The 113332-nt window shown below is 58.1% G+C and carries 112 protein-coding genes and 3 tRNA genes (2 of these 115 cut by a window edge); 47 read left to right on the top strand and 68 right to left on the bottom strand.

What is annotated here, in order from left to right:
* On the top strand, positions 1-104 hold the 3' portion of the coding sequence (locus ACR0DT_RS07090) for an OmpW/AlkL family protein (RefSeq protein WP_480710033.1). 499 nt of this gene lie to the left of the window's left edge; the window shows 104 of its 603 coding nt (coding positions 500-603); its start codon lies off the left edge, out of view; the stop codon is at positions 102-104.
* 45 nt (positions 105-149) lie between these two features.
* On the opposite strand, the gene ACR0DT_RS07095 is transcribed toward ACR0DT_RS07090, so the two are convergent.
* The 3 genes from ACR0DT_RS07095 to ACR0DT_RS07105 all read right to left on the bottom strand — a co-directional run bounded on the left by ACR0DT_RS07095 (position 150) and on the right by ACR0DT_RS07105 (position 4136).
* Positions 150-1313, bottom strand: coding sequence for an isovaleryl-CoA dehydrogenase (locus tag ACR0DT_RS07095; protein ID WP_480710034.1), 1164 nt, complete (start codon positions 1311-1313; stop codon positions 150-152).
* A 921-nt stretch (positions 1314-2234) separates the two neighbouring features.
* Positions 2235-3425, bottom strand: coding sequence for a DegT/DnrJ/EryC1/StrS family aminotransferase (locus tag ACR0DT_RS07100; protein WP_480710035.1), 1191 nt, complete (start codon positions 3423-3425; stop codon positions 2235-2237).
* 39 nt (positions 3426-3464) lie between these two features.
* Complete coding sequence (locus ACR0DT_RS07105) at positions 3465-4136, bottom strand: HAD-IA family hydrolase (protein ID WP_480710036.1); 672 nt, start codon at positions 4134-4136, stop codon at positions 3465-3467.
* A gap of 134 nt (positions 4137-4270) precedes the next feature.
* Between ACR0DT_RS07105 and glmU the strand changes: the two genes are divergently transcribed.
* From glmU to ACR0DT_RS07120, 3 genes are read left to right on the top strand one after another with little or no spacing between them, the layout of a single operon-like run.
* Positions 4271-5623 (top strand): bifunctional UDP-N-acetylglucosamine diphosphorylase/glucosamine-1-phosphate N-acetyltransferase GlmU, encoded by a 1353-nt coding sequence (gene glmU, locus ACR0DT_RS07110; RefSeq protein WP_480710037.1) that lies wholly within the window; start codon positions 4271-4273, stop codon positions 5621-5623.
* Between the two features lie 3 nt (positions 5624-5626).
* The gene (gene glmS, locus ACR0DT_RS07115; protein WP_480710038.1) at positions 5627-7447 is read left to right on the top strand and encodes a glutamine--fructose-6-phosphate transaminase (isomerizing); all 1821 of its coding nucleotides are present in this window, start codon (positions 5627-5629) and stop codon (positions 7445-7447) included.
* 48 nt (positions 7448-7495) lie between these two features.
* Positions 7496-8182, top strand: coding sequence for a DNA alkylation repair protein (locus tag ACR0DT_RS07120; protein WP_480710039.1), 687 nt, complete (start codon positions 7496-7498; stop codon positions 8180-8182).
* Here ACR0DT_RS07120 and ACR0DT_RS07125 read toward each other — a convergent pair.
* Positions 8170-8601, bottom strand: a complete 432-nt coding sequence (locus tag ACR0DT_RS07125; protein WP_480710040.1) for a hypothetical protein — start codon at positions 8599-8601, stop codon at positions 8170-8172. The genes ACR0DT_RS07120 and ACR0DT_RS07125 overlap by 13 nt on opposite strands.
* A 90-nt stretch (positions 8602-8691) precedes the next feature.
* On the opposite strand from ACR0DT_RS07125, the gene moaA reads away from it, so the two are divergent.
* A complete protein-coding gene (gene moaA / locus ACR0DT_RS07130) occupies positions 8692-9699 on the top strand; it encodes a GTP 3',8-cyclase MoaA (RefSeq protein ID WP_480710041.1) in 1008 nt (335 codons plus the stop codon).
* A gap of 1 nt (position 9700) precedes the next feature.
* Positions 9701-11023 (top strand): 3-deoxy-D-manno-octulosonic acid transferase, encoded by a 1323-nt coding sequence (locus ACR0DT_RS07135; RefSeq protein ID WP_480710042.1) that lies wholly within the window; start codon positions 9701-9703, stop codon positions 11021-11023.
* Positions 11024-11074: 51 nt separating this feature from the next.
* On the opposite strand, the gene ACR0DT_RS07140 is transcribed toward ACR0DT_RS07135, so the two are convergent.
* The 7 genes from ACR0DT_RS07140 to ACR0DT_RS07170 form a co-directional block, all read right to left on the bottom strand.
* Positions 11075-12238 (bottom strand): M20 aminoacylase family protein, encoded by a 1164-nt coding sequence (locus ACR0DT_RS07140; protein WP_480710043.1) that lies wholly within the window; start codon positions 12236-12238, stop codon positions 11075-11077.
* Positions 12239-12295: 57 nt separating this feature from the next.
* The gene (locus tag ACR0DT_RS07145; RefSeq protein WP_480710044.1) at positions 12296-13438 is read right to left on the bottom strand and encodes an MFS transporter; all 1143 of its coding nucleotides are present in this window, start codon (positions 13436-13438) and stop codon (positions 12296-12298) included.
* 62 nt (positions 13439-13500) lie between these two features.
* On the bottom strand, positions 13501-14778 hold the full coding sequence (locus tag ACR0DT_RS07150; protein WP_480710045.1) for a DUF3422 family protein: 1278 nt from the start codon (positions 14776-14778) through the stop codon (positions 13501-13503).
* A 107-nt stretch (positions 14779-14885) separates the two neighbouring features.
* On the bottom strand, positions 14886-15242 hold the full coding sequence (locus tag ACR0DT_RS07155) for a VOC family protein (RefSeq protein ID WP_480710046.1): 357 nt from the start codon (positions 15240-15242) through the stop codon (positions 14886-14888).
* A 156-nt stretch (positions 15243-15398) separates the two neighbouring features.
* The gene (locus tag ACR0DT_RS07160; RefSeq protein ID WP_480710047.1) at positions 15399-16853 is read right to left on the bottom strand and encodes an NAD(P)(+) transhydrogenase (Re/Si-specific) subunit beta; all 1455 of its coding nucleotides are present in this window, start codon (positions 16851-16853) and stop codon (positions 15399-15401) included.
* A 13-nt stretch (positions 16854-16866) separates the two neighbouring features.
* On the bottom strand, positions 16867-18438 hold the full coding sequence (locus ACR0DT_RS07165; protein ID WP_480710048.1) for a Re/Si-specific NAD(P)(+) transhydrogenase subunit alpha: 1572 nt from the start codon (positions 18436-18438) through the stop codon (positions 16867-16869).
* A 129-nt stretch (positions 18439-18567) separates the two neighbouring features.
* Positions 18568-19017, bottom strand: a complete 450-nt coding sequence (locus ACR0DT_RS07170; protein WP_480710049.1) for a methyltransferase family protein — start codon at positions 19015-19017, stop codon at positions 18568-18570.
* Positions 19018-19183: 166 nt separating this feature from the next.
* Between ACR0DT_RS07170 and kynU the strand changes: the two genes are divergently transcribed.
* Positions 19184-20377, top strand: coding sequence for a kynureninase (gene kynU / locus ACR0DT_RS07175; protein WP_480710050.1), 1194 nt, complete (start codon positions 19184-19186; stop codon positions 20375-20377).
* On the opposite strand, the gene ACR0DT_RS07180 is transcribed toward kynU, so the two are convergent.
* Positions 20370-20948, bottom strand: coding sequence for a TetR/AcrR family transcriptional regulator (locus ACR0DT_RS07180; protein WP_480710051.1), 579 nt, complete (start codon positions 20946-20948; stop codon positions 20370-20372). The two genes, kynU and ACR0DT_RS07180, sit on opposite strands and share 8 nt — an antisense overlap.
* Positions 20949-21047: 99 nt before the next feature.
* Here ACR0DT_RS07180 and ACR0DT_RS07185 point away from each other — a divergent pair, with 99 nt between their 5' ends.
* Complete coding sequence (locus tag ACR0DT_RS07185) at positions 21048-21512, top strand: (2Fe-2S)-binding protein (protein WP_480710052.1); 465 nt, start codon at positions 21048-21050, stop codon at positions 21510-21512.
* A gap of 3 nt (positions 21513-21515) precedes the next feature.
* Positions 21516-23756: a xanthine dehydrogenase family protein molybdopterin-binding subunit gene (locus ACR0DT_RS07190; RefSeq protein ID WP_480710053.1), complete on the top strand. Its 2241-nt coding sequence runs from the start codon at positions 21516-21518 to the stop codon at positions 23754-23756.
* Between the two features lie 46 nt (positions 23757-23802).
* Here the strand turns inward: ACR0DT_RS07190 and ACR0DT_RS07195 are convergent, their stop codons facing one another.
* The 3 genes from ACR0DT_RS07195 to ACR0DT_RS07205 all read right to left on the bottom strand — a co-directional run bounded on the left by ACR0DT_RS07195 (position 23803) and on the right by ACR0DT_RS07205 (position 27386).
* The gene (locus tag ACR0DT_RS07195; RefSeq protein WP_480710054.1) at positions 23803-24582 is read right to left on the bottom strand and encodes a gamma-glutamyl-gamma-aminobutyrate hydrolase family protein; all 780 of its coding nucleotides are present in this window, start codon (positions 24580-24582) and stop codon (positions 23803-23805) included.
* 220 nt (positions 24583-24802) lie between these two features.
* Positions 24803-25228, bottom strand: coding sequence for a GlcG/HbpS family heme-binding protein (locus ACR0DT_RS07200; protein WP_480710055.1), 426 nt, complete (start codon positions 25226-25228; stop codon positions 24803-24805).
* Between the two features lie 25 nt (positions 25229-25253).
* Positions 25254-27386, bottom strand: coding sequence for a malate synthase G (locus ACR0DT_RS07205; protein WP_480710056.1), 2133 nt, complete (start codon positions 27384-27386; stop codon positions 25254-25256).
* 207 nt (positions 27387-27593) lie between these two features.
* On the opposite strand from ACR0DT_RS07205, the gene pepN reads away from it, so the two are divergent.
* From pepN to ACR0DT_RS07230, 5 genes are all read left to right on the top strand, one after another.
* The gene (gene pepN, locus ACR0DT_RS07210) at positions 27594-30146 is read left to right on the top strand and encodes an aminopeptidase N (RefSeq protein WP_480710057.1); all 2553 of its coding nucleotides are present in this window, start codon (positions 27594-27596) and stop codon (positions 30144-30146) included.
* The gene (locus ACR0DT_RS07215; protein WP_480710058.1) at positions 30143-30571 is read left to right on the top strand and encodes a hypothetical protein; all 429 of its coding nucleotides are present in this window, start codon (positions 30143-30145) and stop codon (positions 30569-30571) included. The genes pepN and ACR0DT_RS07215 overlap by 4 nt, the downstream gene beginning before the upstream one ends.
* 131 nt (positions 30572-30702) lie before the next feature.
* The gene (locus ACR0DT_RS07220) at positions 30703-31962 is read left to right on the top strand and encodes a hypothetical protein (RefSeq protein WP_480710059.1); all 1260 of its coding nucleotides are present in this window, start codon (positions 30703-30705) and stop codon (positions 31960-31962) included.
* Positions 31963-32032: 70 nt separating this feature from the next.
* On the top strand, positions 32033-33544 hold the full coding sequence (gatB, locus tag ACR0DT_RS07225) for an Asp-tRNA(Asn)/Glu-tRNA(Gln) amidotransferase subunit GatB (protein ID WP_480710060.1): 1512 nt from the start codon (positions 32033-32035) through the stop codon (positions 33542-33544).
* 140 nt (positions 33545-33684) lie between these two features.
* Positions 33685-34083, top strand: coding sequence for a DUF4177 domain-containing protein (locus ACR0DT_RS07230; protein ID WP_480710061.1), 399 nt, complete (start codon positions 33685-33687; stop codon positions 34081-34083).
* 7 nt (positions 34084-34090) lie between these two features.
* Here ACR0DT_RS07230 and ACR0DT_RS07235 read toward each other — a convergent pair whose 3' ends face one another.
* Positions 34091-34426 carry a hypothetical protein gene (locus ACR0DT_RS07235; RefSeq protein WP_480710062.1) on the bottom strand — a complete coding sequence of 112 codons (336 nt, stop codon included), beginning with the start codon at positions 34424-34426 and terminating at the stop codon, positions 34091-34093.
* Between the two features lie 78 nt (positions 34427-34504).
* Positions 34505-34759 carry a BolA family protein gene (locus tag ACR0DT_RS07240; RefSeq protein WP_480710063.1) on the bottom strand — a complete coding sequence of 85 codons (255 nt, stop codon included), beginning with the start codon at positions 34757-34759 and terminating at the stop codon, positions 34505-34507.
* Between the two features lie 108 nt (positions 34760-34867).
* Here ACR0DT_RS07240 and ACR0DT_RS07245 point away from each other — a divergent pair, with 108 nt between their 5' ends.
* Complete coding sequence (locus ACR0DT_RS07245; protein WP_170348074.1) at positions 34868-35491, top strand: J domain-containing protein; 624 nt, start codon at positions 34868-34870, stop codon at positions 35489-35491.
* A 6-nt stretch (positions 35492-35497) separates the two neighbouring features.
* Here ACR0DT_RS07245 and ACR0DT_RS07250 read toward each other — a convergent pair whose 3' ends face one another.
* Complete coding sequence (locus ACR0DT_RS07250) at positions 35498-36385, bottom strand: Hint domain-containing protein (protein ID WP_480710064.1); 888 nt, start codon at positions 36383-36385, stop codon at positions 35498-35500.
* A gap of 391 nt (positions 36386-36776) precedes the next feature.
* Between ACR0DT_RS07250 and cobS the strand changes: the two genes are divergently transcribed.
* From cobS to ACR0DT_RS07290, 8 genes are all read left to right on the top strand, one after another.
* Positions 36777-37763 (top strand): cobaltochelatase subunit CobS, encoded by a 987-nt coding sequence (gene cobS / locus ACR0DT_RS07255; protein WP_480710065.1) that lies wholly within the window; start codon positions 36777-36779, stop codon positions 37761-37763.
* Between the two features lie 241 nt (positions 37764-38004).
* Positions 38005-38580 carry a hypothetical protein gene (locus ACR0DT_RS07260; protein WP_480710066.1) on the top strand — a complete coding sequence of 192 codons (576 nt, stop codon included), beginning with the start codon at positions 38005-38007 and terminating at the stop codon, positions 38578-38580.
* A gap of 60 nt (positions 38581-38640) precedes the next feature.
* Entirely contained in the window at positions 38641-40518 is a 1878-nt protein-coding gene (gene cobT / locus ACR0DT_RS07265; RefSeq protein WP_480710067.1) for a cobaltochelatase subunit CobT, read from the top strand.
* 74 nt (positions 40519-40592) lie between these two features.
* On the top strand, positions 40593-42374 hold the full coding sequence (locus ACR0DT_RS07270) for an aminopeptidase P family protein (protein WP_480710068.1): 1782 nt from the start codon (positions 40593-40595) through the stop codon (positions 42372-42374).
* Between the two features lie 60 nt (positions 42375-42434).
* On the top strand, positions 42435-42776 hold the full coding sequence (locus ACR0DT_RS07275; protein WP_480710069.1) for a DUF427 domain-containing protein: 342 nt from the start codon (positions 42435-42437) through the stop codon (positions 42774-42776).
* Between the two features lie 85 nt (positions 42777-42861).
* Positions 42862-43038 carry a hypothetical protein gene (locus tag ACR0DT_RS07280; protein WP_480710070.1) on the top strand — a complete coding sequence of 59 codons (177 nt, stop codon included), beginning with the start codon at positions 42862-42864 and terminating at the stop codon, positions 43036-43038.
* A gap of 123 nt (positions 43039-43161) precedes the next feature.
* Positions 43162-43611 carry a hypothetical protein gene (locus ACR0DT_RS07285; protein ID WP_480710071.1) on the top strand — a complete coding sequence of 150 codons (450 nt, stop codon included), beginning with the start codon at positions 43162-43164 and terminating at the stop codon, positions 43609-43611.
* 154 nt (positions 43612-43765) lie between these two features.
* A complete protein-coding gene (locus ACR0DT_RS07290) occupies positions 43766-45130 on the top strand; it encodes a DUF3179 domain-containing protein (protein WP_480710072.1) in 1365 nt (454 codons plus the stop codon).
* Here ACR0DT_RS07290 and ACR0DT_RS07295 read toward each other — a convergent pair.
* The 17 genes from ACR0DT_RS07295 to ACR0DT_RS07375 form a co-directional block, all read right to left on the bottom strand.
* Positions 45127-46812 (bottom strand): chloride channel protein, encoded by a 1686-nt coding sequence (locus tag ACR0DT_RS07295; RefSeq protein WP_480710073.1) that lies wholly within the window; start codon positions 46810-46812, stop codon positions 45127-45129. The genes ACR0DT_RS07290 and ACR0DT_RS07295 overlap by 4 nt on opposite strands.
* A 100-nt stretch (positions 46813-46912) precedes the next feature.
* Positions 46913-48562 (bottom strand): DNA repair protein RecN, encoded by a 1650-nt coding sequence (gene recN / locus ACR0DT_RS07300; protein WP_480710074.1) that lies wholly within the window; start codon positions 48560-48562, stop codon positions 46913-46915.
* 35 nt (positions 48563-48597) lie between these two features.
* Entirely contained in the window at positions 48598-49440 is an 843-nt protein-coding gene (locus ACR0DT_RS07305; protein ID WP_480710075.1) for an outer membrane protein assembly factor BamD, read from the bottom strand.
* A gap of 127 nt (positions 49441-49567) precedes the next feature.
* Entirely contained in the window at positions 49568-50488 is a 921-nt protein-coding gene (gene lpxC / locus ACR0DT_RS07310; RefSeq protein ID WP_480710076.1) for a UDP-3-O-acyl-N-acetylglucosamine deacetylase, read from the bottom strand.
* Positions 50489-50701: 213 nt separating this feature from the next.
* Entirely contained in the window at positions 50702-52324 is a 1623-nt protein-coding gene (ftsZ, locus tag ACR0DT_RS07315; RefSeq protein ID WP_480710077.1) for a cell division protein FtsZ, read from the bottom strand.
* Positions 52325-52674: 350 nt separating this feature from the next.
* Positions 52675-53091 (bottom strand): hypothetical protein, encoded by a 417-nt coding sequence (locus ACR0DT_RS07320; RefSeq protein WP_480710078.1) that lies wholly within the window; start codon positions 53089-53091, stop codon positions 52675-52677.
* Positions 53078-54412: a cell division protein FtsA gene (gene ftsA / locus ACR0DT_RS07325; RefSeq protein ID WP_480710281.1), complete on the bottom strand. Its 1335-nt coding sequence runs from the start codon at positions 54410-54412 to the stop codon at positions 53078-53080. Before ftsA ends, ACR0DT_RS07320 begins: the two co-directional genes overlap by 14 nt.
* An 8-nt stretch (positions 54413-54420) precedes the next feature.
* Complete coding sequence (locus ACR0DT_RS07330; RefSeq protein WP_480710079.1) at positions 54421-55422, bottom strand: cell division protein FtsQ/DivIB; 1002 nt, start codon at positions 55420-55422, stop codon at positions 54421-54423.
* The gene (locus ACR0DT_RS07335) at positions 55410-56333 is read right to left on the bottom strand and encodes a D-alanine--D-alanine ligase (protein ID WP_480710080.1); all 924 of its coding nucleotides are present in this window, start codon (positions 56331-56333) and stop codon (positions 55410-55412) included. Before ACR0DT_RS07335 ends, ACR0DT_RS07330 begins: the two co-directional genes overlap by 13 nt.
* Before the next feature lie 101 nt (positions 56334-56434).
* Positions 56435-57364, bottom strand: a complete 930-nt coding sequence (gene murB / locus ACR0DT_RS07340) for a UDP-N-acetylmuramate dehydrogenase (protein WP_480710081.1) — start codon at positions 57362-57364, stop codon at positions 56435-56437.
* 53 nt (positions 57365-57417) lie between these two features.
* Positions 57418-57708: a hypothetical protein gene (locus ACR0DT_RS07345; protein ID WP_480710082.1), complete on the bottom strand. Its 291-nt coding sequence runs from the start codon at positions 57706-57708 to the stop codon at positions 57418-57420.
* Positions 57705-57959, bottom strand: coding sequence for a DUF2484 family protein (locus ACR0DT_RS07350; RefSeq protein ID WP_480710083.1), 255 nt, complete (start codon positions 57957-57959; stop codon positions 57705-57707). Before ACR0DT_RS07350 ends, ACR0DT_RS07345 begins: the two co-directional genes overlap by 4 nt.
* Positions 57956-58204 carry a DUF2484 family protein gene (locus ACR0DT_RS07355; RefSeq protein ID WP_480710084.1) on the bottom strand — a complete coding sequence of 83 codons (249 nt, stop codon included), beginning with the start codon at positions 58202-58204 and terminating at the stop codon, positions 57956-57958. The genes ACR0DT_RS07350 and ACR0DT_RS07355 overlap by 4 nt, the downstream gene beginning before the upstream one ends.
* Before the next feature lie 75 nt (positions 58205-58279).
* On the bottom strand, positions 58280-59689 hold the full coding sequence (murC, locus tag ACR0DT_RS07360) for a UDP-N-acetylmuramate--L-alanine ligase (protein WP_480710085.1): 1410 nt from the start codon (positions 59687-59689) through the stop codon (positions 58280-58282).
* Positions 59686-60783: a UDP-N-acetylglucosamine--N-acetylmuramyl-(pentapeptide) pyrophosphoryl-undecaprenol N-acetylglucosamine transferase gene (locus ACR0DT_RS07365; protein ID WP_480710086.1), complete on the bottom strand. Its 1098-nt coding sequence runs from the start codon at positions 60781-60783 to the stop codon at positions 59686-59688. The genes murC and ACR0DT_RS07365 overlap by 4 nt, the downstream gene beginning before the upstream one ends.
* Positions 60783-61946 carry a putative lipid II flippase FtsW gene (gene ftsW, locus ACR0DT_RS07370; RefSeq protein ID WP_480710087.1) on the bottom strand — a complete coding sequence of 388 codons (1164 nt, stop codon included), beginning with the start codon at positions 61944-61946 and terminating at the stop codon, positions 60783-60785. Before ftsW ends, ACR0DT_RS07365 begins: the two co-directional genes overlap by 1 nt.
* 200 nt (positions 61947-62146) lie before the next feature.
* Positions 62147-62482, bottom strand: a complete 336-nt coding sequence (locus ACR0DT_RS07375; RefSeq protein WP_480710088.1) for a cupin domain-containing protein — start codon at positions 62480-62482, stop codon at positions 62147-62149.
* A 182-nt stretch (positions 62483-62664) separates the two neighbouring features.
* Between ACR0DT_RS07375 and ACR0DT_RS07380 the strand changes: the two genes are divergently transcribed.
* The gene (locus ACR0DT_RS07380; protein WP_480710089.1) at positions 62665-63843 is read left to right on the top strand and encodes a BaiN/RdsA family NAD(P)/FAD-dependent oxidoreductase; all 1179 of its coding nucleotides are present in this window, start codon (positions 62665-62667) and stop codon (positions 63841-63843) included.
* Here the strand turns inward: ACR0DT_RS07380 and ACR0DT_RS07385 are convergent.
* From ACR0DT_RS07385 to mraZ, 9 genes are all read right to left on the bottom strand, one after another.
* Positions 63840-64214, bottom strand: a complete 375-nt coding sequence (locus ACR0DT_RS07385) for a glycine zipper family protein (protein ID WP_480710090.1) — start codon at positions 64212-64214, stop codon at positions 63840-63842. The genes ACR0DT_RS07380 and ACR0DT_RS07385 overlap by 4 nt on opposite strands.
* Positions 64215-64319: 105 nt before the next feature.
* On the bottom strand, positions 64320-65720 hold the full coding sequence (gene murD / locus ACR0DT_RS07390) for a UDP-N-acetylmuramoyl-L-alanine--D-glutamate ligase (protein WP_480710091.1): 1401 nt from the start codon (positions 65718-65720) through the stop codon (positions 64320-64322).
* Positions 65721-65870: 150 nt separating this feature from the next.
* Positions 65871-66953 (bottom strand): phospho-N-acetylmuramoyl-pentapeptide-transferase, encoded by a 1083-nt coding sequence (mraY, locus tag ACR0DT_RS07395; RefSeq protein ID WP_480710092.1) that lies wholly within the window; start codon positions 66951-66953, stop codon positions 65871-65873.
* Positions 66954-66977: 24 nt separating this feature from the next.
* On the bottom strand, positions 66978-68372 hold the full coding sequence (locus tag ACR0DT_RS07400; protein ID WP_480710093.1) for a UDP-N-acetylmuramoyl-tripeptide--D-alanyl-D-alanine ligase: 1395 nt from the start codon (positions 68370-68372) through the stop codon (positions 66978-66980).
* The gene (locus ACR0DT_RS07405; protein WP_480710094.1) at positions 68369-69850 is read right to left on the bottom strand and encodes a UDP-N-acetylmuramoyl-L-alanyl-D-glutamate--2,6-diaminopimelate ligase; all 1482 of its coding nucleotides are present in this window, start codon (positions 69848-69850) and stop codon (positions 68369-68371) included. The genes ACR0DT_RS07400 and ACR0DT_RS07405 overlap by 4 nt, the downstream gene beginning before the upstream one ends.
* 21 nt (positions 69851-69871) lie before the next feature.
* A complete protein-coding gene (locus ACR0DT_RS07410) occupies positions 69872-71659 on the bottom strand; it encodes a peptidoglycan D,D-transpeptidase FtsI family protein (RefSeq protein WP_480710095.1) in 1788 nt (595 codons plus the stop codon).
* Positions 71656-72024, bottom strand: coding sequence for a cell division protein FtsL (ftsL, locus tag ACR0DT_RS07415; protein WP_480710096.1), 369 nt, complete (start codon positions 72022-72024; stop codon positions 71656-71658). Before ftsL ends, ACR0DT_RS07410 begins: the two co-directional genes overlap by 4 nt.
* Positions 72021-73013, bottom strand: coding sequence for a 16S rRNA (cytosine(1402)-N(4))-methyltransferase RsmH (rsmH, locus tag ACR0DT_RS07420; protein WP_480710282.1), 993 nt, complete (start codon positions 73011-73013; stop codon positions 72021-72023). The genes ftsL and rsmH overlap by 4 nt, the downstream gene beginning before the upstream one ends.
* A gap of 4 nt (positions 73014-73017) precedes the next feature.
* Positions 73018-73521 (bottom strand): division/cell wall cluster transcriptional repressor MraZ, encoded by a 504-nt coding sequence (mraZ, locus tag ACR0DT_RS07425; RefSeq protein WP_480710097.1) that lies wholly within the window; start codon positions 73519-73521, stop codon positions 73018-73020.
* A 908-nt stretch (positions 73522-74429) separates the two neighbouring features.
* On the opposite strand from mraZ, the gene ACR0DT_RS07430 reads away from it, so the two are divergent.
* Positions 74430-74654, top strand: coding sequence for a DUF1127 domain-containing protein (locus ACR0DT_RS07430; RefSeq protein WP_480710098.1), 225 nt, complete (start codon positions 74430-74432; stop codon positions 74652-74654).
* A gap of 54 nt (positions 74655-74708) precedes the next feature.
* Here ACR0DT_RS07430 and ACR0DT_RS07435 read toward each other — a convergent pair whose 3' ends face one another.
* Both ACR0DT_RS07435 and ACR0DT_RS07440 read right to left on the bottom strand, forming a co-directional pair.
* Positions 74709-74984: a hypothetical protein gene (locus ACR0DT_RS07435; RefSeq protein ID WP_480710099.1), complete on the bottom strand. Its 276-nt coding sequence runs from the start codon at positions 74982-74984 to the stop codon at positions 74709-74711.
* Between the two features lie 72 nt (positions 74985-75056).
* Positions 75057-77453 carry an ATP-dependent helicase gene (locus ACR0DT_RS07440; protein WP_480710100.1) on the bottom strand — a complete coding sequence of 799 codons (2397 nt, stop codon included), beginning with the start codon at positions 77451-77453 and terminating at the stop codon, positions 75057-75059.
* 140 nt (positions 77454-77593) lie between these two features.
* On the opposite strand from ACR0DT_RS07440, the gene ACR0DT_RS07445 reads away from it, so the two are divergent.
* The 4 genes from ACR0DT_RS07445 (at position 77594) to ACR0DT_RS07460 (ending at position 84548) form a co-directional block, all read left to right on the top strand.
* On the top strand, positions 77594-79330 hold the full coding sequence (locus tag ACR0DT_RS07445; protein WP_480710101.1) for a sensor domain-containing diguanylate cyclase: 1737 nt from the start codon (positions 77594-77596) through the stop codon (positions 79328-79330).
* 39 nt (positions 79331-79369) lie between these two features.
* Positions 79370-80506 (top strand): alpha-hydroxy acid oxidase, encoded by a 1137-nt coding sequence (locus tag ACR0DT_RS07450; RefSeq protein WP_480710102.1) that lies wholly within the window; start codon positions 79370-79372, stop codon positions 80504-80506.
* A gap of 146 nt (positions 80507-80652) precedes the next feature.
* Positions 80653-84090, top strand: a complete 3438-nt coding sequence (locus tag ACR0DT_RS07455) for a pyruvate carboxylase (RefSeq protein WP_480710103.1) — start codon at positions 80653-80655, stop codon at positions 84088-84090.
* A 74-nt stretch (positions 84091-84164) separates the two neighbouring features.
* Positions 84165-84548, top strand: coding sequence for an MAPEG family protein (locus ACR0DT_RS07460; RefSeq protein ID WP_480710104.1), 384 nt, complete (start codon positions 84165-84167; stop codon positions 84546-84548).
* A gap of 15 nt (positions 84549-84563) precedes the next feature.
* On the opposite strand, the gene ACR0DT_RS07465 is transcribed toward ACR0DT_RS07460, so the two are convergent.
* On the bottom strand, positions 84564-84716 hold the full coding sequence (locus tag ACR0DT_RS07465; RefSeq protein ID WP_480710105.1) for a hypothetical protein: 153 nt from the start codon (positions 84714-84716) through the stop codon (positions 84564-84566).
* Between the two features lie 147 nt (positions 84717-84863).
* Between ACR0DT_RS07465 and ACR0DT_RS07470 the strand changes: the two genes are divergently transcribed.
* Together ACR0DT_RS07470 and ACR0DT_RS07475 are read left to right on the top strand one after the other, a co-directional pair.
* Positions 84864-84938 (top strand) — tRNA-Gly (locus ACR0DT_RS07470).
* A gap of 34 nt (positions 84939-84972) precedes the next feature.
* A tRNA-Gly gene (locus ACR0DT_RS07475) sits at positions 84973-85047 on the top strand.
* Between the two features lie 268 nt (positions 85048-85315).
* On the opposite strand, the gene ACR0DT_RS07480 is transcribed toward ACR0DT_RS07475, so the two are convergent.
* Positions 85316-85555: an Lrp/AsnC family transcriptional regulator gene (locus ACR0DT_RS07480; protein WP_170331970.1), complete on the bottom strand. Its 240-nt coding sequence runs from the start codon at positions 85553-85555 to the stop codon at positions 85316-85318.
* A gap of 153 nt (positions 85556-85708) precedes the next feature.
* Between ACR0DT_RS07480 and hisB the strand changes: the two genes are divergently transcribed.
* Together hisB and hisH are read left to right on the top strand one after the other, a co-directional pair.
* The gene (hisB, locus tag ACR0DT_RS07485) at positions 85709-86296 is read left to right on the top strand and encodes an imidazoleglycerol-phosphate dehydratase HisB (protein ID WP_480710106.1); all 588 of its coding nucleotides are present in this window, start codon (positions 85709-85711) and stop codon (positions 86294-86296) included.
* Entirely contained in the window at positions 86297-86935 is a 639-nt protein-coding gene (hisH, locus tag ACR0DT_RS07490) for an imidazole glycerol phosphate synthase subunit HisH (protein ID WP_480710107.1), read from the top strand.
* A 4-nt stretch (positions 86936-86939) separates the two neighbouring features.
* On the opposite strand, the gene ACR0DT_RS07495 is transcribed toward hisH, so the two are convergent.
* The gene (locus ACR0DT_RS07495) at positions 86940-87341 is read right to left on the bottom strand and encodes a DUF2147 domain-containing protein (RefSeq protein WP_480710108.1); all 402 of its coding nucleotides are present in this window, start codon (positions 87339-87341) and stop codon (positions 86940-86942) included.
* 134 nt (positions 87342-87475) lie between these two features.
* Here ACR0DT_RS07495 and hisA point away from each other — a divergent pair, with 134 nt between their 5' ends.
* Positions 87476-88198 (top strand): 1-(5-phosphoribosyl)-5-[(5-phosphoribosylamino)methylideneamino]imidazole-4-carboxamide isomerase, encoded by a 723-nt coding sequence (gene hisA / locus ACR0DT_RS07500; protein ID WP_480710109.1) that lies wholly within the window; start codon positions 87476-87478, stop codon positions 88196-88198.
* A gap of 70 nt (positions 88199-88268) precedes the next feature.
* Here hisA and ACR0DT_RS07505 read toward each other — a convergent pair whose 3' ends face one another.
* Complete coding sequence (locus ACR0DT_RS07505) at positions 88269-88715, bottom strand: DUF302 domain-containing protein (RefSeq protein ID WP_480710110.1); 447 nt, start codon at positions 88713-88715, stop codon at positions 88269-88271.
* Between the two features lie 118 nt (positions 88716-88833).
* On the opposite strand from ACR0DT_RS07505, the gene hisF reads away from it, so the two are divergent.
* From hisF to ACR0DT_RS07520, 3 genes are all read left to right on the top strand, one after another.
* On the top strand, positions 88834-89595 hold the full coding sequence (gene hisF, locus ACR0DT_RS07510; RefSeq protein ID WP_480710111.1) for an imidazole glycerol phosphate synthase subunit HisF: 762 nt from the start codon (positions 88834-88836) through the stop codon (positions 89593-89595).
* Complete coding sequence (locus ACR0DT_RS07515; protein ID WP_480710112.1) at positions 89592-89909, top strand: phosphoribosyl-ATP diphosphatase; 318 nt, start codon at positions 89592-89594, stop codon at positions 89907-89909. Before hisF ends, ACR0DT_RS07515 begins: the two co-directional genes overlap by 4 nt.
* 73 nt (positions 89910-89982) lie before the next feature.
* On the top strand, positions 89983-90549 hold the full coding sequence (locus tag ACR0DT_RS07520) for a hypothetical protein (RefSeq protein WP_480710113.1): 567 nt from the start codon (positions 89983-89985) through the stop codon (positions 90547-90549).
* Here the strand turns inward: ACR0DT_RS07520 and ACR0DT_RS07525 are convergent.
* The 4 genes from ACR0DT_RS07525 to rlmB all read right to left on the bottom strand — a co-directional run bounded on the left by ACR0DT_RS07525 (position 90546) and on the right by rlmB (position 92841).
* A complete protein-coding gene (locus tag ACR0DT_RS07525) occupies positions 90546-91016 on the bottom strand; it encodes a CoA-binding protein (RefSeq protein WP_480710114.1) in 471 nt (156 codons plus the stop codon). The genes ACR0DT_RS07520 and ACR0DT_RS07525 overlap by 4 nt on opposite strands.
* A 197-nt stretch (positions 91017-91213) precedes the next feature.
* Complete coding sequence (locus tag ACR0DT_RS07530; protein WP_480710115.1) at positions 91214-91666, bottom strand: YHS domain-containing (seleno)protein; 453 nt, start codon at positions 91664-91666, stop codon at positions 91214-91216.
* A 106-nt stretch (positions 91667-91772) separates the two neighbouring features.
* Positions 91773-92054 (bottom strand): hypothetical protein, encoded by a 282-nt coding sequence (locus tag ACR0DT_RS07535; RefSeq protein ID WP_480710283.1) that lies wholly within the window; start codon positions 92052-92054, stop codon positions 91773-91775.
* 13 nt (positions 92055-92067) lie between these two features.
* On the bottom strand, positions 92068-92841 hold the full coding sequence (gene rlmB, locus ACR0DT_RS07540) for a 23S rRNA (guanosine(2251)-2'-O)-methyltransferase RlmB (RefSeq protein WP_480710116.1): 774 nt from the start codon (positions 92839-92841) through the stop codon (positions 92068-92070).
* 116 nt (positions 92842-92957) lie between these two features.
* Between rlmB and ACR0DT_RS07545 the strand changes: the two genes are divergently transcribed.
* A tRNA-Tyr gene (locus ACR0DT_RS07545) sits at positions 92958-93041 on the top strand.
* 34 nt (positions 93042-93075) lie between these two features.
* Here ACR0DT_RS07545 and ACR0DT_RS07550 read toward each other — a convergent pair.
* From ACR0DT_RS07550 to ACR0DT_RS07565, 4 genes are all read right to left on the bottom strand, one after another.
* Positions 93076-94194 (bottom strand): alanine racemase, encoded by a 1119-nt coding sequence (locus ACR0DT_RS07550; RefSeq protein WP_480710117.1) that lies wholly within the window; start codon positions 94192-94194, stop codon positions 93076-93078.
* Complete coding sequence (locus tag ACR0DT_RS07555) at positions 94191-95438, bottom strand: D-arabinono-1,4-lactone oxidase (RefSeq protein ID WP_480710118.1); 1248 nt, start codon at positions 95436-95438, stop codon at positions 94191-94193. The genes ACR0DT_RS07550 and ACR0DT_RS07555 overlap by 4 nt, the downstream gene beginning before the upstream one ends.
* An 87-nt stretch (positions 95439-95525) precedes the next feature.
* Positions 95526-96047 carry a DUF2478 domain-containing protein gene (locus ACR0DT_RS07560; RefSeq protein WP_480710119.1) on the bottom strand — a complete coding sequence of 174 codons (522 nt, stop codon included), beginning with the start codon at positions 96045-96047 and terminating at the stop codon, positions 95526-95528.
* Between the two features lie 72 nt (positions 96048-96119).
* The gene (locus ACR0DT_RS07565) at positions 96120-96785 is read right to left on the bottom strand and encodes an NnrU family protein (protein ID WP_480710120.1); all 666 of its coding nucleotides are present in this window, start codon (positions 96783-96785) and stop codon (positions 96120-96122) included.
* Between the two features lie 157 nt (positions 96786-96942).
* Here ACR0DT_RS07565 and ACR0DT_RS07570 point away from each other — a divergent pair, with 157 nt between their 5' ends.
* The gene (locus ACR0DT_RS07570) at positions 96943-97605 is read left to right on the top strand and encodes a DNA-3-methyladenine glycosylase I (RefSeq protein ID WP_480710121.1); all 663 of its coding nucleotides are present in this window, start codon (positions 96943-96945) and stop codon (positions 97603-97605) included.
* Between the two features lie 40 nt (positions 97606-97645).
* Positions 97646-98332: a hypothetical protein gene (locus ACR0DT_RS07575; RefSeq protein ID WP_480710122.1), complete on the top strand. Its 687-nt coding sequence runs from the start codon at positions 97646-97648 to the stop codon at positions 98330-98332.
* Between the two features lie 3 nt (positions 98333-98335).
* Here the strand turns inward: ACR0DT_RS07575 and ACR0DT_RS07580 are convergent, their stop codons facing one another.
* Positions 98336-98740, bottom strand: coding sequence for a c-type cytochrome (locus tag ACR0DT_RS07580; RefSeq protein WP_480710123.1), 405 nt, complete (start codon positions 98738-98740; stop codon positions 98336-98338).
* Positions 98741-98832: 92 nt separating this feature from the next.
* Here ACR0DT_RS07580 and ACR0DT_RS07585 point away from each other — a divergent pair, with 92 nt between their 5' ends.
* The gene (locus ACR0DT_RS07585) at positions 98833-99270 is read left to right on the top strand and encodes a DMT family transporter (protein WP_480710124.1); all 438 of its coding nucleotides are present in this window, start codon (positions 98833-98835) and stop codon (positions 99268-99270) included.
* Here the strand turns inward: ACR0DT_RS07585 and ACR0DT_RS07590 are convergent.
* Together ACR0DT_RS07590 and ACR0DT_RS07595 are read right to left on the bottom strand one after the other, a co-directional pair.
* Positions 99254-99940, bottom strand: a complete 687-nt coding sequence (locus tag ACR0DT_RS07590; protein WP_480710125.1) for an ABC transporter ATP-binding protein — start codon at positions 99938-99940, stop codon at positions 99254-99256. The genes ACR0DT_RS07585 and ACR0DT_RS07590 overlap by 17 nt on opposite strands.
* A complete protein-coding gene (locus ACR0DT_RS07595) occupies positions 99933-101228 on the bottom strand; it encodes a lipoprotein-releasing ABC transporter permease subunit (RefSeq protein ID WP_480710126.1) in 1296 nt (431 codons plus the stop codon). Before ACR0DT_RS07595 ends, ACR0DT_RS07590 begins: the two co-directional genes overlap by 8 nt.
* 380 nt (positions 101229-101608) lie before the next feature.
* Here ACR0DT_RS07595 and ACR0DT_RS07600 point away from each other — a divergent pair, with 380 nt between their 5' ends.
* On the top strand, positions 101609-101968 hold the full coding sequence (locus ACR0DT_RS07600) for a hypothetical protein (RefSeq protein WP_480710127.1): 360 nt from the start codon (positions 101609-101611) through the stop codon (positions 101966-101968).
* On the opposite strand, the gene ACR0DT_RS07605 is transcribed toward ACR0DT_RS07600, so the two are convergent.
* Both ACR0DT_RS07605 and proS read right to left on the bottom strand, forming a co-directional pair.
* On the bottom strand, positions 101965-102876 hold the full coding sequence (locus ACR0DT_RS07605; RefSeq protein ID WP_480710128.1) for a glycosyltransferase family 2 protein: 912 nt from the start codon (positions 102874-102876) through the stop codon (positions 101965-101967). The genes ACR0DT_RS07600 and ACR0DT_RS07605 overlap by 4 nt on opposite strands.
* On the bottom strand, positions 102860-104200 hold the full coding sequence (gene proS / locus ACR0DT_RS07610; RefSeq protein WP_480710129.1) for a proline--tRNA ligase: 1341 nt from the start codon (positions 104198-104200) through the stop codon (positions 102860-102862). Before proS ends, ACR0DT_RS07605 begins: the two co-directional genes overlap by 17 nt.
* A gap of 169 nt (positions 104201-104369) precedes the next feature.
* Between proS and ACR0DT_RS07615 the strand changes: the two genes are divergently transcribed.
* The 5 genes from ACR0DT_RS07615 (at position 104370) to ACR0DT_RS07635 (ending at position 110157) form a co-directional block, all read left to right on the top strand.
* Complete coding sequence (locus tag ACR0DT_RS07615; protein ID WP_480710130.1) at positions 104370-105734, top strand: FAD-dependent oxidoreductase; 1365 nt, start codon at positions 104370-104372, stop codon at positions 105732-105734.
* Positions 105734-106708: an isopenicillin N synthase family dioxygenase gene (locus tag ACR0DT_RS07620; RefSeq protein WP_480710131.1), complete on the top strand. Its 975-nt coding sequence runs from the start codon at positions 105734-105736 to the stop codon at positions 106706-106708. Before ACR0DT_RS07615 ends, ACR0DT_RS07620 begins: the two co-directional genes overlap by 1 nt.
* A gap of 91 nt (positions 106709-106799) precedes the next feature.
* Positions 106800-107873, top strand: coding sequence for an AI-2E family transporter (locus tag ACR0DT_RS07625; RefSeq protein ID WP_480710132.1), 1074 nt, complete (start codon positions 106800-106802; stop codon positions 107871-107873).
* The gene (locus ACR0DT_RS07630) at positions 107874-108563 is read left to right on the top strand and encodes a P-loop NTPase family protein (protein WP_480710133.1); all 690 of its coding nucleotides are present in this window, start codon (positions 107874-107876) and stop codon (positions 108561-108563) included. It begins immediately after the preceding gene.
* Positions 108564-108612: 49 nt separating this feature from the next.
* Positions 108613-110157: a Ppx/GppA family phosphatase gene (locus ACR0DT_RS07635; protein WP_480710284.1), complete on the top strand. Its 1545-nt coding sequence runs from the start codon at positions 108613-108615 to the stop codon at positions 110155-110157.
* On the opposite strand, the gene ACR0DT_RS07640 is transcribed toward ACR0DT_RS07635, so the two are convergent.
* The 5 genes in view from ACR0DT_RS07640 to ACR0DT_RS07660 are tightly spaced (at most 45 nt apart) and all read right to left on the bottom strand, a layout consistent with a single transcriptional unit that may run on beyond the window.
* Complete coding sequence (locus tag ACR0DT_RS07640) at positions 110154-110528, bottom strand: hypothetical protein (protein ID WP_480710285.1); 375 nt, start codon at positions 110526-110528, stop codon at positions 110154-110156. The genes ACR0DT_RS07635 and ACR0DT_RS07640 overlap by 4 nt on opposite strands.
* A 38-nt stretch (positions 110529-110566) precedes the next feature.
* A complete protein-coding gene (locus ACR0DT_RS07645; RefSeq protein ID WP_480710134.1) occupies positions 110567-111544 on the bottom strand; it encodes an endonuclease/exonuclease/phosphatase family protein in 978 nt (325 codons plus the stop codon).
* A 4-nt stretch (positions 111545-111548) separates the two neighbouring features.
* Positions 111549-112229 carry a TerB family tellurite resistance protein gene (locus tag ACR0DT_RS07650; protein ID WP_480710135.1) on the bottom strand — a complete coding sequence of 227 codons (681 nt, stop codon included), beginning with the start codon at positions 112227-112229 and terminating at the stop codon, positions 111549-111551.
* Between the two features lie 45 nt (positions 112230-112274).
* Entirely contained in the window at positions 112275-112763 is a 489-nt protein-coding gene (locus ACR0DT_RS07655; RefSeq protein ID WP_480710136.1) for an N-acetyltransferase family protein, read from the bottom strand.
* Positions 112760-113332 carry the 3' portion of a VOC family protein gene (locus tag ACR0DT_RS07660; protein ID WP_480710137.1) on the bottom strand. The gene runs 30 nt beyond the window's last position, so only the last 573 of its 603 coding nucleotides appear in the window; the start codon falls outside the window, past its right edge; the stop codon is at positions 112760-112762. Before ACR0DT_RS07660 ends, ACR0DT_RS07655 begins: the two co-directional genes overlap by 4 nt.

Here is a 113332-nt window from a genome sequence, read left to right on the forward strand (position 1 = left end):
GCTGGTTCGATATCGACTCGGACGTCAAGCTGGACGGCATGGATATCGGCAAGGCGGAAATCGACCCCTGGCTGGTCGGTCTGTCCTACGTCCATCGCTTCTGATCCCTCTCAATCGACGCCCCGCTACCCTTTGGCGGGGCGTTTTTCTCAGCGCATTTCGCTCATCAATTCGCGCCCGATCAGCATCCGACGGATTTCGCTGGTGCCCGCGCCAATCTCCATCAGCTTGGCATCCCGGAAAATTCGGCTGACAGCCGAATCCGACAGGAACCCGGCCCCGCCCATCGCCTGCACAGCCTGATGCGCCTGCGTCATCGCCTGTTCCGACGCGTAAAGGCAGCACGCGGCGGCATCCTGACGGGTCACGTCGCCCCGGTCACAGGCCTTGGCAACTTCGTAGACGTAGGCCCGAGCGGAATTCATTGCAGTGTACATATCGGCGATCTTGCCCTGCATCAGTTGGAAGCTGCCGATCGGTTTGCCGAACTGCTTACGTTCTGCCAGATAGGGCATAATCTCATCCAGACAGGCGGCCATGATGCCGGTGCCAATTCCGGCCAGCACGACGCGTTCATAGTCCAGCCCCGACATCAGAACGGCAACGCCCTTGCCCTCTTCGCCCAGCACGTTCTCGAACGGCACTTCGACGTCCTCAAAAATCAGCTCGGCCGTGTTTGACCCCCGCATACCCAGCTTGTCGAAATGGGGAGAGGTCGAGAACCCCTTCATCTCCTTCTCGATCAGAAAGGCGGTGATCCCTTTTGACCCCGCATCAGGATCTGTCTTGGCGTAAACGACCAAGGTATCCGCGTCCGGCCCGTTGGTGATCCAGTATTTATTGCCGTTCAACCGGTAGTGATCATTGCGTTTTTCCGCGCGCAGCTTCATCGACACAACGTCCGATCCGGCCGAGGCCTCGGACATTGCCAGTGCACCAACATGGTCACCCGAGATCAGGCGCGGCAGGTATTTCGCCCTCTGTTCATCATTGCCGTTGAGTTTGATCTGGTTGACGCACAGGTTGGAATGCGCCCCGTAAGACAGCGAAACCGAGGCCGAAGCCCGCGCGACCTCTTCCACCGCAACGGTGTGAGCCAGATAGGACATCCCCGCCCCGCCGTATTCTTCGGGAACGGTGATCCCCAGCATCCCAAGATCACCCATCTCTTTCCACAACTCATTGGGAAAGGCGTTCGACTTGTCGACCTCGGCTGCGATCGGTTTGACCCGATCCTGCGCCCAGCGATGCACCATCTCGCGCAGGGCGTTCACATCCTCACCCAGATCGAATTGCATTGTGGCCGTGAACATCCACCCCTCCCGGTTAATGAACAGTTGTTCAAATAATCTGACACGACCTTGCGCAGGGGTCAAGCACAGTCAGGCTTGTCGTTCTTCACAAAGCGACTTGGAAGACAGCATCCGTTAGAAAAAACACACACAACCAACTGAAACTGAAGTAGTCTTTACGCCCCTGACATTCGCGACGCGCCCTACCAAAGTTATACTTAACGGCACCTTCGATGGCGGCAACGCCTACTGGAAAGGCTCGGATCTTGAAACCAATCACAGCAAAACGCCTATCTGAGGAATGGCTCCTCCAACCGCGAAACTGAAATGGATGGGCGCTCGAGCCAGGCCACGGTATCGCAACAGACCTTTATTCTGGATGATCCCCACCAGAGTCGGCTGAGCCTGCGCACTGCGCTGAGAACCGCATCAAATTCACAAGAAGGGGACGAAGGGTTTACGGTCGAAATGTAGGACTGCAACGGGGTCGTGATCGCATCAATGACGATCCTGCCCACAGCGACAGCGTTGCCACTGTCACGATGCAGGTCGAATTCCCTGTTGCAAGCGACTGTACCCTACTCTGCACTGGAGTGGGTACCAATGACAGCCTGGGGACGATTGTCGAAAATCTCTCGCCACTTGGATTTTTCGTGAACAGCACATGATGCAGATTTGATCGGTCATAGCGCAGCGTGTGTTCGGCACCTTGGAAAGGTTGGTTTCGGCCAGCGAATTGACCGAAATTAACCAAAGTTCCTATCAAGTTGTGTATTCCCGTTTACAGTTCGATACGCATGAAATCTGGTCGATCTTTGCCGATCCGCCAATTCAGGATATCGCCCGCCTCCGCACATGATCCCCGAAAACCAAAAACAGAATCGTATAGTCGAGCGGTTCCGCAAGAACCACAAACCCGTGCTCTAGATGCAGTTTTCCTGATTAGGATTGAAAAACTGCACCAACCTCAGCCCGGATGATGCGCGCGATCAGGCGGCAATCGTCCAACGAGAAGGTCAGCGGCACCCGCATATCCATCACCCCGGCAAGGATGCGGTCACTCGCGGGCAGAGGCTCACTGTCCGCATAGCGCCAACTGTCATAGCGCGAGGTGAATCCGTTTGGCTCCGCCCCACCGAACCACTTAATCTCGACCCCCCGCGCGGCACAGCGCCGGATGACCTCGGCAATTCGCTCGGGTGTCCAGTCGAGTAGCAGGAACTGAATCGACGAGCCGACATAAGTCTCTTGCTCAGGACGTTCGACGATGGTTAGGCCCGGAGTGTCCTGCAAGCCGGTCGCGATTTCGTCATAGCGCTCGTTCCAGCGCTGCACCTGCCGATCAAGGTCACGAAGCTGCGGGCGCAGGATCGCGGCACGCAAGTTGTCCATGCGACCGGACACATTGGGGGTGGTGTATTTGATCTTTTCGAACACCTCGGGCCCCGGCGCAGCAAGGTGACGTTCATACAGCATATACGATCCCGACAGCATGGTGGCCTTGGCCGCAAGTTCTTCGTCATCGGTGATTAGCAATCCGCCTTCACCGGAATTGACATGCTTGTAGGTTTGGCACGAATAGCAGCCAATCGCACCCTGACGCCCCGACAATTGCCCTCGCCATGCCGCACCCATCGTGTGAGCACAATCCTCGATCACCGTAACACCTGCCGCATCACACATCTGCATCAGCCGGTCCATATCACATAGATGCCCGCGCATATGGCTGAGCATCAGAACCCGCGCCTGATCCAACTTGGCCTCAAGATCATCCAGATCAATCGTCAGGTTCTCGGTCACGCCCACGAAAACCGGCTTCGCCCCGACCGAGGCAATCGACCCCGGCACTGGCGCCAGTGTGAAAGCGTTGGTCAGGACCGGATCACCAGGCTGCACCCCCACGGCCCGCAATGCGGTGGCTAGCGCATACCCCCCGGAGGACACGGCCAGACAGTATTTCGCCCCCATCTGGGCCGCAAACTCCTGTTCAAGCAGCGCGGTTTCTCCCAACTCTCCGGGCACGACGTTATAGCGGTGCAGTCGCCCGTGGCGCAGAACGGCCATGGCGGCGTCGATCGCCTCGTCAGGGATGGGTTCCTGCTGGGTGAAGCTGCCAGTGAATGTCTCGGTCATGGGTTTGTTCTGATCCTGCAAAGAGTGGGGGTCAAGAAATTATGCCACGGCGCCAATCAAGCCGGTGACCAGTTCGGGCAGGTCATCGAAGTGATGCAGCAGCGCTTCGGGCTCCAGCGCGGCCATGTCGTCTCCGGACGGGCCAAAAGTCACCAGCACCGAGGGCACCCCCGCCGCCCGTGCCGTGTTACGGTCAGTGTCTGAATCGCCGATCAGCACACACAAATCGGGATGCCCCCCCGCCCGGCGCGCGGCCTCGCGCAGTGGTTCGGGGTCTGGCTTCCGCACTGGCAGCGTGTCTGCACCCACCAAGGACGCGAACTGGTCCCGCACACCCATCTGGGTCAGCAATTGATCGGCCAGAGCCTCGGGTTTATTGGTACAGATACCTACGCCATAGCCTTGAGACTTCAACAATTCGACGGCCTCAAGAGCACCGGGGTAGAACCGGGTATGGGTGTCGATGTCTTGAGCATAGGCCTCAAGCAGCGTTGGATAATAGGCAAGAACTGTATCCTCATCATAAGCCCCAACCCGCTTCAGACCATGGGTCAACATCATCCGTCCACCCCGCAATGCTACGGCTGCGTCATCATCGTGAATCAAAACGTCCCCGTGCCCCATCTGGCGAAAACAGTGGTTGGCTGCGGCCAGCAGATCGCCCGACGTGTCGGCCAAAGTTCCGTCCAGATCAAAGATTACCGTACGCATTGTTTCTCCTGCCTCGGCGGTTTATTGCCGTCTCGTATTGCAAACGGCAATCTTGTTTGATCCCCGAACCGCTTGCGCCTTTGCCCTCAGCGGATAAAACGGACCGCAACAAAACACAAAGAGAAATCGATTTCATGAGTACTGCTCTTGTCATCCTTGCCGCCGGAAAAGGCACCAGGATGCATTCAGATATCCCCAAAGTTCTGCATCCCATCGCGCAAGTTCCGATGCTGGTCCACGCCATGCGTGCCGGGGGCGTATTGTCGCCCGAACGTACAGTAATTGTCACCGGGCACGGGGCAGAGGCCGTGGCCAAAGTTGCCATGGCCGAGGATGAAGCCGCACAAATCGCCGTCCAGGAAGAGCAATTAGGCACCGCTCATGCTGTTGCACAGGCCCGGCAGGCGCTGGACGGGTTTTCGGGCGATGTCGTGGTTCTGTATGGCGACACGCCGTTTCTGCAACCTGATACGCTGGAACGCATGATCGCGGCGCGGGCAGAAAACGATCTGGTCATTCTGGGATTCGAAGCTGCTGACCCTGCCCGTTATGGCCGTTTGGTGATGAACGGCGACAGCCTTGAACGGATCGTCGAATTCAAGGATGCGCCAGATGAAGATCGGTCTATAACCTTTTGTAATTCCGGACTTTTGACATGTGATGCGCAAACGCTGTTTTCACTGATCGGCGCAGTGGAAAATGACAACGCGTCGGAAGAATACTATCTGACCGATGTCGTAGAAATCGCGCGCAATCGCGGCCTGAAAGTCACGGCCGTCGCCTGTGACGAAGCTCAGACGCTGGGTGTGAACTCCCGCACCGATCTCGCGGCAGCAGATGCAGTATTTCAGGCCAATGCCCGTGCCGAGTTGTTGGATCTTGGCGTCACCCTGATGGCTCCTGAAACTGTATATCTGGCCGCCGACACCATCATCGGCCGCGATACAGTGATTGAACCCAACGTGGTTTTTGGCCCCGGCGTCACGGTCGAAAGCGGCGCGACGATCCGGGCATTTTCGCATCTAGAGGGCTGTCATGTCAGTCGCGGTGCCGTCGTCGGCCCTTATGCCCGCCTGCGCCCCGGTGCCGAGTTGGCGGAAAACACACGCATCGGCAATTTTGTCGAGATCAAGAACGCCGAAATCGCCGAAGGGGCCAAGGTCAACCACCTCAGCTATATCGGCGACGCTTCGGTCGGTGCAGCCTCGAATATCGGAGCGGGCACAATCACCTGCAACTATGATGGTGTGATGAAGCATCGCACCACGATTGGTGAGAATGTCTTTGTTGGGTCGAACACTATGCTGGTGGCCCCGGTGACGGTTGGGGACGGCGCAATGACAGCGACCGGCACTGTGGTAACACGAGACGTAGAGCCCGATGCGCTGGCCGTGGGCCGCGCCAAGCAGGCCAACAAGTCAGGTTATGCACGTAAATTGTTTGATATGTTGAAGGCGAAGAAGGCTCGCCGCGACAAAGGAGCCTGATCCATGTGTGGAATCGTAGGAGTTCTGGGGCAACACGAAGCCGCCCCCATTTTGGTTGAAGCCCTGAAACGGCTAGAGTACCGCGGCTATGACAGCGCGGGTATCGCGACGGTCAATGATGGCGCGCTTGGGCGGCGGCGGGCCGTGGGCAAGCTGGTTAACCTTAGCGATTTGCTGGTGCACAATCCGCTGCCCGGAAAATCGGGCATTGGGCACACCCGTTGGGCCACACATGGCGCCCCCACAGTCACCAACGCTCACCCGCACAAGGCAGGTCCGGTGGCCGTAGTTCATAACGGCATCGTCGAAAACTACCGTGAATTGCGGGCCGAACTGGCAGAAAATGGCATCAATTTCGAGACCGAGACTGATACCGAAACCGTGGCCTTGATGGCTGAGTATTACCTGAACAATGGTCTCTCGCCGGTGGATGCAGCGTTCAAGACCATCGACCGGCTGCAGGGCGCATTTGCACTGGCCTTCCTATTTGACGGTCAAGACGACTTGATCGTTGCGGCACGTAAGGGCTCACCCTTGGCCATCGGGCACGGGGATGGTGAAATGTTCGTGGGCTCGGACGCTATTGCGCTGGCGCCGCTGACCGACCGCATCACCTATCTTGAGGAAGGCGACAGGGCGGTTTTAACCCGCACCTCGCTTGAAATCCGCAACGAAGCCGGTGATTTGGCCAACCGTGAGACTCGCCAGATCAAACTGGATCAGACACGGGCCGACAAGGCCGGTCACAAGCACTTCATGGCCAAGGAAATCGCCGAGCAACCCGTGGTGGTGGCCGAAGCGATCCAATCCTACTTGCCCTCAGGGGGCGATACGATCACCCTGCCCTATGAGCTGGATTTCACCAAGCTGGACCGTCTGACAATGGTCGCCTGTGGCACCGCATTCTATGCCTGTTTGACCGCAAAGTATTGGTTCGAACAATTGGCCAGAATGCCCGTCGAGGTCGATATCGCAAGCGAGTTCCGCTATCGCGAACCTCCGATCCCGGAACGCACCGCGGCGCTGTTCGTCAGCCAGTCGGGCGAAACCGCCGATACGCTGGCCGCGCTGCGCTATTGCGAGGGCAAGGCCGACAAGATCGTATCCGTGATTAATGTCCCTGAAAGCTCGATCGCGCGTGAAAGCGACATCGCCTTGCCGATCCATGCCGGGGTTGAGATCGGCGTGGCCTCGACCAAGGCCTTCACCTGCCAGCTAAGTGTGTTGTTGATGCTCGCACTCAAAGCGGCCGTCGACCGGGGCACCCTGAGCGAGGAGGAAATCGCCGATCACGCCGCCGCGCTGCGAGGGTTGCCGACGGCCCTGAATGCGGCACTTGATCAGAACCAGGCCATAAAAGCCTCGGCCCAGCGCCTGTCCGAAGCGCGTGACGTGCTGTTCCTGGGGCGCGGCCTGATGTATCCGCTGGCGATGGAAGGAGCGCTGAAACTTAAGGAAATCAGCTATATCCACGCCGAAGGTTATGCGTCGGGTGAACTGAAGCACGGCCCCATCGCCTTGATCGACAAACACATGCCGGTTGTGGTCATGGCCCCACGCGATGCAGTGTTCGACAAGACCGTTTCGAACATGCAAGAGGTCATGGCACGCAAAGGCAAGGTCATCCTAGTTTCGGACGATGACGGCGTTGCCGAGGCCGAGGACGGCGTCTGGAGCACTATTCGAATGCCCCATATCCACCCTAGCCTTGCCCCGATCCTGTATTCCGTTCCAGCGCAACTGCTGGCCTATCACACGGCCGTTGCCAAGGGCACGGATGTGGACCAACCGCGCAATCTGGCTAAGTCTGTCACTGTCGAGTAAGCCTTGATCGGGCCGTGGGCCGGCCCGCATCACTCATCCGAGCGTCACATGCTGAAAACTCATCTGGACCAAATCAAAGCTTTTGCCGACCCTGAGCGTGCAAGCCAGATGGCGGCCTATCACAAGGTCGACCGCCCCTATCTGGGCGTTTCGAACCCCGCGCTTAACGATTTGACAAAATCTTGGCGCCAGGATTTGGACATACCTGAGCGCGTGGAACTGGCAGATGCCTTGTGGCAGACCAATATACATGAAGGCCGTCTGGCGGCCGCCAAATTACTGACCCAAGCGCGCATTCGGCCCGATGAGGCGGTCTGGGACCTTCTGCAAAGTTGGTTGCCTGATTTCGACGCCTGGGCCATGGCCGATCACGCCAGCATGGCAATGCAAAAGCGTTTGTCAGCCGATCCAACTCGTTTGGATCAGGTGGAGTCCTGGACAACCTCAGAACATATGTGGACGCGGCGCGCGGCGCTTGTGTCCACCCTGCCCTGGACCAAGCAGAACCATCCCAAACCAGATGATATGGCACGGCGCGATCGTATACTTGGATGGGCAGCAAGCTACGTACCGGATCGGAATTGGTTCATCCAAAAAGCCATCGCCTGGTGGCTGCGTGACCTGTCCAAACACGACCCTGAACGCGTCATCGCCTTTTTGTCCGCGCACGGCGACTGCATGAAACCTTTTGCCCGCCGCGAAGCCGGAAAGTACCTGAAAGATCAGTTGGAATAGACCTCAAGTTCGACCAACTCGTCGAACGGCAACAACAAGGCCCGCATCGCGTCCAAGGACAATCGGCTGCCGCCACTTTCCGGCCCTGGTGCCGGAACCAAAGTGATATAGGCCTGTGATCCGGTTCTGGGAACGACCACGCGACCGGTGACTTCAACATCGACCAACGGCGTTTCCAGCCAGCGGCCGGGTGTAGTCGGGTCACCCAATCCAGCAATAGTCGTTTTTGCCCCCACCCAGCCTACAGCAGTGGCCGCAACAGGTTCCAGTTCAACCGTTTCCTCTCCAACCGCTTCCTCAACCACAGCTTCTTCTGCTTCAGCGGGAGGTCTGTCGCCCCCAAACACCCGATCCGTTGTCGACCGCACAGTGTCGCACCCGACCACCAGAATACACAAAGCGAAAAGCACATATCTCATGCGATCAACCTATCGCCCTGTGCGCATCTGTTCCAGCGCAAAGGAAAGTTCGCCCTTGTCGCAGGCTGGTCGCGGCTTTACCTATGTCGCATGACTGCTCCGCTTATCGACCCATTCGCACGTGCGATCACTTATCTCCGCGTCTCCGTCACGGACCGCTGCGATTTCCGCTGTGTCTACTGCATGTCCGAGGACATGAAGTTCCTGCCGAAGAAAGACCTGCTGACGCTGGAAGAGCTGGACCGCATGTGCTCGACCTTCGTAAAGCTGGGGGTTGAAAAGCTGCGTATTACTGGCGGTGAGCCGCTTGTACGCCGAAATATCATGACGTTTTTCAACAGCATGACCCGTCATCTGGACAGCGGCGCGCTGAAAGAGCTTACGCTGACCACCAATGGCTCGCAGCTGCATCGTTTTGCCGATGATCTATATGCTGCTGGTGTGCGCCGGGTAAATATCTCGCTGGATACGCTGGACGAAGATAAATTCGCTGCGATCACACGCTGGGGTCGCCTGAAACAAGTGCTGAACGGGATCGATGCGGCACAGAAGGCCGGGCTGCGGATCAAGATCAACGCAGTTGCCCTGAAGGGGTTTAACGAAGAAGAGTTGCCAACGATCACGAAATGGTGTGCGGAACGCGACATGGATCTGACTTGGATCGAGGTCATGCCCATGGGTGATATCGGCAATGAGGATCGTCTAGATCAATACTGGTCGCTCAAGGACGTCCGTAAAGAATATGAAAAACACTATTCCGTAACCGATCTGGCTGAGCGCTCTGGCGGGCCAGCGCGTTATGTTCGCCTTGAAGAAACCGGGCAAAAAATCGGCTTCATCACACCACTGTCGCATAACTTCTGCGAAAGCTGTAACCGCGTTCGCCTGACTTGCACTGGTGAGCTATATATGTGCCTGGGGCAAGAGGACATGGCTGACCTGCGAGGCCCCCTGCGCGATCACCCGGACACCGAGCAACCGCTCGAAGACGCGATCCGCATGGCGATCAACCTCAAGCCCAAAGGGCATGATTTCGATTATTCCCGCCAAGCTGTCGACGGCAAGATGAGCCGTCACATGAGCCACACAGGCGGCTGACGTGCCGGATCAGATTGGCCGGCCGACGCTGCTGTATCATCTGTATTGCGGCTTGACCTCTGTTGCGGGGCCATTCGTCTGGCGCACCGTTCGGAACAAGCTGCAGGCTGCGGATGTTCCCGAGGTCCGCCAAAAGGAACGCCAAGGCCATGCCAGTCTGCCCCGCCCCGACGGCCAGTTGATCTGGTTCCACGCCGCCAGCGTTGGCGAAACCCTTTCTGTCATCAGCCTTATTAAACGGTTGGGTGAGCGTCTGCCGGATGCCGAGTTTCTGATCACCTCGGGCACGCCCACCTCTGCCGCGCTGATCGAAAAACGCATGCCGCCGCGCACCCGCCATCAATACCCGCCTCTGGATACTGCTGGCCCCGTGCGGCGCTTTCTGGACCACTGGCGCCCGGATGCCGGTATCTTCGTTGAAAGCGAAATCTGGCCGCGGCTGATTGTCGAGGGCGCTAGCCGTGGCATTCCCTTGGCGCTGCTCAATGCCCGCCTGTCGGATAAATCCGTCGACGGCTGGAAGAAACGCCCGGACACGGCGCGATTCATTCTGGATCATTTTCGCCTGTTCCTGACCCAGAACGACAAGACCGCCCAAAACCTGATCGACATGGGCGCACCCGCTGATCGTGTACAACCGGGCACGAACCTGAAAGCCATGTCTGATCCCCTGCCCGTGGATCAGGCCACGTTGTCCGACATGCGCGCGCAGATCGGCAATCGCCCCATCTGGATCGCCAGTTCAACCCACGCGGGCGAAGAGGAAACCGTTCTCGCCGCCCACACAGAGCTGCTCAAACGCTGGCCCGACCTGCTACTACTGCTGATCCCGCGCCACCCCGAACGCCGTGCCGAGGTGGCGACGCAGGTGGCCCAAGCCGAGCAAACCGTGGCCATTCGATCGAATGACGACAAGATCACCGACAAAACGCAAGTCTACATGGCAGATACGCTGGGTGAAACCGGCACATGGTATGCGATTTGCCCCATCGTATTCCTTGGAGGATCACTGAAAGAGATCGGAGGCCACAACCCGTTCGAACCGGCGCAGGCAGGTGCCGCAGTGATCACCGGACCGGGTTATTTTAACTTTGCGGAAACCTTCGCCTCGCTGATCGAAGCCGGTGGGGCACTGCAAGTTCATTCCGCCGCCGAAATGACTGAGGCCGTGGCAGCCTGGCTCTCAGACCAAGCCGCATTGGACACAGCTCGTACTGCCGCGAAATCCTGCGTAAACACCCAACAATCGGCACTGGATGCAATCGTCGAGACCCTTTGCACCGAACTCAACTTAACTGGGTCGGGTCCAACTTCATCTGACTAATTATGTCCAAGCTTGCGCGAGGGGCTGACCCCTCGCCGCCCTACCGCAAGATCAAGCCGCCGGCATCCGCTGTTCGACAATCTCGGCCCACCAGCTGCACCCTGCCGGGATGGCCTCGTCATTAAAATTATACTCCGGGTGATGCACCGCCGCCGTATCCCCATTGCCAACCAGAATATACGCGCCCGGTCGTTCTTCGAGCATAAAGGCGAAATCCTCGCCGCCCATGATCAACGGCGCCTCGTCGCAATTACCCGCCACCGAACGTGCGACATCCGCTGCAAAGTTGGTCTGCTCATCGCTGTTCACCATCACCGGATAGCCCAGGTAGTAGGTTACATCAGCCGTTCCACCAAACGTCGCCGCGATACCGTTACAAATCTCTTTGATGCGCTTTTCTGCCATTTCCCGCATCTGCGTACTCATCGTGCGGACGGTTCCTTTGATCTGTACCGTCTGCGGGATCACGTTAAAGGCTGTCGACGAGGTTTCAAACGAAGTAACTGAAACCACGACCTGATCTACCGGATCAGCGTTACGCGCCGCGACTGTCTGCAGCGCAAGCACCGCCTGTGCCGCCATCACGGTCGTGTCGACAGTTTCATGCGGTTTCGCCGCGTGACCGCCCTTGCCCTCAAAGGTGATGTCGAATTGATCGGTTGCCGCAAAGAACGCGCCCGGACGAATGGCAAAACTGCCGACAGGACGACCGGGCCAATTGTGCATGCCATAGACCTCTTGAATACCCCAGCGGTCCATCATGCCGTCTTCACACATCTCGCGACCACCACCGCCGCCTTCTTCGGCAGGCTGAAAGATCACCACAACCGTGCCGTCGAAATTCCGTGTTTCCGAGAGGTACTTGGCCGCGCCCAGCAACATCGCCGTATGCCCGTCATGGCCACAGGCGTGCATCGCGCCATCGGTCTTTGAGGCGTAATCCAGCCCCGTCGCCTCATGTATCGGCAGCGCGTCCATATCGGCACGCAGGCCGATCACCTTGCCGCCCGTGTCGACTTTGCCCTTGATAACCCCGACAACCCCAGTGCGGCCAATTCCGGTGACAACCTCATCACAGCCGAATTCCTTCAGCTTCTCGGCCACCAGTGCGCTGGTGCGATGCGTATCAAACAGAATCTCGGGGTTTTCATGAATGTCGCGCCGCCATTCAGTGATTTCTCCCTGCAGTTCAGCAAAACGGTTTTTGATCGGCATAGTCTTCTCCCATCTTTTTCTCTTTACCGCAGCTCTATCCCGGCACGGCATTTTAAATCAGTCCAAAGAGGCAGGCCGCAGCGCGCCGGACAGCAGGACGATCAGGACGGCCAAAGGCAGCAAAACCATGAACGCCAGTCGTAATGTAAGCATCTCGGCCAGAATCCCAATAAGCGGCGGACCGATCAGCAACCCTCCATAGCCCAGAGTGGCCACACTGGCGATAGCCTGCCCCGGTGGCACATGTGGATCATTGGCCGCCCGACTAAAGGCCAGCGGCATAATTACCGCATAGCCTATCCCCATCAGAGCGAACCCCGCCAAGGCCACCCCCGCCTCTGATGCCGAGACTACGCCGAACACGCCAAGTGCCGCGCAAATGCCTCCGAAACGGGCCATTGCAACAGGGCCAAATCGCGCGATGGCAAAACCGCCAGCAAGCCTGAACGCCACCATTGTTACCGAAAACACAGCGTATCCCAGTGCAGCGACGCTTTCGGCAGCACCGGTCACATCGCGCAGAAATATCGCGCTCCAATCCGCCACGGCACCTTCACCCAAAGCGCCGCACAGCGCTGTGAACCCGACTAAGATCAACGCACCCGACGGCAGGGCGAAGACGCCACCGCTGTGTGAAGCCGCCTTGCGCGACGTCCACTTTACCCAAGACAAAGTTAACGACAGCACCACAACAACCCCACCGGCCAGCAGAAAGTGCTGCATCACCGTCAGCCCCATCTGCACCGCTCCGTACCCGCTGAGTGCCCCTAACCCGGCCCCAAGGCTCCACATCGCGTGGAACGAGGACATGACGGGTTTGTCATAGGCTTGCTCTACCTCGGCGGCCCAGGCGTTCATGGCCACATCCATCGAACCGTGAAAGGCGCCAAAAACAAACAAAAAAGCCGCTAGCGCCCAGAACCCATCGGCCACCGCCAGCAGGATCAGAGACAATGTGTAGAGCACCGCAATGACCCGTGTGATCGCAACAGCACCGAACTTGTCAGTTAACCGCCCTGTCACAGGAAAGGAGCATACAGCACCCGCAGCCATGAACAGCAACCCATAACCAAGCGCCTCATGACTGAGGTTCAGATGATCGCGCACTGCTGGAATACGGGACGCCCAGATACCGAACAGCGCACCGTTCAGGATGAACATTGCCGCCACTGCCCGCCATGCAGACACAATTCCGATCACAGAAAATCCCCCGCGCGCAGTCTGCTCGTTCTACAGCGCCCTAGGTAAGTCGCAATTGCGGGTTATTGCAAACGCTTTCGGATCTGACGGATAGCGACCCAGACGCAAATAATAACAGGGATCGTCACAACCGATGTCAGCCGCCCCTGACTGATCCCGTCCTCGGTCAGCGGGTACAGAAAGTCACTAACCAGCGTCACTGCATAGAAACTGATAGCCACCACTGACAGCCCCTCGACCGTGTGCTGGAGCCGCAGCGCAATCTGAGCCCGCTGATCCATGCTTTCCAGCAGCGCCTGGTTCTGTGCACTGCGCTCCACATCAACCCGTGTACGCAGCAATTCCCCGGCTCGGATCGCCCGGTCGGACAAGGCCCGCAAACGGCGTTCTGTTGATTTGACGGTTCGAATAGCCGGATCATAACGGCGCATCATGAAATCGGCGAAACTCTGACGGCTTTCAAATCGCTCTTCCCTTAGGACTTCGATCCGTTGATTCACGATAGCCTCATAGGCTCCCGTAGCCCCAAACCGAAAAGAGCACCGGGCTGACAGGGTTTCCAACTCGGTCGAGGTGGACAACAGATCGGGTAGCAATTCGTCAGGGTGGGCCGCGTTGTCCGTCATTTGCCCCATCAACTCGGTCAGTCTGCCATCCAACTCTCCGATACGCGGGGTCAGCTGTTTGACGCGGGCAAAACCCAGCATCGACATCGCCTTATAGGTTTCAATTTCACACAGGCGCTGAATAATCCGCCCCGTCCTGCGCCGCCCCGTGCCCTTGGTGACAAACAGCGCAAAACGCATATGTCCTGCCGGGTCGATACGGAAATCGCTGGCACAAATGGCAGCATCGTCCAGCACCCGCGCCACAGCCAGGCTTTCAGGCTCGAACCAGTTGGCCAAAGCGGACCGGACCGCATCATCGTCCTGGCGTTCCACTACACGGAGCATGGCCGAGGTCACCCTTTGCCCCGGGCTGGCCATCAGCCAATCTGGGGGAAAGACTTCGAAATCGGCCGGGTTGAAGGGGCGATCACTGACGTTTTGTGTAATCGCAGTGTAGGTGACGAATTCGGTGTGCTGTTCCCACTTCAACCAGTGGCGGCCGATTTGACCGGCGTAATGCGTGGCATTCGGTTGCGGATGCTGTGCGCCGTGGCGATCCAGCAGATTGATCAGATGGGCCAGATCCTCATCCCGATCCCGCGCCACGGCAGCCTCTGGTTTCTTGATCGCCAGAAACACCACCGTGCATGGCGTCGCAGCCACCGGAAAAGGGCGCGCATGCAGTTCATTGGCCAGCGAATAACGCAGCGGGTGGTCATCAATGGGCGTCATGTAGGGCTCCGTTTTGTCCGGGGCACTATACGCCACCTTTGAAATACATCAATTCTCTTTTTATTTCATATACTTAATCGGATACAGCTGTATACATTTCCGCTATCTCATTGATTTGGCTGCCACAGCTCGATCGGATTACCCTCGGGATCGTGAATGCGGGCAAACTTTCCCACCTCACTGTCCCACTCGGCACGCGTTTCCACTGAGATTCCGGCGGCCTCAAGCTGGGCAATCAGCGCCGCCAGATCGTCAACGCGGAAATTGATCATCCATTGTTGCTCCGCACGACCGAAGTATTCGGTGTCTTCAGCAAAAGGGGCAAAGACCGTAAATCCTTCACGCTGCTTCCAAGGCACAGGATCGTAGTGATTGACCCCAAGATGATTTTCATACCAAGCACTCAACGCCTCTGGATCGCGGGCACGGAAGAACACGCCACCTATACCGTTCACTTTCTCCATCGCCTGCTCCTTAGCCGACCATTCTGTCAGCCTATCACAATCCGCCTGCTTCATCTGGCTACAAATATCCCTAAGGTCAGGAGGCAGAGCCTCCTGCAAAACAAACAAGAAAAGGGCGCCCGAAGGCGCCCTTTGCAATTTGATAACACCCTTTGATCAGTCGATCATAGGCAGCAGTTTGTCCAGCGACTGCTTTGCGTCGCCATAGAACATGCGGGTGTTTTCTTTGAAGAACAGTGGATTTTCGATGCCCGAGTAACCCGTGCCCTGACCACGCTTGGACACGAACACCTGCTTGGCCTTCCAGCATTCCAGAACCGGCATCCCGGCGATGGGGCTGTTGGGATCTTCCTGCGCCGCAGGGTTCACGATGTCGTTCGAGCCGATGACAATGGCAACATCCGTTTCGGGGAAGTCATCGTTGATCTCATCCATCTCCAGAACGATGTCATACGGTACCTTCGCTTCGGCCAGCAGCACGTTCATGTGGCCCGGCAGACGTCCGGCAACGGGGTGGATCGCAAAGCGCACATTCTTGCCTTTGGCGCGCAGCTTGCGAACCAGTTCACTGACTGATTGCTGCGCCTGGGCAACAGCCATGCCATAACCTGGGATGATGACAATGCTGTCGGCGTCGTTCAGGGCTGCGGCTACGCCGTCAGCCTCAATCGCCACCTGCTCGCCCTCCACTTCCATCTGCGGACCCGACGTGCCGCCAAAGCCGCCCAGGATCACACTGACAAAGTGACGGTTCATCGCCTTACACATGATGTAGGATAGGATTGCACCCGACGAGCCTACCAGCGCTCCGACCACGATCAGCAGGTCGTTGCCCAGCGAGAAGCCGATCGCCGCGGCCGCCCAGCCCGAATACGAGTTCAGCATCGACACAACCACCGGCATGTCGGCGCCGCCGATGCCCATGATCAGGTGATAGCCGATGAACAGCGCGGCCAGCGTCATCAGGAACAGCGGGAAGAAGCCGCCCGATGCGGTGTACCAGATCAGGCAGATCAGCGACAAAGCTGCGGCAGCAGCATTCAGCGCATGACCGCCGGGCAGTTTGGTCGCCGCCGAGGTCACCTTGCCCGCCAGCTTACCATAGGCCACGACCGAACCGGTAAAGGTGATCGCACCGATAAAGACGCCCAGGAACAGTTCCACATGCAGGATCGACAGTTCCGCCGGGGTCTTCTTGGCGATCAGCTGGGCGAACCCTCCGAGTCCCGTGTACAGAACCTCTTTCGAAGCATCCTCAACGGCCATCACTTCGGCGACGTTCAAAACTTCGAAATGGGCATTGTAGCCAACAAACACAGCCGCCAGACCGACCAGCGAGTGCATCGCGGCAACCAGCTGAGGCATCTCGGTCATTTGCACGCGCTGCGCCACGTACTGACCAATCAGACCACCGCCCGCGATCAGCAACAACGACAGCAGCCACAGACCCGAACCAGGGCCAACCAGCGTAGCAAAAACTGCCAGCGCCATACCGACAATGCCGTACCAGACAGCGCGCTTGGCGCTTTCCTGGTTCGACAGACCGCCGAGCGAAAGGATGAACAGAACAGCCGCAACGACATAGGCGGCAGTAGTGAAGCCAAATTCCATGTGCCCGGCCTCCTTAAGATTTCTGGAACATGGCAAGCATGCGCCGGGTTACGAGGAAGCCGCCGAAGATATTGATCCCGGCCATGAAGACGGACAGCGCCGCCAGCAGAATGACTAGGAACGAACCCGATCCGATCTGCATCAAAGCCCCAACGATAATGATCGATGAGATCGCATTGGTGATTGCCATCAACGGAGTGTGCAAGCTGTGCGAGACGTTCCAGATCACCTGGAAGCCCACAAAGATCGCCAGCACAAAGACAATGAAGTGCTGCATGAAGCTGGCCGGAGCAACCAGCCCCACCAGCAGCATCAGCGCACCGCCGACACCCAGCAGGGTGAACTGCTGCTTGGTCTGCGCCTTGAAGGCTGCAATCTCTTGCGCCTTTTTCTCTTCCGGAGTCAGTTCCTTGACCTCGGGCTTTTTCTGCGCCGCAATCGCCTGCACCTTGGGTGGTGGTGGCGGGAAGGTAATCTCACCCTCATGGGTCACGGTCGCGCCGCGGATCACGTCGTCTTCCATGTCGTGGTTGATCTGACCGTCCTTTTCAGGCGTCAGGTCGCTCATCATGTGGCGGATGTTGGTCGCATACAGAGACGACGATTGCGCCGCCATCCGGCTGGGGAAGTCGGTATAGCCGATGATGGTCACGCCATTGTCGGTCACGATCTTCTCATCAGCGACAGTCAGCTTACAGTTGCCGCCCTTTTCCGCCGCCAGGTCAACAATGACCGAGCCCGGCTTCATCGCTTCGACCATGTCCTTGGTCCAAAGCTCGGGCGCTTCGCGGTTCGGGATTAGCGCCGTCGTGATGACGATGTCCATTTCCGGAGCCAACTCACGGAACTTGGCCAGCTGCGCCTCGCGGAATTCATCAGACTGAACAGAGGCATAGCCGCCAGTGGCCGCACCATCCTGCTGGTCTTCTTCGAAGTCCAGATAGACGAACTCGGCCCCCATGGATTCGACCTGTTCAGCCACTTCGGGGCGCACGTCAAATGCATAGGTGATCGCACCCAGAGAGGTCGAGGTCCCGATTGCCGCCAGACCGGCCACACCGGCCCCCACGATCAACACCTTCGCAGGCGGCACTTTGCCCGCCGCCGTCACCTGACCAGTGAAGAACCGGCCAAAGTTGTTACCCGCTTCGATCACCGCACGATAACCGGCGATATTTGCCATCGACGACAGCGCGTCCATTTTCTGAGCGCGCGAAATCCGCGGCACCATCTCCATGGCGATGACGTTGGCGCCTTTGGATTTGGCCGCTTCCATCCCTTCTTCATTCCCTGCCGGGTTGAAGAAAGAAATCAGCGTCTTGCCCTTGGTCAGACGCTTTAGTTCGGTCGCATCGGGTTGGCGCACCTTGGCAACGATATCGGCCGCCTTCCACAGCGCCGCCGCAGTCTTAACCACCTCAACGCCCGCAGCCTCATACGCCGCGTCCGAAAACCCAGCGGCTGCACCCGCACCTTTTTCGATAAGGCATTCATAGCCCAGTTTCTGCAACTGCACGGCTGAGTCCGGCGTCATCGCGACGCGGTTCTCGCCGTCATATATTTCCTTTGGTGTGCCTATCTTCACTGGCAGTCCCCCTAGTTTTCACTCAAGCCGAGCGGGTGGTCGGTATTCTTCGTTAAGCAAACATGTATCTCGCGCAACATTATTTCGCAAGCGCAGCATTCACGATATGATGCTATTAATCAGTCCATATCAAACCCATCTGCGGGTTTTACGTTCGTAACGGGCAAAATCGGCGCGGAAGGTGCGGCGCAAGCGGTCTTCTTCGGGCAGGATGAATCGGCGCTCGAGCACCCAGACGAAGATAGGGACCAGGATCAAAGACAACACCGCATCGAACCGCAAAACCAGGCCGGCCAGAATCAGAACATCACCGACATAGATCGGGTTGCGGCTGCGCTTATATATGCCTGACTGAACCAGCGCCGAAGGAGTTTCATGCGGGATCACCGTTGTTTTGTGACGGCGAAATTCCATGATCGCCAATACGGCGACCAGGATGCCCCCGCCGATCAGCAGCCCGCTCAGCAAATCCGTCAATCCGCTGTCCAGTGACAACCCCAAGGGGAAATGACGCGCCTGCAGCCAGGCCAGCAAGGCGAACCCAACAAGCCAGACAGGTGGTATGTCAATCCGGTGCATGTACATCCCCGCAACTGACAACATGCGTAGGCATGTCGTTTCTGGCCGATGTCCTACCGCTTTCGAACCGAATTGGCAAAAGCTCAGGTTGTCGCATCAATGGACAGGCAGATATGGATCAGTTACGCCAAAGGAAACCAACTCAACACAAGGTAGTGAGCCGCCCATGACTGACTTTGCCGCGACCAAAGCCATGTTCGATCTGCCCGAAGGCGTCATTTATCTGGACGGCAATTCGCTGGGCCCGCTGCCACGGGCCGCAAGTGAACGAGTCAGCGAGATGATGGTCAACGAATGGGGGCAGATGCTGATCACGGGCTGGAACAAGGCCGGATGGATGGCCTTGCCGACTGGTTTGGGCGATCGCATCGGCGGCCTGATCGGTGCTGAGCCTGGAACGGTTGTGACCGGCGACACCCTGTCGATCAAAGTGTATCAGGCCGTGGCCTCGGCGTTGGAACTGTGCCCTGATCGCAAGGTGGTTCTGTCGGATAACGGCAACTTCCCATCTGATTTGTATATGGTGGACGGGCTTCTGCGCTCGCTGGGTCCCGACTACGAACTGCGCGTTGTCGCACCCGAGGACGTGGCCGCAAACATCACCGAAGACGTTGCCGTGTTGATGCTGACCGAGGTCGACTATCGCAGCGGCCGTATACACGACATGAAGGCATTGAACGAACTCGCGCATGCCAATGGAACCATCACTGTTTGGGATCTGGCCCATTCTGCCGGAGCAATTCCGGTGGAGCTGTCCGGCTGCAACGCCGATTTCGCGGTGGGCTGCACATATAAATACCTCAACGGTGGCCCCGGTGCGCCTGCCTTTATCTATGTCGCACCCCATCTGGCAGATCGCGCCCGTCCGGCCTTGTCAGGTTGGCTGGGGCACGAGGCCCCCTTCGCATTCGATCTAGACTATCGACCCGGCAGCGGGATCGAAAGGATGCGGGTCGGTACTCCTCCAATCCTTCAGATGACCGCCTTGTCTGCTGCGATGGATATCTGGGACATGGCCGACATGACCGATGTGCGCGCCAAGTCCATCGAGTTGACCGAGTTGTTCATCACCCGCGTCGAAGCCACCTGCCCCGAGTTGGAACTGGCCAGTCCGCGTGACCCAAACCAGCGCGGCAGTCAGGTCTCGTTCCGCTTTGCCGATGGTTACGCCGCCATGCAGGCCCTGATCGCACACGGCGTGATCGGAGATTTCCGTGCGCCGGATATCATGCGTTTTGGGTTCACACCTTTGTATATCGACGATCAGGACGTTGAACACGCAGTCGAAATACTAGCTGACATCATGCAGAACCGTTTGTGGGAAGCACCCGAATACAAAGTGCGGCAGCGGGTTACCTGACCTCAAGCCCCGCGCCGATCAAGGCCGCAACCTGCGCAACCTGCTGTTCATAGACCTCAGCACCCGCTCCGATCAGTTTGAGTCCCTTGATAGAGGCCGTAATTGTCCGACCGGTCTCGGCCGCGTCAGCCAGCAGACGCACCCGTCCCGCTTGTGCTTGCTGTGAGAGCCAATCAGCGTAGTGACCGGCCAATTTGGCTTCTCCTGCCGCGATAATCTCAGCGGACAAGGACTTGGTGTTATCCAGCATCTCAAGTCCATGAGGCGAGGCCAGTATCGCCGCCATCCCTGCCGTCTGCGCCTGTATCGCGCGGGTCAGCACCTCGGGCACCGTTCCAGACGTTGCCAGCGCCGCGGCAACAGCCGCGCTTTTTTCGACATAGTAAACCTCGGTCAGTTTGCTGACGATCGCCTCTTTGTTCTTAAAATGCAGATACAGCGCTGGCCGGGACATTCCCGCCCCCTGCGCAATGTCGTCCATCGAGGTTTTTCGGTACCCATAGGCGGCAAAAGCCTGAAAAGCTGAGTTCAGGATGGTCTTTTGCCGTGAATCGTCAACTGCTTCGGTCATATCCGAACCTCTGACACTTTTTGTTTATTTTGTCAATTGACATACTGACACTTTACGCTAAATATGTCAGAAACCAGCCACAGCTAGATGAGGTGCGCCATGGCGACCGCCCTAAAGATCAACGGCAAGCAACACCAAGTCGATCTGCCCGACGACGTCCCCTTGCTTTGGGTATTGCGGGATGAGGTCGGCCTGACCGGAACCAAATTCGGCTGCGGCGTGGCTGCCTGTGGGGCGTGCACCGTGCATATTGATGGCGAAGCCGTTCGCTCGTGCCAGGTGGCCCTGTCAGATGTCTGGGGCGATGTGACTACGATTGAAGGTATCGGGACACCAGACGCGATGGCCGCGATCCAGCAAGCCTGGGTCGATCATCAGGTGGCCCAATGCGGCTATTGCCAGTCGGGCCAGATCATGCAGGCCGCTGCATTGCTGGCCGAAAATCCAGCGCCGTCGGATGCCGATATTGATGACGCGATGCAGGGTAACCTGTGCCGCTGTGGCACCTATCCACGTATCCGCGCTGCGATCCATGACGCAGCTGGCAAGTTGAAGGAGGCGTAACCGATGGCATCTGTTGGTAAAATCCTTCGCCGCACTTTCCTGATCGGCTCGGCTGCGATTGTCGGTGGCGTGGCGTTCGGTGCCTATTATGTAAGCCGCCCGGCCGCAAACCCGCTGAAACCCAGCGAGGGCCAGGCGGCGCTGAACCCGTTTGTCCTAATTGACCAGAACGGCATTACCCTCTTTGCGCCCCGTGCCGAGATGGGACAGGGCGTCAAGACAACTTGGGCCGCTCTGATCGCCGAGGAGCTGGATGTGGATCTGGACCAGATCACTGTTTTACACGGCCCTGCGGCAGCGGCCTACTATAACTCGGCCCTCATGGGAGAAAGCTTGCCCAACAAGGGTTATGATATCTCCGATTTCCAACACAATCTGGGCGAAGCGCTGGGTGTGCTTGGCAAAGCCCTGCACCTACAGGTCACAGGTGGCTCGACCTCGATGAAAGACGGGTTCGAGCGGATGCGTCAGGCCGGCGCTTCGGCGCGCGAAACACTGAAACGCGCTGCTGCCAATCGTCTGGGTGTTGATCCGTCGGAACTTGGAACTGCCTCGGGGCATGTCATTGCGCCAAATGGCGACAAGATCGCCTATACGGATTTGGCCGTGGATGCAGCTGGGCTTGAACCGGTCGTAGCTCCTCTGCGCGACCCGTCCGAATGGCGTTATCTGGGCCAGACCCAGCCGCGTTTGGATATGGTCGAAAAGGCAACAGGTACCGCAGAATTCGGCGTCGATGTTCGACTGCCCGGCATGAAATTCGCCGCCGTACGCATGAACCCAAAGCTGGGCGGCGCGATGAACGGTTATGACGACAGCACCGCGAAAACCATGCCGGGGGTCGAGAAAATTGTCGATTTAGGGACGGGCGTCGCCGTGATCGCCAACAATACGTGGCTCGCCAATCAGGCTGTCGAGGCCATCGACGTGGATTGGAGCGACGCCCCCTACCCGCCCGAGACAGATGGTATTTTCACCAAGATCGCCGAGGCGTTTGATGACTCGGCGAATTCGACCATGCGCGACGATGGCGATGTTAGTGTCACGCCCGACGGCGCAACCGAAATCACCGCTGAGTACCAGGTGCCATATCTGGCCCACGCCACTATGGAGCCGATGAACGCCACCGCGTTGTATACCGGCGATGCGCTGGAACTGTGGTGCGGCAATCAAGCCCCGACCCTGATCCGGTTCCGTGCTGCCAACACGGCCAATCTGAACACCGAAGCCGTGCAGATCCACACCACCTATCTGGGCGGCGGGTTTGGTCGCAGGGGTGAGCTGGATTTCGGCGAGATTGCGACCAAAGTTGCCATGGCCATGCCCGGCACCCCGGTTCAGACGACCTGGAGCCGCGAAGAAGACATGCGCCACGACTATTTCCGACCCGGTGCGATCGCCCGTATGCGCGGCGCGGTGCAGGACGGCAAGGCGGTTCTGATTGAAGGCAAAGTTGCAGCTCAGTCCTGCACTCAGCAAGCGGTGACGCGCTATACTGGTATGCCCGGCGCAGGACCGGATAAGGTGCTGGTTGAAGGTTTTTTCAACCAGCCCTACGCGGTGCCGAATTACCGCATGAGTGGCCATATCGCCAAGCTAGACGTCCCCGTGGGATTCTGGCGCTCAGTCGGCAACAGCCATAACGGCTTTTTCCATGAAACCTTCATGGATGAGATGGCCTATGCCGCAGGTCGTGACCCGCTGGAATTCCGGCTGGAGCTGATGAAAAGCGAACATGCCCCCTCGGCCGGGTGTCTTGAAGCCGTGCGCGAAATGTCTGGCTGGACTGGGCAGACACCGGACGGCGTAGGGCGCGGCGTGGCCTTTACCTACAGCTTCGGCACCCCGGTCGCACAAGTGATCGAGGTGGTTGACGAAGACGGCACCATCCGCATCAACAAAGCATGGATCGCCTGCGATATGGGGCTGGCTCTGGACCCGGAGAACGTCAAGGCGCAGATGTTCGGCGGCATGATATATGGCCTGTCGGCGGCTTGCTATGGTGAGATCACCTTTGCCGACGGCGAGGTCGAGCAATACAATTTCCCCGACTATGACGCGATCCGAATGCACACCGCCCCGCAGGTCGAGGTGCGTGTGCTGGAAACAAACCGCCACATGGGCGGCGCGGGCGAACCCGGAACCCCCCCGTCGATGCCGGCGCTTGGCAATGCGCTGTTCGACCTGACCGGAGAGCGCGCCCGGAAACTGCCGCTGAATCAGCAGTTTGATCTGCTGATTTAAACACGATGCGCCGATCCGCCTCCCCTCTTGCGGGTCGGTGCGAAATTCACGCCGTTTGCTGGATCAGACTGGCGTCCGAACCGGTCGCCCAAGCACGCACGGCAGCACCAAACGCTTCGAACAAAGGCCGGGAAACAGGATCGTTGATCGCATCCCATTCTGGGTGCCATTGCACCGACAGGGTGAAGCCCGGAGCATCCTTGATATAGATCGCCTCCGGCGTGCCATCCGGTGCGTGGCCGTCGATGATCACGCGCTCGCCGACCGTCTTGATCCCCTGCCCGTGCAGTGTGTTCGTCATCACCTCGGGCGCGCCGAACAGTTGGTGGAATACGCCACCTTCGTTCAGGGTTACCACATGGCGCAGGGCGAATTTCTCTTCCAGCGTACCGTCCGGGGGCATGCGGTGGTTCATCCTGCCCGGCAAATCGCGGATTTCAGGATAAAGCGTGCCGCCCATGGCCACGTTGACCTCTTGAAACCCCCGGCAGATGCCCATGAAGGGCTGGCCACGTTCGACACAGGCCCTGACCAAAGGCAAAGTAATCGCATCCCGCGCCCGGTCGAATTCTCCATGAGCGTCAGTGGCGTCTTCACCATATTCTTCGGGGTGCACGTTCGGACGCCCACCGGTCAGCAGAAATCCGTCGCACACTTCGAGCAACTCCTCGACCGTGACGAACCGCGGATCAGAAGGGATCAGCAGCGGCAAGCAATGCGAAACATTGGCCACGGCCTCAGAGTTCATCGTCCCACCCGCGTGGGTAGGGTATTCATCGTTCATAAGGTAAGAGTTGCCGATGATACCGACGACAGGTCGAGACATTCCGCTTTCCTTGCAGTTTCCTTAACTCACAAGAAAGCTATCCGCAGCAGAATGAACGTGCAACAGAACACGCCCTGCGCCACAGCGCAAGGACGTGTTCAGCCACGCACAAAGTGTTCCGAGTTAGGCGTAAAAACGGGAACACAATTTCGGTTCTTTTGTGTTTTGCGGGAATTTTTCCCAAACGCCCGCAAATACCAGAACTGTAAGTTGGCTGAAATTAGGCTTCGCCTGTCAGGCCGGCGGCCTCGATCCCGGTCATACCCGCGACGGCATCATTGTCCGATGTGTCGCCGGTAACCCCAACAGCACCGATTACCGCACCTTTGCGGTCGCGCAGCAGGATACCGCCCGGAACTGGCACGACCTGGCCACCATAAACGCCATTCACCGCAGCCATGAAATAGGCCTGAGCTTCGGCGCGCTGCATTTGCGCAGTACCTGCCAAACCTAGCATGACCGAACCATAGGCCTTGCCTTGCGCTATTGCGAAACGACCAGGGGCTGCGCCATCTTCACGCTCGAAGGCGATGACGTGCCCACCCGCATCCAATACCACAACAGAGAGCGGCTTCAGCTCCATCTCACGGCCTTTTTCAAGTGTTTTACGAATAATCGTGCGGGCTTTGCGCAGAGAAACGGTCATATTCTGTCCTAACGTTCTTATAGGATTAAAGGCTGGCTTTTAGCTCAAGACGGCGCGCGTGCAAAACCGGCTCGGTGTACCCCGAAGGTTGAACACGTCCCTTGAACACCAGATCACAGGCCGCCTGATATGCAACACCGTCGAATCCCGGTGCCATCGGCGTGTATGAAGGATCGTTTTCGTTCTGGCGATCCACCACAGCGGCCATTTTCTGCATTGCAGCCGTCAATTGTTCTTCGCTGACAACGCCGTGATGCAGCCAATTGGCCAGAGCCTGCGACGAGATCCGGCAAGTTGCCCGATCCTCCATCAGACCGACGTCGTTGATGTCCGGTACTTTCGAACAACCTACACCCTGATCGACCCAGCGCACGACATATCCCAGAATGCCTTGCGCGTTGTTTTCGATCTCACGCGTGATCTCTTCGGCGCTAAGGTTGCGGCCGCCCAGCAGCGGCATGGTCAGCAGATCCTGCAGAGTGCCGCGGGCACCGCCAGCTGCCAGTTCGTCCTGACGGGCCAGAACGTCGATCTTGTGATAGTGCGTTGCGTGCAGGGTTGCAGCCGTCGGCGAAGGCACCCAGGCGCAGGTCGCACCAGCTTGGGGATGGCCAATCTTGGCCTCAAGCATCTCACCCATCCGGTCAGGAATCGCCCACATACCTTTACCAATCTGGGCTTTGCCCTTCAGGCCGCAGGCCAGACCGATATCAACATTGCGGTCTTCATAAGATGTAATCCAGGGAGTATTTTTGATGTCGCCCTTGGGCAGCATCGGACCCGCCTCCATCGAGGTGTGAATCTCATCACCAGTCCGGTCAAGAAAACCGGTATTGATAAAGGCCACACGCGATTTCGCTGCGCGGATGCATTCCTTGAGGTTGGCCGAGGTGCGGCGTTCCTCATCCATGATACCCAGCTTTACTGTGTTGCGCGGCAGGCCAAGGATGCCTTCGACCATGTCGAAAATCTCAACTGAGAATGCAACTTCTTCCGGACCGTGCATCTTGGGCTTTACGACATAAACCGACCCGGTAACCGAGTTTCCGCCCTCGCGCTGCATGTCGTGCATGGCGATGAGCGTGGTGCAGAGCGCGTCCATCAGGCCCTCACCGATCTCATTGCCATCAGCATCCAGAACGGCGGGGTTGGTCATCAGGTGACCCACGTTGCGCACCAGCATCAGCGAGCGGCCTTTCAGCGTGCCCTGTTCACCATTTGCGGTTGTGTAAACCAAGTCATCTGCCAGTTTGCGAGTGAAGGTTTTGCCGCCTTTCGAGACCTCTTCGGTCAGGTCGCCTTTCATCAGGCCCAGCCAATTGCCGTAAGCCACAACTTTGTCCTCGGCATCGACGCACGCGACCGAGTCTTCGCAATCCATGATCGTCGACAAGGCCGCTTCGACAACGACGTCCGCGATGCCTGCCGGATCGGCGGCACCGATAGTGCTGGACGCGTCGATCACGACTTTGACGTGCAGGCCATTATTCTTCAGCAGAACGAATTCGGGCTTTTCAGCCGCACCACCAAAGCCAACAAAACGCGATGCGTCGGCCAGCGCAGGCACCAGCGCACCGTTTTCGACGCGCAGTTCGGATACGTCCGCCCACGAACCACTGGCCAGAGGTGCAGCATCATCCAGAAAGCCCTTGGCCCAAGCAATTACCCGCGCTCCACGTGCTGCATCGTAACCTTTGCCAGCCGGCAGATCGCCCATTGCGTCAGTGCCATAAAGGGCATCATACAGGCTGCCCCAGCGTGCGTTGGCCGCGTTCAGGGCAAAACGAGCATTGGTGATCGGTACAACCAGCTGCGGCCCTGGTGTCACTGCGATCTCGGGATCGACATTTGCGGTTTCAATCTGGAATTCGGGTCCTTCGTCTACCAGATACCCGATTTCACGCAGAAATGACTCATATGCGGCGGCATCATGAGCTTGCCCCTTGCGGTTAAGGTGCCAGCCATCGACACGGCTTTGAATATCCGACCGCTTTGCCAGCAGCGCTCGGTTCTTCGGACCAAGCTCATCAACCAAGCGGGCGAAACCGGACCAGAATGCCTCGGGCGCAACACCTGTTCCAGGCAAAGCCTGATTGTCGATGAAGTCTACCAATTCCCAGGCAATCTGCAGCCCTTTCCGGGTTTCTCTGCCGCTCATTAGTCAATTCTCCCGCATTGTGTACGTTGGTATGCCGGCGTCAATTAGAGCGAAAGTTTCCGATAGGCAACAGTTCTTTCCGATTTTCGGTCAAAATATATTACCAAATCTATCTGCCAGCCCCCTTTCAAATGCCCAGCATCAGCTTGCAGCTGGCAGGTGATCCCCATAACGTCACGCCCAAGCTCAACCGATATGAGGCCCCCGATGCGTGACGCTGCCCCCACCACGATTTACCTGAAAGATTACACACTCTTCGGCTATCTGGTGGACAGCGTGCACCTGACTTTTGATCTGGCCGATCACGCAACCCGCGTCACCTCTCGTATTGCGTTCCGCCCCAACCCCCAAGCCACGGATCGAACTTTTTTTCTGCATGGAGAAGACTTGACCCTGATCCGTGCGACCATCGACGGGTTCGAAGTCAAGCCCGAGGTCACTGACAAGGGCCTGACCGTTGACGCCCCCGAATCGCCGTTTATCTGGGAGGCCGTCGTCGAGATCGACCCCGGCAATAACACCGCGCTTGAGGGGCTATACATGTCGAACGGCATGTATTGCACCCAGTGCGAGGCCGAAGGCTTCCGCAAGATCACCTATTACCCCGACCGCCCGGATGTGATGTCCACCTTCACTGTGCGCATCAATGGTGACTTGCCGGTGCTGCTGTCCAACGGCAACCCAACGGGCAAAGGTGACGGCTGGGCAGAATGGACCGACCCATGGCCAAAACCCGCGTATCTGTTTGCGCTGGTGGCAGGCGACCTGATCACCTACCCCGGTCAGTTCACCACCATGTCGGGTCGTGATGTCGAGCTGAATCTCTGGGTGCGCCCTGGCGACGAAGGCAAATGCGCCTTTGGGATGGAGGCGCTGAAGAAGTCGATGAAATGGGATGAGGACGTCTATGGCCGTGAATACGATCTGGACGTTTTCAACATCGTGGCCGTTGATGACTTCAACATGGGTGCGATGGAGAACAAGGGGCTGAACATCTTCAACTCTTCTGCCGTTCTGGCCAGCCCCGAAACCTCGACCGATGTCAATTTCGAACGGATCGAGGCGATCATCGCGCATGAGTACTTCCATAATTGGACCGGCAACCGAATCACCTGCCGTGACTGGTTTCAACTGTGCCTGAAAGAGGGCCTGACCGTGTTCCGCGATGCGCAGTTCACATCCGACATGCGCTCGGCCCCGGTCAAACGCATCCACGACGCCATCGACCTGCGCGCGCGGCAGTTCCCCGAAGATAATGGGCCGCTCTCACATCCGGTTCGCCCCGAAAGCTTTCAGGAAATCAACAACTTCTACACCTCGACCGTCTATGAAAAAGGCGCCGAAGTTATCGGCATGTTGAAGCGGCTGGTGGGGGAAGATGCCTATGCGCAGGCGCTGGACCTCTATTTTGATCGCCATGACGGGCAGGCCTGCACCATCGAAGACTGGATCAAGGTGTTTGAGGATACAACGGGCCGCGATCTTACACAGTTCAAACGGTGGTACAGCCAGTCCGGCACTCCGCGTGTCACGGTTGCCGAAGATTGGCAGGATAGCACCTATACCTTGACTCTGTCGCAACGTACCGAGCCAACGCCCGGCCAATCCGAAAAATTGCCGCAGGTGATCCCGGTCGCTGTGGGCCTGCTGAGCCCAAACGGGGACGAGGTGCGCGCCACCAAGGTGCTGGAACTGACCGAAGCCGAACAAAGCTTTACCTTCACCGGGCTGGCGGCCAAACCCGTGGCTTCGATCCTGCGCGATTTCTCGGCTCCGGTCATTCTGGAGCATGACCATACGAATGCCGAACGTGCGTTCCTGCTGGCCCACGACACGGACCCGTTCAACCGTTGGCAGGCCGGGCGGTCGCTGGCGCAGGACACGCTGTTGCGAATGATCCGCGAAGATGCTGCACCGGGCACCAACTATCTGGATGGTATGCTGACCCTGTTGCGCGATGGTGATCTGGACCCGGCTTATCGGTCTTTGATGCTGGGCCTGCCGGCGCAATCCGAACTGGCTGCGGCCCTGTTCGAAAGCGGCGAAACCCCCGATCCGATGGCGATCTGGACCGCTGTGGAAACCCTGCGGCAGGCCACGGCACAGCATGTGCAGGATCTGCTGCCAAGGCTGCACGGCGAAACACTAATCGACGCTCCGTTCAGCCCCGATGCCGATCAGGCCGGTAAGCGCGCGCTAGGCGGCGCGGTGCTGTACTTGACCTCGCGACTGGATGGCGGTGCCAAGGCAGCCGAGGAATATGCGGCGGCAGACAACATGACACGCCAACTGACCGCCCTGTCCTGCCTGTTGCAGGCAGGTGCGGGTCAGGCGGAACTGGCGGATTTCTACGCGCAATGGCAGCATGACCGGCTCGTGGTCGATAAGTGGTTCGGCCTGCAAGTGACGACGGCCGCACCTGAAACGGCTGCAGACGCTGCACGTTCACTGACCGAGCATACTGATTTCAATTGGAAAAACCCGAACCGCTTCCGGGCGGTTATGGGGGCGCTGGCGATGAATCACGCCGGGTTCCATCGTGCAGACGGAGCCGGGTATGAGGTGCTGGCGGACTGGCTCATCCGGCTGGACCCGGTTAACCCGCAGACCACCGCAAGGATGTGTTCCGCCTTCCAGACCTGGAAGCGGTATAACGCCGACCGTCAGGAACTGATGAAGGCTCAGTTAACCCGCATTGCCGACACGCCGAATCTGTCGCGGGATACAACTGAAATGGTGTCTCGCATCCTCGGCGCATGACACCGTTTACCTTCACGCGCCACAACCGGACACCACGCGCCGTCCTGATCCTGATTTGCGTTTACGCAGGGTTGATGGCGTTGGTGATCCTGTTCAATGCGGCGTGGTGGCTGGTCGGGTTGCTAAGTTTACCCACCTTGCCCGCCCTTTGGGACATCGCTCAGGGCACACGTGCGGGGCTGACTATTGATGACAACGCGATACGTTGGTTTACCGGTAATCGTGAGGCCGAGGTTGCTTTGGCCGACATTGACCACGCCCGGCTCGACACCCGCTGGGACTTTTCGGTGCGCACGACGCTGGTTCTGACTTCGGACAAGAGGATTCGGCTGCCGGATGAAGCCACTCCACCCCACAAATCCTTTGAGACCGTCCTCCAGAAGGCCGGTTTGCGGGTTGAACGACACCATTTCACTGTTTTCTGAAACAATCAGCAGGAATAGCCCCCATTCCCCCTGTCCGTCACCGAGCGCACCCCAAAAAGCTTGAATTTGAGGCGATTTTCATTCAAAGTTTCAAGCTAAGCTGCCAGTTTGTTTCGGTTACGAGTTTTGCCATGTTTCGGTTTTTAAGGGCACGTCAGGCCCGTTCTCCTTTGTCACCCCCTCATTCCACGCAGAACGTGCGCGCGTCCGACTGCGCCGTGGCAGCGGCACTGCCGGACAAAGGCCAACTGAATATTCCAGTAGCAGACATCAGGGCCGAAGACCTGGTCGCCCGGAATACCATTGAAGAAGGCCGTACCCTGGCCAGGCAGGACCGCTGGGTTGAACTGTCCAGAAAGATGGGCGCGGCGGACAAAGAACGCGAAACCGCACCCGAAGGTACACCGATTGCGGACTTGCTGGCCTTTGGCGCGCGGTCCGACGTTGTTTTGGCGGTGGAGCACGCCCTGTCAGATGGCAGCGCGCTGTGCGAATACGACTTGCTGGGTGGCATCTCAGAGCTTGAAGACGAAATGCGCGAGCATCCGGATGATCCGATGATCACACTGGTGGTCGCCTTAACGCATATCGATCTGGCCTGGGCGTGGCGTGGTACTGCAACGGACGCGACGCTGCCTCCGCTGCATCGGTCGCGCTGTGCGGCGCATTTTGATCGGGCCGCTGCCCTTTTACCAACCTGCCGCGCCGCGTTGCCCGACAGCCCTGTTATTGCGGCAGCAGGCTGTGCCCTTTTGGCGGGCCAGCGAAAAACCAACCTGCGCGTGGCTGAAGAATATGAACGCCTGATTTCATTGGACCCGCACAATCAGCGCCACATGCGGGCGATGGGCACGCATCTGCTGCCGCGTTGGTTCGGCAGCTATGAAAAGCTTGAGGTTCAGGCGCTGCGCAACGCAACGCGGACTGGCGATATCTGGGGGGCTGGCGGCTATACGTGGGTCCAGTTTGACGCCATCGCGTTGGATGAGGAAGCTTGCGCCCGGCTGGATCTAGAATACTTCTTGGAAGGGTTGCACGACATTCTGCATCGCCGTCCCGATCAACAGACCGTCAACATGCTGTCGGCCTATTGCGCCATCACGATTCTGAACGGTCAGGGTCTGAACGAAAAGGCCGATCTTGTGCGCTCGCAAATCCACCAAGCCGCGAATGGGCTGATCCGCGATCATATGACTGAGCTGCACCCGCTGATCTGGGCGCATGCCGCGAACGGTTTCAACAACTCGGTCCGTATCAATTCAGCCGAACGGTTTGCAGCCCGTGGCAAGCGCGATGCTTTACGTGCCATCCGCAATCTGTTCCGCGAGGAATTGCGTAGCGGCATGGACGTAACCTTTACACCGTCGGGCCTGCGCCTGTCTGAGCACTGATTCCCCCTTGCCCCTCGCCCCTGCCGGGCCTAATACGCAGGTTTAGACTTCTGCGGAAATGAGGCGCGCCATGCTCGACCTGACATACGAAATGCCCAAACCCAAAACCATTGCCGGGGCCAAGCACGATTGGGAACTGGTGATCGGGATGGAGGTGCATGCGCAGGTCTCGTCCAATGCCAAGCTGTTCTCGGGCGCGTCGACCCAATTCGGGGCCGAACCGAACGCCAATGTGGCTTTCGTGGACGCGGCGATGCCGGGGATGCTGCCGGTGATCAATGAATACTGCGTTGAACAGGCGGTTCGCACCGGGCTTGGCCTGAAGGCGGATATCAACCTGAAATCTGCCTTTGACCGCAAGAACTATTTCTACCCTGACCTGCCGCAGGGCTATCAGATTTCCCAGCTATACCACCCCATCGTGGGTGAAGGTGAAGTGCTGGTTGAAATGGGTGACGGCACCGCGCGCATGGTCCGCATCGAACGCATCCATATGGAGCAAGACGCGGGCAAATCGATCCACGACATGGACCCGCATATGTCCTTCGTGGACCTGAACCGCACAGGCGTTTGCCTGATGGAGATTGTCAGCCGCCCCGATATCCGAGGCCCTGAAGAAGCCGCAGCGTACATCGCCAAGCTGCGTCAGATCATGCGCTATCTGGGCACCTGCGACGGCAACATGCAGAACGGCAACCTGCGGGCGGACGTGAACGTCTCGATCTGCTTGCCCGGCGCGTATGAGAAGTATCAGGAAACGCAGGACTTCTCTCATCTGGGCACACGCTGCGAGATCAAAAACATGAACTCAATGCGTTTCATCCAGCAAGCGATCGAGGTTGAGGCCCGCCGTCAAATTGCCATTGTCGAAGCTGGCGGCAAAGTCGATCAGGAAACCCGCCTGTATGACCCGGACAAGGGCGAGACACGCTCGATGCGGTCCAAGGAAGAGGCGCACGATTATCGTTACTTCCCCGACCCCGACCTGCTGCCGCTGGAAATCGAGCAGGCATGGGTAGATGACATTGCCGCCAAGCTGCCGGAATTGCCCGACGACAAGAAAGCGCGCTTCATCAGCGAATTCGGCCTGACGGACTATGACGCGTCCGTGCTGACCGCCGAAGTGGAATCGGCCGCCTATTTCGAAGAGGTCGCTGGCGGACGCAATGGCAAGCTGGCCGCGAACTGGGTCATCAACGAATTGTTTGGTCGTCTGAAGAAGGAAGACCACGACATTACGGAATCGCCCGTGTCTCCGGCGCAGCTGGGTGGGATTATCGACCTGATCGCCTCGGACGCGATCTCGGGCAAGATCGCCAAGGACCTGTTCGAGATCGTCTATACCGAAGGCGGCGATCCGGCGCAGATCGTGGAAGAGCGCGGCATGAAACAGGTGACCGACACCGGCGCGATTGAATCCGCACTGGATGAGATCATCGCCGCCAACCCGGCACAGGTTGAAAAGGCCAAGGTGAACCCGAAACTGGCAGGTTGGTTCGTCGGTCAGGTGATGAAAGCCACTGGCGGCAAAGCCAACCCTAAGGCGGTGAACGAGCTGGTTAGCAGAAAGCTGGGATCGTAAAGCGTTCCAAATATCGAATAGTCGCGGCGGGGTTTGCATAAAGCCCTGCCGTTTTTCTTTCCGCTACGTCCGTGCGATGATGACTTTCCCAAAATCACCAACATGTTAGATTGCCGGAACCCGGCAACCAGGAAAATCCGATGCAGCGCTACGAATACAAAGTTGTCCCAGCCCCGCAAAAAGGCACCAAGGCCAAGGGTGTCAAAACCGCCGAAGGCCGGTTCGCAGCATCCGTGGAACAGGTGCTGAACGAGATGGGGCAAGACGGTTGGGAATATCAGCGCGCCGAATTGCTGCCCAGCGAAGAACGCGCTGGCCTGACCGGTTCGACCGTGAATTGGCGCAATGTTCTGGTCTTTCGCCGCGCGATTGTGACGGCCGAAGCGCCTGACCCTGAACCTGTAGACGCGCCAACAGCCAAACCGGTTCCTGGACCGGACACGGTAAAAGCGCCGGAACCAATCGCCGAAGAGGTCAAGGAACCGCCGCTGACGCTAAAAGACCCTCAGGTCGAATTTCGCCACTCGGACAAGTCCTAAGGCGGCTCTATTCTTCGATCACAAAGGAAATGCCCAAGGTGCAGGGCACACCGTCCAATTCACCTGGCCATTTGCAGACATTCAGTGTTGCCTCGCCTTTTGCGGACTTATGCACCAGCTCGTGCATATAACCCGGCTTTCCTGATGCATAGACCTTGGCATCATGGGCTACCAACGCGTCAGCCGTATCGGCCCAGGGCAGATCGGTATCTTTTTTGCCAACTACATCACACCCGGCAAAGGTGTTGATCGTGTCGTTTCCGAAAATATAAACGCCGTTTAGGTTCTTGGCCCAGAAAATCACGGGGAACGCGCTGAATGCGCTCAGTTCCTTCGACTCCATCAACAGACTCCGATATCGCTATAAAAAAGATTGAATATCCGTTTCTTAGCGCAAATCCGGCCTTGGGTCGACCTGATGCTAGGTTCCGATATCCAACGCCAATGCATGAATGCGCGGCACGATATCGCCTAGTGCCTTGTGCACCGCGCGGTGGCGGGCGACGCGGGACTGACCCTCGAACGCGCTGGCGCGGATGCGGACGTTGAAATGACTTTCGCCTCCGTCCTGATACCCGGCATGGCCACGATGGCTTTCACTGTCGTCAATAACCTCAAGCTCACGCGGATTGAACGCGGCATCTAGGCGCTTATGGATTTCGTCGGTCACGCTCATTTTTTCGCTCAGCGGCAAAAAATTTACCGCTCCCCCTCTTCTACTTTCGGCTGCTTAGACTAAACTGCTGCCTCCGAGTCGAAAAGATGCCTTGTCGAGGATCAGAGCATGGTGAAATCAGACCCCTTCGGATTCGATATGTCCGTTTCCAGCGCAAAGAAAAAGAACCCGCGCGGTCGCCGGGGGATGTCGGGTGCGTCAGAGACCTCGACGCGTATCTGCGATCACGAGGGTTGTGAGGAGGCCGGTAAGTTCCGTGCGCCCAAGGCGCCGGATGTATTGGACGACTTCTACTGGTTTTGCCAGCAACACGTCCGCGAATACAACAACAAGTGGAACTTCTTCGACGGCACCACCGAGGCAGAGCTGAACGCGCAACGCTCAAAAGACAAGGTGTGGGAGCGTGAGACCAAGCCGATGGGCGACCCCGAGGCGCGCGCCTGGGCCCGACTGGGCATCGAGGACCCGCATCAGGTTCTGGGCGAGAACGCCACCAAGAACCCCGGCCGCGCCAATTCCGGCGGCCGCCGCCTGCCCCCCACCGAACGTCGTGCTATCGAAATTCTTGAGGCCCAGGACAGCTGGTCCAAGGCCGAGGTGCGCAAGGCATATAAAAAGCTGATCAAGGTACTGCACCCGGACATGAACGGCGGCGACCGATCCCAAGAGGAACAGCTGCAAGAGGTCGTCTGGGCCTGGGATCAGATCAAGGACAGCCGGAACTTTAAATAAGCTCTGCTATGCTGAAAACATACTCCGCAGCGCCTGCGCTTCGGGGCGTTTCAAGCAACGCAGTTTGGTTTTCAGAACCTGCGTGCTGTCACGAAGCTCTGGAAAAAGCGTGCGCAGTTCTTCAACGTCTTCGCGGCCGAAAGAATCCAAAGTCCGACCGCCGACGTACAAGCTTTCACTTTGCAGGCCATGCGAGGACAGGATGGCATGCTGCTCGCAGGCAATGTGAAAGTAGGTGACGGGCTCATCCGTTCCTATCTGACGGATCGTATCATCGTTGACCAGATGAATCGCGGCCGAGAAGACCATCGGTTCCCCAAATAGCAACTCGGCCCGCCAGCCTTCAATCACAATCCGGTGTTGCGGGGATACGTACAGATCGCGGTCGGGCAGACCTTTGCCTAATGCGTTGCGCTGAATTCTCACTGGGCGAAACCTTGGCTGGAAACGCAAAGTCTGAACGCTGATTGTTCGTTTCCCGATCCAAACAATAGGAAGGGTTTGATCATCAGATACGCAAACCCTGTCGCCCACCGCCAAATCCTCGACCGGTCGCGGGCCTGCCGTTGTTTCGATTAAGGTACCGGCAACAAAACAAGGCGGGTTCGACGGATCGAGATCACTCTGAGTGATCATCCAATTGCCGGTGCTCATTGGTCCAGTTGGGTCGTTTGTGTCCCAAGCGAAAATCTGTGTGCCGACCTGAATAAATTCGCCGGAGTCGCCGTTGCTCACCCTGGTGCCTTGCCCAAGATAGGTATAAGGCTGAAACGTAAGACCCCCGTCGAATGAGATCGTTTGACCATCAACAATCGCTGGCTGAGTCGTGTTTTGAACGACCAAGTCGCCCGGGCCAGTTGTGTTTACGCTATGCAGCAGGACATCAAAAGCCATCAAATTCGCCCTTTGCGCCAGCAATGGTCAGAACGGGGGCGCCATCATGCGACGGGTGGATGGACACTCTTTCGCGGCTGCTAGTCTCGTTCAATTACGCCTCACAAATTAAGACTATCGGACTATTCCCTTAAGCGCAGTCTACAAGATTCAATTTTAACCCAAATTAAATATTTCGATATTTGTATTTGATTGAGAATATTCTTCCTTACAAGCGCCCTCCTCGATCGCCTTAGCTATCTGTGCGCTTTCATCCCAATAAGGCCAGTTTCGAAGAAACATCCTCTCAGCCTCCGCGCGGCGCCTCTTTCCCTTGCCCTTCCCGGCAATATGTTGCACCACACACGGGTTCAAACCCGGCAAAACGGGCCAAAGGATAAGGACAAGGCGAATGGCTGACGGATCGATTGATATCAACGCAAAACCCACCGAAGAGATCTCGGTTCGGGACGTATTCGGCATTGATACCGATATGGCGGTCAAAGGCTTTGCAGAACGCAGCGATCGCGTTCCGGCCATCGACCCTACCTACAAGTTTGATCCGGAAACCACGCTGGCCATTCTCGCAGGCTTTTCTCATAACCGCCGGGTTATGATTCAAGGCTATCACGGCACCGGTAAATCGACCCATATCGAACAGGTTGCCGCCCGCCTGAACTGGCCCGCCGTTCGTGTGAACCTGGACAGCCACATCAGCCGGATCGACCTGATCGGTAAAGACGCGATCAAACTGCGTGACGGCAAACAGGTCACAGAATTCCACGAGGGCATCCTGCCCTGGGCCCTACGCAACCCCGTCGCCATCGTGTTCGACGAGTACGATGCGGGCCGCGCCGACGTGATGTTCGTGATCCAGCGCGTGCTGGAACATGACGGCAAGCTGACCCTGCTGGACCAGAACGAGATCATCACGCCGAACCCGAATTTCCGTCTGTTTGCCACTGCGAACACCGTGGGTTTGGGTGACACCACCGGCCTGTATCACGGCACGCAACAGATCAACCAGGCGCAGATGGACCGTTGGTCGCTGGTCTCGACCCTGAACTATCTGAGCCACGACGCCGAGACGATGATCGTTCTGTCCAAAACGCCGCATTACAACACCGCAGAAGGCCGCAAAAAAGTCAGCCAGATGGTGACCGTCGCCGATCTGACCCGGACCGCTTTCATGAACGGCGACCTGTCGACTGTGATGAGCCCGCGGACAGTAATCAACTGGGCCCAAAACGCCGAGATCTTCCGCGATGTGGGCTATGCATTCCGCCTGTCCTTCCTGAACAAATGTGACGAACTGGAACGCCAGACCGTTGCCGAGTTTTATCAACGTTGCTTTGACGAGGAACTGCCAGAAAGCGCAGCGAGCGTAAGCTTGGGATAGGTCTGTGGGCAAATCGAAATTCAAATTATTTTCGTTTGGCCGAAAATCCACGGCAAAAGCATCTGCCGCCCCTGGCATAGCCCACCCCAGACCAAAGCTCGTCTCTTTCGCAGATGGGAAATTCGCGGCTAGACGCCCAGTCTTTCAAAAGAAAGCCGAAGCGTCTGGCTTTTTCTCAACTGTCAACGTTCACAGCATTGAATCGCTTCCAGCGGACTTCCGTGCGGCTCACGGGGATTACATGGCGCGAACGGCTCGTGGCTTGGGGTATTGGATTTGGAAACCAGTTGTCATCCTCGATGCCTTAAACAATGCGGCCCCTGGAGAAACGGTAGTCTACTTGGACGGAGGATTCAGCCTCAACCCAAGCGCTGCCATCCGGTTTCAGGAATATGTTGAGATCGCGCAAAGCCATGACAGCGGAATGTTGTCCTTCATGAACGTGTTAACGGAAAACATGTGGACAAAGGCGGATTTGTTCGACGAACTTGGTGTTCCCTTGGACAGCCCCGACGCAAAGATCAGCCAGTTCGGGTCGGGTCTGCTGGTTCTGGTGAACACAAAAAGTATTCGGGATATGGTACAGCAGTGGTGCGACTTGGCCGTCAAAGACAATTACCGTTTTTCCGATGACTCCCCCTCAATTGCCCCTAATCATCCAAACTTTCAGGAACATCGCCATGACCAGAGCATCGCAAGCCTCTTGCGCAAGGCGCATGGTACGGCCGTCACGCACTACGAAGTGCAAAGCTATGAAGACAAATTCGACGCGTTTCAGGACATGCTGCCAGCATGGGCCACGCGGTCACGCAAGTAGAAATGATTGCGCGCAAAAGAATACATTTGCCCTGCACGCGCTGAATGTGAGAATGGCGAAATGAAGAAACCCAACGACAACCCCGCTGATCCGTTCAAAAAGGCGCTGGCCGAAGCCACCAAGGTCATGGCCGATGATCCCGAGTTGAACGTTTCTTACACGGTCGACCCCTCGGGCCTGTCGGGCGAGTCCATGCGATTGCCTCAGGTTTCCCGAAGGATGACGCGTGAAGAAGTTCTGCTGGCCCGTGGCACGGCGGATGCACTGGCACTGCAGCGCAAATATCATGACGACGCAACCCATGCGCGCTATGCCCCACCGGGGGATTTGGCGCGTGATCTGTACGAGGCAATGGAAACCGCCCGCTGCGAGGCGATGGGTGCGCGGGATATGCCCGGCACGGCCTCGAACATTGACGTCAAGATCAAGCATGAGGCACTGCGGCGCGGTTACGATCAATGTACGCAACCAGCCGATACTCCGCTGCCCGTGGCGGCAGGGTACCTGATCCGTCATCTGGCCACCGGGCGTGACCTGCCTCCGGCGGCGGCCAACGTCATGAATCTGTGGCGCGGGTTTATCGAGGAACAGGCCGGCGGCGTACTGGAAAACCTTGAGGATGTTCTCTCGGATCAAGCGGAATTTGCCAAGTTCGCTCGTCAGATGATCAAGGATCTGGGTTACGGCGACCAACTGGGTGAAGACCCGGATGAGTTGGACGACGAACAGGAAGATCAGGCCGAAGAAAACGCCGAGGAACAGCAAGACCCAGACAGCACCGGGCAGGATGATCAGGAAGAACAGGACGCCGACGCCTCTCCTGAACAAACGCAGGAAGAACAGCAGGACCAATCTCAGGCGCAAGTCTCGATGGATGAGATGGCCGAGGATGAGATGGGCGATGAGGCAGAGATGCCCGAAGGCGAGGCTCCGCTGGAACCCCCTGCCCCTCAGCCGGCGTCGGAGGCTGATCCAGACTACAAGGTTTATCTGAACACCTATGACGAAGAGATCGCCGCCGAAGATCTGGCCGAACCGGCCGAGCTGGAACGGCTGCGGGCATATCTGGATCAGCAGTTAGAGCCGCTGAAAGGTGCCGTCAGCCGTTTGGCCAACAAGCTGCAGCGCCGTTTGCAGGCTCAACAAAACCGCAGCTGGGAGTTCGACCGCGAGGAAGGCATTCTGGATGCGGGCCGCCTAGCACGTGTTGTGGCAAACCCTACCACGCCGCTGAGCTTCAAGGTCGAGAAAGACACCGAATTCCGTGACACAGTGGTGACGCTGCTGCTGGACAACTCAGGGTCGATGCGTGGGCGTCCGATTTCCATCGCAGCGATCTGTGCAGATGTTCTGGCGCGGACGCTGGAGCGGTGCAATGTGAAGGTCGAGATTCTGGGCTTTACCACCCGCGCCTGGAAAGGTGGTCAGGCGCGCGAGGCATGGTTGAACGACGGCCGCCCGCAACAGCCCGGACGTCTGAACGACCTGCGCCACATTATCTATAAAGGTGCGGATGCCCCATGGCGGCGCGCACGCCCCAATCTGGGTCTGATGATGAAAGAGGGGCTGCTGAAGGAGAACATCGACGGCGAGGCGCTGGAATGGGCGCACCGCCGGATGTTGGCACGACGCGAGGCACGCAAGATCCTGATGGTGATTTCGGATGGCGCGCCAGTTGACGATTCAACACTGAGCGTCAACCCCGCGAATTATCTGGAAAAACACCTGCGCGACGTGATCGCGATGGTGGAGAAACGCAAAGCTGTGGAGCTGCTGGCCATCGGCATCGGTCACGACGTCACCCGCTATTACGACCGGGCGGTGACAATCACTGATGTCGAGCAACTGGCAGGCGCGATGACCGAGCAACTGGCGGCCTTGTTCGACAGTGATCCACGTGCACGCGCGCGGGTGATGGGGATGAAAAGGGTCAGCTAACGCTGGCCTTGCCTCACGCCAAAGTATTTTCCAAAAAGAACAAGGGGTGAAACCCCGTTTGGGAGAGGTATGTGATGTTTCAGTCCTTTGAGGTAACGGCACGCCCGGAACAGGGGCCGCCCCGTCTGGCTGCTCTGCGGGATGAGATTGCGAACGAAGGCCTAAACGGGTTTCTTATCCCACGCGCAGACGCGCATCAGGGCGAGTACGTGGCCCCTCGGGACGAGAGGTTGGCATGGCTGACGGGCTTCACCGGATCCGCAGGGTTTTGCGCCGTGCTGCCGGATGTGGCGGGTGTGTTCGTCGACGGCCGCTATCGAACCCAAGCCAAAGCACAGGTCGCCGCAGAATTTACCCCGGTCCCATGGCCCGAAGTAAGCCTGAGCGTCTGGTTGAAAGAGCACCTACCCGATGGCGGTAAGGTGGGGTTTGACCCTTGGCTGCACGCGGCAGGTCAGATCGCAAGCGTGCAGAAAGAGCTAGCCAAAAGCGGCATCGAACTGGTGCGCTGTGACAATCTAGTGGATCGCGTGTGGGCAGATCAGCCCGCTGCACCGATGAACCCAGTCAAGGCGCATCCGATTGATTTTGCGGGTGAAACAGCAGACAGTAAAATCAAACGCCTGACCGAAGCCCTGCACGAAGCACATTGCGCGGCAGCGGTGATCACGCTGCCGGATTCGATCATGTGGCTGCTGAACATTCGCGGCTCGGATATCGGATACAACCCAGTGGCGCATGGTTTTACCATTTTGCATGCCGATGGCCGGGTGGATTTGTTCATGGACCAGGAAAAACTGTCGGAACCATTGGGGGATCAAGTTTCGGTCCATGCCCCCGAGGCGTTTCTGGACGCCGTCACTTCGCTTGAGGGAAACGTTCAGGTCGATCTTGGAACGCTACCGCAGGCCGTGGCGGATGTGCTACAAGACCAGATTGTGGATGACGGCGATCCCTGTGCCTTGCCCAAGGCCTGCAAGAATGCAGCCGAAATCGCTGGCAGCGCCGAAGCGCATCTGCGCGATGCAGCGGCCGTCATCGAGACACTATGCTGGCTGGACGCGCAAACCCCGGGCACCCTGACCGAGACGCAGGTTGTTACCCGGCTGGAGGAAAACCGGCGCAAGGACAATGCGCTGCAGGATATCTCGTTCGATACGATCGCCGGCACTGGCCCGAATGGCGCGATTATGCACTACCGTGTCACCGAAGAGACCGACAGCCGCCTTGAAGACGGTCATATTTTAGTTCTGGACAGTGGCGGGCAATATCTGGACGGCACCACTGACATTACCCGAACCATCGCCATCGGTGAGGTTGGAGAGGAAGAAAAAGCGTGCTTTACTCGCGTGTTGAAGGGCATGATTAACCTGTCCATGCTGCGCTGGCCCGTGGGTTTAGCCGGGCGTGACATCGAGTGTATCGCGCGTATCCCCCTGTGGGCTGCAGGTCAGGATTTCAACCACGGCGTTGGGCACGGCGTTGGCGCCTACCTGAGCGTGCATGAAGGCCCCCAACGTCTGTCGAAAGTCAGCCATGTGCCGCTGCAACCGGGCATGATCCTGTCCAACGAACCGGGCTATTACCGCGAAGGCGCGTTTGGTATCCGCATTGAAAACCTTGTGGTCGTGCAAGAGGCCCCGGCCCTGCCCGGCGGTGACGCGGAACGCGCCATGCTGAACTGGAGAACACTGACCTATGTCCCGATCGACAGACGACTGATCGTGACCGACATGTTGACGTCTGCCGAGCGTGACTGGCTGAACACCTATCACCGCGACGTTGCGGAAAAACTGCGCTCAAGGCTGGGCGATGACGCACAACTGTGGTTGGATGCCGCAACTGCGCCGATCTGACATACACCTGTCACGTAGACAGAGTAGTTGAGCGGCCCAAAACAGGACGAGGGAAGAAAAATGGTTGAGATCACGATCCGCAAAGCTCCGGGCAAATGGAGCGTCCGTTCCGGTGGTGCCGTACTGGGCGAAAGTACTGGCGCGCTGGAACTGGCCGAAGGCGATCTGACTCCCGTGATCTATTTCCCCCGCACCGATATCGCGATGGCCTTTCTGGACAGCACCGACAAGGTCACCCATTGCCCGCATAAAGGAGAAGCCTCGCATTTCTCGATCGTCAACAAATCCTCAGTGACAGAAAACGCCGCGTGGAGCTATGAAAACCCCGTCCCAGCCATGGCCGAGATCAAAGGTTATGTTGCGTTCTATCCGGTCGACTCGGTGAAGGTTGAGCAGATCTGATTGGGCTCTGAATTGAAGGCTTCACGGCCATCAAGGCCTAGTCAAACGCAAATTTACATCCTGCCCACCGCAGATATGAGGCGCAATGAGCAAAAAACCGGTGCCAATTCTCCTGCCAGACTTCTGCGCGAAAAAGGAAACGTCGCTGGGCGAAATTACCTGGCAGTTTGGTGTATTTCTTAGCGATTTGGAAAAAGCCGGAATTGGCTGGCACCAGTTCCCTGAAGACTTTCAGGAAATCGGCACCCTGAATACGGCGTGAGGCGGTTTAAGTAGCAATGGCGCAAGAACAAGTCTTCGCAATTTGGTTGTTCTTGAGGGGATTGAGTTCACGCGCGCCTTTCTGACGACCGCCGACAAGGGTGCAAAGCGGCTGAATTGGTCTATGCAGAACAATCCTTTTCTCGCCGAACTCGAATGGCTTGACCTTTTTGGAGACAAGGCTGCTGAGTTGCTGGACGACTACGACAAACGCCTTCACCTTTTGAATGCGGTAGAAGCGGCTTATTCCAGCGCACAAAGGTTGCATGACGTTCACCGGAAATCAGTTCTGGACCCGCTGTCAGATGACATCAGAAAGCGAGTTCTGAGGGCTTTAGAGGTCACTGAAGAAACTGAATGGGGTGGTGCCAACAATCACGTACTGAGAGTCGCGACATATGTTCTTTCGCACCCGGGCCTGGAATTTGTGCCAATTAACAAAGACAGTGATGAGCCACGCGCAATTTGGAACGCGCGTGTAAAGGACTGCGCGGAAGCGATCCGGAAGGATACATCCTTCTTTAACCGACTGCCCATTGTAAACAAGCTCCGCAACCGCAAGGGCATGCACTAGACAAATATGTTTCTACGCTTAACGCCCTCACCCCAGGAAAATAACACGTTTAGCCAATGAGCTGAACCTGCGCCCTTTCTCCGTTCACGCACCTGTTGCATGCAAGTGATCAACACACAGTGCAAACTAGACATGGACACCACCGGAGGATGCCATGTCGATCACCCGCCGCAGTTTCACTGGAATGATAGCCGCGACCGCGATTCCCGGCGCATTGTCAGCACAGCAGGACCCTGTACTTGAGGCCATCAGGTCCACTTTGTATGGCGGCAAAGCTGATTTCGATCAGGGCATGGCCTTTCTGGTGCAACGCGGCAATCCGGACGTGGTTCCAGCGCTGTTAACTGGGTTGAGGTTTGCACATCGGCGCACCGATGAAATCGCCGAAGTCATGCAAACTCTGACCAGTCAGAACATCGGCACCGACTGGTTCGACTGGATGTTATGGCAGGAAAAGAACCCGCAACTGGTCCCGCACCCCTCGTTGATCCCGTTCAAGCGTGAAGTACTGCTGAGCATCGACCCGAATTTCGACGACTTCCTGCGTCCGGAATACCTTCAGCGGGACAAGATGAAAATCCGGCTGGAGGAGATCACATGGGGCGGCGTGCGCAAGGACGGCATCCCCTCGCTGGATAATCCAACACTGATCCAGGCTCCCAGTGCCAGCTATTTAAAAAACGATGATCTGGTTTTTGGCATCTCGATCAACGGGGATGAGCGCGCCTATCCACTGCGGATCATGGGGTGGCATGAGATGTTCAACGAGGTGATCGGCGGGGTCCCGGTGGCGCTGGCCTATTGCACGTTGTGCGGGTCGGGTATCCTGTTCGAAACGCAAGTGGCTGGGCGGCGAAAGCCGCTTATTTTCGGCTCATCAGGCTTCCTGTATCGCTCCAACAAGTTAATGTTTGATCGCGAGACGCATTCGTTGTGGAACCAATACACTGGCAAACCGGTCGTCGGACCGCTGGTCAACAGCGGGATTGAGCTAAAGCAGCGCCCGGTCGTGATTACTACATGGGAAAGCTGGAAGACCTCACATCCCGGCACGCGCGTTCTGTCGCTGAAGACCGGTCACAGACGCAACTATGGCTCCGGCGTGGTGTATCGCGAATATTTCGCCTCGTCCGAACTGATGTTCCCGGCATTGGTTGATCAATCCTCGCACCGACAGAAAGACTATGTCTTCGCCATCCGCCAATTTGGCGCAGCGCGGGCGTGGCCCTTGGATGCGTTTACCAAGACACACGTGATCAATGACGCAATTGCCAACCGGCCGCTGGTTCTGATCGGCAACTCAGACAAGCGCGCGGTTCGAGCGTTTGAACGTGGTTCGCACCGGTTCACCGCGTCCGATGGTGGTCTGGTGGATCAGAATGGTCGGAAATGGACCGTAACCGAAGAGGCGCTGATCGGTCCTGACGGAACTCGGTTGCCGCGAGTGGCCGGACATATCTCTTACTGGTTTGCCTGGGACAATTATCTGGGTGACGCGGCAACGGTGTACGGCGGTTAAGAATGTTCCTCGGCGGCTGTGGCCGCCAGCGCCCGGTTATAGGCCTTGAGCGCATCGATATGGAAAAGCGCGCCAACCGGAGATTCCTTACCCTCATCGTCTATCACCACGACCGGAATACAGGGGATGTCGTCGTGATCGAAATAGGGCATTGCGGCCTCCAGCGTGGCGCTAGCATGTACGCATAACCCTTGTTCAATCAATTCCTGAGCCTTTTCTTTGGTGATCGAACGCGGATCTCCGATCGGGCGCATCACTGCTCCGGTACGCAGCATAGCCAGCAAATAAGCCTGCGGCCCGGCGGCCAGGTGAACATCGCGCCGTTCCAACTGAGTCAGGAAGAACGAACGGTCCACAAGGCGCGAGGCTAGCGCGGTGGACATCGAAACCGAGACCATCACGGCGATCCCGATCTGCCAATCTCCGGTCAGTTCAAACACGATCATCGTGGTGGAAATCGGCGCGCCCAGCACTGCGGCAGCTACGGCACCCATGCCGGCAAAGGCATAGAGTGTGTGGGTCCCCGATACATCCGGCAGCAGCCCCGTGGCGATCAGGCCAAAGGCCAGGCCCGTCAGCGCGCCGATCATCAACGACGGCGAAAACACTCCGCCGCCCATACGCCCGCCCATGGTAATGGCCAGCGCAACCGTTTTGATCACGGCAAACAGGATTGCGACGGTCAGGGTCAGGTCACCAGTCAGGGCGCGGATCGTCGTCTCGTAACCGACCCCGATGATATGCGGAAACCAGATCGCCAGCAGGCCCAGCATCGCACCGGAAACCGCTGGGCGCAGCCAACGCGGCAGTGACAGGCGGCTTTGGATGTGGTTGCCAAAATCCTCGGCAAAAAAGATAGAGCGCATCAGCAACAAAGACACCAATCCACAGATCAAACCCAGGATCAGGAATGCTGGCAGTTCGACGTAGAATTGTAGGGAACCAGGGGTTTCCAGAACAAACTCGGTCACATCTCCATATTCCAGACGGTTGATCACCGTCCCCGCGACCGAGGCGATAACGATGGGCGCAAAAGCATGCACCGCAAAGTGGCGCAGTACGACCTCAAGCGCGAATAATGCACCTGCGATAGGAGAATTGAAACTGGCCGACACTGCCGCTGCGACAGCGCAACCCAACAGGTCGCGGCCTGTGATACCATCTGCGTGGATACGGTCGCTGACCCAAGTCGATATCACCCCGGCCATATGCACCACAGGGCCCTCCCGCCCCGTCGACCCGCCGGTGCTGAGCGTGATCAGCGAGGCAAAGAACGAGGCGATCCCCGCCTTTCCTTCGACGCGGCCATTGGTTAGCGCTGCACCTTCGATCACGTCTGCAACCGAGCGCACACGCCCGTCATCGGTGAATTTGTTTAGGATTACACCAACAATTAGGCCGCCGATGATCGGCGTGATCAGAATCAGGAACCATGGCAGTTTTTCAGCATGGCTGTGCAAAAGCAGGATATCGTCTGTGTCGTAAACATAGGCCTGCAGCGCCCTGATCGCCTTGCGGAACCCCAGCGCCATGAACCCTGCTGCAATCCCAATCGCCAACGCAATGAACCAGAACTGTATCTGGCTGGGCCCACGCCTCAACATCACCCGCCATGCGTCTTTCATCGCGGCCAGAGCCTGATTGAGCTGGTTACGCAGAACGGTGCGGGTCGTTTGGGTCATTGGCTCTCGGGGATCAAGGTTTGTTCCTTAGTAAGCCACAGAGCCCCTTGATAAAAGTGGGATCGCGACGGTGTGAAACCCTGAAAGCGGCAGATTTACTTCAGGCGTCCAATAAGGCGCGTGCGGCGGCGCGCGCCTCGTCCGTGATGGTGTCCCCGGCGACCATCCGTGCAATTTCATCCACGCGGTCAGGGTCAGCCAGCGGGACGACAGTGGACAAGGTCTGCCCGTCGGTTACTTGTTTCTGCACGCGCCAATGGTGCGCCGCACGGGCCGCGACCTGCGGCGAGTGCGTTACCACCAGAACCTGCCCGCCTTGCGCCAGCAACGCCAGACGGCGGCCCACCGCATCCGCAGTGGCCCCCCCGACGCCCCGATCAATTTCATCAAAGATCATGGTGCGGGCGCTGTCATCCCCGGTCAGACACACCTTGAGAGCCAGTAGAAAGCGGCTGAGTTCCCCGCCCGAAGCGATCTTGTTCAGTGGGCCAGAGGGTGCACCCGGGTTGGTGGCGACGGTGAAAGCCACGGCATCGGTGCCCTCGGGGCCCGGTTCGGCAGAGGTGATTTCGGTTTGAAATACCGCGCGCTCCATCTTCAGAGGCGCAAGCTCGGCCATCACGGCGGCATCCAACTGCCCGGCCGCCTGTTGGCGCAAAGTACTGAGGGCGGCGGCGGCTTTGTTGTAAGCCTCTTGCGCAGCCTCGACTGCAACACGCTTGTCCGCCAGATCGGCATCACCGGCGTCTAACCGATTCAGACGAACACGCAGCGTATCTGCAAAAGTACCCAAATCGTCAGGCGCCACATCATGTTTGCGGGCCAACGCGCGGATTGCAAACAGGCGTTCCTCGGCAGCCTCAAGCTCTGCCGGGTTGAAATCCAACGCCTGAAGGCAGGCGTTCACCCCGTCTTGCGCCTCACCCAATTCAATCAAGGCACGCCCCAATGCGGCAATCGGGCCTTCAAGCTGCCCGCCCGCATTATCGGAAACGCCCTCCAACCAGCGCACTGCGTCAGACATCGTGCCCTCAGCTCCGTCGCCGCCCAGCAGGTCGTATGCGCGGGCAACATCATCGCGAATCCGTTCCGCCCCCTGCATCATGCGCCGACGGGCATCCAACTCAGCATCCTCGCCAGCCTGCGGATCCAACTTGTCCAACTCGGCAACGGCGTGACGTAGAAATTCCTCTTCGGCGCGCATGGCGGCCAAAGTCGCCTCGGTCTCGGCCAGCGCGTTCCGAACACGGGACATGTGCGTCCACGCCGCGCGCACCTGCGCCAGAAGGTCGCTCGCCGCAGCATAGTCATCCAGCATCGCCCGATGCCCGCGCGGGTTCAGCAATCCCCGGTCATCATGCTGGCCATGTAGTTCAATCAGCGTCTCGGACAGTGTGCGCAGCACCTCGCCCGAACAGCGTCGGTCATTGACCCAAGCTGTCTTGCGCCCTTCAGCCGTGTTGACCCTACGCAGGATCAATTCCACGCCGCCGGGCAGGCCAGCCTCGGCCAGAACCGCATGAGCGGGGTGTCCTTCAGGCAGCTCGAACTCGGCTACGACTTCACCCTGCGCGGCACCCTGCCGGACTAGTTCGGCACGCCCACGCCAACCCAGGACAAAGCCTAGAGAATCTAATAAGATAGACTTCCCCGCGCCAGTCTCGCCGGTCAACGCGTTCAGGCCCGGCTGAAACGTCAGTTCCAGCCGGTCGATAATCAGCATGTCGCGGATATCAAGGGCGCGCAGCATCGGGTCTTAGCGTCCCACGCCTTTAACCATGGCGATTACAACCACTCACCTTTGATCGTCTGGCGGTAAATCTGGCTCAGCCAGTTATTGCCACGGCTCTTCAGCTCCAGCCCGCGCGAGGTCAGCAGGGAATAGCCCGCGTCGTACCATTCCGACGACTGATAGTTGTAACCCAGAATGGCCCCGGCTGATTGCGCCTCATCCACCAAACCCAGAGATAGATAGGCCTCGATCAAACGATAAAGCGCCTCGGCGGTGTGCGTCGTAGTCTGGAAATCCTCAACCACAACACGGAACCGATTGATAGCTGCCGTATAGTGATCCTGACGCAGATAATAACGCCCGATCTCCATTTCCTTCCCAGCAAGATGGTCGAAGGCCAGATCGAATTTCAGAACCGCCGAGGTGGCGTATTCGCTGTCGGGATAAACCTCGATCACCGTGCGCAGGGATTGCAGCGCCTGAAAAGTCAGCCCCTGATCACGGCCAACCTCGTCAATCTGGTCATAATAGCTGAGCGCTAGAAGATACTGCGCATAAGCGGCATCTTCGTCCGTCGGGTAAAAATCAATATAGCGCTGCGCAGCCGCCCGGCTTTCTTCGTAGTTCTTGTCCGTGTGGAACGAGAACGCTTGCATGATCAACGCGCGTTTTGCCCAGTCGGAATAAGGGTACAAGCGCTCGACTTCCGAGAAGTACCACGCCGCATCATCCGATCGATTCTGCGACAGCTCAAACTCGCCGCGCGTGTAGATCTGTTCTGGCGTAAAGCCTTCCAGGTTCTGATCGCGGTCTGCGCCCGAATTGCCGCATGCCGTCAAAACTGCTGTCAGAAGAATCGCCCCTGCGAATCTGACTGCCGCTTTGGTGCCAACCATTCCGCCTATCCTTGTCGTATTGCTTGTGGGGGCAAGCCCCGGACTGGCCCTTGGTTTAGCATATATAATTCCGGGGCAAAACGCCTTAGTACGCTAGCTGGCGGAAATGTCGGCAGAGTTGATCCAATCAGGCAACTTCGGGAATTTCGTCCCAGATCAGGCCCTGGCCCGGCAGGCGTGCAGCTTGCTCAGGTGTACACAGGACCGGACGCACCGCGCCGGGCGTTTCGAATAGTTTGCGCAGCAATGTATTGGTCATCGCATGACCGGATTTGTCACCGGTGAAGTGGCCCAGAATCGGCCCCCCTGCCAGATAGAGATCGCCCAGAGCATCCAGCATCTTGTGACGGACCGCCTCATCCGCGTGGCGGAAGCCACCAGGGGTCAGCACTTCGTTACCCTGAACCACAACAGCGTTTTCCAGCGTTCCACCCAGTGCCAAACCGTTTTCACGCATCGCTTCGACATCTGTGCGGCGGCAGAACGTGCGGCAATCGCTGAGTTCCCGCGCGAAGGAACCATTACGCATGTCCAGCGTTTTGGTTTGGCTACCAATCGCGCTGTCTTCGAAATCAATGTGGAAGTCGATTATCAACCCGTCCGCAGGCGCAATCGCCGCACTTGCGCCTTCGCGCGTGGCAATGACAGGTTTCAGAACTTCAAATGCAAGAACAGGGCTGGCCTGACGGCGCACACCCTTGGCCATGATGCCGCGCACGAAATCAATCGACGACCCATCCATGATCGGAACTTCGGGGCCATCAATCTCGATCAGCGCATTGTGCACGCCGCAGCCAGCCAGTGCGGCCATTATGTGTTCGATGGTTGATACCGAAACACCTGCGTCATTCACTAGACGGGTACAAAGCGGTGTCCGCTCGACCACATCGTAAATAGCGGGGATCAACGCATTGCCCAGCTCGATATCCGTCCGTTTGAACCAGATGCCGTGACCGGCGGCTGCCGGTTTCAGGATCATCGTCGCCGGTTTGCCGCTGTGCAGCCCGACGCCTGTAAACGTGATCGGAGATTTGAGCGTATGTTGCAAGGTGAACCTCGGAGAGTGATGTCCGGCCTTTTCGGTCCGTGTTGGACACTCACCTAAGGAAGCAAGCGTCAAGGCTCAACTCACTCTTTGTAACTGATTGAAACATGAATGTAACAGATCGGCAAAAGCCTGCTTACATGCGTTTAAAGCCATGTATTAAAAAAGAAAAGGGCCGCCAAATGGCGACCCCAATTCGTTAATTTGTTACCGAGATCAGTTGGCCTGACGGCGCAGGAAGGCGGGAATTTCAATCCGATCCTGCTCAGGATCGGCTTCCTCATGCGCAGGTGCCGTAGCGTCAGCTTGGCGCATCGGGGGCTGCTGACGTACCGGTTGAGCCGGTGTGTCTGCGGCGTGGCCTGTCATCCGGTCGATCAGGCGGTTAAAGCCGAAACGGGGACGATCCTGAGCATCCTCTTGCGGCGCAGGTGCTGGTTGCGGCGCCTGTGTGCGTGCAGCTGCATGGGCACGTTCAGATGCGGGGACATTCTGAACAGCGGCTTGCAAACGCTGCAACGCTTCTGGCGACGGTGTACCAGCTGCGTGCTGCGGCTGCGGTGCAACGAAACTTTCCGGAGCGGGTTCGACCGGTTCCGGTGTCGGCTCAAATTCAGCCACGCGTGGCTGATAAGCCGGGGGCGGCAAACCATCGTCGTCACGCTCTGTCCGCGGTTGGAACTGCGGCTGCGAAGGCTCCTCTGTCGATTCGAACAAGGAAGGCTCACGGTTCACTTCAGGCTGCGGAGCGGGTTCTGTCACTTCGGCCACAGCAGCGGGCGTCTCTTCCTGCTGCGCCTCTTCTGCAGATACGGTGCGGGTCAGCGGCTCTGACATTGAGCGGCGCGCAACCGGTACATCGACAGGTTTTTCACTGGCGTCGATGCCAGTGGCAACAACCGACACACGCATGCCGCCTTCCATGGCGGTATCCAGGGTCGAACCGACGATGATATTGGCCTCGGGATCCACTTCCTCGCGGATGCGGTTCGCGGCTTCGTCCAGCTCGAACAGGGTCAGGTCGTGCGAGCCGGTAATGTTGATCAGCACGCCCTTGGCGCCTTTGAGGCTGATTTCGTCCAGCAACGGGTTGGCAATCGCCTTCTCGGCGGCCTGAACCGCGCGATCTTCGCCGGTGGCCTCGCCAGTGCCCATCATCGCCTTGCCCATCTCGTCCATCACGGCACGAACATCGGCAAAGTCGAGGTTGATAAGGCCAGGACGGACCATCAGGTCAGTCACACCTTTGACGCCCTGATACAGAACGTCGTCTGCCATCGAGAACGCCTCGGTAAACGTGGTCTTTTCGTTGGCCAGACGGAACAGATTCTGGTTCGGGATGATGATCAGGGTGTCGACAACCCGTTGCAGCGCCTCGACGCCGTCTTCGGCCTGACGCATCCGCTTGGCACCTTCGAACTGGAAGGGTTTGGTGACGACGCCGACGGTCAGAACACCCAACTCCCGCGCGGCCTGCGCGATGATCGGAGCCGCACCCGTACCAGTGCCGCCGCCCATTCCGGCCGTGATAAAACACATATGCGCGCCGGCCAGATGATCGACGATCTGCTCGATGCTTTCTTCGGCGGCTGCTGCACCCACGGTCGGACGGGCCCCTGCCCCCAGACCTTCAGTTACCTTAACGCCCAGTTGCACCCGCGCCGAGGACTGGCTTTGCTGCAGCGCCTGCGCGTCGGTGTTAGCGACGACAAAATCTACGCCGTCCAGCTGTTTCTCAATCATGTTGTTGACAGCGTTACCGCCCGCACCACCAACGCCAAATACTGTAATCCGAGGCTTCAGTTCGTCGTGCCCGGGCATCGAAAGATTCAATGTCATGCTCTGTCCGCCTGTTTTATTGACCCGCCAAAGCGGTGTTTTTCTTACCTATCCGCTTACAATCCTACCGGTCGAATCCACAAACGTCACGCCAAAAATCGCTGATTCCTACAAAATATGGAGGAAATAAGGCAGCTGACTGCGGTATTTTGCATTCATTGCCAGATGTTGCGGAATGAACTCAATCCACCACAAAGCCTACGGCACCTGCGCCGCGACCAACATGCTCGCCACCCAAAGGGAATCATCGATTTTAAAGATGCGGAAAACTGCTCTGGTCCTGCCGCGGGGCCTCTGACGGGCCTTGTGGATATCTTGCGGGATATGGCTGCCACCTGCAACCCATTTCTTTAGCTAATTGGGGCACTTGGGCAATTCAAACCGTCCTCGGTTATGCTACGAACTTCTTGAATTTCACGTTTTTCGAAGTTGGCCAGTCGCACCATCAGGCGACCTCCGTGCTCAAAGGTCCACCAACACACCGGTACGTCATCCGGATCATCATCGTATAAAAAGCAGATCTGCCCGTTGGGCGTGGTGATCTGCCCATAGACACAGCCCCGCCCTTCCATTCGCCAGACAGACAATTTGGGGCTGAGGAATTCCTCGGTCCCCACCAGAATACCACTGGGATAGCCATGAAACGTGACGGTCTTGCCCTGAACAGCGGCCAGAAAAACCTCGGGTGTGATACGGGTCTGGGCGTGTGCGACAAACGGAATCGCGGCGATCAGCGCCGCGACCCCAATCGCCTTACCAATTGTCACGGAACCAGCGCATAGCGCGCTTGAAGGGCCGCGCGGCATAGGTGTCGACCGGGATTTCGAAATCCCACCATTCGTCCTGCGGATGTGCCGCAAACAGGCTGAGCCCTACCGCCGACGAGAACCCCGGCCCCGTCGCAGATTGAGGCAAGCCGTGAACGCGCAATGGTCGGCCCAACCGTACGCGTTGGCCCAGGATACGGGTCGCGAGGCCATCCAGCCCCATGATTTGGCTACCGCCACCGGTCAGCACGATCTGCTGGCTGGGCATATGTTCAAAGCCCGCAGCATCCAGACGCACGCGCACCTCTTCCAGAATCTCTTCGACGCGCGGACGCATGATACCGATCAGCTCGGCCCGGCTAACAGTGCGGCGGTCGTGTTCCCAATCACCGGTATCACCGCCGATGTCGATCAGGTCGCGGTCGTCAGCACCTGTCGCGTGGACGCCACCGTTAAAGGTCTTGATCCGTTCGGCCACAGCGGCGGGAACACCCAACCCCATCGAGATATCAGCGGTTACATGATCACCGCCCATACGCACGCAATCGGCATAGATCATGTGCTTTTTCATAAAGATCGACACGCTGGTCGTACCACCGCCCATGTCGATACAGGCCGCACCCAGTTCCTGCTCGTCCTCGACCAGCGCCGAAACACCCGACACATAGGCCGAGTTCGCAATCCCCGCCAACTCCAAATCGCACCGTTTGATGCAGCGCACGATGTTCTGGATGGCCACTGTATCGACGGTCAACATATGCATGTCGACCGCAAGACTCTGCCCCATCTGTCCACGCGGGTCGATCAGGCCCGACCTGTTATCCAACGCAAAGTTCACCGGCTGGGCATGCAGCACCTCGCGCCCTGCTCCATAATCGGGCACGTCGCAGGCGTTCAGCACACGGCCGACCTCGGCCTCGGACACAACCTGCCCCTCCAGATCAACCTGCGCGTCCAGACCATAGGAGCGAGGGTTCGCGCCCGAGAAACAGGCGATCACGTGATCCACCCGGATATCTGCCATCTTCTGCGCCGCTTGTAATGCGGTTCGAATGGCGCGCTCGGTTTCCTGCATGGCGGTAACTTCGCCAAACTGCACACCGCGCGACCGAGTGGTTGCAGCACCGATCACCCGAAACCCGGTTTGCCCCGCCAGAGACCCGATGCTATTATCCTCGCTCAGACGATTTACCCCATCGAACCGCAGTACAAGACAGGCAATCTTGGAGCTGCCGACGTCCAGAATGGCGACCACACCGCGTTGCATCGCCTGCCTGCGCATCTGCCGCATGGCCCGTTGGGACTGATAAAGATCGGTCATCATAGTCGTTACTGCCCGTTACCCACTGTCACTTTTGTATTCCACCAGTCTTCGCTGGCAGCTTTGGTCATTCTGATTGTCGGGCGCTGCCCAAGCCGCATGTCCACCACGGCCACGTCACGCTCCAACAGGTCCTGCACTTCGTTCACGGCAAGCACACGTTCCAACGCGCGCACCGGGCGTTCGGTTGGCAACATGATGCGTTGGCCGCGATCCAGAACCAGATCCCAGCGGCGTTCACCGATCCGTACCAAGCCACGCACCCGGCCACCTAGGCTTCGGGCGGTGGTCACCAGTTGCAAAGCCTCGGCCACATGCGCATCAGCGCCTTTGCCCGCTATAAGCGGCAGATTGGCATGTTCCTTACGCGAAGCGATGCGTTCCACATGCGCGCCGGTTTCGTCCAACAATTCGATCCCGCGACGCGTACGCCACACTATGACCGGCTGGCGTTCCTCAACATCCACTTGCAGAATGCCACCCGGGCGCACCCGGACTGAGGCAGATTTGACCGGGTCCAGCCCAGTGATCGTCTCGCGGATCTGCTCGACATCCAGATCCCAGGAACTGATCGGGAAATCCAAGGGAACCACTTCGCGGATATCTTCCGAAAGATTGGTGCCCGCGCCGTCAATGGCCATCAGATTGACCATAAACTCCGGCCTCTGCTGGATCGAGGTCTTGACGTCGGCCACATACGCCACCACCGCCTCGCGCCGCTCGGCTGAGCCGAAGTAAATCCCGGTCGCGGCGCAAATCGCAAATATCGGCAATCCAACCCGCAAACCCTGGCGCACACCTGGCGTCAGCATCCAGCGCTGCAAACGGTAATTCAGCCGCGACGGTGCCGGATCAAAGCGTTGCGATTTGCGACCGAACAGCTTGACCCCACGTAGCCGCAGCTTTGGCTCTGCTTCGGACCGTGCGCCCGAGCTAAAATCCGCATCCGGCCCGGCCAGCGGCTTTGAGCGATGGATCACCGGCGCGCGGGTGGCTCTTAGCGGTCGCATGAAGCGTCCTCCACCATCCACGCGCAAAGCTGGCCAAAGCTCATGCCGAAATGCTCGGCCTGTTCCGGCACCAGCGACGTCGGCGTCATGCCGGGCTGCGTATTGGTTTCCAGCAGAAACAGCCCGTTGGCCCCCTTGCTGTCATCCCAACGATAATCGGTGCGGCTGACCCCCTTGCACCCCAACGCATTATGGGCGCGCAAAGCGTAATCCAAGCAACGTTCAAAGATATCCTGCGGAATATCGGCAGGCAGCACATGCCACGATCCGCCCGGCTTGTACTTGGCGTCATAGTCGTACCAGCCGCCATCGGTCATGATCTCGGTCACCGTCAGGGCGCGGTCGCCCATCACGGTCACCGTCAATTCGCGACCCGCGATGTATTTCTCGACCATCACGAATTCCGGCATATCCTCGGACAGTTGCGGCGGACCGTTCGATCCTTCATGCACGATATAGATACCGACGCTGGAGCCTTCGTTATTGGGCTTGGCGACGTAAGGTGGTTCCATCACGTGAACCTCGATCACCTCGACCTTGGGCACGATTACGCTGGGAACAACTGGCAGGCCTTCGGCCTGATACACCTCTTTGCTTCGCTGCTTGTCCATCGCCAAAGCCGAGGCCAGCACGCCGGAATGCGTGTACGGAATCCGCATCCACTCCAGCAAGCCCTGTACGCAACCATCCTCGCCCCAGCGGCCATGCAAGGCGTTGAAAACCACATCTGGCTTGATATCCAAAAGGCGCGCGTAGAGGTCGGGACCTGCGTCCAGCTCTACAACTTCAAAGCCTTCTCCCCGCAGGGCGGCTGCGCATTCGCGCCCAGAGCTGAGAGACACCTCGCGTTCCGCCGAGGGGCCGCCCATCAATACCGCCACTTTGGGGTTTGTCCTGCTCGACTTACCCACCTAGCGCCTCAATGTCCCCGGACCTTATGTAGTGGTCCGTACTGTGTTATGCCTTTGATCCGTCGCCTTAAATTGCCTGTTATGGTCTGACGGTTGGGGCTTTATTCCTTCAGCGGATCACCGACCCGCATGATTTCCCATTCTAGCGTGATGCCGCTTGTTTCGTAAACCTTTTTTCGCACCTCTTCACCCAGACCTTCGAGGTCCGCAGCCGTGGCGGTGCCGGTATTGATCAGGAAATTCGAATGCTTGTGGCTCATCTGCGCCCCGCCCAGCGATGCCCCGCGCATACCGGCATCGTCGATGACTTTCCAAGCCTTGAGGTCATGCACGTCATCAGCGCGACCCGTGGACGAAAAGCCCGCCGGGTTGCGAAAGGTCGACCCGGCGCTGCGATCTTTGGTGGGCTGGGTTTCGTCACGCTTTTGCAATTGCGCCGCCATGCGCGCGTGCAGTTCAGCGGGGTCACCTGACGGACCCTCGAGTGTGGCGGAAATCAGTACCGCGCCCTCGGGCAAATCGGACTGACGATAACGGAAATTCAGATCCTCTGGGTTCAGGTCCAAGACCTCACCCTGTCGCGTTACGATGGTGGCCTTACGCAGCACATCTGCCGTGTAGCTGCCATAACACCCCGCATTCATCCGCACCGCCCCACCGATCGAGCCGGGAATGGTGCGCAGAAAAGTCAGGTCCACACCCGCATCCGCCGCCTTGCGTGCCACATGTGCGTCAAGAGCCGCTGCGCCTGCGGTAACGGTGTTGCCTTCGACCGTAATGCTGTTGAACCCTCGCCCAAGCCGGATCACCACCGCACGCAGCCCGCCATCCCGGACTATCAAGTTCGAGCCGACGCCCATCGGGAAGACCGGAACGTCCGCAGGCAGGTCGCGCAGGAAATGTTGCAGGTCCTCGATATCAGCGGGCTGGAACAAATAGTCCGCAGGTCCACCGACCCTAAGCCATGTCAGGTCGTTAAGGGATCTTTGTTCGGTAAGTTTACCCCGAACCGGAAAGGAATTCAGTGTCATCGGCCCCTTCTATATCTGACTTTCAGGGATGTCATCCAACGAACGGACAAAGATCAACGATTACTGCGAACCTCCTTTATGAAACCAACCAGTCCGCCCAAGATGGCACCTGCCAATGCAGGAAAAATCAATGACCAAGCTAAAATAAATATTAGAAAATCAGAGTCTTCTGGCGGGCCGTTGTTACTTGAGGGGAAGAGAGCCGCAACGATCACAGCTGAACCTGCAATTGCGGCAACCACGATCCAAGCAAAACCGTTTTTGGACAAAAAGTGGGTAATAGTCAAAGCAGCAAGAAACGAAACAACGGCAAGGATACAATAAATAACCAATGCAGCCGTCATTCGTAACTGCGCCCCAATCGTCGCAGCCAACGACCAAGATAAATCACAGGCCAGCGCAACACGGACATGCCTGCCGCCATCACTATCAACCCGATCCATGGCCCGTTCTGAAGCGTCACGTACCCCAAAATCGGAATACCCACAGCGATCAGGATATAGGCGCGGGTCCAGTGGTTATCTTTGCTGGGGATCATCGCAAACACGTTCGCGGCAACTCCCCAAAGCGCGGCAAGGGCGATAGACCAGTTCATTCCTGAACCTCCGCTCCGGTCCACCGGCGCCAATAATAACGGATAGGATTGCGGAACATGGATGCAAAAGCGGCGCAGGCCAGCAGCGAATACACCCAGCCATAATCATGGCCCAGCCAGACAATCAATGCAGGCGCAGAGACGAATAGCACAACCCCGGGCGGGAACTGTAAGCGCATCGGCAACATGGCCACAATTGTCGAGGCCACGACCCACAAGGTTGCGAACATTACCGAATATGCCAATTGCCCCTCCGAGGACATCACCTCTGCGATTGCGACGCCACACTCTAGAGTTGCGACGCGCGAGAGTCCATTGCCTCAGACAGCCTGTTTTTGCTGCAATCGCGCGGGCAATCCGTTGGCCCAGACGCTAATTGTACCTGCACCCAGACAGACGACCATATCCCCAGGTCGGGCCTGTTCGCGGACAAGACGTTCAAGATCGCTTTCATCCAGCAGCGCGCGGGCATGGCGGTGGCCGTGGCGGATCAGGCCCTGTACCAAATCATCGCGCGAGGCCCCTTTGATCGGGTCTTCTCCGGCGGCGAAAATGTCAGCAATGGCTACGACATCGGCGTCGTTGAAGCAGGTGCAGAAATCGTCGAACAGGTTGGACAGGCGGGAATAGCGGTGCGGCTGATGTACGGCGATCACCCGACCCTCGGTCGCCTGACGGGCAGCTTTGAGCACCGCAGCAATTTCCACAGGGTGATGCCCGTAATCGTCGATGATGGTGACCCCGTCGACCTCGCCCACCTTGGTGAACCGCCGGTTGACGCCACCGAAATTGGCCAGCGCATCGCGGATTTCCGCAGTTTTCATGCCCAAATGCCGGGCCACGGCCGCCGCAGACAGCGCGTTCGAGACGTTGTGATCACCAGGCATCGGTAGGGTGCACCCTTCGATCACGGTATCTTCGTATTGCAGGTGAATGTCGAAATGAGCGATGCCACCTTTATAAGTTAGGTTCACCGCCCGCACATCGGCCTGCGCGTTGAAACCATAGGTCCGCACGCGACGGTCAGTGATACGGCCAACCAGCGTCTGCACTTCGGCGTGATCGGTACAGCATACGGCCAGACCGTAAAATGGCAGGTTCGAGACAAACTCGTAAAAACCGTCACGCAATTTGTCGAAATCGCCCCAGTGCTCCATATGCTCGGGGTCAATATTGGTGACGATGGCAATGGTTGCGGGCAAACGATTGAACGAACCGTCGGATTCGTCGGCCTCGACCACCATCCATTCGCCCTGCCCCATCCGCGCATTCGAGCCATAGGCATGGATGATCCCGCCATTGATCACAGTCGGGTCGAAATCGCCGGCCACCATCAGTTCTGCCATCATCGTGGTCGTAGTGGTTTTGCCGTGGGTCCCTGCGATGGCGATGTTGGATTTCAGGCGCATCAGCTCGGCCAGCATATCGGCGCGTCGTACCACCGGCAGGCCGCGGGCGCGAGCCCCGTCGAGTTCCGGGTTACCCGGTTTAATCGCGGTCGACACCACCACAACGGCAGCGTTCTCCAGGTTTTCGGCGCGCTGGCCGACGAATATCTCGCCCCCCAAACTGGCCAGGCGGTCGGTAATCTTCGACGCTTTCAGGTCAGACCCCTGCACCCGGTAGCCCAGGTTCAGCAGCACTTCGGCAATGCCCGACATCCCGATCCCGCCGATCCCTACGAAATGGATCGGCCCTACGTCTTGCGGCAGTTTGGTTGCAGGATTCATGCGGTCTCCTTCTGCGCCAGTTCTTCAACAAGGTGTACCAGACGCTCGGTTGCATCCGGCGCACCGGTCGAAAGGGCGGCATGGGCCATTTTTTGCGCGGCTTCGGGGTTGGTCAGAACTGCGGTGATTTGCTCGGTCAGCGAGGAAACGTCAAGGGCGTTTTCAGGAATCATGATCGCCCCGCCCGCCTGCACCAGCCCGCGAGCATTGGCGGTTTGGTGGTCGCCTGCGGCGGCGGCAAACGGGATCAGGATCGAGGGCCGCCCGATGACCGAGATATCGGCAACGCTCGACGCCCCCGAACGCGAGATAACCAGTTGCGCATCTGACATGCGGCGGGGAACGTTGTGGAAGAACGGCTTGACCTCGGCCCGAATGCCATGATCGGCGTAGAATGCCGTCACCCGTTCGCCATCCTCGTCGCGCGCCTGATGGGCTACGCGGATATGATCACGCAAATTGTCGGGTAAGGCAGCTATCGCGCCAGGCACCACATCGCTGAGGATACGCGCGCCCTGCGAGCCCCCCATCACCAGGACGGACATTGGGTAATCACCGGGCGGAATGTAACCAGCTGCGGCGCGTTCGAGCACAGCGGCGCGGACCGGGTTGCCGGTATGGATGCCCCTTGCCCCCTCGGGTAGGTCCGTGGGCCAAATGCCACAAGCCACCTGAGACACACGGGTTGCAAACAGCTGGTTAACCCGCCCCAGAATACCGTTCTGCTCATGGATCATGCGCGGGATTTTCAGCATTGTCGCTGCGCCCAACGCCGGGATTGAGGGGTAGCCACCGAATCCCACAACCACGTCCGGTCGATCACGCATCATCTGCAGCGACATACTGGTCACGCCGCCTGCAATCTTGGGACCGACCAGCGCCTTAGCGACCAGCCCACCACGGGCGAATGTAGCCGAGGACGCCTCGACAATCTCGGTCGAATGCGGAAAACCACTGGCATACCGCGCGCCACGCCCGTCGGTGGACAGACGCACGCGCCAGCCTTTCTGCAGCATTGCCTCGGCCAGTGCCTGCGCCGGGAACATGTGGCCCCCGGTGCCGCCAGCCGCAATCAGAAGGTAGGGTTTGCTCATCAACCTCTTCCGCGCAAGATATCGCCAAGCTCGCCTTGTGGACGGGTCCGGGTGAAGGCCAGCAACATGCCAACCGCAATACCGCCCGCAATCAATGACGAACCACCATAGCTGACAAACGGCAGCGTCATGCCCTTGGCGGGCAACAGTCGCACCGCGACGCCCATGTTGATCATCGCCTGCACGCCGAACATGCAGGCCAGGCCGGTGCCTGCCAGACGGATGAACATGTCCCGTTCGCGCATCAACCGCAACAGTGAGCGTACAACGATAATCGAGTAAAGCGCGATGATGATCAGCACCAGGATCAGACCGTATTCCTCGGCCGCGACGGCGATGATGAAATCGGTATGCGCATCTGGCAGCGACCATTTCACCTGCCCTTCACCTACACCGACACCAAACAATCCGCCTTCGCGGATGGCGTTAGTGGCATAGCCCAGTTGCGTGGTCGGATCGACCTCTTGGTTCAGGAAACCGTCGATGCGGCGGGCAAAGTGTTCCGAGTTGGAATAGGCCAGCATACCGCCCAGTACGACCGCCCCGGCCATACCCAACAGCAGCAGCATCGGTGCCCCAGCCACGAAATACATCACGCCCCAGCCGAACAGGATCAAACAGGCCTGACCGAAATCAGGCTGCAACACCAGCATACCAACGATGGCCATGCACAGCGCAAACGACCATAGTCGTCCCGGAGGGCCGTTGATTTCCTGCGACGCGGCCAGCAGCCACGCGGCTACGACGATAAAGCCGGGCTTGAGAAACTCGGATGGTTGCATCGAGGCAAAGCCTAGCGAATACCAGCGCACCGCACCTTTACCGAAATCGGTGCCGAAAACCGGCAGAAAAGCCAGCGCGACAAACGCGCCAAGAAAGCCCAACACCGCCAGACGCCGCACCAATGTCGGTGACATCATCGAGGTCAGCAGCATCGCCATCAACGCCAGCCCACCAAAGATCACCTGCCGTTCGACATAGTGAAAAGGATCAAACCCGTTGCGCCCGGCCAGCGGCGGCGACGAGGCCAACCCAAGCAAAAGTCCGATGACAAACAGGATCAGCACACAGGACATGGTCCAGCGATCAATTGTCCGCCACCACTTTGGTAGAATCGGTTCTCCGCGCTGGTCCTGGACCGCGCCATACACCATCTCAGTCATGAGATACCGCCACTTACTGCCTCGTTCACGTCCCGTTTTCGGGATCTGATTGAGAGTCTACAGGCATTTTTGCGTTTGGGCTAGCGGAATGAACGCATTTGCGGAAAACGGCCTGCATGAGTCGGCGGCCGCAACAAATGGCCAAACAGGCCGCTCAAACAGCAGACAATTGACTGCGCAAGTCAGTGACAGAATTGCCGTCACTCTTTGATTGGATACCGATCCGGCTCTTCAAAAACATCGATCACGCGGGTTCCAGCCTTGATCTGCCCACCGTGTTCCACCCCGGCGGGAATCGAATAACTATCACCGGGGCGATAAGTGTTGGTGACCCCTCCGATGGTCAGCTCTACCTCACCTGCAATGACCGTTCCCCACTGTGCCCCATGCGAATGCAAAGGAAGCTCCATATCCTTGAGAAACGTAAAAAACGCCGCGAGGCCAGCATCGGATCTTATGACCGCTGTCTGCACTACATCCTCGGGGAACGGAACGTCCAACTTGGGAAACGCGGTAATAAAGCCCGGAAATTGCATCCATTTTTCCTTCTTTGAAAACGTGTTTTAAAAGGACAGCATGACAGCGAGTTGTAATGCTTTCAATCTGCATTTCTACTGGCCAATGCGCCTCAAGACCCAGTGACGCATGAAGGCATCTGTAGTGTGCTGAAACTGTGCTGGCTCTTGCCTTCCTTCGCATTCCACGCCATGCGCACCGCATGACCTATGACACGATCATCCTTGGTGCCGGTGCCGCCGGCATGATGTGCGCGACCCATTGCGGCGGGCGCGCGCTGGTGATCGACCACGCCAAAGCGCCCGGAGAGAAAATTCGCATCTCAGGCGGTGGGCGCTGCAATTTTACTAATTTGTTTGCGGGGCCCGGCAACTTCCTGTCGCAGAACCCGCATTTCTGCAAATCCGCCTTGGCGCGGTATACACAGTGGGATTTTGTCGATCTGGTCGGACGTCATCGCATCGCTTGGCACGAAAAAACGCTGGGTCAGTTGTTTTGCGACGGATCCTCGAAACAGGTCATCCAGATGCTGCTGACTGAGATGGAACGCGCCGGAACCGATTTGTGGGTGAGAACCGAGTTGAAAGACCTGCGCAAGATCGAGACCGGGTTCGCGCTGGAGGTTGACCGTGAAGGGCAACGCCTGAGCCTGACCTGCACCAATCTGGTGCTGGCCACCGGCGGCAAGTCGATCCCCAAGACGGGCGCAACTGGGCTGGCCTACGACATCGCCCGTCAGTTTGGGCTACGGATCACCGATACCCGCGCGGCGCTGGTGCCATTCACCTTCTCGGACGGGAAATTCAAGGATCTGTCCGGTGTCTCTCTACCCGCGCGTTTGTCGAACGATCGCACCAGCTTTGACGAGGCGTTGCTGTTCACCCATCGCGGCCTCAGCGGGCCATCGGTGCTGCAACTGTCTTCTTATTGGCGTGAGGGTGAAGCGATCCGGGTCAACTTGATCCCCGACCTGCCCCTATTCGACCTGCTGCGCGATCAACGGCGAAGCGGCGGCCGCAAGGCCCTGACAACCGAGCTTGCCCGCCACCTTCCAACGCGGCTGGTGGACTACCTAAGCCAGCACATCCCGATGCAGGGCAATCTGGCTGACCAGTCCGACACAGCACTCACCGACTTGATCGCGGCCCTGTCCAATTGGCAACTGACCCCTTCGGGCACCGAAGGCTATCGCACTGCCGAAGTCACACTGGGCGGTATCGACACCGATGGTCTTTCGTCAAAAACGATGGAGGCCAGGGGTGTCCCCGGCCTCTATGCAATTGGCGAAGCGGTGGATGTCACCGGTTGGTTGGGCGGCTACAACTTCCAATGGGCGTGGTCCTCGGGCCACGCCGCTGGAACTGCCATTGCGAACCGTTAGCCGACGACGTTGTAGCCACGTCCGCGCATGCAGTTGCGCACGATAACTTCTTGATTCTGGGTGTTGTTGATTGCACTTGCACCGGCTCCGACCAAAGCGCCCGCTGCTGCGGCACGACCAAGGTTGCTGCTGCTGTCCTGAATGATCGCAGTAGTTGCCGCGGCCCCGGCCGCGCCGATTGCTGCGGCACCGGCCGTGTTGCCATCGACGGTTCCTTGCGTTCTTGCCAACGCTTGACAGTTCGCCAAATCGGACTGGAAGTTCGGTCCTACCGGACCGTCGACAATTGGCACGTAGTTCGCGCCAACATTCGAGCAGGCACCGACCAACAGAATGGCGGGAAGGATCAAAGAAAACTTACGGTATGGCATAGTCATTACCTCGTGTTGAGTTTGCCCGGAGCCAAACGTAATTGTCATGGCGCGTCAAGCTGATAGCATCTTAACTTGGCCCAACCGGCGGTCTATTGCAAACGGCTAGTCTGAAAGCCTCTGCCGAACCTGTTCGGCGAAATCCTCTCCGCGTTGTTCAAAATTGTCGTACTGATCGAAACTGGCCGCTGCGGGGGCCAACAGTACAGTCTCACCCGGTTGCGCATCTGCCATGGCCTGCGCCACAGCATCCGCCATGGTGATGCAGACCTGCACCTCGACCTCGAGCTGAAGCGCGAAATTCGCGGCATCGCGCCCGATCACATAGGCTTTTTTCACCTGGTCCACCGCGCCGTTCAACGCTGAAAGACCGCCCTCTTTCTCGAGTCCCCCACAGATCCAGCGGATATTCTTAAACGCGCTCAGTGCCTTCAGCGCACTGTCCACATTGGTGGCTTTGGAGTCGTTCACATAGGTCACGCCATCCGCTTCGGCGATGATCTGGCTACGATGCGGCAAACCGGGATAGCTGTGCAGAGCATCCTCAATTACCCGCGGTGCCAACCCTAACGCGCGGCAGGCAGCATAGGCGGCACAGGCGTTCTGATGGTTGTGAGCTCCGGGCAGCCCCTTGATCCGGCGCAGATCGATGGATCCGGCCTGCCGCCCCTTGCGATATTCCGACAGGAACCCCTTGCGCGCAAAAACCTGCCAACCCGACCCGGTCAGTTTGCGCGCCACCGAAACACGGATCACCCGGTCATCCGTCGGTCCTTCGGCCAGTTGGCCTGCCAGAAACGCGCCTTCCTTTTCATCCACACCGATCACCGCGCGGTCCGGCCCACCTTCGGCAAACAATCGACGCTTGGCCGCAAAATAACCACCCATGCCGCCATGCCGGTCCAGATGATCAGGAGACAGGTTGGTGAACACCGCCACATCTGGTGTCAGGGCGCGGGCAAGATCGGTCTGATAGCTGGATAACTCCAGCACTACCACCGCCCCATCACCGCCCGGATCAATATCCAGCACCCCGCGCCCGATATTCCCGGCCAGCTGCGCCTCGCGCCCGGCTGCGGTCAGGATGTGATTGATCAAGGCCGCAGTGGTTGATTTCCCGTTCGAACCGGTCACCGCGATCACACGTGGCGGGGTGTCGTAGTTGTTCCATTCCGATCCGGCAAAGGACCGAAAGAACAGCCCAATATCGTTGTCCACCGGCACTCCGGCTTCCAGCGCTGCGGCCACAACCGGGTTCGGTTCGGGATAGAGATGCGGAATACCGGGCGACACAATCAGCGATGCAATATCGTCAAATGCCCCATGGCGGTGAAGGTCGGCGCAAGTGAACCCTTCGGCCTCAGCCGTTTCGCGCGCGGCGGGATTGTCATCCCAACAGACCGGCTCAGCCTTGCCCGCCCGCAATGCGCGCGCCGTGGCCAGACCCGATCGGCCAAGCCCCAGAACCGCAACCTTTTGCCCTGAAAACCCTTTGACCGGGATCATGTCGCCCACCTTCTTCTGACGTCCAATTGGCCGTCACACTGCGCAGAAGAAATCCCCGATGGCAAGAGAGACAAAAGGCTCGCGCATCAGCGCGAGCCGGGCCCAACAGGTGGCAGGCGGACCGCAGGTTCGCCGAACCTGGCGGGAGCGTTACCGGACCTTCAAAGTCGCCAAACCGATCATCGCCAGGATCAGCGAGATGATCCAGAACCGGATCACGATAGTCGGCTCGGCCCAGCCCTTTTTCTCATAGTGGTGATGAATCGGCGCCATCAGAAACACGCGGCGACCGGTGCGCTTGAAATAGAGCACCTGAATGATCACACTCAGCGCTTCCACAACGAAAAGCCCGCCGACAACAGCCAGAACCAGCTCGTGCTTGGTTGCCACCGCAATCGCACCCAATGCACCACCAAGGGCCAGCGAACCGGTATCACCCATGAATACGGCCGCCGGTGGAGCGTTGTACCAAAGGAACCCAAGCCCTGCGCCGAACAGCGCCGAGGTAAAGATGAAAATCTCCCCCGTGCCTGGCACATAATGCACGTCCAGATATTCGGTAAAGTCGACCCGCCCGACCGCATAGGCGATCACACCCAATGTCGACGCGGCAATCATCGCTGGCATGATCGCCAGCCCATCCAGACCATCGGTCAGGTTTACCGCGTTGGCCGCCCCCACGATCACCACAATCGCAAAGGGAATGTAGAAAATACCCAGATTGACCAGCGTATCCTTGAAGACCGGCACTGCCAGTTGGTTCTGCAAAGCTTCAGGATGATGCAGGGTTGCCCAAAGTGAGGCCAAAACCGCGATAATTACCCCCAGCGCCATCCTCGTTTTGCCGGACACACCCTTGGTGTTCTGCTTAGAGACCTTGGCATAATCATCCGCAAAACCGATGGCCGCATAAGCCAGCGTTACAAACAACACCATCCAGACATACGGGTTGTCCCAGCGCGCCCAAACCAGCGTCGAGGTCACCAGCGCACCCACGATCAGCAAACCGCCCATGGTCGGTGTTCCGGCTTTGGAAAAATGTCCCTCAGGGCCGTCATCCCGGATCGGCTGACCTTTGCCCTGCTTCCTGCGCAATACGTTGATCAGGGGCTTGCCGAAGATGAAGCCAAAGATCAAAGCGGTCAGAAAGGCTCCGCCCGCACGGAAGGTGATATAGCGGAAGAGGTTAAAGAAATCCCCCCCATCCGACAGGGCGGTTAACCAATAGAGCATGTCAAAACCTTTCTCATGCGGAGGTCACGGGTCAAGCGCGCTCCCTTGCCCCATTTTCCGCAAACCGTCAACAATCTGAGCCAGCGCCATACTCAACGAACCTTTGGCCAGAACCGTATCACCTGCCTGGATCAAATCCGGCAGTTGCCCGGCCATCTCGGCGCTTGTTTCACTCCACAACCCGCGCTTGCCCTCGGGCAACGCTTCATGCAGCGCCTTCATCAATGGGCCGATACAGTGCACCTGATCGACCTGCGCCATTGCCGCAACATCCGCCATAGCTGCATGCATAGCGACTTCCTGAGCGCCCAATTCTTTCATATCGCCCAAAAAGGCGATCCTACGCGCGCCCTGCGCTGCGGCCAGCACATCCAGCGCGGCCTCCATCGAAGTCGGATTGGCGTTATAGCTGTCGTCCAACAGCTCGATCTGCCCGCCCGTCGCCAGTGGCAGTATTTCGCGCACGCCCCGGCCCTTGACCGGAAACCATTGGCGCAGGCCATCGATGGCCTCTTCAAGACTAACGCCCAATTCGACACAAGCTGCCAGCGCCCCCAGCGCATTCATTGCAAAATGCGTACCCGCAGACTGCACGTCATAGGTGATGGCCTCATCACCCACTGCAGCACCTGCGCGGACCGAGTCGCCCCCTTGCACAACGTCGGTCAGGCCGTAATCAGATGCTTTGCGGCCAAAATCGACGATCCCTGCCCCTTGGTCCTGCGCGATTTGACGCAGAATCTCTGCGTGTTCGATATCAGCATTCACGATGGCCGCACCGCCGGGTTCGAGCCCCTCGAAGATCGCGGCTTTTTCCTGTGCGATGCCCGCAACGGATTCAAATGCCTCAAGGTGAACCGCCGCAACGGTCGTCACCAGCGCCACATGCGGTCGGGCTTGCCGGGCCAAAGGTGCAATCTCTCCGGGGTGGTTCATGCCGATCTCGATCACCGCAAATTCTGTGTCACGCGGCATCCGTGCCAACGTCAAAGGAACGCCCCAGTGATTGTTGTAGCTGGCTACGCTGGCATGGGTTTTTCCCTGCGTTTCCAATATAGTTGCCAACATTTCCTTCGTCGAGGTCTTCCCGACGCTGCCGGTGACCCCCACTACGCGCGCACTGGTCCGGGCGCGGCCCGCTTGCCCCAGCGCCTCTAGCCCGGTCTGAACATCATCGACAATCAAAAGTGGAGCGTCTTCTGAAACTCCTTCGGGCAAACGTGACACCAAGGCTGCACCCGCGCCTTTTTCCAGCGCCTGTGCCACGAAATCATGCCCGTCACGGACGTCTTTGAGTGCCACGAACAATTCGCCCGGCTGAATGGTTCTAGTGTCGATCGAAACACCGTTCACCGCCCAATCGGTGGTGGAGTGCCCTCCGGTGGCCTCTGCCGCCTCGGCTGCTGTCCAAAGCGTCATGCTACCCTCCCGTCCAGAGCCGCAACGCTGATACTGGCCTGCTCCACATCATCAAACGGCAGCACTTGATCGCCAACGATCTGCCCGGTCTCATGCCCTTTCCCGGCGATCAGCAGCGCGTCGCCGGGCTGCAGAGCATCAATGCCGCGCAAGATGGCTTCGGCCCGATCACCAACTTCGGTGGCCTCCGGCGCGCCCAGCAAAACGGCGGCGCGGATGGTTGCAGGGTCCTCGCTGCGTGGGTTGTCGTCAGTAACAAAGACGAGGTCCGCATGATCGGCGGCGGCTTTACCCATCAATGGGCGCTTGGTGGCATCCCTGTCCCCACCCGCACCAACAATTGCGATCAGACGGCCCATGACATGCGGTCGCATCGCCTTGAGCGCTGTCGCCACCGCGTCCGGAGTATGGGCATAATCGACAAATACCGCCGCGCCATTGTCGCGGGTTGCAGCCAACTGCATTCGGCCCCGAACGGTTGTCAGATGCGGCAGCGTTTCAAATACACGTTCGGGCTCTTCCCCGGCAGCGATAACCAATCCGCAGGCAAGCAGGATATTCTCGGCCTGAAACCCTCCGATCAGGTTCAGGCGGGTTTGAAGCACCTTACCCTGCCACGAAAACCGCAAATCCTGCCCGGTTGCGTCAAAGCGCTGGCCGATCAGACACAGATCGGCATCGCCCAGGCCGACGGTCAGGACTTTCTGACCGCGCGCTTCGGCGATCTTGCGAACCTCGGCACCTTTTGGATCGCTCATGTTGATCACCACGGTGCCGTCCTGCGGCAAAACTCGATCAAACAGCCCCGCCTTAGCAGAGAAATAAGCCTCAAAGGTTTCGTGATAATCCAGATGGTCTTGCGTGAAATTCGAAAACCCAGCGGCGGCCAGATGCACGCCGTCCAGACGTCGCTGTTCCAAGCCGTGCGAGGACGCCTCCATAGCCGCATGGGTCACACCGTTTTCCGCAGCCTCGGCCAAACAGCGGTGCAATGTGATCGGCTCGGGCGTAGTATGTGTTAAGGGGGCGGTCCAAGCACCCTCGACCCCTGTCGTGCCAAGATTGATGGCGGCCAGGCCAAGCTCCATCCAAATCTGACGCACAAAAGTGGCCACGGACGTTTTTCCGTTGGTCCCGGTGACGGCCACGATGTGTTGTGGTTGCGCTCCAAACCAAAGCGCGGCACATCCAGCCAGAGCCTGCCGGGGGTCTTCGACCACGATCAAAGCGGCGCTTGATACGGCCAACTCGCCTGCCGCAATTTCAGCACCTTCTGCATCCGTCAGGATCGCAGCGGCCCCCATTCGCAGGGCAAATTGGATGAACTCTCCGCCATGAACACGGCTGCCGGGAAGCGCAGCAAACAGATAGCCGTCTTTCACCTCGCGGCTGTCAACGGCCAGTCCGGTGATATCAGGATTCGCTCCGCCCCGCGCTGTCAGGGCCAGTTGGCTGAGTGTTTTCGTCCTTGTGCCCATGACCCACCTCTGCTGGACAGCCTAATTTGAGGTCAGGGTTATAGCAGCGCGCGCCTCAGGCTCAAGCCGGGGACGCAACCCCAACAACGGAGCGATCCGTCCGATCAACTCGGCGGCCACCGGAACTGCTGTCCACCCCGCCGTCCGGCGCTTTTCGCCGTAAGCAACAATCGACGGTTCGTCCAGCGTGACGATCAGCACATATTTCGGATCATAGGCCGGGAAGAACGTCGCAAAGGTCGCGATCACCTTCTCATCGTAATAACCGCCACGCGGCTTGGGTTTATCCGCCGTACCAGTTTTGCCGGCCACGTCATATCCAGCCACATCGCCAAAGCTGGCCGTGCCATCCGTCACCACACGACGCAGCATATTCTGCGCTTGTTTGGCAGCGCTCTCGGACATGACACGCGGCCCGTACTGAGCACCGTTTTTACGCAGGATAGTCGGGCTGACGTAATGCCCGCCATTGGCAATCGCCGCGTACCCAGCCGCCAGATGCATCGGGCTGGTCGACAGGCCATGGCCGTAAGAAATGGTCACCGTACTCAGCTCGCCCCATTTCTTGGGCTTGAGCGGTTCGCCGCCTGCGGCCTCGACAATTTCAAAAGGGGTTGGCTCGAACATGCCCAGCGCCTCAAGGAAATCTTGCTGACGACGCGACCCGATCTGCAAGGCCAATCGACCCGTGCCACGGTTCGAGCTGTGGACGATCACATCCGCCACGCTGATCTTGCCGTAGTTCTTGCCATTAAACTCACCAATCGGGAACCGTCCGATCCGCATCGGTCCAGAGGTATCGATGATCGTCTCCGAATTCACCAGACCCAGCTGAACTGCCTGCGCGGCAGTAAAAATTTTGAACACCGACCCCAACTCGTACACGCCTTGCACATAACGGTTGAACAATGGGCTATCCGACGGATCAAACCCCGAGGTTGGCGGGCGCGGGCGGTCATTCGGGTCGAAAGACGGCAGCGACGCGGCCGAGATGACCTCACCCGTGTGTGCGTTCATCAGCACTGCCGAGGCCCCTTTGGCGTTCATGATTTTCATACCGCCATACAGAACCTGCTCGACCGCAGCCTGAATGGTCAGATCAAGCGAAAGCTGCAGTGGCTTGTTGCCGTTGGCCGGGTCACGCAGATAGTCGTCGAATTGCTTTTCGACCCCCGCCACACCAATAACTTCCGCGGCGCTGACGCCCTCGCGTCCAAAACCCGAACCACCCAGAATATGCGCGGCCAGACGCCCGTTTGGGTACAACCGCATCTCGCGCGGGCCAAACAGAATACCCGGATCACCGATATCATGCACCGCTTGCTTTTGTTCTGGCGAGATACGCTTCTTGATCCACAAGAACTTGCGAGTGCCGGTAAAATCCTTGACCAAACGCTCTTTATCCAGATCAGGGAAGATCGCCACCAGCTGATCTGCGGCGGCGACCGGGTCGATCATCACAGGCGGCTGGGCATAGACAGAATAGGTGTCCAGATTGGTCGCCAGAATGCGCCCTTCCCGATCGACGATATTGGCACGTTGCATCGCAATCGCAGCACCGGGGGCGCTGGCCAGCGGCTCTTGCGCCTCGGACGTGGCAAGCATCCCCATTCGGATACCGACCACCAAAAAAGCACAGAAAAAGAACAGACCCAGCACAAGCAAACGCCCCTCGGCGCGAGCACGGGCACGGTCTTTCATGTCTTCGTGACGCTGACGTATATTTTCCCGCTCGATCGCCTTTGGGTTTTCCCCGCGGGCGCGGGCATCGAGAACACGGGCCAGAGGGCGCAGAGGGGTGCGGGTCATGGAATCTGCACCTCACCCAACGCCTGAGTACTGGTGATGGCCTGCAATTCAATCGGGTCGACGATGGGCAGGTCCGGGTCCTCGGCATAAGAAATCTGGTCAGCGCGTCCGAATTGTTCGGCGCGCAGCGGTAACAGGCCCATACGCTCAAAATTCAGGTCGGCCAACTCGCGCAATCGGTCGGGACGATTCAGATAGGCCCATTCCGCGTTCAAAACGGCCAGCCGAACCTGCGCCATGCCAATCTCGCGCTGAAGCTTCTGTGTTTGCTTCACCACTTGCTGGGTGCGGTAATTCTCTTGATACGCCCAAAGCGCCAGTCCGAACACGGCCAGAGCAGTCAACACATACAAAACACTCTTCATTTTGCCCTTCCCCCCAGTTGCGGCATCCCAATAGCGCGGGCATCAATTTCCCCCGCCGGCGCCTCAGTCCGTACCGCCACGCGCAGTTTGGCTGAACGCGCACGCGGATTTTCCTGCAATTCCTGCTCATCCGGTCCTACGGCCTTGCGGGTTTTGATCGTGAATTGCGGCAGTTCCTGTTCCATTTCAGGCGCGTAACGGTTGGCCCGGCCGGTCTTTCCTGCGCGGGACTGAAAGAACCGTTTGACCATCCGGTCTTCGATGGAATGGAATGTCACCACGGCCAGCTTTCCGCCCGGCTTCAATACACGTTCGGCGGCCATAAGTCCCTGAAACAGTTCCTCATATTCCGCGTTCACAGCAATCCGCAGGCCCTGAAAGCTGCGCGTTGCCGGATGTGATTGCCCCGGTTTCGGGCGCGGCAGGCAGGATTCAATAACCCCGACCAGACGCAAAGTCGTTGTGATCGGCTCTTCCGCCCGCGCTTTCACGATAGCCTTCGCGATACGGCGGCTGGCGCGTTCTTCGCCGTAATGGAACAGAATGTCGGCCAACTGCGCCTCGGTCGCCGTGTTCACCAGATCGGCGGCGCTCTCACCTTCCTGACTCATCCGCATATCCAGCGGGCCGTCCTTCATGAAGGAAAAACCACGTTCGGCCTTATCCAACTGCATGGAAGAGACGCCAAGATCCAGCACAACCCCGTCCAGCCCTTGGGCATATTCATCCATGCGGGAAAATACGCCGGACTGCATCACCAGACGGTCACCATAGCCACCCGCCCAGTCTGCCGCTATGTCAAAGGCCAGCGGGTCCCTATCGACGCCAATAACCTTGTCAGCCCCTGCCTCCAACAAGCCACGGGTATAGCCGCCCGCCCCAAACGTCCCATCCAGCCAGACACCGGACACCGGTGCCACGGCCGCCAGCAGAGGACGCAGCAAAACAGGGATATGTGGTTTATCGGAAGGGGTGTCAGCGCCGGCCATGCCGTCACGCGTCCCCGACGCCATCTAGGAACTCCAGAGGATCGAAATCCTCGGGCTGTTCGTCCAGCCATTCTTCGGCAGAGGCCAGCTCTTCGGATTCATAGGTCTCAGGCTTCCAGATCTGAAACGTATCACCCGCGGCGATAAAGAACGCCTCATTCTCAAGTCCGATCTTGGTGCGCAGCTTGGCCGGCAATACCAGACGACCGGTTTCATCCACGGTAGTCGGGAAAGACTGACCGTGGAACATGCGCTGCAGCATCTTGCGCTGCATCGAACCACGCGGCAGCGCATCGATCTTGTGATCGACCTCGTCAATCGCCTGCATTGTATAGCATTCAAGGAATTTGCGGCGGTGATCACCGTATACAATCACCAGTTCAGGGGTATCACCGGGCTGCCAGTTCGGGTCTGAAGCCTCAAGCACACGGCGAAACGAGGCCGGGATCGACACCCTGCCCTTCGTGTCCACCTTGTGGTGGCTTTCACCTCTAAACCTGCGCGCCAAGACGACTGTCCCTTTCGCTTGCGCCCCACCTAAATTTCACGTCCCCCCCGGATGAAAAACGGCGGGTTGATCTGCTGCCACTGATCAACCCGCCGCATTGACCCGCTTTGCGGGATGTCCAGCTGCGCGCGCCACCTGGGGGGATGTCTGCTCGCCCGCGCGCCGGATCTCTTGATTGATGAAAGCGAGATGCCTGTATGAAACCTGATTTTTTTGTTTCGGGGTCGTTTGGCGCCCCATGTGCCTCGTCCTCATCGGATGAATAAGGGATGCCATGGGAATTCATGGAAATCAATAGGAAATTTCAAAACAGAAAATCAAGAATCGCAATATAACCACACAAAGCTCAATTGAAAATCACCCATATTACACAACAAATAGATAAGCTCGATAAAAATTAACTACATATAGTGTACTCTTCATATAGTCAGCAATGTCCCATGAATTCCCAATTATTTTTCTAGCATTCGCAAATTCAACTGCCTAGAGCTCTATTCCGCAGTTTTCGCCGCCCGAATCACCCTCGAGTTACAGCCCTTGACGCAAAGCACGAAGCTAATCCCACGCAACGCCCATGATTTCCCATAGGCTCAATGACGTTGTTCAAACAAGGCAAGCAACAGCTCCGAATCCCAAATGCTCAACTTAGAAACATTGCGCCCAAAGAAGCAGCAATCATTTTTGCGCGCTTAGGACGTGGAAGATTACAGCAGTGGGCATGACATTGGCAAAACCCTTGTTTTCAAGGCCCTCAAGGCACCAGGACATCAACACGTTGATATCTATGCAATTGCTGCATAGCAGCATTGACGAGGTTACCTATTGTGCGCGCGCAGCATTTGCCTATTTTCATTCTCACGCAAACGCCGAAACACATCGGCAATAACAAAACATATCGGGTAACGCAGATGGCTGCAGCAACACATCAGACCGCGCTCAAAGGCGCACCGACAACCGGCCTGTCCTCGCTGATCGAAGCTGCAAAGACCCGGTTCATCCGGTACCGCGTCTACCGCCAGACAGTGAGCGAACTGTCCGAATTGTCGAACCGAGAATTGGCCGATCTGGGCCTGCACCGTTCGATGATCCGCCGCCTGGCAATGCAAGCGGCCGAAGAATACGTCGCGCAATAAGCGCGCTGACATAACCGAGATCAGGTCCTTCCTCCTCCCTTTAGGACCTGTGTTTCAGCGGCGATATCTCTCCTCCTCCCTGATATCGCCGCACCTTATACCGGCCCTGAATGCCGGACACTGACACACCGGGTATTTCTCCTCCCTTTCTCGGTGTTGAAAGCGCGCGGCGACGTCTTCCTCCTCCCTGACGTCGCCGCGACTTACACATACCGGGATCAAACCTGGGTTCGGATACATCGGGGCTCTTCTCCTCCCTGCCCGGATGTTGAAAAGAACGGCGGTTCCCTTCCTCCTCCCTGGGAACCGCCGTTTTTCTTTTCCACGCATGTAAATAGCGCCGCAGCCATGACCGGGCGCCCTAAAGAATCGAGCATGTGCCGTCAGGCACATTCCTTTTGATTAAAACGGAACGTCGTCCTTGGCCGACAGGAACCGCGAGACGACCTTTTTGGTGCCCGCCTTTTCAAAATCCACTTCGACCTTGTCGCCTTCGATACCGATCACTGCACCATAGCCGAACTTCTGGTGGAACACGCGCTCACCCAGAGTAAAGCTGGCGACAGCAGTTGCGTCGATCACTGTATTGCGGCTTTCGCGAGGTTGAGACATTCCATACTGCCCCTGCCGCGCCTGCATCCGCTTCCAGCCCGGAGAGTTATAGACATTCGCCTCAGCCGCACGAGACTCGATCCCCGCTGCAGGTTGACCACCGCCATACAGACCCGGAGGCGTCAGCACTTCCACATGATCTTCGGGCAGTTCGTCGATAAACCGCGACGGCATGGAATTTTGCCACTGTCCAAACACACGCCGGTTGGCGGCGAAGGAGATCGTACACACATCCTCTGCGCGGGTGATGCCCACATAGGCTAGTCGCCGTTCTTCTTCGAGGCCCTTTAGACCGGATTCGTCCATCGATCGTTGCGACGGGAACAGCCCGTCCTCCCATCCCGGAAGGAATACGGCGGGAAACTCCAGTCCCTTGGCCGCGTGCAGGGTCATGATCGAGACCTTGGCCCCGTCACCCTCCTGCTCATTATCCATAACCAGGCTGACATGTTCCAAAAACCCTTGCAGGTTCTCGAAATTATCCAGCTGGTTGACCAGTTCTTTCAGGTTTTCCAGCCGACCGGGGGCCTCCGGCGTTTTTTCGTTCTGCCAATGGGCAGTATAGCCGGATTCGTCCAGAATGATCTGCGCCAGTTCAATATGAGACACCTCCGGCTCACCGAACCGCATGGGCGCTGTGCCGTCGTCAATCACCGAATCGTCGTCGACCTCGATTCGCGGACCGCGCGTCATCGCATTCCACCGCACCAGCCCGTCGATCAACTCGCGCAGCGCTTTGCCACCTTTCCCCTTGATCAATCCGTTATCGACTGCGATCCGCGCGCCATCGACCAGCGACACGCCATGCTCGCGCGCCGTCATTTGGATCGTCTGCTGCGCCTTATCTCCAAGACCCCGTTTCGGAGTGTTCACAATCCGCTCAAACGCCAGATCATCGCCGGGACTGACCACCAGCCGGAAATAGGCCATGGCATCGCGAATTTCCATGCGTTCATAGAACCGGGGACCGCCAATCACCTTGTAAGGCAGGCCGATGGTTAGGAACCGATCCTCGAATGCGCGCATCTGATGCGACGCACGGACCAGAATGGCAATCTCATCCAGATTGAAGGGCCGCGCTCCCCGCGTGCCACCCTGCATCGCATCAATCTCTTCACCGATCCAGCGGGCCTCTTCCTCGCCATCCCAGTGGCCGATCAGGCGAACTTTTTCGCCCTCTTGCGCGTCCGTCCAAAGCTCTTTGCCCAACCGGTTTTCGTTACCTCGGATCACGTTCGACGCAGCGGCCAGAATATGCGGGGTTGAGCGATAGTTCTGCTCCAGCCGCACCACATAAGCACCGGGAAAGTCCTTTTCGAACCGCAGGATGTTGCCCACTTCGGCCCCACGCCAGCCATAGATCGACTGGTCATCATCACCGACACAACAAATGTTCTTATGCGCCCCGGCCAGCAGACGCAGCCAGAGGTACTGGGCGACGTTGGTATCCTGATATTCGTCCACCAGAATATAGCGGAACCAGCGTTGGTATTGCTCAAGCACATCCTGATGCGTTTGGAAAACCGTGACCATGTGCAGCAGCAAGTCACCGAAATCCACCGCGTTCAGCTCGCGTAAGCGAATCTGGTACTGCGCGTAAAGCTCATTGCCTTTGTTGTTATAAGCCCCGGCATCCGCTGCGGGCACCTTGTCCGGCGTCAGAGCCCGGTTTTTCCAGTCATCGATGATCCCGGCCAGCATTCTTGCAGGCCAGCGTTTATCGTCGATATTCGCGGCCTGAATCAACTGCTTCAGCAGACGCAGCTGATCGTCCGTATCCAGAATGGTGAAGTTCGATTTCAGACCCGCAAGCTCAGCATGGCGGCGCAGTAGCTTCACACAGATTGAGTGAAAGGTGCCCAACCATGGCATCCCCTCAGCAGGTTGACCCAAAAGGCGACCCACCCGGTCTTTCATTTCACGCGCGGCTTTATTGGTGAACGTCACCGACAGAATCTCATTCGGTCGGGCGCGCGCTGTGCTGAGCAAATGGGCGATGCGCGCGGTCAATGCCTTGGTTTTACCCGTCCCCGCTCCGGCCAGCATCAAAACCGGACCGTCCAGCCGCTCAACCGCGTCGCGTTGCGCCGGGTTCAACTCATCCAGATATGGTGCGGGCCGCGCTGCGATCGCGCGCGCCGACAGTGATGCGCCTTCAAAGGCGTCCATTTCGTCGAAACTGCTCATATACCCAAACTACGCTGGTTCCGTAGCAAGGGAAAGAGTTTGTTCACGGCTTGTTCGCATCCATTAAAAATTTTTTCGCCCAATTGCCCTGAACCGGATCCAACCGCCTTAACGCAATTTCAAGAGAACTGAGCCAAGAAATGAGAGTTATCCAAGTGGAGGTTGATGTGGGGCGTGCTGATCGGGGCTTCGGGCTGGATATCGTTGTATGGCGCTGCCCCTCTGGTCAACAGAATGGTCGAAGCAAATGTGCGCCATCAAACCGATGTCTGGCAGCGGCATTTTACAGCTATTTACCAAATCTGCGACAGGCCTTCGGGCAAGGCCAGTTCAATGCAGAAGATGTCGAAGTGCTGCGCCGCATGATGGGCGTGACAGATATCTACCGGATGCAGATATATGACGCTGCCGGTTGGGCCATCTGGTCTTCTTCCGGACCACACAGCCATGCACCCGCCTTGCCTGAAAGCCGACATTATACAGCGTTGCAAGGCGAGGTATTTTACGCGCTTTCGAATAAATCAGCGCTTGAGGTTCTGTATACCGAAACAGCTTCGCTGAGCAGTTCGACCCAAACCCGCGATGTAGCCGAATCTGTAATGCCGGTGACAGATAGCGGGGCTTATCTCGGCAGCGTTCAATTTATGATCGACGTTACAGATCTGAGATCGATTTTTTTCGCACAAGTACGCCCGTTACTGGCCTTAATCGGTGGGCTCCTTACTACAACAGTCTTGATCGTCGCGAGCGTCGCATACCGCAGCAACCGACGGCAGGTGCAAAATCTAGAAAGCCGTGCGTTAGCGGAACGCGAACTTATGGATGAGCAGCTTCGGCTGGCACGTGAGGTACGTCTATTAGGTGAATTGAACGAATGGCTGCAATCCAGCCGGTCTCTGGACGAGTTGTTCGACATGGTCTCGCGCTTTATGACCCACATCCTGCCCGAGGCTGAGGGCAGCATTTATGTCTACTCTAACTCGCGTGATGTGCTGGACGGCTGCGCCAGTTGGAATGACGGCACGCACAAGGCTCATATCCACCCCGAGGGCTGCTGGGGCCTGCGTCGCGGTCGCACATATCAATACGGCGCATCCGAGATTGATTTTGTCTGCGAACATGCTGAACCGCATGATGGCCGCCCCTATTTTTGTTTTCCCATCCTAGCGCATGGCGAAACAGTCGGCCTGCTGCATCTGCGGGCGCACGAAGACAGCGAAGAAGTATTTCATTCCAATAGGAAACTGGCGCAACTGTGCGCAGAACAGATCAGCATGGCGATTGCAAACGTGCGGATGCGGGGTCAGTCGGTTCGCGATCCGCTAACCGGGTTATTCAATCGCAGGCATATGACCGACACGCTGCGCAAATCCATCAGCCGCAGCCAGCAGACGGGCGCGCCGCTGAGCCTGATCGCCGTGGATGTGGACCACTTCAAAAAGTTCAACGACACCCATGGTCATGATGCGGGCGACATGGTGCTGCGGGCCGTGGGCTCGGCTTTGGAACAGGGCTGTGACCGGGACGAGATTGCCTGCCGCATCGGAGGCGAGGAGTTCATGCTGATCCTGCCAGACAATACCCCCGAAGACGCCATGATCCGGGCCGAGCAATTGCGGCAAGCGGTCGAGGCAGTCTCGGTCCGATACGGTGAAAAATCACTTCCGCGGATCACGATTTCCGTCGGTGTTGCCCATTATCCCGCACACGGTACGATGCCGCAGGACCTGATGCGTGCGTTAGATGACGCCCTGTATGTGGCCAAAGACAAAGGTCGCAATCAGGTACAGGTCGCCGAGGGTATTGTTGCAGTTGAAGGCAACGCGACGAGGCCCCGGAAATCGCCCCGGACTGCACCTCCGCCGTCAGCGGCCTGAAAACCTTGCAGAATCGCTGTGCAGGTCGGATCAATTCATATGGACCTGAACAGCTCATTCCCCGGCATTACCGATTTGAAACATCGCGCAAAGCGCAGAATTCCACATTTCGTCTGGGAGTATCTGGACAGCGGCACGGGGTCTGAGGTCACACTGCGCCGCAATCGGACTGCTTTGGATGATGTGGAGTTTTTGCCCTCGATCCTGCATGGCCCCATCGAGTGTGATACCGGCACGCGGTTCCTGGGTCGGGACTTCCCTCTGCCTTTTGGCATTGCGCCCATTGGGATGTCTGGGCTTATCTGGCCGGACGCGGAAAGGCTATTGGCAAAGGCCGGAGCCGAGGCGGGCTTGCCCCACACCTTATCGACCGTAGCCAGCCAAAGCCCCGAGGATCTGGCCCCTCATCTTGGTCAAAACGCCTGGTTTCAACTTTACCCTCCAAAGGACCCGGACATTCGCGCGGACATGTTAGGTCGCATCAAATCCGCCGGGTTTTCAACGCTTGTGCTGACAGTTGATGTCCCGGTTGCATCGCGGCGCGAACGACAGGTGCGATCTGGCCTGACCCATCCACCCAGACTGACGCCACGTTTGCTGGCGCAGATCGCCCAACGCCCGACTTGGGCCTTGGGCATGGCACGACATGGCATGCCGCGAATGAAGACGCTCGACAAGTACATCGACGGCAACAGCGCACTGCCCCCCACGGCGCATGTTGGATACCTGCTGCGCACATCGCCGGATATGGACTATGTCAAATGGCTGCGCGATGCGTGGGATGGCCCGTTCATAGTGAAAGGTGTAATGCGCGCCGAAGACGCGGACCGCCTGAAACAGGCCGGTGTTGATGCCCTTTGGGTCTCGAATCACGGTGGGCGGCAATTTGACGGTGCCCCCGCCAGCATTTCCGTCCTACCCTCGATTCGAGCGGCTACGGATTTGCCGTTGATCTTCGACGGTGGGATCGAAGGCGGGCTCGACATCCTCCGCGCTCTGGCACTTGGGGCGGATTTTGTCATGCTGGGCCGGGGGTTTCTCTATGGTTTGGCAGCCCTTGGGGCACGTGGCCCGGCCCATGTCATCGACATCCTAAGACAGGATATGCTGGCGAATATGGGCCAGATGGGTCTTGCACAGCTGAACCAGCTTACGGTACGTCAACACAGCAATTGATGCTGCAGCGCAGAATTGTTAGTAAGTTTGCGCCAACAAGCGGCGTTTGCGAGCGTTAACATGCCGGTTCTACCCAGAACGACTGATATACGAGCGCGTATTGTCCGCGTATGAACACGGCCAAACCATCAAGACCGGGACCTGATATGACCAACTTCAACAAGATCCTGATCGCCAATCGCGGCGAGATAGCCATTCGCGTGATGCGCGCAGCAAACGAAATGGGCAAACGCACTGTCGCTGTCTTCGCTGAAGAAGATAAGCTGGGCCTGCATCGTTTCAAGGCGGATGAGGCCTATCGCATCGGCGAAGGGATGGGACCGGTCGCCGCCTATCTCTCGATTGACGAGATTATCCGCGTAGCTAAGGAATGCGGCGCGGATGCGATTCATCCCGGTTACGGCTTGCTGTCCGAGAACCCCGATTTCGTGGATGCTTGCGTACAGAACGGCATCACTTTCATCGGCCCCAAGGCCGAGACCATGCGCGCGTTGGGTGACAAGGCGAGCGCGCGGCGCGTCGCCATTGCAGCTGGCGTTCCGGTAATCCCGGCGACCGAGGTTCTGGGCGATAACATGGACGCGATCCGGGCTGAGGCCAAAGAGATCGGTTATCCGCTTATGCTCAAGGCCTCTTGGGGTGGTGGTGGTCGCGGCATGCGTCCCATCGAATCCGAAGACGAACTGGAAGAAAAGGTTCTGGAAGGCCGCCGCGAGGCCGAGGCCGCATTCGGTAATGGCGAGGGGTATCTTGAGAAGATGATCACCCGCGCCCGCCACGTCGAAGTCCAAATCCTCGGCGACAAACATGGCGAGATTTACCACCTCTATGAGCGCGACTGTTCGGTCCAACGTCGGAACCAGAAGGTCGTGGAACGCGCCCCTGCCCCGTATCTGTCCGAAGAACAGCGCGCGGAAATCTGTGAACTGGGTCGCAAGATCTGCGCCCATGTGAACTATGAGTGCGCGGGCACCGTCGAATTCCTGATGGATATGGAGACCGGCAAGTTCTACTTCATCGAAGTGAACCCGCGCGTGCAGGTGGAACACACCGTCACCGAGGAAGTCACCGGTATCGACATCGTTCAGGCCCAGATCCTGATCGCCGAGGGTAAAACTCTGGCCGAGGCCACAGGTGCTGCCAGCCAGGCCGATGTGCATCTGAACGGCCACGCGCTGCAGACCCGGATCACCACCGAAGACCCGCAGAACAACTTCATCCCCGACTACGGCCGCATCACCGCCTATCGCTCGGCCACAGGTATGGGCATCCGTCTGGACGGCGGCACGGCGTATGCGGGCGGGGTAATCACCCGGTACTATGACTCGTTGCTGACCAAGGTGACTGCCAAAGCCCCGACGCCCGATGCTGCGATTGCGCGGATGGACCGGGCGCTGCGTGAGTTCCGTATTCGCGGCGTTAGCACCAATATCGACTTTGTCATCAATCTGCTGAAGCACCCGACCTTCCTGTCGAATGAATACACCACCAAGTTCATCGACACGACACCGGACCTGTTCACCTTCAAGCGTCGCCGTGACCGTGGCACCAAGGTTCTGACCTATATCGCAGATATCACCGTGAACGGGCATCCCGAAACCACGGATCGCCCTGCACCGCGTGCCGATCTGAAAGAGGCCAAAGCCCCCGTGGCCAAAGCTGAACCGCAAATGGGCACCCGCAACCTGTTGGAACAGAAGGGTCCGCAGGCTGTTGCAGACTGGATGAAAGCGCAGCGTCAGCTGCTGATCACCGACACCACCATGCGTGATGGCCACCAATCGCTGCTGGCGACCCGGATGCGCTCGATCGATATGATCAAGGTGGCCCCGACTTATGCGGCCAACCTGCCACAGTTGTTCAGCGTCGAATGCTGGGGGGGCGCGACTTTCGACGTGGCCTATCGCTTCTTGCAGGAATGCCCGTGGCAGCGTCTGCGCGACTTGCGTGAGGCGATGCCGAACCTGATGACCCAGATGCTGCTGCGCGGGGCGAACGGCGTTGGCTACACCAACTATCCCGACAACGTGGTGCAGGAATTCGTGCGGCAGGCGTCCAAGAATATCGACGTGTTCCGCGTGTTTGACTCGCTGAACTGGGTCGAGAACATGCGCGTTGCGATGGATGCAGTGGTCGAGAATGGCAAAATCTGCGAAGGCACCGTTTGCTATACCGGTGACATTCTGGACCCGGACCGCTCCAAGTATGACCTGAAATACTATGTCGGCATGGCGAAAGAGCTGCGCGATGCAGGGGCACATGTACTGGGCCTGAAAGATATGGCGGGTCTGTTGAAACCGGCCTCGGCCAAGATTCTGATCCGGGCATTGAAAGAAGAGGTCGGGCTGCCGATCCACTTCCACACGCACGACACCGCTGGCATCGCCAGCGCCACCATTCTGGCCGCCTCCGAGGCCGGTGTGGACGCGGTGGACTGCGCGATGGACAGCTTCAGCGGCAACACCTCGCAGGCAACTCTGGGCACCGTGGTCGAGGCGCTGCGCCATACCGAGCGTGACACCGGGCTGGACATCAAAGCGATCCGTGAGATCAGCGATTACTTCGAAGCCGTGCGCGGCCAGTACGCGGCATTTGAATCCAGCCTGCAGGCCCCAGCCTCCGAGGTCTATCTGCACGAAATGCCTGGTGGCCAGTTCACCAACCTCAAGGCGCAGGCACGCAGCTTGGGTCTGGAGGAACGCTGGCACGAAGTCGCACAGATGTATGCCGACGTGAACCAGATGTTTGGCGATATCGTGAAGGTGACGCCATCGTCCAAAGTTGTTGGCGACATGGCGCTGATGATGGTCAGCCAGGGTCTGACCCGCGATGACGTGGAAAGCCCCTCGACCGATGTGGCCTTCCCCGACTCAGTCGTGGATATGATGCGCGGCAATCTGGGTCAGCCTCCGGGCGGGTTCCCGGACACCATCATCAAGAAGGTGCTCAAGGACGAGGCCCCGAACACCGACCGCCCCGGCAAGGACGTGCCTGCGGTTGATCTGGAAGCCACCCGCGCCGATCTGTCCAAACAGCTTGAGGGCAAAGATGTCGATAACGAGGACCTGAACGGCTACCTGATGTATCCAAAGGTGTTCCTGGACTACATGGGCCGTCACCGCGTCTATGGTCCGGTTCGCACCCTGCCCACACGCACGTTCTTCTATGGCATGGAGCCCGGCGAAGAGATCACCGCCGAGATCGATCCGGGCAAGACATTGGAAATCCGCTGTCAGGCCATCGGCGATACGGATGAAAAGGGCGAGGTCAAAGTCTTCTTCGAACTGAACGGCCAGCCCCGCGTGATCCGGGTGCCGAACCGGATGGTCACCTCGACCACGCAGGCGCGGCCCAAGGCCGAGGCGGGCAACCACGACCATGTCGGCGCACCGATGCCAGGTGTTGTGGCCACTGTCGCCGTCACAGCTGGTCAGCAGGTCAAGGAAGGCGACATGTTGCTAACCATCGAAGCGATGAAAATGGAAACCGGCATCCACGCCGAACGCGACGCGACGGTTAAAGCCGTTCACGTGCAGCCCGGTGGCCAAATTGACGCCAAGGACCTGCTGGTCGAACTGGAATAACCGGTTTAGCCTCCTAAACTTACAAGGGCCGCGCGGGGAACCGGGCGGCCTTTTCTACGCCGAGGAGGATCAAGATGCTGTCCGTAACCCCAATCTACGCCGCCCTACTGGCGATATTGTACGTCGCCCTGAGCGCCAAGGTTATCAGCCAACGTCGCAGCGACAAGATTTCATACGGCGACGGAGGCAGCCAGGGCATGCTAAAGGTGATGCGGACCCATTCCAATTTTGTCGAATACACGCCCTTTGCTCTGCTGCTGATCGCGATGGTTGAACTGCAAGGAGCGGGTGGGCTGCTGCTGAACCTACTGGGTCTGGCGCTGCTGACAGGGCGGGTGATGCACGCCTATGGCTTCGGTCGCAGCCCACAAATCGTGATTCTGCGCCAGATCGGCATGCTGCTGACCTTTACGGCGATTTTAGTGGCCGCCATCGCGAATTTGGTGCTGGCGCTCTGACCTGGCTGGCGGGCTTTATCCCGCCAATATCTGCGTCTCGATCAACGGCGCCTTCATGAGGACCGGCTCAACCTCGACCAGCTTGTCCTCATCCTGCGCGCAAAACACCGTCGTCAACACGATCAATGCGGCCAACAGTGCCATTTTCATATCTGCAATCCGTGTCATTTCCCCTCCTCGAACCCTCTTGTTTTATTGTGCTCTGTGTTTTGAACGTGCGGCGGTCGGGTTTCCGTCGAAAGATTTTTCCGCTTTTTGTGTTTTTCCGCTTGCAGCCCCGCGTGGGAATTTATACATCCCTCCTCACTCAACGGCGCGGGCGTAGCTCAGGGGTAGAGCATAACCTTGCCAAGGTTAGGGTCGGGCGTTCGAATCGCCTCGCCCGCTCCATTGAGGGGTCTTTTGACCAAAATATGTATCTGATGCGGGCGTAGCTCAGGGGTAGAGCATAACCTTGCCAAGGTTAGGGTCGGGCGTTCGAATCGCCTCGCCCGCTCCAGATACAATCCTTCCGAATATGCCGGTTTTCGTAGAACGTTGTGTCATTCTTCTTGCATTGCGCAATACAGGATTCGCCATGGCGTTGAAGTTGCTTTCCTTGGGTTCGACACTGTTCGACCGACGTTTCGTGAAGCTGGATACGAGCTTACGATCTAACAACGCGCTATACCCAACTGCATCGCGCGCAACGCCGGGCTGGAGTACTCCAGCCATTAAGCGAACATCGACCTGAATCGTATCTTTGGCGTCACCACGTTCGCACTGAGCTAGAACGCTTTAAACGTCATTGTGGTCAGCGACCGTTCGATATTGGGAATCACCAGCAGATTTTCATTGATGAAATGACCTACATCCTCGGTTTCAGGAATGTAGAGCTTTAGCAGTAGGTCAAACTCACCGCTGGTCGAATACAGTTCAGAGTGGATTTCGCGCAGGGCGATTTCTTCTGCCACCTTGTAGGTGGTGCCAGGTTTGCAGCGGATTTGGATGAAAACGCAGGTGGACATGGGCCGTGCCTTGTTGGTTCAGTTGCCCGCAGGCTGGCATGGGCCGCGACCGGGCGCAATCCCCTGCAACAGTTTGCGGTGAATGCCACGTGTGGTCTGGATAAGGCGGGCCATCCAAGTCTATAAGCGCGCCTGTAGCAAAAGGAATTCGCCATGCGCAGCGCAAAGATCAGCCGTCAAACCGCCGAGACCGAAATCTCGGTCGAGGTCAATCTTGACGGCACCGGCACCTATGACAATCAGACCGGCGTCGGTTTCTTCGATCATATGCTGGACCAATTGGCGCGCCATTCTCTGATCGACATGACGATCAGCGCCAAGGGCGATTACCACATCGACGATCACCACACGGTCGAGGATACCGGCATCGCGCTGGGTCAGGCGTTGACACAGGCCTTGGGCGACAAAAAGGGTATCCGCCGCTATGGCGAGTGCCACCTGCCCATGGATGACGCGCAGGTGCGGTGTGCACTGGACTTGTCGGGCCGTCCGTTCCTGATCTGGAATGTGGATATGCCGACACCCAAGATTGGAACGTTCGACACCGAATTGGTGCGCGAGTTTTTTCAGGCGTTCAGCACTCATGGCGGCATCACGTTACACATCGACCAGCTGCACGGCTTCAACAGCCACCACATTGCCGAGGCCGCGTTCAAGGCCGTTGCTCGCGCCCTGCGACTGGCGGTTGAGACTGACCCGCGCAAGGCCGATGCGATTCCCTCCACGAAGGGCGCGCTATAAATGCTGACCGCAATTATCGATTACGAGAGCGGCAACCTGCACTCGGCCGAAAAAGCGTTTCAACGTATGGCCCGCGAGATGGATGCTGGCGAGGTCGTTGTGACCTCAGACGCGGACGTCGTGGCGCAGGCCGACCGTCTGGTCCTGCCCGGAGACGGGGCGTTTCCGGCTTGCGCGTCCGAACTGCGCGGCCACAAGGGCATCTATGACGCGATGGTTGAGGCGGTTGAACAAAAAGGCCGCCCGTTTCTGGGTATCTGCGTCGGGATGCAGTTGATGGCTTCGAAAGGTCATGAATACACCGAGACCGACGGTCTGGATTGGGTGGCAGGTGATGTGCTGCGGATAGAACCGTCAGACAGCGCGCTGAAAGTGCCCCATATGGGCTGGAACGATCTGGTGCTGGAAAGCGATCACCCGGTGTTTAGCGGTGTCAAAACGGGCGACCACGTCTATTTTGTCCACTCCTACCATTTCCGAGTGAAAGACTCGGCCGAGCGGTTGGCTTACGTGCATTATGGACAGGAAGTCACGGCCGTAATTGGCCGCGACACGATGGTTGGCATGCAGTTTCACCCCGAGAAAAGCCAGGATGTGGGCCTGCGCATAATCGGGAATTTCCTGACCTGGACGCCCTGAGCGGTTACTGAACCCGCGTCCAAGTTTGACCTTTGCAGACCAGACCACCAGCGACACAGCCTTTGACGGTCAGTTTGTTCTGGTCGTCCAGAGTCATTTTTGACTTGTAGGTCTTGTCACTCTCTGGATCCCAAATCTGGCCATTGTCGTAGCTGCCACCGCCTTCGGGCACCATGTCCCAGATGATCTGCTTACCCAGATTTTCGTATTCCAGATTCTGATCGCCATCAGCACTGAACGCGCTGTCGATTGTGCCACAAACCGCGCTGCCGCATTCCGCAATGGATACATGCAGGTAGCCGCCCGTTTCGCCTGCTGCTGTCTTCCAAAGCCCATCAACCGGATCGGCGGCAAAGGCGGAGGTTGCCATCGTGGCAAAACCCACTGCAAGTAGAAATTTCTTCATGATGTTCTCCCTGTATTGCGTTCACTCTGACCCGGCGACCGGCTTCGGGCAAGAATGACTTTGCGTCGCGTTGCATCCCCTGCCCCGACTGTGCGATATCCCGCGCGACTGACCAAGATATAGGGCCGCCCGACATGATCCTCTACCCCGCCATCGACCTAAAAGACGGCCAGGCCGTGCGCCTGCTACGCGGTGAAATGGACAAGGCCACCGTGTTCAACGACGATCCGGCCGCGCAGGCCCGCGCCTTTGTCGAGGCCGGGTGCGAGTGGCTGCATCTTGTCGATCTGAACGGCGCCTTTGCCGGTGAGCCGGTCAATGCCGCACCGGTTGAAGCCATTTTGAAAGCCTGCAACGTGCCTGCCCAACTGGGTGGTGGCATTCGCGACATGGCCACGATCGAAACCTGGATCGAAAAGGGTCTCGCCCGCGTTATTCTGGGTACGGTAGCAGTAGAAAACCCCGATCTGGTGCGCGAGGCAGCGAAAGCCTTCCCCGGCAAGGTGGCAGTGGGCATCGACGCGCGAAACGGTATGGTCGCCACCAAGGGCTGGGCCGAAGAGACCGACGTTCAGGTCACCGATTTGGCCCGCAGCTTTGAGGACGCGGGCGTCGCAGCTATTATCTACACCGATATTAACCGCGACGGCGCGATGCGGGGCCCGAATATCGAAGCGACGGCCGATCTGGCCCGCGCCGTGTCGATCCCTGTAATTGCGTCTGGAGGCGTCAGCTCACTGGATGATCTGATCGCTCTGCGCGATTGCGGTGTGGATCTGAACGGCGCAATTTCCGGCCGGGCGCTTTATGACGGGGCCCTTGATCTGAAAGAAGCCCTTACAACTCTGAGTAATTAAACCAGATTGAACCGATTGTTTTTGGGGCCGAAACGCGCCAGCCAATCGTTCTGCTGCCGCGTTTCTGGGATTATTGGGCCGCGACCGAAGTCAATTTGGCCAATGCCCCGCGCATCTTTTCGATGACGGGTGACTTCTCGACGTCGTCGAGTTCATCCATAGTTTCTTTGGGGTCTTCATAGGCCAACCAGACCTGGCCGTTTTCATCCTCGTAGGCCTGCACTTTCAGGGGCAGGAACAATCCGGCACGCGGATCGATTTGCATGGCAGGTGTACCCAATGCCGGGTTGCCAAAGATCAGAACTTGATTGGCCGGAATAGTCAGTCCAACCTTTTCAGCCCCGGCTGCGTGATCAACACGCGCGAACACCGTTGCGCCTGCCTTGCCAACGGCGGCCTCAAGCGCGTCCATCGCCTCGGACACGGATTTGGCTGTATTTACCTTAATGATGTCGTCTGCCATTGCTGCGACGGTTCCTCCAAATACAAAAGCTGCTGTCAAAAGAAGTCTGTGCATCTCATTGATCTCCTGATGAATTTGGGCGTAGTTTTCACAGTTTTAAGCCGTGTAGCAATCACAACTCTGGCATCGGCGGGGCTTTGCCGGTAGAGGTGCGCCAACAAAGGATGCCGACATGCTGAAAACCCGCATCATTCCCTGTCTGGATGTCGCTGATGGCCGCGTGGTCAAGGGCGTGAACTTCGTTGGCCTGCGCGATGCGGGCGACCCGGTAGAATCGGCCAAGGCCTACGACGCCGCTGGCGCAGACGAGATCTGTTTTCTTGACATCCACGCCACCCACGAAAACCGCGGCACCATGTTCGACGTGGTACAGCGCACGGCCGAGCAGTGTTTTGTTCCCCTGACCGTGGGCGGCGGGGTCCGCACCAAGGACGACGTGCGCGCCCTGCTGCTGGCCGGTGCGGACAAGGTCAGCTTTAACTCAGCCGCCGTAGCAAACCCGGACGTGATTGCGGAATCGGCCGATCAGTTCGGCAGCCAATGCATTGTCTGCGCCATCGACGCCAAAACTGTCAGCCCCGGCAAGTGGGAGATCTTCACTCATGGCGGCCGCAAGCCTACCGGCATCGACGCGGTAGAGTTCGCCAAAACTGTCGTTGCCAAGGGGGCTGGTGAAATCCTGCTGACCTCGATGGATCGCGACGGCACCAAGGCCGGGTTCAACCTGCCTCTGACCCGCGCAATTTCGGACGCGGTGGACGTACCGGTGATCGCCTCGGGTGGAGTTGGCAACCTGGATCATCTGGTTGAAGGCGTGACCGAAGGCGGGGCAAGCGCGGTACTTGCCGCCTCGATCTTTCATTTCGGCGAATACACTATTCGCGAAGCCAAGTATCATATGGCTGCCGCGGGTATTCCCATGAGGCTGACATGAGCATTCTGCACGATCTTTTCGCCACCGTTGAGGCCCGCAAAGGCGCTGATCCCGAGTCCAGTTGGACCGCCAAGCTGCTGGCCAAAGGGCCGGAGAAATGCGCCGAAAAATTCGGGGAAGAGGCCGTTGAGGCTATCATCGAGGCCGTCAAGGACAACAAAGCCGGGCTGACGACCGAAGCCGCAGATGTGCTGTATCATCTGCTGGTCATGCTGGCTGCGCGGGATGTGACACTGGATGATGTTCTGGCCGAACTGGAACGGCGTCAGGGCACCAGCGGCATCGCCGAGAAAGCCGCCCGTACCGAAGGGTAAGCGACAGGGTTCCGTCATACCATCCAACCCTTTATCATCGTGTTTCATGCTTTGCAGATCGAAGGGCACGCAGATGATCAAAGCCTTGACCTTGGTGCTGGCCCTTATGACGCTGGGCGCCTGCGCGACCCCGCCACCGTCGACCGGAGATGAAGTTCAGCGGCTGGCCAGCGAAATACGCAGCCTCGGCCCAGATATCGACCCGGAGGAGGCTGACCGCGCCGCGCGCATCGCCTATTCCTATACGGCGCAACTGGTGCAGGAATACGAAATCACCGACCCTCCGCTGATCCACAATGCCAAGGTCAACAAGGGGCTGCGTCCACGCGGACTATGCTGGCACTGGGCTGAAGATATCGAACGCCGTCTGCAACAGGAAAACTTCCAGACGCTTGATCTCCACCGCGCCATCGCCAATGCCGACAACCCTTTTAGAATCGACCACAGCACCGCCATCATCAGCCGCAGAGGGGAACCGATGTATGACGGTGTGGTGCTGGATCCCTGGCGCTATGGCGGAGTGCTATTCTGGTCGCCGTTGATCGAAGACACGAAATACGAATGGGTGCCGCGCGACGTCGTTCTGGAGAAGCGGCGCGTGGAACAATACGGTGAACTATTGCCCTATACGGGCGGCTAGATTTTGGATGAGATCACACCGGTGGCAAACCCGCCCATGCGCAGCTCTCCGAACAACCGCTGATATTCGATCTTGGGGCAGCGATTCATCACAACATCCACCCCGCGCGCCTGTGCCTTGGCGGCTGCGTCTGCGTTCTCGACACCGATTTGCATCCAGACGGTGCGCAGGTTCGGAAATGCGTCCAAAGCTTCATCCACAATTGGCGGCACGGCTTCGGAGCGGCGGAAAATATCGACCATATCCACGGGTTCGGAAATCTCAGACAAGGATGCCCTGACGGTCTGACCAAAAAGCTCTTTGCCTGCGTGGCCCGGATTGACCGGAATGACCGTAAAACCCTTTAACGACAGATATCGCGCCACGTAATAGCTGGGGCGCACAGGGTTCATTGAAACGCCCACAACAGCGACCACTTTGGTGCGCTGCAGAATCAATTTCAGATGATCGTCAGAATAGTTGGCCATTCCGCACCCTATGCCGCCTACCCCAAAGAAAAAAGCGCCCAGGTCAGACCTGAGCGCCAGTTGTTGGAACGAGGGACAGTGAAATGACCCGCGGCAGTTCCGTTCCGCGGTCACTGTGACATTTAGGCATAAGTTGAGAGAAAAAAAGAGGTGATGCGCATTTTTGTGATGACAGGTCACAAAAAGCGGAAACTTGCCTATTGTTCGTAGAGGATTACAGGCCAATGTGCATCGGCCATGCGGATATATTCCGCACTGGCTTCTCGCCACATCTCTTCGATTTCAGGAGAGTGGGTCAGATACAGCCTGCCATCTACCACCTGCCACGCTTTAGGATCAGTACTGACCAACTTGCCGTGCGCCATGGCATAGGCACAATATCCACCAAACCGCGGAGCAAACGCGCGTGGGTCACGTTCAAAGGCGTCGCGGTTTTCGGCGCTTGCAAAGTGCCACTGGGCCCCTTTCCAGACGACCGAGTATTTCGGTAGACCATGAACCGGCGCATCGCCATTGAAATAAGACACCACGTCATACCCGGACATTGCCGTTCCATCGGTCACAAAGAAGATGGGCATTTCCTGCGCCTTCACCGCAGGAGTGATCAAAGCGGCGGCCATTGCGCCCAGCAAAAAACGTCGAGTCAGCATCTCAGAAATCGGAACAAGGTCATCAGGGTCTCAAAATGCAATTTTTATGGCTAGGTGACACCCCACTTAACGGGCTTGTGATCACCTGTGTCGCCCTGACACCACATCAGTCAAAGATATCTTCGATGACATCCCACGCTTCATCCAATACGCGCGAAAAGACGCTCTTTTTCTTCTTCTGCTTCTTTTTCTTGTAGCTGCCTGCAGACTTAGCCGGCCCGCGTTTCGATTGACCGTCAGCCAACTTGCGCTTGGGCATCATCTTGAGGTTGTGCAGCGGCGCCCCACAACTGGAACAACTCAGTTCATGCCGATCCTGTCCCTTCAGAACCAGCGCAGCGCGGGTTCCGCAATAGCAGCAGGTGGCGATTTTGGACGGGCCGGAAATGGGACTCTCCTATTTATCTGTGCCTAGAGGCATATAGGGCTATCGCAGCCGCATTTGAGACGTTGAGTGACCCAAACCCGCCCGCTGCGTCGATTTTCACCAGCTGATCAACGGTTTCCTTGGTTTTTTGTCGCAAACCCGGCCCTTCGGCCCCCAGAACCAGCGCCACTGGCTGATCGAATTTGCCGCCCAGCGCCGTCTCGATAGTCTCGTCGGCCTCTCCATCCAAACCCAACACCAGAAAGCCCATATCCTGAAGTTCGACAATGGCATCAGCCAGATTGCGAACCCGCAGATAGGGCTGACGTTCCAGCGCGCCGCTGGCAGTTTTGGCCAGCGCCCCGGTTTCCGGTGCCGAGTGGTGCCGCGTGCCGATGACCGCACTGGCCCCCAGAACCTCGGCCGAACGCAGAATCGCCCCGACGTTATGCGGGTCAGTCACCCGATCCAGCAAAATCACGCGGGGATGTTCGCGGCCGATGCAATTCTCGGCTAACCCACCCCAATCCAGTGGCTTGACCTCAAGTGCTGCACCCTGATGAACGGAGCCTGGATCAATCGGCGCGGTGAATTTACGCGGGTCGACCATTTCGGCCTCGATTCCTGCAAATTCAATCGCTTCTGCCAGCTTGTCCTGCGCATTACGCGTCACAATCAAGCGCAGTTTTTGCCGGTTTGGATTCATCAAGGCATCGCGTACAGCGTGCAGGCCAAACAGCCAGACGGTTTCGGCAGCGGCCGCTTTACGGGCCTGCTCCTTTTCGACGACCCACTTGGGTTTCTTCATTTCTTGGGCCTCCGGGCCGGGAATTCGGTTTCCTGCGTCAAAGCGGAATTTTCCTGTTGACGCTCCTTTAAGGCGCTAGTAATCACGCCTCCACGTCAGGTGCAACGCCTGACAGTGGGCGACAGGCCGCAAGGTGTGGCAGGGGACTGTAACTCCCTCGCGGAGACGCACGCCTGGTTCGATTCCAGGGTCGCCCACCATCTTCTTCTGATGGTGACAAAGTGCAAGGGGCCGTTAATTCGGCAGGCATTCCCATTCGTCAACCACCTGATCGCCCCTAACCGCCAGCATAATACCGAACTGATTCAGCACAGCCTCGCTTTGGCTTGGGCGCAGCAGTGCTATATCGCCTGGCTTGACCGGCGCGGCTGGCGGACCCGTCCAGACCTCCTGATTGGTCGAGCGCCCGAAAATGGACGAATAGCCAAAGCCGTTGGGGAATACAGGTTGGGCCCGGAAATATCCTCCGAATATCGCAAGGTCGGTTTTGCGGCGGGTTAGAAAATCCAACCCTGGCAGAGAATTACCCGGCATTGTTTTCAGAATCGGCGTCGCGATGAACACCGCGGGCTGAAAGCCTTGAGTCGTTGCGTGGTCGAAATCTGTGGGCTTCACCAGAACCGAGCCAAAAGCGATCTCAGTGGCCTTCCCTCCCACGCGGTAGGACTGAAACGTCAGGCTGCCACCAGTGTTCAGACAAAGCCCCTTAGCCGCATTCGGCAGGCTGGACACGGCCTGATCGAACGCATCTGCGCTGGTCTGAACCGCACGTTTGCGCAGGAACCCCGGCAGTTTGGCCAGATGCGCCTCGTACCCCATCACTCCGGACAGTCGCGCATTGGGGCTCGCCTCGATTTCCTGCGCGATTCCTGCAATCTGCTCGGGCCGAAACCCGCCGCGATGCAGACCGATATCAACTTCAAGCGACAGGCGCAGCGCAATTTGCCGGTCCGCAGCAAGGGTCAGATAGGCCTGCAACCGTTCCGGAGAGTCAATCAACCATTGAACGCGCGCAGCAGCGTCGGGGCATTCTTTCAGAACCCGCGCTGCCGAACTGACCGGAAGTGGTTTGCCAATCAAATGATCGGTTTTCAGCTCGGCCTGCAACAGCGCCATCAGCATCGGTTCCGAAAACGTCATTAGGCCCGAGGTCTGAATCTTGTCCCGGATATAACCCAGCAGTGGCAAACAAGGCAGAGATTTCGCGACCAGCCGACGATCCAGCCTCGCATCCGAACTGCTCACTGCCAAGGCACAGTTTGCGTCGAGCCGATCCAAATCGATCACAATGATCGACTGGTCCACACCATGAACGCGTAGCGTTTCAGACAAGGTTTGCAGATAGTCCGTCATGGCCGAAACAACTTGGCAAGCGCGGGGGTAAGGAACTTGCCCGATGGGTCCAATTGTTCCCGCAGCGCACAGAATCGATCGAAATCTGGGTACAGGTTGGACAGCTTGGCAAAGCCCAAGCTGTGCATCTTACCCCAGTGCGGTCGTCCCCCGGCTTCGACAAATAACGGCTCAATCGCGTCAAAGTACCGTTGGTGGTCTTCAGCCGCGTCTGTGTGGATCGCTATTGAAATGCGCGGCCCACCCTGAAAAGGGGACAAGCACGCCGTGTCACCCGCAGTCTGGCGGACCTCAATCGGGAAGTAGATATCCTTATGGTCGCGATGCAGCCGCGCGATGACCTCTTGCAGGACATCTTGGGCGACGTCGGGCGGCAGGTGGTACTCCATTTCTTTGAACCGGATACGCCGGTCGCTGCACAGCACCCGCCAGCTTTCACCCACATAGTCTTCGTCTGATTGCGCCATGGTTAGCAGATTCAACAGCATATAGCGTAAACCGCCGCTGAGCTTGCCTGCATTACGCGCCAGCTTCAGCACTTTGACGGCAATCATGTCCAGATCACGCGGCGCCTTGCTTTCGGGTGCGTCTGAGATTTCATGGTGCAGTTCGACAGCCTTGCCGGTGAACGGGATATAAAAGAACTCGAAATTCCGGTTTTCGACCCAGTTCTGGTGCATATTGGCGATGCTGTCCTGCAGATCGGCCAATCGCACTCGGCGGTGCAGATTGTATTTGGGCACCACCGAGATTTGAGCCTCAGTCAGAATGCCCAGCATGCCCAAGGTGACCTGTGCCATCTCAAGCGGGATGTCATCGGTGGACAGGATATCTCCGCCCGCGCTGACGAGTTTTGCAGCGGTGATTTCGGCCGCCAGACAGGGCAGCGTGCGTCCGGTTCCATGCGTGGCCGTTGATACTGCACCGGCCAAAGACTGCGTGTTGATGTCGCCGAGATTGCGAAAGGCCAGCCCCTGCTCCGCCAAGGCCGGGGACAGGTCGCGCAACCGGGAATTTGCGTTTACCCAGACCGTGTCTTCCCTCACCTCTCCAATCGCAGGCAGGTGGAGGTTCGAAAGGTCCAATACCCGATCCCCACCGGCAACTATGGGTGTGAACGAATGACCGGCCCCAACGACCCGCAGAGTACCCGACTGCGCCACCGCCTGCTGCACCTCAGAAATCGAGGTCGGGCGTGTGATCGGCGTCTGCGTCCGCTGGTTTCCGGCCCAATTTGTCCACATGTGCAATCTCCCCTTGGATCGAAGATTGCAGCACAGGTGGGTTGAAACAAGACAGGATTACAGCGGTTTACCCTACGGGAGGTTGCCTTAAGCCGCAGCTGCGCGTTGCGCGTTAACGCGGTCGAACCAAGCGGTGATGGCTTCGCGGTTCGGCTCAAGCTGCTCGGCCGCGCCGCCGGTGAACTCTTGGAACTTATCCTTGTTCAGACCGTTCACGCCAACCAGCACCGGGATATCCTGCGTCAGCGCTTCGGCGATCACCGGGCGAAACCCGCGCCCGTCAGCTTCGTGCTTGCCGAACTTGTTGATGATCAGCAGCTGCGGCGAGTCCTCCAGCGAGCTGGTGACATATCCCACAGCCCGTTCCAACGCAGCCGGGTCCAGCCGACAGCCGCGCGAATGCTCGCCCAACGATTGCGAGATACGGATGGTCTCACCCTCAGGCAGGACGCGGACATCCATGTCGCATTTGCTGCTGTCGGCGCATTCGGTGTTGGTTTGAACCACACCAACCAGACGGGCATCGTTGGCAAGAAGATGTTCGGCAACGGCGCTCAGCAGGCGGTCGGTCGCGCCGCGGTCAATGGTGGTAACATAGGCCAGATACATTGAAAGACCCTCATAGTCCTAAAGTGTGACATTCCAGATAGCACGCATGGCCCGGTCCGACCACTCCCTGCGTTATGGCAGGGGTGAAAGGCCGATAACAGGCGCGTGCAGATGAAGCAGAACTGCAAAGGCGGTCAGTGAAACCAGAGCGGTCCACAAGCCCGGCCAAGGGTGCGGGACACGCAGGGAAAACCGCGCCGTATTGCGGGACAGGCGCACCCATTCGATGCCCATATCGCGCGCTTTACGCTGATCGATCAGGGCCATACCCCAAGCCGCAAACCCCGCAAACAGACCAAACAGTATGACATGCGACAGGCTGCCATTCGCCAGAAGATGCGCCAGCGCCCACAGCATCATGGCAGCAAGAAGCGGATGGCGCGTGGTCCGCAAGATACCGGTATTTTCGGGGTCGAACCGACGATGACCCAGTCCTGCAAAAGAAAACGGGTTTTGGATCGTTAAGCCTACCACGGCTAGCCAACACACCAGCGGCATGATCAACAACGGCACCCAGCGCAGGACGAAAAACGGTGGGATTACTTCGACATAAGGCGCTTGTGCTGCGGCCATGATCAGCCAGCCCAGAATCAGCAAGGACAAAACAGAATAGGCGATGAAATAGCCCCTACGCCCCATCACTTCGATCAACCGCCCGCGCATGGCGGGTCTGGCCGGGATGGCATGGGTCAGCAGAAAGGTGATCAGTGCGGCAAGGAAAAGGGCCCAACCCAGCATAGTGTTCTCCGTCAAAGTTGGGTCCGGTTTAGGGCCGCGACACAGGATGGTCCTTGTCCGAAATCAAGTCGCGCGCGACGCGCAGGATTTCAACACACATTACATCGACGCTTGCAACCCGGCGGTGAACAGGCAACCCTGCCGGTGGAGGACACCGATGCACCATTTCGACGAAATCTACACCATGGCCGCCAATCGCCACGGTGGGCCCGAAGCACTGCAGGCAAAGCTCAACAAACCCAAGAGCGTGGCTGAACTGACCGCTCTGCCGGATGATCGCTGGCTTTCAATCATCACGAAATGCGTCTTTCAGGCCGGGTTCAACTGGAAGGTCATCGAGAACAAATGGGATGGTTTCGAGACCGCATTTGATGGCTTCGACGTTGGCCGTTGCGCCTTTATGGATGATGAAAAATTTGACGCCTTGCTGCAGGACACCCGCATCGTCCGCAACGGGACCAAGATCGCCGCCGTCCGGGACAATGCCGCGTTTTTGTTGGAGTTGCGTCAGGAAGGTGGTGTGGGTCAGGTGTTGGGCGGCTGGCCCTCGACCGACTACGTAGGATTGCTGGCAATGCTAGGCAAGCGAGGGTCGCGCTTGGGTGGGGCCTCGGCGCAATATGCAATGCGGTTTGCTGGGCGCGACAGTTTCATTCTGTCGCGGGACGTCACCGCCCGGCTGATCGCCGAAGGCGTGGTCGACAAAGCCCCCAGTTCCAAAAAAGCGATGGCCGCTGTTCAGGACGCATTCAACACGTGGATGGATCAATCCGGGCGGTCGTTGACGGAAATCAGCCGAGTTTTGGCGATGAGCCTGTAAAACCGGTTGCAGAGCGGGAGCATCACACTAGGCTCACCTCATGACCTGCCGCTTCCTGATGATGGTTCTCCTTCTGCTTGCATCCTGCGGTCGCCCCCTGACCGAGCAGGAACGCGCCTTTGCCAGCGCCGTACAAGGTGAGTCGCTGAATCTGGACCGGGTGCGTCTGGTCGAGGGCGCTCCGGTCGCGCCGATTACCTTCTACCGTAAGGAACGCCCCCGCCTGGCCTGCCGAGAACGCATATTACCACCGCCGACCGAGGGGGTGGTGACTGCAAAACCCGCCGCCGTTGCCCTATTCAACAAGGTCTATTTCACCCACGAATGGTATCTTGAAGACTATATGTCCGAGTTCCCCGAGCAGATGAACCTGATCGCCGGAATGCTGCTGGCGCATGAGTTGACCCATGTGTGGCAATGGCAGAACCGGAAAACCACCGGCTATCACCCTTTGCGCGCTGCGGCTGAGCATGGCGGCAACAAAGACCCATATCTATTCGACATCGAGACCTCCCCCGATTTTCTGTCCTATGGCTTTGAACAACAAGGCGCGATTGTTGAGGAATATGTCTGCTGTCGGGCGCTGGACCCCAAAGCCCCCCGTACTCAACGCCTGCACGATATGCTGGGCGTGCATTTCGACATTGCCCCCTTGCCGGACCAACCGCGTGAGCGGGACATCGTGATCCCATGGAGCGGGGCAAAGATCGAAGGCATTTGTCGCTAGGCCTTACCCGCCCTGCAGCGTTTCCAGATAAGCAATCAGATCCACGATAGGCTGACTGGTCAGGATCGGCTGCCCTTCGGGCGTTTTCATCGAAGTGTCCTGACCATCGAAATACGGCCCATAAACTGGCATCGGGCTGCCGTGGCTGACCAAGGGGTCGCGCCCGTCAATCCGCGCCACGACGCGTGCGGTTGGGAATACGCCGTCTTCTCCAGCCAGTTTGGTCAGATCTACGGGTTGAATGACCAGTATCCCAGCCATCGGCCCATGCCCGGTCGCATCGATGCCGTGACACGTTGCACAGTAATGCTGATACAATTCAGCCCCGGTATCCACGTCCTGCGCTACCACTTGCGCCGCGATCATCAGCATTCCGGCGGAAATGGCAGTCATTAACGGTCTGGTCATCGCATCCTCCTGTCACGATTGACATATGTAGGCTTGCCCGAAGCGCTGCTTGGCGCAATGATCCAGATCAACGAAGCAGAAGGGTACGGGCAATGACACAATACGCAGCCATCATGCTGGCCGCCGGGATTGGCGTTCCGATTCTTGCCGCGCTTAACGCGGCCCTTGGCAAGCTGATCGGATCTCCGACCACCGCCGCCGTCATCCTGTTCGCCATCGCGTTCGGAGCATCCGCGCTGGTAATGCTTATGTTTCCCGGCATGGGGGCATTGTCCAAAGTCACGCAGGCCCCCAAACACCTTTTATTGGCAGGAGTCCTGATCGCCTTTTACGTCCTGTCGATCACCCATGTCGCACCACATTTCGGCGTCGGCAATGCGGTATTCTTCGTGCTGCTGGGGCAGTTGATCAGCACGGCGGCTATCGACCATTTCGGGCTGTTCGGCGCGCAGGTCACGCCGCTGACAATGGTGCGAGCGGGCGGGATCGCCGTGATGGCTGTAGGCGTAGCGATCACTCAACTGGCTTGAGCACGCCGCTCTCAAGCCGCAACTTCCGGTCCATCCGCGCGGCAAGGTCCATGTTATGGGTGGCGATCAGTGCCGACAGCCCCTCGTCCCGCACCAGCGCCATCAGCGCGTCAAACACCTGATCCGAGGTCTTGGGATCCAGATTGCCGGTTGGCTCATCCGCCAGTAGAACGCGCGGCTTGTTGGCCAGCGCTCGACAAAATGCCACTCGCTGTTGTTCGCCACCAGACAGGGCCGCAGGACGGTGATCGGCGCGGGGTGCAACACCAACGCGGTCTAGCAAAGACATTGCTCGCGTCTGCGCCGCCTTCTCGGACACTCCGTTAGCCAGTTGCGGCAAGGTGATGTTTTCCAGCGCCGTGAATTCGGGCAAAAGGTGGTGAAACTGATAGACAAACCCAACATCCTGCCGCCGCAGTGCGGTGCGTGTCCGATCGCCCTTGTTTTTGACTTTTTGCCCCGCAATCTCGACCGAGCCGCCATCCGGCGTGTCCAATAGTCCGGCAATATGCAGCAGGGTCGATTTGCCCGCCCCGGACGGCGCGACCAGCGCCACAGCTTCGCCCGCGCGTAGTTCCAGATCGGCGCCACGCAGTACCTGAACCTCGCCCGGCGTTCCCTTCAGGTAGGTCTTTGTCAGACCGCTCAACCGTAAAGTCACGTCATTCATAGCGAAGCGCCTCAACCGGATTCAGCCGCGCCGCGCGGCGGGCAGGGAAATAGGTGACGAAGAAAGACAGGCCTAGCGACAAACCAATTGCCTTTAGCACGTCCGACAGATGAAGCTCGGCAGGCAGAGCGTAAATGCCGCGAATAGAAGGGTCCCAGACACCGCCGCCCATGACGTAGTTCACGAACGAAAAGATCGGGTCGATATAGATCGCGAATAAGCAGCCCAGAACAACACCCATTACGGTGCCAATGATCCCAGTAAACGCACCGCAGATAAAAAATACCCGCAGGACCGAGCCCTCGCTCAAGCCGATGGTGCGCAGGATGCCGATATCGCGCCCTTTGTTCTTCACCAGCATGATCAGCCCCGAGACGATATTCATCGCCGCAATCAGCACCAGGATGGACAGGATGATGAACATCACGTTGTCTTCAACCTCCAACGCGCGCAGGAACCCGCCCGAGGCGTCCTGCCAGGTCCAGATCTGGCTGCGCTCACCGGCAGCCTCAAGAATGGGGATCAGGATCGGCGTCAGTTCTTCGGGGCGGTCGACCATCACCTCAATCTCATCCGCCACGCCTTCGCGGTTGAAAAAGCTCTGCGCCTGTTCGAACGGCATGTAAACGCGGGTGCGGTCGATATCGTAGCGCCCAGCCGAAAAAACATAGACCACCCGATACGCATTTACACGCGGAGACGTCCCGAATGCCGTTTTCACCCCGTTGGGGGAGGTCAGTTTTACTGTATCCCCAACAGTTGCCCCAATACTGCGCGCCACCCCCGAACCGATGGCGATGACGTCCTCTCCATTCTGGAATTCAGTCAGATCGCCCACCGCCTGTTCGCTTTCAGCAACGCCGGGCAAGTCCAGCAGATCGTCAGGCTGAATACCAAAGACCTCGACTCCGCTGCTGCGCTCGCGATTGGTAATCAACACCTGCCCTTTGACCAAGGGCGCGGCGCGTTCAACCCCGGGCACCTGGGCGATACGGTCAGCCACGCTGTCATAATCCTCGATGGTGCGATCCAGATTGCCCTGCGTATCAAAATTGCCCGCCGAATAGACGGTGACATGCGCATTGGCCCCCAGAATGGTGCCTACGAATTCGGAACGGAACCCGGAACGGACAGCCAACGTCGCGATCAAGGCAAACACCGCTAGCGTAATTCCGATCAGTGAAATCCAGGTCATCACACTAACACCGCCCTCGGCGCGGCGCGCGCGCAGGTATCGCCAGGCGATCTTCCATTCGAATGGGGCAAAGGGCGGGGGCGTCTTGGCCATGTCTGCTCCGGGCGTTTTTGGTTTGCGCGACCCTTTCGGCATTTGCCGGGATGGTCAAGGTGGTTATGCGCGTCCCGCCCAACGATAGGCAATCTTGCGGCTTCTGTCGGCACGGCTTAGTGCGAATCACTCTCGATATCAGGAGAGGTGCTCTGGCATAAGGAGATAGGCAAGGGCTAACTTATACCCGAAGTTGTGACCCCCTTCACAGACAACCCCCAATTGTTTCAGCTATGAAGTCAATAGGGCCGTTGCGTGAGTTACTGAACTCAAAATGCAACATCAATTAAGCAATTTTATTTCGCCTTTTGCTTATTTTTTAAAACTTTGTCACCCTAGGAGGTAAGGGGGATACCATTTAAAGAGCGGGGGGTTCGCTCATGTTTGTAAAGAGTAATACGGAATTGTTGGACCCGATTTTGGTCCGAAACGCATCTACAGAACTGGATTGTGAGACAGCAGCGCTGTTGCGTGCAACCATTCGCCCTGTTTTCGATACTGCGGCAAGCTGGTCGAATTTAACCGATATCCTGAAAGACAAAGGGTACCGTCTGGCGTTTCGTCAGGGGCGGTTGTGCATCACGGATCGCGCAACCGATGAAAGGATTTGCGGGATACGTTTTCTGGGGTTCGAATTCAAGGAACTGGTCAGGCGTCTGGGCCGTCCGGTTGTCGTGGCACGCGGCAACAGTGCGGATGGTGATATTCTGACGGAACGGCCGGAACCACAGCGAAACTAGTAGCTCCGCCAGAACTGAGCCTTGCGACGCAAGGTTTTCGTCAGGCTGTATAGCGCTGCACGAGCGACGGCGGGCTGAGATAGCGATTTCAGCAAGATAGCCGCTGAAACCTGAACCGGCAGGTGGCCTTGTTTGTACCACCCAAAGCGCTGTGCATCCGAATATCCGGACAGATCACAAAACTGACTGTAATTTTTCAGCCAACAGGTGGCCATTTCAGCCCCGACGGCATCTGTGTCCGCTGACAATCCGCCGATCCGGAACAGCGAGATCGGGGCCTGCAATCGCTGACCAGAATGGCCGGACAGGATCATCCGTAAAACCATGTCATAGTCCGCAACGATACGGAATTGGAGGTCATGACCGCCCAGTTCCTGAAACAGCGCCCTTTTCAGAACCATCGCATTGTGGCCGAAGGGCAGACGCTGCAAGATGGATTTCGGGGTCAGCCGACGGGCGTGACGGCGGTTACCCTCATCGTCAAAAAAGACGGTTTCGCCATACACAAAGTCGGGCTTGTCCGGCTCAATGGCCTTTTGCACCCGAAGCAAGCTGTCGGCATCAGCGATCAGGTCGTCCGAGTTGAGAAACAGAATATACTCGCCAGCACACCGTTCGACCGCCTGGTTCATCGCGTCATAGAGGCTTTTGTCCGCCTCACAGAAATATTGCACCGGAATGGGATTGTTCATGTCCGAGATTTTTTGAATCGCACCGTCTAGCAGGTCTTGCGTACCGTCTCTGGATTGGCCGTCCCAGATGACATGTTCAACGTTGCGAAACTTCTGGGACTGCACGCTGTCCAGGGCGGCGAGGACTTGATCCTCGCGCCCTGCTTCGATCAGGTTCCGTGTAACGGTGACGACCGAGATCAGCGGCCGTTGATCTTTTTCAGGCGATTTGCTCATAGATTTCGGCAACTTTTGTGACAGCGGCCTCGGGGCTCAACTCCTCGCTTTCACCAGTCCGGCGACAGGTCAGTTCAACCACGCCGTTTTTCAGACCACGCGGCCCGACGGTGATACGCCACGGCAAACCGATCAGGTCCATGGTGGCAAACTTGCCCCCTGCCCGCTCGTTACGGTCGTCATACAGAGGTTCAAGCCCCAACGCGGTCAGGGCACCATACAGCTTGTCGCAAGCAGCATCTGCCTCTTCATCGCCCTGCTTGAGGTTGACGATACCGCAATGGAACGGAGTGACACCTTCCGGCCAGATAATGCCTTTGTCGTCATGGCTGGCTTCAATGATGGCACCAATCAGACGGCTCACGCCGATTCCGTGACTACCCATATGGACCGGCGTTGGTTTGCCATCGGGGCCTTGCACGGTTGCACCCATCGCCTCGGAATACTTGGTGCCGAAATAGAAAATTTGGCCAACTTCGATCCCGCGTGCTACGCGGCGGCGTTCCTCGGGGATTTCGTTGAACAGTGCCTCGTCGTGGGTCTCGTCAGTGCGGGCGTATTTCGAGGTGAACTCCTCAAGGATGGCTTGGCACTGCGCACGGTCGTCGTAGTCGATCTGACGGTCGCCAAAGGTCAGGTCGGTGACAGCGCTGTCATAAAACACCTCGGATTCACCTGTGTCAGCCAACACGAGGAATTCATGGGTGTTGTCTCCGCCGATGGGGCCGGAATCCGCGCGCATCGGGATCGCCTGAAGGCCCATGCGTTCGTAGGTGCGCAGGTAGGTGACCAGATGACGGTTATAGGCGTGCAGCGCGTCCTCTTTGGTCAGGTCGAAATTATACCCGTCCTTCATGTAGAACTCGCGCCCGCGCATCACACCGAAACGAGGGCGGATCTCATCGCGGAACTTCCACTGGATTTGATACAGCGTCAGCGGCAGGTCTTTATAACTGTTGACGTGACCGCGGAAGATGTCGGTCACCAGTTCTTCGGCCGTGGGTGTGAACAGCATATCCCGGTCATGCCGGTCCTTCATACGCAGCATTTCCTGACCGTAGTCATCATAACGCCCGGATTCACGCCATAGGTCTGCCGATTGGATAATGGGCATCTGGATCGCGATATGGCCTGCGCGCGCCTGCTCTTCATGGATGATATTTTCCAGCTTGCGCAGCACTTTGAAGCCCAGCGGTAGCCATGAATAAATCCCGGCTGCAGCCTGCTTGATCATCCCGGCGCGCAGCATCAGCCGGTGGCTGACAATCTGGGCCTCGGACGGGTTTTCCTTGAGAACGGGCAGAAAGTAACGGCTGAGGCGCATTGTATGACCTTCACGGGTGAGAATTCGACTTCAAAGGTCCTTATTCCAAAGCCCCGCCGGGGGCAATCGGCCATTGGTGATTTTGCGACCTTGGACCCGTCGGAATTTTGATTGACCCGCCAGCCAAGGTTTTCAATGGTGGCTTAAATGCAAACTCCATGAGGCGCCGATGCAGACCATTCAGGAACCCGCCCGTCAAATCCCCGTAGTTCACAAAACCGACGTTCTGGTCGTGGGCTCTGGCCCCGCGGGGCTGGCCGCTGCCTTGGCCGCAGCGCGAGCAGGCGCCGAAGTGTCTCTGGTCGACCGCTTCGGCTGCATGGGTGGCAATATCACAGCCGTGGGGGTCGAGGGCTTTGCGTGGTACCGCCATGAGAAAACAGTCGAGGCGGGCGGCATTGGTTTAGAATTCGAAACCCGGGCCAGGGATATGGGCGCAGCAGTGCCGGAAAGCCAGTCGCTCAGCTATGAGCTGGACAGCGAAGGGTTCAAGCTGGTGGCCGACAAACTGGTGGAAGAGGCTGGGGTGCATCCGATGCTGCACCGGCAATTCGTCGCTCCGATCATGGATGGCGATCGGATCACCGGCATCATCACCGAATCCAAGGCCGGGCGCGAAGCGATTCTGGCCCGTGTCGTGATCGACGCCACCGGCGATGCCGATGTAGCCCACCGCGCAGGCGCACCGACCCACAAGACCGCGCCCGAAGAGATGATGGCCGCTTCGGTCATGTTCCATCTGGCAGGCGTCGACAAACGTGCCTTTATGGAGGGCGTCAAGGCCGACCCGCAGACCTACAAGGACTGGGGCGGCGGTGGCGAATGGAATATCGAGACCAGCGGTAAAGAGGACGACATGTTCTCGCCCTTCGTCAAGAAACCGTTCCAGCAGGCTATCGAACAGGGTTTGATCCCACCGCACCTAAACACCATCGCGGGCACTTGGGGTGCGATGCACGATACGGGTGAGCTGACTTATATGAACCTGATTCATATGGACGGGATAGACGGCACTGATCCCGATAGTCTGACCCGTGGCGAGATCGAGGGTCGTCGTCAGTCGATGCTGGCCATCGAAGCGCTGCGCCGTTTCATGCCCGGCTGCGAAAACGCCCGGCTGCGGAATTTCGGCATGACCATCGGCATTCGCGACACTCGCAAGATCGACGCGATCTACAATATGACCGAAGACGATGCCCGCCATCAGGGCCGGTTCGAGGACACGATCGGTATTTATCCCGAATTCATCGACGGCTACGGCATTCTGATCCTGCCGACCACGGGTCGGTATATGCATGTGCCCTACCGCTCGATGCTGCCGAAAGGGATCAAGGCGCTGCTGGTTGCAGGCCGGTCACACGGAGCGGACAAGGTGGCCCATGCCGCTACCCGAAACATGTCCTGTTGTGCGGTCATGGGTCAGGGTGCCGGGATTGCAGCGGCTCTGTCGCTGAAAAGCAATCAGGACTTGCATGAGCTGAACCTTGCCCCGGTGCATACCGAACTAGACCGCCAAGGCGTCAGGATCCACTGATGGGCCGCATCCCCACAATCGACATCGCCCCGCTGTTTGACGCGACCGATCCGGGCTATGACCGAACCGTGCAGCAGGTCATGAACGCCTGTACCGATATCGGGTTTCTGTCGATCACCGGAACAGGCATTGCCGCTGACACCGTTCGGAACATGCGCGCCTGCGTGCGGGCCATCTTTGACGTTGAAGAAGATACCAAGTGGGAACAAGCGATCACCCGCGAAAACTATCGCGGGTTCATCCCGCTGGGGTTCTTCACCCCTAACGACGGGTCCGGCAAGGCGGATAAATACGAAGGTTATAAGCTTCACCACGAGGTTGCCAGCGACGCACCGATCCGCAGCGATTGTGCCCTGTACGGTCCGAACGTCTGGCCACCGCAGGTTCCGAACGCGCGTGATGTGATCCTTGACTACTGGTCCCAACTGGATCGGGTCGCGGACGCCCTGCTGGGCGCACTCGAAGCGGGTCTGGGGCTACCCCCACGCCAATTCCGTGACGCCTTCCGCGATCCTATGACCAACATGACCCTGCTGCACTATCCACCTCAGGCCCCGGATGAGGGCGGCTATGGCATACACCCTCACAAGGACACCGACGCTCTGACCATCATCGCCCCCGATCCCGTTGGTGGGCTTGAGGTACAAACCCGCGACGGTGGCTGGGTCAGCCCCGACTGCCCGCCCGGCGGATTTGTCGTCAATATCGGAGATATGCTCGAGCTGTGGTCCGGCGGGCAGCTGAAATCGACGCCGCATCGGGTGGTGAACCGCTCGGGTAAGGAACGTTACTCGTTTCCTTATTTCGCTGTGCCCCGCCACGATGTTGTCGTTGCGCCTTTGGTTGCCCCCCTGCCGGACTTTGACCGACCTGCGGTCCATTGCGGCCACTGGTCGGCTGAAATCTGGCGCACTAACTGGCCCGACGAGGCTGCCCACGAGGCCACACCCGAACTGGGCACGCTTAGCGATTAGCGCCCTGGAAATGCCCGGGCGATGAAGCGCTTGCATCACGAGGCTGCATGCGCCAAGAACACTGGCAAGGGCCAAAAACAAGGGGACAACCATGGCTTTGCCGGTGAAGGATCAGCTCAGATACTGGGGCGTAGCCGCTGCAGTTTTTGTGCTTCTGCTGTGGGCACTTGGCGACGTTTTGTTGCCCTTTGTTATTGGCGGAGCCATCGCGTACTTCCTTGATCCAATTGCAGACCGGCTGGAAAATCTGGGTCTGTCGAGAATGGCCGCAACGGGGATCATCACCATTGTGGGCGTTTTGGGTTTTGTGCTGATGGTTCTGATGGTGGTACCCGCGCTGATTACCCAGTTGATTGATCTGGTCGAGGTCATGCCCAGTCTGCTCAAGCAACTGCGCGGCTTCATCGAAAAGCAATTCCCGTCCCTGCTGGACACCGAATCCAGCTCACACCAGTTCCTCGTGTCGTTGGGCGAGACGCTGCAATCCAAAACCGGAGACGTACTGCAATCCGTCGCCGCTTCGCTGGGGTCAGCTATCAACGTGGTGGTTCTGCTGGTCATCGTGCCGGTGGTAGCCGTGTATCTTTTGCTGGACTGGGATCGCATGATTGCTCGCATCGGAGAGCTGTTGCCCCGCGATCACGCCCCAACAATCAAACGTCTGGCTGGCGAGATTGACGACGTTCTGGCCTCGTTCGTGCGGGGGATGGGCACCGTCTGTCTGATCCTAGGCACCTATTATGCCGTGGCGCTGATGCTCGTTGGCCTGCAATTTGGCCTGATCGTGGGGTTCATCGCCGGGCTTGTGACCTTCATCCCGTACCTGGGTGCTTTGATCGGCGGCACGCTGGCCATTGGCTTGGCGCTGTTTCAGTTCTGGGGTGATTGGGTTCATATCGGGCTGGTCGCGGGCATTTTTGCACTGGGTCAGGTGACCGAGGGGAATTTCCTGACCCCGAAACTGGTCGGCAGCTCGGTCGGGCTGCATCCGGTTTGGCTGTTGCTGGCCCTGTCGGTCTTTGGCGCGCTGTTTGGTTTTGTGGGCATGCTCGTCGCAGTGCCCGTTGCTGCTGCACTAGGCGTAGTGGCCCGGTTCCTTACCTCGATCTATCTGGACAGCCGCCTGTATACCGGTCTCGACGGATTGAAGCAGGAAGACGAGTAAATGGCCCAGCAACTTAGCTTTGATCTACCGGCCAAGACCGCACTGGGCCGCGAGGATTTCTTTGTCTCGCCGGCCAATGCGCTTGCTGTTGCGATGATCTCGGCGACCTCCTGGCCCGGCAATAAGCTGGTGCTCAGCGGCCCTGCCGGGTCTGGTAAAACGCATCTGGCCCATGTTTGGGCCGCCGAAACCGGAGGACGAATCATCCAGGCCTGTGACGTGCGGCACGAGGACGTGCCTGCCTTGGCTCGCACGCCAATTGCGGTAGAAGACGTACCGATGGTCGCGGGCGATCTCGAGCAGCAGAAAACCCTGTTTCACCTGCACAATCTGGTGTTGGCCGAAGGACATGCACTGCTAATGACCGGGCGACTGGCACCAAAGCTGTGGGAATTGCCGCTGCCTGATCTGCAAAGCCGGATCGAGGGCGCACACCACGTGGCACTGGACCCGCCTGACGATGCCCTTCTGGGGGCGGTTCTAGCCAAGCTATTTATCGACCGCCAACTAAACCCCGGGCCTGACGTAATTGCCTATCTCGTCAAACACATGGACCGGCGTTTTGAAACAGCGGCCGAAGTGGTGGCGCGGCTAGATCATCTGGCGTTATTGGAAAAGCGCGAAATCACCCGCGCGCTTGCAATCCGGGTGCTGAACGCGGACATGACCGATGTCGTATCCAACAATTGACCCACACCCGGTGATTTCGCATTCTGGCACCGGAATATCTGGAAAAGACATGGATCAGATCGCAGAAACCGACATCCCGGACTGGGGGCCATTCGGTAAACCGCTGTTCGACAACCCCGAGGCCCGCGCCCTGTCGCGGGTGGGTGTGGTCGACGTCGGATCAAACTCGGTCCGGATGGTGATCTTTGACGGGGCTGCGCGATCCCCGGCTTATTTCTACAACGAAAAGATCATGTGCGAACTGGGCGCGGGCCTTTCGGAGTCTGGATGCCTTAACCCGCTTGGCCGCAAGCGTGCGCTGACGGCATTACGCCGGTTCCAGCATTTGGCCGACGATCTTGACTTGCCCGGCTTGCATGTCGTCGCGACTGCCGCTGTGCGCGAGGCCTCGGATGGGCCGGATTTCTGTAATCAGGTTCATTCAGAAACCGGCCTGACCGTTCAGGTTATTGATGGCGGGGAAGAGGCGCGATTGTCCGCGCAGGGCGTATTGCTGGGTTGGCCTGGCGCTTACGGTTTGATCTGCGACATCGGCGGCTCCTCCATGGAGCTGGCCGAAATTGGTGACGGGCAGGTCGGGCGCCGTTTGACCTCGGCCCTGGGTCCGCTGAAATTGCGTGACATCAAAGGCGGGCGGCGGGCACGCAAAGCCCATATCAAGGCCACCATGGAAGAGCTGCGAGATCAGCTGGGACCACAGCGGGATCGTCTGTTCCTTGTGGGTGGCAGTTGGCGTGCCTTTGCGCGGCTGGACATGCTGCGCCGGGGCTATCCCCTGAACGTGCTGCACGAATACCGCATGACCACAAAGCAGGTTCACGAGACCATAAAGTTCATCGAAAAGGGTGATCCAAACCAGCTGCGCAGCCAGGCGGGCGTCTCTAGCTCCCGCATGGCGCTGATCCCCTATGCGATGGACGTGCTGGCGCGATTGATCCGCACGTTCAAACCCAAGGATATCGCGATCTCAAGCTATGGCATACGTGAGGGGTTGCTGTACGAACAAATGCCGCAGATCCTGCGTGACCGCGACCCGTTGATCGAGGCCAGCCGCTTTTCCGAAGCGAAGGATGCCCGCCTGCCCGGATTTGGCAAACACCTGTACGACTTCGTTATGCCGCTGTTCAAATCAGCACCAGAGGCGCGCGTGCGGCTGATCAAGGCAGCCTGCTTGTTGCATGATGTAAGCTGGCGCGCCCACCCCGATTACCGGGCCGAAATCTGTTTCGACAACGTCACCCGCGCCAATCTGGGCGGGCTGAAACATTCCGAACGGGTCTTTATCGGTCTCGCCTTGCAACACCGCTATCGCAATAAGCGCGAGGGCAATCGGTTCGAGCCGCTGTATAAGCTGCTAGATGAGAAAGAACAGAAACAGGCTGAAATTCTGGGCAAGGCCATGCGGTTTGGAGCCATGCTTTGGATGCACCATGATGCTAAGATGGGCACCCTGCGTTTCTACCCCAAAAAACGCCAACTTGAACTGCGCCTGCCCAAGGCGAGCGAGCCATTGTTCAGTGAGGTCGCCGAAGCGCGCCTGAACTCTTTGGCCAATGCACTTAAGTCAGAAGTCAGCGTCAAAATCCGAGGTTAGATTTCCGTCGCTCCGTCGACTTCTTCCTCGGTTTTCTCTGTTTCGTCTAGCTGTTCCTGAGGCGGCTTTTTACGGATGATGATATCCCCGTTCGGCAATATCTCGGGCGCCTCATAAGCGCTCCAATCCTCAATCTCACCCGCCAGTTCGGTCAGGGCTGGCCCCATCTCTTCAAAGAATGATTGCATCGCCGGGCCAAATTGGCTGACCAGCCCCTGAAGGTCCTCTAGAGCAGGTTCCATTTCCTTGCGCAGCCCCTCAAAGAACAGCTCGGCCCCCTGCTCCATCAGAGATTGGCCGGTGTCTTCTTCGGCTTTTGCGGGCAGAGCCAGTGCAGCTGTCAATGCGCAGATTGGAATGAAATGTTTCATGGAAATGAATATAAGCGCCACCGCCAGTTGATGAAAGGTCACAACGCAATATCCAGTGTAACGGGGAAGTGGTCGGACGCGGTCAGCAAAGCCTGATGTAAGTCTGGCGACGCGCGACAGCCTGCGTCTTTGAACGGATGCCAGATTCGCCACGCCGGATGTTTGGCACGCAGGTTTTCACTGACCATGATGTAGTCCAGCAGCGCCTCAAGGTACTCCCCGCCCTCCCGCGCAAACCGGGCGGTTGACGGCTCCGGATCCGCCACTGCGGCGTGTGGGTCAAACAATCCGGCCTGCAGCAAAATCTCAACCGAGGATCGTCCAAACAGATTTTCGAACTCATCCAGCCCTGGCCCATCATTCAGATCACCCAGCAAGATAACCTGCTCTTCGGCTGCGATATGCGCTTTGACGCGCCGGGACAGCCACACAGCCTGCGCCAATTGTTTGCGGCGGTTCGCGATCGAGATTCGGATCGCCTCATCCCGCGATCCAGCCCCGTGCGGAGCCTTTGACTTTAGATGCGCCCCGATCAAGCAGAGCTGCGCGCCGGACTGGGTCTGCACCGCCAGTTCCATCGGAGGCTTGGAAAAGCGCACGTGATCCTCGGTCGCGTCGATGTCGAGGTCGATATGGAAAACACTATCGAACCGAGGGGCTGTCTCGTTGCCCGCAATCGGATCGTGCCGCGCTTGCAGCACATTCGGATCATAAAGCAGAGCGAGTTCCTGATGGGTATCATTGGCAAACCCCATCACCGCGCGCGAGGTACGCAGGTCAAACGCCTCGGCAAAGTTCTGCAATGCGCGGATGGTGTCTTGTGATTTTCCGGAATTGGGAGCCTCGACGATCAGAATAGCATCCGCGTCGATTGCCGTCAGAACCTTGGCTATGGCCTCGACCTGTTGTGCCTTGGTGACATTGTGACGGCCTGACCACCGGTCATTGAAGACCAGATTGTCGTTGCGATCAAACAAGTTGGCGAACCATTCGATGTTGTAGGTCGCCAACCGCATTCGCTTAGGCACGTGCGCCGTTGATCTCATCCCAGGCGCGATTGATGTCGATCATCTTCTTCTCGGCCAGACGAATGGCTTCCTCGGGCACGCCCCGGGCCATCATCGCGTCGGGATGGGTTTCACGCACAAGTTTTCGCCAAACCTTACGGATATCGGGCAACGGCATGTCATGCGGCACACCCAAAACGGTGTAAGGGTCATTGGGCGCGTCGGGGACAAACCGCGCGCGCAAGGCCATGAACTGAGCATCTGTCTGGCCGAAAATACGACTGACCTGTTCCAGAAACTCGTTCTCGTTCGGGTGATAAAACCCGTCGGCCATGGCGATGTGAAACAACCCCTCCATCAAGTCGCATAGGGTGGTGCTGTCATCGGCAAACATGCGAGCGATCTTGCGGGCATAATCCTGATAGCCGGCAACGTCCGTCCGGGCCATGTCGAACACGCGGGCGGCGCCGGCCTCATCATCGCGGGCAATCTGGAAGACATCGCGGAAAGCCGTGACCTCATCCCGCGTTACCTGCCCGTCAGCCTTCGCCATCTTCGCGCCCAGCGCGATCACGGCAATCGCAAACGCGACCGAACGTTCGGGCGGCGTGCGCAGTTTTTCAAATACGTCCGTCAGGCTTTCGCCTTGGGCAAGCGCACTTAGCGCGTCGGATATACGGGTCCAGATCGACATGCTCGCACCCTAGCGCCGGAAATTGCAACTGTCAGGTGCGACAGATCAATCCGTAGAAATAATTTTCTGCATCAGCACAAGATCCAGCCGTTTGCCCCATTTGGTCCCGACCTCGGGCATGCAGCCGACCTGCACAAACCCCAATGCCGCGTGGAATGCGACCGCACCCGAATTGGCCGAGGAAATTCCGGCGACCAGCACGTGCACGCCATCAGTTCGGGCTGCAACCTCAAGCGCCGACATTAAGGCGCGTCCAACGCTCTGCCCCCGTGCTTTAGGGGCCAATTGAATCGTAAGCTCTCGGCACTGCGCGTAACCCGGTCCAGAGCGGAAAGGGCCATAGGTGGCGAATCCCAACACTTGTCCGTTCTCTTCGGCCACCAAATAGGCGCGTCCCCGGGACGCGACATCCTCTGAGATGCTTTCGACGCTGCGTTCATCCGTGGTGAAGGTGACAAGCGTATCGCGTATGATCGTGTTAGTAATTTCTGCAATTGCAGCGGCGTCCGAGATCTGTGCCCGACGTATTTTCATTCCAACACGCGCGGGCCATGAGGCGTTTCAAACTCGGCCCGCAACGCGGCCGGGCCAGTATCGAACGCCACGGTGTCCAGATTTCCCAGCAACCTAGCCAAATCCAGAGCATCAGGGTGAAAGACCACCAAACGTTTCAACCGACATCCGCTGTCCTGCAGCATCCGCGCCGGATGCAGGTCGCCGTGCCATTGTATAAGCGCCGGCAACAGGTTGTCGAATGGCAACCGTCCATTGGGCGGGACTGCCATTTGCCACCTCAGCGCGCCGCGAGCCAGATCGATGGGCTGCCCCACACCATCGGGAAAGATGGACAGCGCAGCCTGAATATCCGAGACCCGGCATATCCAGTTGGTCAGGCGTGGCTGACCAGTGAAACGATCCAGATCGAACCACCGCGTTCGTTCTATCTTTGGGGCCTCTGGGTCAATTGATATAGCCTCCAGATACAGCCCATCGCGCAGCCCCAGAAGTCGATTATGCGTGCCGAAAGCGTCATGCTTGCCACCCGCTTGCAGAGGCATTCCCAATGCTTGTTCGATATGGGCCGAGGCTTCTTCCAACGTCTC

It is taken from the genome of Ruegeria sp. BI11, assembly GCF_056538005.1.

Excerpts from the sequence above, each read along its gene's own strand:
- ACR0DT_RS07095 (WP_480710034.1), bottom strand. The coding sequence starts at position 1,313 with ATGTTCACGGCCACAATGCAATTCGATCTGGGTGAGGATGTGAACGCC.
- ACR0DT_RS07100 (WP_480710035.1), bottom strand. The coding sequence starts at position 3,425 with ATGACCGAGACATTCACTGGCAGCTTCACCCAGCAGGAACCCATCCCT.
- ACR0DT_RS07105 (WP_480710036.1), bottom strand. The coding sequence starts at position 4,136 with ATGCGTACGGTAATCTTTGATCTGGACGGAACTTTGGCCGACACGTCG.
- glmU (WP_480710037.1), top strand. The coding sequence starts at position 4,271 with ATGAGTACTGCTCTTGTCATCCTTGCCGCCGGAAAAGGCACCAGGATG.
- glmS (WP_480710038.1), top strand. The coding sequence starts at position 5,627 with ATGTGTGGAATCGTAGGAGTTCTGGGGCAACACGAAGCCGCCCCCATT.
- ACR0DT_RS07120 (WP_480710039.1), top strand. The coding sequence starts at position 7,496 with ATGCTGAAAACTCATCTGGACCAAATCAAAGCTTTTGCCGACCCTGAG.
- ACR0DT_RS07125 (WP_480710040.1), bottom strand. The coding sequence starts at position 8,601 with ATGAGATATGTGCTTTTCGCTTTGTGTATTCTGGTGGTCGGGTGCGAC.
- moaA (WP_480710041.1), top strand. The coding sequence starts at position 8,692 with ATGACTGCTCCGCTTATCGACCCATTCGCACGTGCGATCACTTATCTC.
- ACR0DT_RS07140 (WP_480710043.1), bottom strand. The coding sequence starts at position 12,238 with ATGCCGATCAAAAACCGTTTTGCTGAACTGCAGGGAGAAATCACTGAA.
- ACR0DT_RS07150 (WP_480710045.1), bottom strand. The coding sequence starts at position 14,778 with ATGACGCCCATTGATGACCACCCGCTGCGTTATTCGCTGGCCAATGAA.
- ACR0DT_RS07155 (WP_480710046.1), bottom strand. The coding sequence starts at position 15,242 with ATGGAGAAAGTGAACGGTATAGGTGGCGTGTTCTTCCGTGCCCGCGAT.
- ACR0DT_RS07160 (WP_480710047.1), bottom strand. The coding sequence starts at position 16,853 with ATGGAATTTGGCTTCACTACTGCCGCCTATGTCGTTGCGGCTGTTCTG.
- ACR0DT_RS07170 (WP_480710049.1), bottom strand. The coding sequence starts at position 19,017 with ATGCACCGGATTGACATACCACCTGTCTGGCTTGTTGGGTTCGCCTTG.
- kynU (WP_480710050.1), top strand. The coding sequence starts at position 19,184 with ATGACTGACTTTGCCGCGACCAAAGCCATGTTCGATCTGCCCGAAGGC.
- ACR0DT_RS07180 (WP_480710051.1), bottom strand. The coding sequence starts at position 20,948 with ATGACCGAAGCAGTTGACGATTCACGGCAAAAGACCATCCTGAACTCA.
- ACR0DT_RS07185 (WP_480710052.1), top strand. The coding sequence starts at position 21,048 with ATGGCGACCGCCCTAAAGATCAACGGCAAGCAACACCAAGTCGATCTG.
- ACR0DT_RS07190 (WP_480710053.1), top strand. The coding sequence starts at position 21,516 with ATGGCATCTGTTGGTAAAATCCTTCGCCGCACTTTCCTGATCGGCTCG.
- ACR0DT_RS07195 (WP_480710054.1), bottom strand. The coding sequence starts at position 24,582 with ATGTCTCGACCTGTCGTCGGTATCATCGGCAACTCTTACCTTATGAAC.
- ACR0DT_RS07200 (WP_480710055.1), bottom strand. The coding sequence starts at position 25,228 with ATGACCGTTTCTCTGCGCAAAGCCCGCACGATTATTCGTAAAACACTT.
- ACR0DT_RS07205 (WP_480710056.1), bottom strand. The coding sequence starts at position 27,386 with ATGAGCGGCAGAGAAACCCGGAAAGGGCTGCAGATTGCCTGGGAATTG.
- pepN (WP_480710057.1), top strand. The coding sequence starts at position 27,594 with ATGCGTGACGCTGCCCCCACCACGATTTACCTGAAAGATTACACACTC.
- ACR0DT_RS07215 (WP_480710058.1), top strand. The coding sequence starts at position 30,143 with ATGACACCGTTTACCTTCACGCGCCACAACCGGACACCACGCGCCGTC.
- ACR0DT_RS07220 (WP_480710059.1), top strand. The coding sequence starts at position 30,703 with ATGTTTCGGTTTTTAAGGGCACGTCAGGCCCGTTCTCCTTTGTCACCC.
- gatB (WP_480710060.1), top strand. The coding sequence starts at position 32,033 with ATGCTCGACCTGACATACGAAATGCCCAAACCCAAAACCATTGCCGGG.
- ACR0DT_RS07230 (WP_480710061.1), top strand. The coding sequence starts at position 33,685 with ATGCAGCGCTACGAATACAAAGTTGTCCCAGCCCCGCAAAAAGGCACC.
- ACR0DT_RS07235 (WP_480710062.1), bottom strand. The coding sequence starts at position 34,426 with ATGGAGTCGAAGGAACTGAGCGCATTCAGCGCGTTCCCCGTGATTTTC.
- ACR0DT_RS07240 (WP_480710063.1), bottom strand. The coding sequence starts at position 34,759 with ATGAGCGTGACCGACGAAATCCATAAGCGCCTAGATGCCGCGTTCAAT.
- ACR0DT_RS07245 (WP_170348074.1), top strand. The coding sequence starts at position 34,868 with ATGGTGAAATCAGACCCCTTCGGATTCGATATGTCCGTTTCCAGCGCA.
- ACR0DT_RS07250 (WP_480710064.1), bottom strand. The coding sequence starts at position 36,385 with ATGGCTTTTGATGTCCTGCTGCATAGCGTAAACACAACTGGCCCGGGC.
- cobS (WP_480710065.1), top strand. The coding sequence starts at position 36,777 with ATGGCTGACGGATCGATTGATATCAACGCAAAACCCACCGAAGAGATC.
- ACR0DT_RS07260 (WP_480710066.1), top strand. The coding sequence starts at position 38,005 with ATGGCGCGAACGGCTCGTGGCTTGGGGTATTGGATTTGGAAACCAGTT.
- cobT (WP_480710067.1), top strand. The coding sequence starts at position 38,641 with ATGAAGAAACCCAACGACAACCCCGCTGATCCGTTCAAAAAGGCGCTG.
- ACR0DT_RS07270 (WP_480710068.1), top strand. The coding sequence starts at position 40,593 with ATGTTTCAGTCCTTTGAGGTAACGGCACGCCCGGAACAGGGGCCGCCC.
- ACR0DT_RS07275 (WP_480710069.1), top strand. The coding sequence starts at position 42,435 with ATGGTTGAGATCACGATCCGCAAAGCTCCGGGCAAATGGAGCGTCCGT.
- ACR0DT_RS07280 (WP_480710070.1), top strand. The coding sequence starts at position 42,862 with ATGAGCAAAAAACCGGTGCCAATTCTCCTGCCAGACTTCTGCGCGAAA.
- ACR0DT_RS07285 (WP_480710071.1), top strand. The coding sequence starts at position 43,162 with ATGCAGAACAATCCTTTTCTCGCCGAACTCGAATGGCTTGACCTTTTT.
- ACR0DT_RS07290 (WP_480710072.1), top strand. The coding sequence starts at position 43,766 with ATGTCGATCACCCGCCGCAGTTTCACTGGAATGATAGCCGCGACCGCG.
- ACR0DT_RS07295 (WP_480710073.1), bottom strand. The coding sequence starts at position 46,812 with ATGACCCAAACGACCCGCACCGTTCTGCGTAACCAGCTCAATCAGGCT.
- recN (WP_480710074.1), bottom strand. The coding sequence starts at position 48,562 with ATGCTGCGCGCCCTTGATATCCGCGACATGCTGATTATCGACCGGCTG.
- ACR0DT_RS07305 (WP_480710075.1), bottom strand. The coding sequence starts at position 49,440 with ATGGTTGGCACCAAAGCGGCAGTCAGATTCGCAGGGGCGATTCTTCTG.
- ftsZ (WP_480710077.1), bottom strand. The coding sequence starts at position 52,324 with ATGACATTGAATCTTTCGATGCCCGGGCACGACGAACTGAAGCCTCGG.
- ftsA (WP_480710281.1), bottom strand. The coding sequence starts at position 54,412 with ATGACCGATCTTTATCAGTCCCAACGGGCCATGCGGCAGATGCGCAGG.
- ACR0DT_RS07330 (WP_480710079.1), bottom strand. The coding sequence starts at position 55,422 with ATGCGACCGCTAAGAGCCACCCGCGCGCCGGTGATCCATCGCTCAAAG.
- murB (WP_480710081.1), bottom strand. The coding sequence starts at position 57,364 with ATGACACTGAATTCCTTTCCGGTTCGGGGTAAACTTACCGAACAAAGA.
- ACR0DT_RS07345 (WP_480710082.1), bottom strand. The coding sequence starts at position 57,708 with ATGACGGCTGCATTGGTTATTTATTGTATCCTTGCCGTTGTTTCGTTT.
- ACR0DT_RS07350 (WP_480710083.1), bottom strand. The coding sequence starts at position 57,959 with ATGAACTGGTCTATCGCCCTTGCCGCGCTTTGGGGAGTTGCCGCGAAC.
- murC (WP_480710085.1), bottom strand. The coding sequence starts at position 59,689 with ATGAATCCTGCAACCAAACTGCCGCAAGACGTAGGGCCGATCCATTTC.
- ACR0DT_RS07365 (WP_480710086.1), bottom strand. The coding sequence starts at position 60,783 with ATGAGCAAACCCTACCTTCTGATTGCGGCTGGCGGCACCGGGGGCCAC.
- ftsW (WP_480710087.1), bottom strand. The coding sequence starts at position 61,946 with ATGACTGAGATGGTGTATGGCGCGGTCCAGGACCAGCGCGGAGAACCG.
- ACR0DT_RS07375 (WP_480710088.1), bottom strand. The coding sequence starts at position 62,482 with ATGCAATTTCCGGGCTTTATTACCGCGTTTCCCAAGTTGGACGTTCCG.
- ACR0DT_RS07380 (WP_480710089.1), top strand. The coding sequence starts at position 62,665 with ATGACCTATGACACGATCATCCTTGGTGCCGGTGCCGCCGGCATGATG.
- ACR0DT_RS07385 (WP_480710090.1), bottom strand. The coding sequence starts at position 64,214 with ATGCCATACCGTAAGTTTTCTTTGATCCTTCCCGCCATTCTGTTGGTC.
- murD (WP_480710091.1), bottom strand. The coding sequence starts at position 65,720 with ATGATCCCGGTCAAAGGGTTTTCAGGGCAAAAGGTTGCGGTTCTGGGG.
- mraY (WP_480710092.1), bottom strand. The coding sequence starts at position 66,953 with ATGCTCTATTGGTTAACCGCCCTGTCGGATGGGGGGGATTTCTTTAAC.
- ACR0DT_RS07400 (WP_480710093.1), bottom strand. The coding sequence starts at position 68,372 with ATGACGCTTTGGACAGCAGCCGAGGCGGCAGAGGCCACCGGAGGGCAC.
- ACR0DT_RS07405 (WP_480710094.1), bottom strand. The coding sequence starts at position 69,850 with ATGGGCACAAGGACGAAAACACTCAGCCAACTGGCCCTGACAGCGCGG.
- ACR0DT_RS07410 (WP_480710095.1), bottom strand. The coding sequence starts at position 71,659 with ATGACCCGCACCCCTCTGCGCCCTCTGGCCCGTGTTCTCGATGCCCGC.
- ftsL (WP_480710096.1), bottom strand. The coding sequence starts at position 72,024 with ATGAAGAGTGTTTTGTATGTGTTGACTGCTCTGGCCGTGTTCGGACTG.
- rsmH (WP_480710282.1), bottom strand. The coding sequence starts at position 73,013 with ATGGCCGGCGCTGACACCCCTTCCGATAAACCACATATCCCTGTTTTG.
- ACR0DT_RS07430 (WP_480710098.1), top strand. The coding sequence starts at position 74,430 with ATGGCTGCAGCAACACATCAGACCGCGCTCAAAGGCGCACCGACAACC.
- ACR0DT_RS07435 (WP_480710099.1), bottom strand. The coding sequence starts at position 74,984 with ATGCGTGGAAAAGAAAAACGGCGGTTCCCAGGGAGGAGGAAGGGAACC.
- ACR0DT_RS07440 (WP_480710100.1), bottom strand. The coding sequence starts at position 77,453 with ATGAGCAGTTTCGACGAAATGGACGCCTTTGAAGGCGCATCACTGTCG.
- ACR0DT_RS07445 (WP_480710101.1), top strand. The coding sequence starts at position 77,594 with ATGAGAGTTATCCAAGTGGAGGTTGATGTGGGGCGTGCTGATCGGGGC.
- ACR0DT_RS07450 (WP_480710102.1), top strand. The coding sequence starts at position 79,370 with ATGGACCTGAACAGCTCATTCCCCGGCATTACCGATTTGAAACATCGC.
- ACR0DT_RS07455 (WP_480710103.1), top strand. The coding sequence starts at position 80,653 with ATGACCAACTTCAACAAGATCCTGATCGCCAATCGCGGCGAGATAGCC.
- ACR0DT_RS07460 (WP_480710104.1), top strand. The coding sequence starts at position 84,165 with ATGCTGTCCGTAACCCCAATCTACGCCGCCCTACTGGCGATATTGTAC.
- ACR0DT_RS07465 (WP_480710105.1), bottom strand. The coding sequence starts at position 84,716 with ATGACACGGATTGCAGATATGAAAATGGCACTGTTGGCCGCATTGATC.
- ACR0DT_RS07480 (WP_170331970.1), bottom strand. The coding sequence starts at position 85,555 with ATGTCCACCTGCGTTTTCATCCAAATCCGCTGCAAACCTGGCACCACC.
- hisB (WP_480710106.1), top strand. The coding sequence starts at position 85,709 with ATGCGCAGCGCAAAGATCAGCCGTCAAACCGCCGAGACCGAAATCTCG.
- hisH (WP_480710107.1), top strand. The coding sequence starts at position 86,297 with ATGCTGACCGCAATTATCGATTACGAGAGCGGCAACCTGCACTCGGCC.
- ACR0DT_RS07495 (WP_480710108.1), bottom strand. The coding sequence starts at position 87,341 with ATGAAGAAATTTCTACTTGCAGTGGGTTTTGCCACGATGGCAACCTCC.
- hisA (WP_480710109.1), top strand. The coding sequence starts at position 87,476 with ATGATCCTCTACCCCGCCATCGACCTAAAAGACGGCCAGGCCGTGCGC.
- ACR0DT_RS07505 (WP_480710110.1), bottom strand. The coding sequence starts at position 88,715 with ATGCACAGACTTCTTTTGACAGCAGCTTTTGTATTTGGAGGAACCGTC.
- hisF (WP_480710111.1), top strand. The coding sequence starts at position 88,834 with ATGCTGAAAACCCGCATCATTCCCTGTCTGGATGTCGCTGATGGCCGC.
- ACR0DT_RS07515 (WP_480710112.1), top strand. The coding sequence starts at position 89,592 with ATGAGCATTCTGCACGATCTTTTCGCCACCGTTGAGGCCCGCAAAGGC.
- ACR0DT_RS07520 (WP_480710113.1), top strand. The coding sequence starts at position 89,983 with ATGATCAAAGCCTTGACCTTGGTGCTGGCCCTTATGACGCTGGGCGCC.
- ACR0DT_RS07525 (WP_480710114.1), bottom strand. The coding sequence starts at position 91,016 with ATGGCCAACTATTCTGACGATCATCTGAAATTGATTCTGCAGCGCACC.
- ACR0DT_RS07530 (WP_480710115.1), bottom strand. The coding sequence starts at position 91,666 with ATGCTGACTCGACGTTTTTTGCTGGGCGCAATGGCCGCCGCTTTGATC.
- rlmB (WP_480710116.1), bottom strand. The coding sequence starts at position 92,841 with ATGAAGAAACCCAAGTGGGTCGTCGAAAAGGAGCAGGCCCGTAAAGCG.
- ACR0DT_RS07550 (WP_480710117.1), bottom strand. The coding sequence starts at position 94,194 with ATGACGGACTATCTGCAAACCTTGTCTGAAACGCTACGCGTTCATGGT.
- ACR0DT_RS07555 (WP_480710118.1), bottom strand. The coding sequence starts at position 95,438 with ATGTGGACAAATTGGGCCGGAAACCAGCGGACGCAGACGCCGATCACA.
- ACR0DT_RS07560 (WP_480710119.1), bottom strand. The coding sequence starts at position 96,047 with ATGTATCTGGCCTATGTTACCACCATTGACCGCGGCGCGACCGACCGC.
- ACR0DT_RS07565 (WP_480710120.1), bottom strand. The coding sequence starts at position 96,785 with ATGCTGGGTTGGGCCCTTTTCCTTGCCGCACTGATCACCTTTCTGCTG.
- ACR0DT_RS07570 (WP_480710121.1), top strand. The coding sequence starts at position 96,943 with ATGCACCATTTCGACGAAATCTACACCATGGCCGCCAATCGCCACGGT.
- ACR0DT_RS07575 (WP_480710122.1), top strand. The coding sequence starts at position 97,646 with ATGACCTGCCGCTTCCTGATGATGGTTCTCCTTCTGCTTGCATCCTGC.
- ACR0DT_RS07580 (WP_480710123.1), bottom strand. The coding sequence starts at position 98,740 with ATGACCAGACCGTTAATGACTGCCATTTCCGCCGGAATGCTGATGATC.
- ACR0DT_RS07585 (WP_480710124.1), top strand. The coding sequence starts at position 98,833 with ATGACACAATACGCAGCCATCATGCTGGCCGCCGGGATTGGCGTTCCG.
- ACR0DT_RS07590 (WP_480710125.1), bottom strand. The coding sequence starts at position 99,940 with ATGAATGACGTGACTTTACGGTTGAGCGGTCTGACAAAGACCTACCTG.
- ACR0DT_RS07595 (WP_480710126.1), bottom strand. The coding sequence starts at position 101,228 with ATGGCCAAGACGCCCCCGCCCTTTGCCCCATTCGAATGGAAGATCGCC.
- ACR0DT_RS07600 (WP_480710127.1), top strand. The coding sequence starts at position 101,609 with ATGTTTGTAAAGAGTAATACGGAATTGTTGGACCCGATTTTGGTCCGA.
- ACR0DT_RS07605 (WP_480710128.1), bottom strand. The coding sequence starts at position 102,876 with ATGAGCAAATCGCCTGAAAAAGATCAACGGCCGCTGATCTCGGTCGTC.
- proS (WP_480710129.1), bottom strand. The coding sequence starts at position 104,200 with ATGCGCCTCAGCCGTTACTTTCTGCCCGTTCTCAAGGAAAACCCGTCC.
- ACR0DT_RS07615 (WP_480710130.1), top strand. The coding sequence starts at position 104,370 with ATGCAGACCATTCAGGAACCCGCCCGTCAAATCCCCGTAGTTCACAAA.
- ACR0DT_RS07620 (WP_480710131.1), top strand. The coding sequence starts at position 105,734 with ATGGGCCGCATCCCCACAATCGACATCGCCCCGCTGTTTGACGCGACC.
- ACR0DT_RS07625 (WP_480710132.1), top strand. The coding sequence starts at position 106,800 with ATGGCTTTGCCGGTGAAGGATCAGCTCAGATACTGGGGCGTAGCCGCT.
- ACR0DT_RS07630 (WP_480710133.1), top strand. The coding sequence starts at position 107,874 with ATGGCCCAGCAACTTAGCTTTGATCTACCGGCCAAGACCGCACTGGGC.
- ACR0DT_RS07635 (WP_480710284.1), top strand. The coding sequence starts at position 108,613 with ATGGATCAGATCGCAGAAACCGACATCCCGGACTGGGGGCCATTCGGT.
- ACR0DT_RS07640 (WP_480710285.1), bottom strand. The coding sequence starts at position 110,528 with ATGAAACATTTCATTCCAATCTGCGCATTGACAGCTGCACTGGCTCTG.
- ACR0DT_RS07645 (WP_480710134.1), bottom strand. The coding sequence starts at position 111,544 with ATGCGGTTGGCGACCTACAACATCGAATGGTTCGCCAACTTGTTTGAT.
- ACR0DT_RS07650 (WP_480710135.1), bottom strand. The coding sequence starts at position 112,229 with ATGTCGATCTGGACCCGTATATCCGACGCGCTAAGTGCGCTTGCCCAA.
- ACR0DT_RS07655 (WP_480710136.1), bottom strand. The coding sequence starts at position 112,763 with ATGAAAATACGTCGGGCACAGATCTCGGACGCCGCTGCAATTGCAGAA.